Here is a 115343-nt window from a genome sequence, read left to right on the forward strand (position 1 = left end):
TCCGACCTGTTCGAGCCTATCCGTACACTCGATGTCGAGGCCAAACGTCTGGAACTGGCGAAACAGAACGGCAAGGTCGTCGCCGCGCTCAACGTCACCAAGGAAATCATCCTCAACCGCGTCGGCAGTGGTCGTCCCGGCTCAAAGGTCAGTCGTTACCTGAAGCTGTACTTCCTCGCCCAGGACATCCATGAGCGCGCCAGCTCGTCGCACTATCCCTATAACTCGCTGGCCGAGGCCTTCTTCCACAGCGACGTGCTGTTCCGCTGTCAGCGCCTGCTGCGCCAGCAAGGCAATGCCTGCCGCGATCTGTCGATTTCCATTCAGTTGCGCCAGCCGTTCATCTACGACGACAGTTTCGCCCACGCGCTCGACGACCTGCGCGCGTCCCTCGAACACCTGCGCATTCAAAGCAATCCCGCCTGGCGCGGCCTGCTTCGCTCCCTGCGTGCACTGGCGAACAACCTGGGCACGCTGGACCGCCTGCTCAGCGATGCCAGTAATCCCGATGCCCTGGCCGATGCGACTGACAGCAGCCTGCTCGACCGCTCGCCGCGTAACCTCAAGGATGTCTGGACCCGGCTGCGCCTGCAGCTGACGCCCACGTCGCTGTTATTCCGCCACGCGCTGCGTCTGCCGCTGGCGCTGGTGATCGGCTACATCATGGTGCATCTGATTCATCCTTCGCAGGGCTACTGGATCATCCTGACCACGGTGTTCGTGTGCCAGCCAAGCTACGGTGCAACCCGGCGCAAGCTCGGGCAACGCATCATCGGCACGGCGATCGGCCTCACGGCGGGCTGGATTCTGTTCGACCTGATCACCACGCCGGTGCTGCAATCGATGTGCGCAGTGCTTGCCGGGGTTGTGTTCTTCGTCAATCGCACCACGCGCTACACCCTGTCGACTGCGGCGATCACGGTGATGATCCTGTTCTGCTTCAATCAGGTCGGCAACGGCTACGGCCTGTTCCTGCCGCGGCTGATGGATACGCTGCTGGGCAGCCTGATCGCGGGTCTTGCGGTGTTCCTGTTCCTGCCCGACTGGCAAGGTCGCAGGCTCAACAAGGTGCTGGCCAATACGCTGTCCTGCAACAGCATCTATCTGCGCCAGATCATGCAGCAGTATGCGCAGGGCAAACGCGACGATCTGGCCTATCGCCTCGCCCGACGCAACGCCCACAACGCTGACGCCGCGCTCTCGACGACGCTGGCGAACATGCTCATGGAGCCCGGCCATTTCCGCAAGGAAGCCGATGTGGGCTTCCGCTTTCTGGTGCTCTCACACACGCTGCTGAGCTATCTGTCGGGACTTGGCGCGCACCGGGAAACCCAATTGCCCAGCGAAGTACGCGAGCAGTTGATCGAAGGGGCTGGCGCGAGTCTGGCGTCGAGCATCGACGAGATTGCCCAGAGCCTGGCCATGCGCGAGCCGGTGGCCGTGCACAGCGATGCAGAGGAAGCGCTGGCCACCGAGCTTGAGCAAATGCCGGAAGAGATCGATGAGGGGCAACGTCTGGTGCAGACTCAACTCGCGCTGATCTGTCGCCAGCTCGGTCCGCTGAGAACCCTGGCGGCGCATTTGATCAAAGAGCCTGTGAAAGAACCTGCAATCACAGACCGTGCAGCTTGAAGAGCGTGTCGTAGGAGCCATCGGCTTTCATGGCAGCGATGGCCTTGTCGAAGGCCGCGACAATTTTCTCGTGATCGGGATGTTTCAGGCTGACAAGAATGTGCAGGCTGTTTTCACTCAATGAGCGGGGCAGGAATTCGACGCTGTCCCGCACCTCTGCCGGCTCGTGACTGAGCGCGAACCGCGCCGCGTATTCATCCTCCACAGTGAGTTCTACCCTGCCCGCCACCAGCATGCGCACGGCGGTAGAAAAGCTTGCCACCGGGACCTTCTTGAGCAAAGCATCGGCATCGAATTCAGGCGAATAGGCGTAGCCGCGCACGACTGCGATGGAGTGTGGATGCAGCTGAACGAGGTCTTGAAAATCGACGTTGGCGTCCTTGCGCTTGATGAAACGCAACCGGTTGATCAGGTACGCCTGCGAAAACTGCCCGATCAAGGTGCGATCCTCGCTGTACCAAGCGTTGATCAGCACGTCGTACCGCCCCTCGCTCACTCCGTGAACAGCTCTTGCCCAAGGCACTTGTTCATATTCGGTGGCGTAACCGGCGCGGGCAAATGCGGTCTGGATCAGGTCAGTGGAAAGCCCTCCCTTGAGCAGCGAGGTATCCGAGTAAGGGGCCCAGGCGTCGCCGGCCAGACGCAGCTTTTGCGCCCATGCCTGATCCGCGATCAGCAGCATTCCCAGCAAGGCCATGGCTCGAAGCAAACGCGGCATGCTCAAGATCCTTAGGCAGACGGATTGCCTGCAATTTTCAGCTGCGATAACGCGGCACGGTGACATCCCTGATGCGAGCGACGGGCACGTTGATCAGCCCGGCAGAAAAGCGACTACGGCAATAGCAAGTGGCCTCCATTGAAGACCTCTTCGGCACTTTCCACAACTTATATGAAGGCGATGTTTGTGCCGCAGTTCAAGAATTTCGAGCAATGTAGGAATCGCGTCGACGACCGCCCTTTTCGGGCCACTTTGGACTGACGCCCATAAGCGTTTAGTATCCGGCATGGATTTCTTTTCGTGAGCCGGCTTCATGTCTATCAACTGGATTTGCAAACACCATACCGACCTTGGCAAGGAAGAGTTGTACGCCATCTTGAAACTGCGCGCAGAAGTCTTCGTGGTCGAGCAGAAATGCTGGTACCAGGACGTCGACGGCCAGGATCTGCTGGGTGACACCTGCCATTTGATGGCATGGCAGAACGATGAACTGGTTGCCTATCTGCGCCTGCTGGACCCGATTCAACAGGACGGCGATGTGACCATCGGCCGGGTGGTCACTGCACCCTCGATGCGCAACAAAGGGATGGGCCACGAATTGATGGTGCAGGCGCTGGATCATGCCGAGCGAAAGTGGCCCGATCAGCCGATCTATCTGTCCGCCCAAGCCCACTTGCAGGGCTATTACAGCCGTTATGGATTCAATCCGGTGGGTGAGGTTTACCTCGAAGACGGTATTCCACACATCGGCATGCGCCGGGATCTGGACTGATCCCGCGACTTTCCAACGCGAGGGCCGAACGCTTCGGCGTCAGGGATAACCCAACACCGCTTTGATCTGCTGCACGTTGCGTTCGATCCAGTGCTTGTCGATCGCGCCCCAGTCACGAATCCGGTAACCGCCCGCATGATTGCGGGCGCCGTCCAGCTGTTCGAACTCACAGACGATGTCCAGATCGGCCAATGCCGCAATCGTGTCCTGCGCGGTGCGTCGCGGCATGCCAGTGACTTCGGTGAGCGCCGGTACGCTCGCGGCGATTTCACTGTCGATCAGATACGCCACATACAGACGGCGATAGAAACTGCTTTTGGTCTTGCTGACGTCCATCGCCAGATCCTTTGGGCTGTGAGAGCAAGCAGCTTAACGCGCACCGAGCGCCATGTGCTGCGGCGGCCGCCTATCGATCGGCAGACTGCAGATCGCGCCAGGTCAGATAGACGCGCAGATCGAATTCCAACTGGTGATACCCCGGCTGCATGTGCTCGCACAGCTTATAGAACGCCTTGTTGTGCTCCGATTCCTTGAAGTGCGCCAGTTCGTGCACGACGATCATTTTGAGGAACTGCGGAGCGGCCTCCTTGAACAGCGAAGCCACGCGGATTTCTTTCTTCGCCTTGAGCTTGCCGCCTTGCACGCGTGAAACAGTGGTGTGCAGGCCGAGCGCCCGGTGCGTGAGGTCGAGCCGGTTGTCGAACAAGACCTTATCGATGTTCGGGGCGTTGCGCAGATGCTCCTGCTTGAGCGCCAGCGCGTAGGCATACAGCGCCTTGTCGCTCTGCACTTCGTGGCGATCGGGGTAGCGCTGCTCCAGATAATCACCCAGCCGATTCTGCACGATCAGCTGACGAACCTGATCCTGCAGGGTTTGCGGATAAGCCTGCAGGTATTTGAGCGGCATCAATGCTGTGGAGGTCATGGTCCGGTCGTGTCGCTGAAAAGTCGCCAGTCTACCCCGTCAGCCCTGATCGAGCAGCCGCTCGGCGACCGGCAATTGGACGGGATGCACGAAGCGCTCTGCTTCTTTGGGCTCCAGAGGATGCGCGAGCAGAAACCCCTGCATGAGCTGGCAGCCGTTCGCCACCAGCCAGTCATATTGCTCCTGGGTTTCGACGCCTTCGGCAATGACGTCGATGTCGAGCATCCGGCACAGATCGATGATGCTGCGCGCGACCGCCAGGTCCCGAGGCGAGCCCATCATGCCGCCGATGAAATGTCGGTCCAGCTTGAGCGTATCCAGATCGAGATTGCGCAGATGCGCCAGTGAGCTGTCGCCTGCGCCGAAGTCGTCCAGCGACACGCGCACGCCGATGTCGTGCAGGCTTCGCAACTGCTGGCGGCTGTGAACCAGATTGTGCACGAGCGATGGCTCAGTGATCTCGACTTCCAGTTGACGCGGGTGCAGACCGTGCAAATGGATGGCCCGCTGCAGTTCCGCTGCCAGATTGGGCATGCTGAACTGCGCCGGACTGACGCTGACACTCATGATCAGATCGTCCGGGAACACGCCATTCCAGCGCTGCCGCTGGGCAGCGCCCTGCTCGAAAATCCAGCCGCCCAGTTTGTTGATCAGGCGCGTCTCTTCGAGCAACGGGATGAACACGCCGGAAGGCACATCGCCCGCATCGGGATGCTGCCAGCGCAGCAGCGCCTCGAAACCCCGGATCCGGCCAGTGGTGACGTTGATCTGCGGTTGGTACACCATCGAAAAATCCTTGCCATCGATGGCGGTACGCACGCTTTCTTCGAGCATCAGACGCGAACGTGCGCGGCCGTTCATGTACTGATCGAAGAACCGATACTGATGTCGGCCTGCCCGTTTGGCCTCATACATGGCGATGTCCGCCGCCCGCAGCAGACCATCCAGATTGGTGCCGCAGTCAGGGTAAACCGCAATGCCGATGCTCGCGCCCAGCGTTGCCTCGATCCCGTCGATATGACGGCGAGCCGAGACACGCTCGATGAGTTTTTCGGCAACTTTGGCCGCGTGCTCGGGGAAATCCAGTCCGTCGATCACGACCACGAACTCGTCGCCGCCCATTCGCGCCAGAACGTCGTAAGGGCGCAAACAATCCTTCAATTGCTCGCCGACCCACTGCAACACCTGATCGCCTGCGTCGTGCCCGAGTGAGTCGTTGACGTGCTTGAAGCCGTCCAGATCCAGGTACAACACCACCAGGTATTTGCCCGAGTGCTCGTTGCGCAGCAGCATGCCTTCGACCGTCTGATAGAAGCCCCGGCGGTTGAGCAGGCCGGTAAGCGAGTCAGTCACGGCCTGTTGTTCAAGCTGACGATACAGGTCGCGTACCACCGACATGTCGAGCACGCTAAGCACCATCGCTTTCTGCTCTTCCGGCAGCGGCGCACAGGACAAGGCCACCGGCACCTGACGCCCCTCGGGCGTACGCAATACGGCATCGTGAACGCGATACGTGTCGGCGCGGCGGTAGTGGTGGTAGAACCCCGATTCTTTCCATTCGGTGAAGCAGGGTTCCTGAAGGTAGCTGCACAGATCCGTGCCCCGCAGCTCGCCATCGGTCATGCCCAGCAAGCGGCAAATGGCCGGGTTGGCGAAGCTGATGATGCCGTCTTCGTCGACCACCAGAATGCCTTCGCCGACGTTGGCCAGCACCGAAGCATTGAACGCCCGCGCCGTCTCCAACTCTCGGCTGAGTTTCTGCAGGGCACGCCGGTTGTGCTGTTGCTCCAGCAGGGCCTGCACCTTGGGCTTGAGGATATTGGGGTCGAACGGCTTGAACAGGTAATCCACCGCGCCGCTGGCATAACCCTTGTGCACGGCGTCGCGTGATTGCTCGTTGGCGGTCAGGAAGATGATGGGCGTCAGGCGTGTGCGCTGACTGCCGCGCATCAGACGGGCGACTTCGAAGCCGTCCATCTCAGGCATCTGCACGTCGAGCAAGACGAGGTCCACGTCCACGTCGAGCAAAAGGCCCAACGCTTCCATGCCTGAGCTGGCCGTCACGATTTCCCAGTCCTGTCGTTGCAGGACCGCACGCATGGTGACGAGATTTTCCGGGTAGTCATCGACTACCAATAGGACTGACTTGCCATTGGGAGGCAGGGGTTGCACGCGATCCATGCTGCTACTACTCATCATTCACTTACTGCCCGGGGGAACAGGCTCCGCCGATGATCCGATAGGCAGATACTCTAGCCCCGAATGTGGAAAAGAGAAGGAAGGCCACCGTTTTGCCATCGCAAATCCGTTTACCTCCCGACTAACGGTAGCTGCACCGTACGTCAGCGCCTGCCTGTCCCGCAACAAAAATGGAGGCACATTGACGCTAGCCACTCGACGGATTGACGTTAACAAATCCATTTTCGAACCGTATAAGGAGCGCCCCCTAACCCTTGCGCCAGACGCGTTTGCTGGCAATGAGACACATCGGACGAAAGAGAAAATGATTGATTTAGGCACGTGGAATCTGAGCATTCCTGTGGGCTCGCCCCCCGCCACGATTGAGACCAAGCAACTGATCCAAGGCTATGACGGTAAATATTTCAAATCCGGTTCATCCAATGTGAGTTTCTGGGTTCCGGTCACCGGCAGCAAGACAGCCAATGCCATTTACCCCCGCACCGAGCTGCGCGAAACCTGGTCCAACGGCACCCTGCATAACTGGTATTACCCCGACGCGGACAATTTCCTGCGGGCCAAGCTCAAGGTCATTCAGGTGCCGTCGTCCGGCAAGATCGTCATCGGCCAGATCCACGTTTATGAGAGCACCCAGCCGCTGCTCAAAGTGGAATATCAGTACAAAGACGCCACTCACATGGGCAACATCGTTGCGAAAGTGCGCTTTCATCCCAAGGACAAGAAAGCCCGCGTCATCACCATTGCCGAAGACGTGCCGCTCAACGAGACTTTCAATTACGTCATCCATCTGAACAAGGCAGGATTGCTCAGCGTAACCGCTCGCGGCATGGTCTGGAACGACCGGATCAGCGCGACGTGGAGCAAACAGCAGCTGTATTTCAAGGCCGGCGTCTATTGTCAGGACAATACGGGCTATACCAGCGAAGGCGGTAAAGCCATGTTTTTCAACCTCGATACCGATCACAACAAAGGCTGAGCCCTTCAGGCGCCGAGGCTGAAATGAAAAAACCCGCGTCATTGCGAGCGCGGGTTTCTTCATGAGCCAGAGGGATCAGGCCGCTCGGTATTCTTTCTCCGCAGCCTCGAAGCGAGTCAGCATACCAGGCGTCGGCCCTTTGCCCATCGAGCTGAACAGCACGATGGCGGCACTGGCGAAGATGAAGCCCGGGATGATTTCGTACAGCCCCAGCAACTCGAAGTGCTTCCAGACCACCACTGTGATCGCCCCGACCAGAATCCCCGCGAGCGCGCCGTTGCGGGTCATGCCTTTCCAGATCACCGAAATCAGCACCACCGGGCCGAACGCGGCGCCGAAGCCGGCCCATGCATAACTCACCAGCCCCAGCACCCGGTTCTCCGGATTGGCCGCCAGCGCAATCGCAATGAGTGCCACCAGCAGGACCATCGCCCGGCCCACCCAGACCAGTTCGCGCTGGGAAGCACCCTTGCGCAGGAAAGCCTTGTAAAAGTCCTCGGTCAACGCGCTTGAACACACCAGCAACTGGCAGCTCAGCGTGCTCATGACGGCCGCCAGAATGGCCGAAAGCAGTACACCGGCAATCCATGGGTTGAACAGGATCTTCGCCAGCTCGATGAACACTCGCTCATGGTTTTCGTTGACCGGCCCTGCCCGCTCCGGGTGCGCCGAAAAATAGGCGATACCGAAGAAACCCACTGCAACGGTGCCGCCCAGGCAGAGGATCATCCAGGCCATGGAGATACGCCGCGCACTGGCGATCGACTTGACCGAGTCTGCGGCCATGAAGCGCGCCAGAATGTGCGGCTGGCCGAAATAGCCCAGGCCCCAGCCCATCAGTGAAATCACGCCGATGAAGGTGGTGTTCTTGAGCATGTCGAAACTGGCAGGATCCTTGGCCTCGATCGCGAGGAAAGTCGTATCGACGCCGCCGGTCGCCAGCAGCACGATGATCGGCGTGAGGATCAGGGCGAAGATCATCAATGTTGCCTGGACCGTGTCGGTCCAGCTAACGGCCAGGAAACCGCCGATGAACGTGTAGGCAATCGTCGCCGCAGCGCCCGCCCACAGAGCGGTTTCATAAGGCATGGCGAACGTGCTTTCAAACAACCGAGCGCCCGCCACGATGCCCGACGCGCAATAAATCGTGAAGAAAAGCAGGATGACGATGGCCGAGATGACCCGCAGCAGGCCGCTGGTGTCTTCGAAACGGCTGGAGAAATAATCCGGCAACGTAAGGGCATCGCCGTTGTGTTCGGTCTGCACGCGCAGACGGCCTGCGACGAACAGCCAGTTCAGGTAAGCGCCGACGATCAGGCCAATGGCGATCCAGCTTTCCGACAGGCCGGACATATAGATCGCGCCCGGCAAGCCCATGAGCAGCCAGCCGCTCATGTCCGAGGCGCCAGCAGAAAGCGCCGTGACGACGCTGCCGAGGCTGCGGCCGCCGAGAATGTAATCCGAGAGATTGTTAGTGGAGCGGTAGGCCAACAGTCCGATCAGGACCATTGCCGCGATGTAGATCACAAAGGTGATCAAGGTGGGGTTGCTGACGCTCATTGTGATGCCCTGCCGTTGTTTTTATGGGCGCGAACGAGGCCGACTGCGCTGCGCACCGCAGAGTCACAGGCTCACCGTTCGCGTACGTAACGCCCGTGCGCAATGTCGGCGCCGTAGAGACACTTGGCTGCACCAAGGCGGGGCATGCTAGTGGACACACCCGAGCAGGTGCAACCCGAAATTTCAAACAAGTTGCACCTTCTTACAATTTTATGGCGCGCAAGTCGGCGCAATAAGCCCATCGGCGCCGAAACAGGTCATTTCGAGCACTCAAGCACGCAAAAGGTGCTTCACGACGAGCATTAAGGGCGTTTGGAAGACACGCCAGAAATATTCGGCAAAAACTGGTTGCACCCGGTTGCACCCCACCCCAAGCGCAGCTACTCTTGAGGCCATCCATAGCCACACGAATCGTGGCTTTCATGAGGACAAGACATGGCGACCACCACCCTGGGTGTCAAACTCGACGACCCGACCCGCGAGCGTTTGAAAGCAGCTGCACAGTCCATCGACCGGACGCCGCACTGGCTGATCAAACAGGCGATCTTCAATTACCTGGAGAAACTCGAGGGTGGTGCAACCCTGAACGAACTCAATGGCCTGAACGCCAAAGACGCCGATGACCACGGCGAGCTGCCCGCCGAAAACGGCCATCAGGCGTTTCTTGAGTTTGCCGAGAGCATCCTGCCTCAGTCGGTGCTTCGCGCCGCGATCACGTCGGCCTATCGTCGCCCTGAACCCGAAGTCGTTCCCATGCTGCTGGAGCAGGCGCGCCTGCCTGCCCAGATGGCCGATGCGACTCACAAACTCGCCGCCTCAATTGCCGAAAAGCTGCGTAACCAAAAGAGCGCCGGCGGCCGTGCGGGCATTGTCCAGGGCTTGCTGCAGGAATTTTCGCTGTCGTCGCAGGAAGGTGTGGCGCTGATGTGCCTGGCCGAAGCGCTGCTGCGTATTCCTGACAAGGGCACCCGTGACGCCCTGATCCGCGACAAGATCAGCACCGGGAACTGGCAGCCGCATCTGGGCAACAGCCCGTCGCTGTTCGTCAACGCCGCCACATGGGGCCTGCTGCTCACTGGCAAACTGGTCAGCACCCACAATGAAGCGGGACTGACTTCCTCGCTGAGCCGCATCATCGGCAAGTCTGGCGAACCGATGATCCGCAAGGGCGTCGACATGGCGATGCGCCTCATGGGCGAGCAGTTCGTGACCGGCGAAACCATTGCCGAAGCATTGGCCAACGCCAGCAAATTCGAATCCAAAGGCTTTCGCTACTCCTATGACATGCTCGGCGAAGCGGCGCTGACCGAGCACGACGCGCAGAAATACCTGGCGTCTTACGAGCAGGCCATTCACTCCATTGGCAAAGCCTCCCACGGCCGCGGCATCTACGAAGGTCCGGGCATCTCCATCAAGCTCTCGGCGCTGCACCCGCGTTACAGCCGCGCGCAATACGAGCGTGTGATGGAAGAGCTCTACCCTCGCCTGCTGTCGCTGACCCTGCTCGCCAAGCAGTACGACATCGGCCTGAACATCGATGCGGAAGAAGCAGATCGTCTGGAGCTGTCGCTGGATCTGCTTGAGCGTCTGTGCTTCGAACCTCAACTGACGGGCTGGAACGGCATCGGCTTCGTGATTCAGGCTTACCAGAAGCGTTGCCCGTACGTGATCGATTACGTGATCGATCTGGCTCGCCGCAGCCGCCATCGCCTGATGATCCGTCTGGTGAAGGGCGCTTACTGGGACAGCGAGATCAAACGCGCCCAGGTCGAAGGCCTGGAAGGTTATCCGGTCTACACCCGCAAGGTGTACACCGATGTTTCCTACATCGCCTGTGCCCGCAAGCTGCTCTCCGTGCCGGAAGTCATTTACCCGCAGTTTGCGACCCACAACGCCCACACTCTGTCGGCCATCTACCACATCGCGGGCCAGAACTATTACCCCGGCCAGTACGAATTCCAGTGCCTCCACGGCATGGGCGAGCCGCTCTACGAGCAGGTTGTCGGAAAGGTCGCCGACGGCAAGCTGAATCGTCCGTGCCGCGTGTACGCACCGGTCGGCACCCACGAAACCTTGCTGGCGTATCTGGTTCGCCGCTTGCTGGAAAACGGCGCTAACACCTCGTTCGTCAACCGCATCGCCGATCAGTCGATTTCGATCCAGGAACTGGTCGCCGACCCCGTCTCCACGATCGAGCGCATGGCCACCCAGGAAGGCGGCTTTGGCCTGCCACATCCGCGCATTCCATTGCCGCGTGATCTGTACGGCAGCGAGCGCGCCAATTCCGCCGGCATCGACATGGCCAACGAACATCGCCTGGCGTCGCTGTCCTCTGCCCTGCTCGCCACGGCTCATAACGACTGGAAAGCCGCGCCAATGCTGGGCAGCCCGGTCAGCGCAGGTGCTCAGACGCCCGTATTGAACCCGTCCGACCTGCGCGATGTGGTCGGTCATGTCCAGGAAGCAAGCCTGGAAGACGTCGACAACGCCTTGCTCAGCGCCTTGAGTGCCGGCCCGATCTGGCAGGCCACGCCGCCCGCCGAGCGAGCCGCCATTCTGGAGCGCGCGGCCGACCTGATGGAAGCCGAAATACAGCCGCTGATGGGCCTGCTGGCCCGTGAAGCCGGCAAGACTTTCGCCAACGCCATCGCCGAAGTGCGTGAAGCCGTGGACTTTCTGCGTTATTACGCCGTGCAGGCGCGCAACGATTTCAGCAACGACGCTCATCGCCCGCTCGGCCCGGTTGTGTGCATCAGTCCATGGAACTTCCCGCTGGCGATCTTCAGCGGTCAGGTCGCAGCAGCGCTGGCGGCTGGCAACCCGGTGCTGGCCAAGCCTGCCGAGCAGACGCCGCTGGTGGCCGCTCAAGCCGTGCGCATCCTGCTTGAAGCCGGCATTCCTGAAGGCGTGGTGCAATTGCTGCCGGGCCGCGGCGAAACCGTGGGGGCCCGCCTTGTCGGCGACGATCGCGTCAAAGGCGTGATGTTCACCGGCTCCACGGAAGTCGCGCGTCTGCTGCAACGCAACATCGCCGGTCGTCTCGACTCTCAGGGGCGTCCGATTCCGCTGATCGCTGAAACCGGCGGCCAGAACGCAATGATCGTCGACTCCTCGGCGCTTACCGAGCAGGTGGTCATTGATGTCGTCTCGTCGGCCTTCGACAGCGCCGGCCAGCGTTGCTCGGCCCTTCGCGTCCTCTGCCTGCAGGAAGACTCCGCCGATCGCGTGATCGAGATGCTCAAGGGTGCCATGGCCGAGAGTCGCCTGGGCAACCCCGAGCGCCTGTCGGTGGACATCGGTCCCGTCATCGACGCCGACGCCAAGGCCGGCATCGAGAAACACATCCAAGCCATGCGCGACAAAGGCCGCGCGGTGTATCAGGTGGCGATTGCCGACAGCGATGAAATCAAGCGCGGCACCTATGTGATGCCGACGCTGATCGAGCTCGAAAGCTTCGACGAACTGCAGCGCGAAATCTTCGGCCCTGTGCTGCACGTCGTTCGCTACAAGCGCAGGGAACTGGACCAGTTGATCGGCCAGATCAACGCCTCCGGTTATGGCCTGACGCTGGGCGTGCATACGCGCATCGATGAGACCATCGCCAAGGTCATCGACACCGTCAATGCGGGCAACATGTACGTCAACCGCAACATCGTCGGCGCTGTGGTCGGCGTGCAACCGTTCGGCGGCGAAGGCCTGTCGGGCACCGGCCCAAAAGCGGGCGGTCCGCTGTACCTGTATCGCCTGCTGTCGACGCGACCGGTCGATGCCGTGCAAAAGTCGTTCGCCGCGCGGGACGCTCAGGTGGCTCCCGATACGCGAATGCGCGACGCCATGCTCAAGCCGCTGAACAGCCTCAAGGCGTGGGCGGCAAGCCAGCAGCAGCCTGAGCTGGAAGCCCTGTGCGCGCAGTTTGCCGAGCAGTCGCAAAGCGGCGTGACCCGCGCGCTGATCGGTCCGACCGGCGAGCGCAACAGCTACAGCATTCTGCCGCGCGAACACGTGCTGTGCCTGGCTGAAGACGAAACCGACCTGCTGGCACAACTTGCCGCTGTCATGGCAGTGGGCAGCACGGCCATCGTTCCGGACGCAGAACTAGGAAAATCGCTGCGCAATCGCCTTCCCAAGGATGTGCAGGCGCGCATCAAACTGGTGGCCGACTGGAGCAAGGAGGACGTTTCGCTCGACGCCGTTCTGCACCACGGCGATTCGGACCAGTTGCGCGCCATCTGCGAGCAGGTTGCTCAACGTGGCGGCGCGATTATCGGCGTGCACGGCCTGTCCAAAGGCGAAACCGGGATCGCCCTGGAACGCCTGGTGATCGAGCGCGCGCTGAGCGTCAACACAGCGGCAGCGGGCGGTAATGCGAGCCTTATGACGATTGGGTAATCCCCGATAAACCGCTATGACTCAGTAGCAGCACAGCTTGCCGGCAGGAGCGCCCTCGAAATCGCCCCCGCCGGCAAGCCGTGCTGCTGCATCTCTCGAAAGGACGGCCACTTACAGAATCACCCCAAGGAATGAGTACCCCTGCCACTCACCCATAGCGTCCAAACCTTCAAACCTTCAGATATGACTAATAACGATAAAAGCAGGGCAATGCCATACCGTTCTTTAAGATCTGGCCCCATGAACAGCACAGAGATAGAGGGAACAAATAGCACCAGCCTCAATGGCACTTGAACGTAGGCCAACCATCTTGCAGTGCGCCAGCGCAAGAAAAAAAAACAACAACTCAATACAATCGAAATCTCCAACCCCCACACCACAGTCGCCAAAACCTTAGGCAAGGCCCCATGAACGGCCAAGAGTTCCATGGCGCTATTAAAATCGTCAACATAAGGGATCCTGCCCGCACTCACGCTAGCTAACATATAACGAGCAACATAAATAGCATCAAATATTCCCCACCCTACGTAGACTCGCCCAGCAGGAAGTTCTAACCGACTCATCTGATTAGTTCTCCTTGAGTTCATATTCAATATCCGCCGCAACAGGGCGCCAGTGCCAAGAGCTGCCTGATAGCTGCCAGTGATCATCCGCCTCTACGAATTGCTGCCTGATGTGGCGCAGTTCGCCGAATTCGCGATGGACCGATTTATCTTTGAGGTGTCTCTCCCCGTCCGTTAGAGGCTGCCATTCCTGAATCATCGTCCGGAACGTATTCGCATAATCCTTCCCCTCAGCAAGAAATACTCGCCCTTCATCCCCTCTGGAAGTGAGCCAGTTTGCAGCGAAGGACAAAGCGTTGGTTGCGATATCGGTCTGTATGTCGCGGGTCACCCAACGGCCCGGGCCGTGAGGAAGACACATATTCGCCCTTGCCATGCTTAGCTGCCGGCAGGGAGGCGCTGAAAACCTGAACCCGTAATATTTTTCGAGCTCAACAGAGGTGAGCGGCTTAATAGGCCTGTCCGCTATAAAAAACCAATCACCTCGATTAATCTTTTCACCTATTCGGCGTCTATGGTAATCCAACTGGCAGTCTTCTAAAGAGATGCCGCACTCTCGAATCAATTCGGGCAATCCCCTAATATTGGATGGCTCATTCAAAGCTCTCTGAATTTCACGTTTGGCGAAAACCGGGCTTTCTATTCGCTGCAACTGATGACGCCTTATTTCACCTTTGGCAACAACCTCACTCATGTCCGGCCCCTTACAAAGACGTGACCAATGAAAATACTCGGCCTTCATACCGTCTTTAATAATCCAAGAATGCCGGATGCACCTTCTATCAACGTAGGATGATTCCGTTTTAAGTACACCCGACAACCATGGTGGGAGAACGACGTTGCTGCGCCACACAGCCCACCGCCTTTCTAACCCTCCATCACGCAAATTAATCTTCCTGTTCACCCCTTCCGCGCCTACCTAGACTCGACGGCAATTCATCAAAAGGTACGCTGCCATGTCCGAGACGCTGCTCAGTTCGCGCAATCTGGCTTTCGAGCTGTATGAAGTGCTGGATGCCGAAGCGCTGACCCGGCGTGAACGGTTTGCCGAGCACAGTCGCGAGACGTTCGATGCGGCGATCACGACTGCGCGCACCATTGCCGAAAGATACTTCGCGCCGCACAACCGCAAGAATGACGAGCACGAGCCGCGCTACGAGAACGGCGAGGCGGTCCTGATCCCGGAGGTGAAGCCCGCTGTCGACGCGTTTCTCGAAGCAGGCTTCCTCAATGCCGCGCGCGACTTCGAAGCCGGTGGCATGCAGCTGCCGACGCTGCTTTCGCAAGCCTGCTTCGCGCACTTCCAGTCGGCCAACGCCGCCACTACGTCTTATCCGTTCCTGACCATGGGCGCAGCGAACCTGATCGAAAGCTTTGGCAGCGACGAACAGAAAAGCCGCTTTCTGCAGCCCATGATCGAGGGTCGGTTCTTCGGCACCATGGCACTGACAGAACCTCACGCCGGGTCATCGCTCTCCGACATCCGGACCCGTGCCGAACCCATGGACGACGGGACCTATCGCCTGCGCGGCAACAAGATTTTCATCTCCGGAGGCGATCACCCGCTGTCGGAAAACATCGTGCATCTGGTGCTGGCCAAGCTCCCCGACGCGCCACCCGGCGTGAAAGGCATCTCGCTGTTCATCGTGCCGAAATACCTGGTAAACGACGACGGCAGTCTGGGGCCGCGAAACGACGTGTTACTCGCCGGGCTGTTTCACAAGATGGGCTGGCGCGGAACGACGTCCACAGCGCTGAACTTCGGCGACAACGGGCAGTGCGTAGGCTATCTGGTGGGCAAGCCGCATCAGGGGCTCAGCTACATGTTCCAGATGATGAACGAGGCACGGATTGGCGTGGGCATGGGCGCGGTCATGCTCGGCTATGCGGGGTATCTGTATTCGCTGGAATACGCACGCGAGCGTCCGCAGGGTCGGCTGCCCGACAGCAAGAATCCACAGGCCGCGCCGGTATCGATCATTCAGCACGCCGACGTCAGACGCATGCTGCTCACGCAGAAGGCCTATGTCGAAGGCGCCTTTGATTTGGGGCTATACGCCGCGCGCCTGTTCGACGATACCCAGACCGGCGAAAGTGAAGACCAGCGCAAACAGGCCCACGAACTGCTCGACCTGCTGACGCCGATCGTCAAATCCTGGCCTTCGGAGTTCTGCCTCAAGGCCAACGAGCTGGCGATCCAGATTCTCGGCGGTCATGGCTACACCCGGGAATACCCAGTGGAGCAGTACTACCGGGATAACCGGCTGAACCCGATCCACGAGGGGACGCACGGGATTCAGTCGCTCGACTTGCTGGGACGCAAGCTGGCGCAGAATGGAGGCGCAGGCCTCAAGCAACTGGTCAGGCTGATCGCCCACACCTGCGAGCAGGCACAGACGCATGAAGCGCTCGATGCCCTGCGTGAGCCGCTCGAGCAGCTGGTTGCACGCCTTCAAGCCGTCACCATCGGGCTGCTGACCGATCTGGCACAGGGCAAAGTCAACGCCACACTCGCCAACTCAGCGCTCTACCTGAAAGCGTTCGGCCATACCGTGATTGGCTGGCGCTGGCTGGAGCAAGCGATTCGCGCCCAAGAGGGACTGAACGGGGCGGACGAGTCCGACACGCGTTTTTACAACGGCAAGCTGCAAGCTGCCCGGTACTTCCTGACGTGGGAAGTACCGGGATGTCATCACGAACTGGCGATTCTCGAACGCCGGGACGACACCTGCCTGTCGATGCAGGATGAGTGGTTTTGACGGCTCGCCGTTAATGGGTGGAAAGGGGGAAGAAGGTGTCGGTCAGCGTTTTCGCGGCGGGTCCAAGAAGGGCTGCAAAACGCTCGCGGCTAAAAGCCTCTCCCGTTCGCAGATCAAGCAGCTTCTTCCCTTCTATCGGCCCTGCGACCTCACGCAACTGCACTTTCATGAATTGATAAAACGTCCCGAGAACGTGTTCGATGCTGTCGATCTGAAAATAATGCCCCGGCAAGAAAATAGACTCGGCCTCCTCCGGGTTCGCAGAAAAGGGCGCGACTGGCACGGCGTTCAGATAATTTTTTTCAGGGAGTACGAACACCACGCTGGTTTCATCGAAGAGAATCGGTGCGGTCGTGGCGCTGGCGTGCATCCCGCCCTGATTACTGGCGAAGGTTCTCGCCATGTAGGGGTTCTCGCTGAACGAGGTGATATCGGTGTTGACCAGCACATCACCTGAGCGAACCTCGCCCGTACGGAAAAAAGCCCCTGATGTGCCTCGCGCGCCGCTGCCACCTCGATACAGGGCGACATCATTGTTACAGCCCACGGTCGCCACATCGGTCGCAAGACGCTGGAGCATTGCGATCTGTTCAGGATATTTCGGCACACCCGTGCGCAGGAACTGGTTGTACGCGTCGTCTTCCCGGGTGTACTGCCGGATGCTGGATGCGACGTACTCGCCGTCATGAGTGCGAAACACATGATGCCTGGCGCCCCATTCGTCGAAGTGCATATCTTCACCTTCCGAGTCGAGGGAAGTCACCTCGTCCGGTTCCAGCGGGAACACTTCGACCACGGCTTTCTGTCGAGCGAGCGCGTCGCTGGAATGAAGCTGTTCACTGTACAGATCAAGCTGCGTGAAACGGTCCCAGAACGCAGATTGCACGGTTGTAAAACGAGGTTGATCAGCGACTGCCGTGACGGCCGCGTCCATCGGCATGCCGCCAGACAACCCGGCCCGTGGCAGGCGCTGCCATTGACCATCCGGGTTCAGTCGCAGCGGACAGCGACCTGCGAAGGCAAACGGATTGCCTGCCTCCACCATCACCCAGGTGCCTAGGCTTTCATCAAACATGACCCGACGCGCCTCGCCGTCAATCAACACCCAGGTCTCGCCATTATTCAACGAGTAGGTTCCTCTGAAGCGGCCTTCTTGCGCCGATGGCACCTGCATTTCAAGAACCCTGTCGCCTTGCATGCCTGACAAGGGATCGGCGGGCAACTCACCCGTCGAAAGGGTGACCCGCGTCGCCGCCGATCTGACGCCTCCGCCCATCTGCAACAGAAATGGCAGGTTGAAGAACAAGTAAATCGCGTTATTGATCGCGCTCTGGATGCCCGCCCGGCGCTGCGGCGCCGAAGTGCCGTTGACCGCCTGATCGATACTCAGACCGAGACTGATTGCGCTCGCGCCGACAACCGCCAGGGCCATCGGCCAGGCCAGCGGCGCCAGATTGCCAAAGACCGAAAGAAACGCGTTCAGATAGCCGAGCCAGATGCGTTTGCGCAGATCGCTATTGCTGATCAGCAGCGTGTCAGCATCCTCACGCATTTCGCGGCGCGCCAGATCCCGGAGGTGAACGAACGGGTCGCCCGGTATGCGCACATGCCCCGGATTGACGAGCTGGTCGGGTCCCTCAGGGTCCTCTGCTCGACTTAACAATTGCGCCACGTTGCGCTGGAACGCCTCGCGATGCACCTGCCAATCCCCAGTCGAGCGAAGAAACCGGGCGCAGATCGCAGGCCGCGTCCGTGCTGACAGAAATTGTGCTTTAAGCCATTCATACAAGTGCTGGTGCGAATCAAAGCATCGGAACGGCGCTGCATCTCCACTCAAATACAGAATCTGCCGATCGCCCGCGCCGACTATTCGCAGGACATCTCGCGCCTTGAACTCGCCCAGCTCCAGATAAAGGACCGAGTTGCCTTGCGCCGCTGGCGCTCGCAGGTGTGCCAGGGTTGGCACCGGATCAGTCGTGACGATGCTTCGCAACAGCTGGAAATCGGCGAGGGAAAGAAGATTCTGTCCAAAACTCGCCGCCGCGCAGGCCAGAAATCTGGCTTTGGCCAGCACGCAAAAATTGTCGCTGTGTCGAGCCCAAAACCGGTCCAACCTGCGCCGATAGCCCGCGCTGAAATCCAATGCCCAGAAATCCCCAAGCACATCTTCTGGCCGCATCCGGACTTCATTGCGTTCGTCGAAGCACTCGTGGCTGGCGTCATCCGTGTAGAAACCGCTGTACGGCCCCAGCTCATCCGCAGACTGCTGGTCACTGACATTGAAACGATGAATCATCAGCTCGATCATCGTCATCGACTCCACCGGAGCGCTGCCGTGCCTCCAGCCGTTGAAAGACAGCGGACTGCTGCTGCCCGATGAAAACCTGTGCCAGTACACGCGAGCGGGATCGAGGTGCTTGCCCGTGTGGCTGAACATAATCTTCTGCGCTGCGGATCTGGCCAGTTCGTGGAGATCGGGATAATCGGCGACGTAGTCACTTGCTGTTCGCTTGAGCTGCTTTTCGTCTGACTCGGTTGTTACGACTGCGTTTGAAACATGCATGGAGCGGATCGCTTCTTCCTGAATGAACGCACGACGTAATCAGAATTCAGGGTGCTATCTGCCATACATAGTTATGGGGCCTCGCGACGCTCCCCAGATACGCGCGCAGACAGCGATCCGCCGAACTGCACCGGCCGCAGCCCGGTGACCCGTCGACTCCACCCGCTCCAAGTGCCTGGCCTTGCGCAATTACGCTTTGACAGCCAACCAATTCAACAGGTTAAATCCCTTGGCACGCGGACTGCATGGTCAGTTCACGGATGCATTTATCACTTTCGTCTGGAGTACCGCACTTGGATGCTACGACCATCAACAGCCTGTTCCTGATCGGCGCGTTGCTGGTGGGTGCGAGTATTCTGGTCAGCTCGCTGTCATCGCGACTCGGCATTCCGATTCTGGTGATCATCCTGGCGGTCGGCATGACCGCCGGTGTCGACGGCGGCGGCATCATCTTCGATAACTACCCCACGGCTTATCTGGTCGGCAACCTGGCGCTGGCGGTCATCCTCCTCGATGGCGGCTTGCGTACTCGGGTAGCCAGTTTCCGCGTGGCGCTCTGGCCGGCGTTGTCGCTGGCAACCGTCGGTGTGTTGATCACCACGGGGCTGACCGGCATGGTCGCGGCCTGGCTGTTCGACCTGAATATCATCCAGGGACTGCTCATTGGCGCCATCGTCGGCTCCACGGACGCAGCGGCGGTGTTCTCGCTGCTCGGCGGCAAAGGCCTGAACGAACGGGTCACCGCCAGCCTGGAAATCGAATCCGGCAGCAACGATCCAATGGCGGTGTTCCTGACCGTAACGCTGATCGACATGATCGCGAGCGGCCAGACCGGCTTGCACTGGAGCCTGTTGGGCCATTTGATTCAAGAGTTCGGCATCGGCGCAATTATCGGGTTGGGCGGCGGCTGGCTGATGCTGCAGTTGGTCAACCGGATCAATCTCGCCAACGGCTTGTACCCGATTCTGGTCATCGCAGGCGGTCTGGCGGTTTTCGCCCTGACCAACGCCATCCACGGCAGCGGCTTCCTGGCGGTTTATCTGTGCGGCCTGGTGCTGGGCAACAAGCCTATCCGCAGCCGCCACGGCATTCTGCACATGCTCGACGGCATGGCCTGGCTGGCTCAGATCGGCATGTTCCTCGTGCTCGGGTTGCTGGTCACGCCACACGATCTGCTGCCAATCGCGCTGCCCGCGCTGGGGCTGGCGCTGTGGATGATCCTGGTCGCCCGTCCACTGTCGGTGGTAGCCGGGCTGCTCCCGTTCAAGGTCTTCCACGGACGTGAGAAAGCCTTCATTGCCTGGGTGGGACTGCGCGGCGCGGTGCCGATCATTCTGGCGGTGTTCCCGTTAATGGCGGGCCTGCCCCATGCTCAGCTGTACTTCAATCTCGCGTTCTTCATCGTGCTGGTCTCGCTGCTGGTCCAAGGCACGAGCCTGCCGTGGGTTGCCAAACTGCTGAAAGTGACGGTTCCACCCGATCCGGCGCCGATTTCCCGTGCGGCGCTTGAGGTGCACGTCACCAGTGAGTGGGAGCTGTTCGTGTATCGGCTCGGCGCAGAAAAATGGTGCATCGGCGCGGCCCTGCGAGAGCTGAAAATGCCGGAAGGCACGCGGATCGCTGCGCTGTTCAGGGGGCAGCAACTGCTCCATCCGTCGGGTAGTACGGTGCTGGAAGTGGGTGACCTGCTGTGCGTGATCGGGCATGAACACGACCTTCCAGCCCTCGGAAAACTGTTCAGTCAGGCACCACAACGCGGTCTGGATCTGCGCTTCTTCGGTGACTTCGTTCTGGAGGGAGACGCTCAGCTCGGGGCTGTCGCGGCGCTGTACGGTCTGAAGCTCGACGGGCTGGATTCAAATATGCCGCTGAGCCAGTTCATCATTCAGAAAAATCGCGGCGCGCCGATTGTGGGCGACCAGGTCGAATGGAACGGAACTATTTGGACAGTTGCGGTTATGGAGGGGAACAAGATCCTCAAAGTGGGCGTCAGATTCCCCGAAGGAAGCCGCCCGGGTCCCGGGTTGTTCCTCTAAACTGCTCCTCATTCCTGATCGCTCGACCCGGTGTCTATGTTCACGCTGCGTACTTTTTTTGCCTCGGCCCTGCTTGGGCTATGCCTGTCGTCTGTTCCGGCGCTCGCCGCCGATACGCCTCCACCTTCCAGCGAAGCCGTCCAGCAGAGCCTGGACAAAATCGCCGACCGCAAGCTCTCGGCCGATGATCAGAAAGCGCTGCAGCAAGTTCTGGAACAGACCCTCACGTTCATCGCCGCGCAGAAAGACAATCAGCAGAAGCTCGATGATCTGAAGAAACAGCTGACCGATGCGCCCCGGCAGACCAGCGAAAACCAGCGCGAGCTGGCCAAGCTCAAAGCCAGCAAACCGATGCCGGTCGCTCAGCGCTATGCCAACCTCGATGTGCCGCAGCTCGAGCAGATCCTCAGCCAGCGCAGCACTCAGCAGTCCGATCTGCAAAAAGCGCTGAACGATGCCAACAGCCTGACCATCACCGCGCAGACCCGCCCCGAACGGGCTCAGGCCGAAATCAGCAGCGCGCAGACGCGTATTCAGACGATCAACAGCATCCTCAAGTCAGGCAAGGACGGTGGCAAGGCGATCAACGCCGATCAGCGCAACCAGTTCAACGCCGAACTTGCTTCTATCAACGCGCTGATCGCCCTGCGTCGTCAGGAACTGGCCGGTAACAGCCAGCTTCAGGACTTGGGCGGCAGCCAGCACGATCTGCTCACCGAAAAGGTCAGTCGTCAGGATCAGGAAATCCAGGACCTGCAGACGTTGATCAACGACAAACGCCGCGCACAGTCCCAGGAGACCGTGACGCAGCTGTCGATCGAGGCGCAGAAAGCTGGCGGCAGTAGCCTGCTGGCCACCGAGAGCGCCGCGAACCTCAAGCTGTCCGATTACCTGCTGCGCGGCACGGACCGGCTCAACGAGCTGACCCAGCAGAACCTCAAGACCAAGACTCAGCTCGATGCCCTCACCCAGACCGATCAAGCGCTGGATGAGCAGATCAACGTGCTCAGCGGCAGCTTGCTGCTCTCCAAGATTCTCTACAAACAGAAGCAATCGCTGCCCAAGCTGAAGCTCGACAGCGGCCTGGCGGACGAAATCGCCGATATCCGGCTGTATCAGTTCGAAGTCAATCAACAGCGCGAACAGATGAGTAGCCCGAGCGCCTATGTTGAAACGTTGCTCGCGACGCAGAAGCCGGAAGACGTCACCCCCGCCCTGCGCAAAACGTTGTTGGACCTGGCGACTACGCGCAGCGACCTGCTCGAGCGCCTGAATCGCGAGTTGAGTGCGCTGCTCAATGAATCCATCACCCTGCAGCTCAATCAGAAGCAGCTCGTCAGCACAGCGATCAGCCTGCGCGAGACGCTGGATGAGCAGATGTTCTGGATTCCCAGCAACAAACCGCTGGACCTCGAGTGGTTCGAGCGTGTTCAGCCGCGCCTGATGAAGCAGCTCACGACGCTGCCGTGGACCTCCAGCATCAGCGAATTGAAAGATGGGCTGACTCAGCGTCCGCTGATCTTCCTGCCGTTGTTGCTGGTGATCGGCGCGCTGATGTGGAAACGCAAAGCGCTTTACGACAAGCTCAACCGCCTGCATGGCGACATCGGCCATTTCAAGCGTGACCGGCAATGGCAGACACCGCTGGCCATCCTCATCAATATCCTGCTGGCCATGCCCCTGTCGCTCGCCCTCGCGCTCTGCGCCTTTGCGCTGCAAATCGACGCCCGCGGGCAGAACATTAACCTGGGCGCCGCCCTGCTGCAGGTCTCGCTCGCCTGGCTGGTGTTTTATACCGCCTATCGCATCCTCGCACCGGGCGGCGTCGCGCAGCTGCACTTCCGCTGGGACAAACCTCAGGTCGAGTTCCTCCGTGGCTGGATTCGACGCCTCGGTCTGGTGGTCCTTGCGCTGGTAACCGTCGTCGCCGTCGCCGAGCACGAACCTTCGGCGTTGGCCGACGATGTCATCGGTATCGCGGTGGTGCTCACCTGTTACGCGATGATGACCTGGCTGCTCGGGCGCTTGCTGCTGACCAGTCCGGCGCACCAGAACGCATCGCTGTTCCGCCGCGCTGTCGGCCTTGCGTTCACGGCGCTGCCGGTCGCGCTGTTTCTGGCGGTGTGTTTCGGCTACTACTACACCGCGCTCAAGCTCAGTGATCGCCTGATCGACACGCTTTATCTGCTGATGCTCTGGCTCGTCATCGAGGCGGCATTCGTCCGTGGGCTCAGCGTTGCCGCCCGTCGCCTCGCGTATCAGCGCGCGCTGAGCAAACGTCAGGCGGCCAAGGAAGCGGGCGAAGGTGAAACGCTGATCGAAGAACCGACGCTGGACATCGAGCAGGTCAACCAGCAATCGCTGCGACTGATCCGACTCGCGTTGATTGGGGGATTCATCGGCGCGCTGTATTTCGTCTGGGCCGACCTGATCACCGTCTTCTCGTATCTGGACAACATCACGCTCTACGAATACACCAGCGGCACCGGTCCCACCATGAGCATGGTGCCCATCAGCCTCGGCGACCTGATCGGCGCGCTGGTGATCATCGGGATCACCTTCGTACTGGCCGGCAACCTGCCCGGCCTGCTTGAAGTGCTGGTGCTGTCGAAGCTGAACCTCAAGCAGGGCAGCTCATACGCCACCACGACGCTGCTGTCCTACACGATTGCCGGCGTGGGTTTCGTCTCGACGCTCTCTGCGCTGGGCGTCAGTTGGGACAAACTGCAATGGCTGGTGGCGGCGCTGTCGGTCGGCCTGGGTTTCGGCATGCAGGAGATCTTCGCCAACTTCATCTCCGGCATCATGATCCTGTTCGAGCGTCCGGTCCGAATCGGCGACACCATCACCATCGGCAACCTGTCCGGCACCGTCAGCAAGATCCGCATTCGCGCCACGACCATCACCGACTTTGACCGCAAGGACATCATTGTCCCGAACAAGACGTTCATCACCGGTCAGCTCATCAACTGGTCGCTGACCGACACCATCACTCGCGTCACGCTGAAGCTGGGTGTGGATTACGGCTCGGACCTTGACCTGGTGCGCAGCCTGTTGCTCAAAGCCGCGAACGAGAACCCTCGCGTGCTGAAAGAGCCGGCGCCTATCGTGTACTTCCTGAATTTCGGCGAAAGCACGCTGGACCACGAACTGCGCATGCACGTGCGCGACCTGGGCGACCGAAACCCGGTGCTCGACGAGATCAACCGGTTCATTAACAAGGAATTCAAGAAGCAGCACATCAACATCTCGTTCCGGCAAATGGAGGTTTACCTCAAGAACATGCAGGGACAGGAGTACAAGATGGTGCCGATCGAGCAGGAGCACAAAACCCTCTCAGCGCCCGCCCCGGTGCCTGCCGCTCCCAAGGACGTGCCCGAGCCGCCGGACGTCAGGCTCGACTGACATCGGTAATGCCAGCAGAATGGCTGAACATTCTGCTGGAGGCATCCCTTGAAAGCCCTCGACGAGCTGACCTTCGACAACCGCTTTGCCCGCCTGGGTGACGCGTTTTCCACGTCTGTGCTGCCCGAGCCGATCGCCGAACCCCGACTGGTGGTGGCCAGCGATGCGGCGCTGGCATTGCTGGATCTGGATCCTTCGCAAGCCAAAGAGCCGGTGTTTGCCGAACTCTTCAGCGGTCACAAGCTCTGGGCCGAAGCCGACCCTCGCGCAATGGTCTATTCCGGTCATCAGTTCGGCTCCTATAACCCGCGCCTTGGCGACGGTCGAGGCCTGCTGCTCGGCGAGGTGTACAACGATGCCGGCGAGCATTGGGATCTGCACCTGAAGGGCGCCGGTCAGACGCCTTACTCACGCATGGGCGATGGTCGCGCGGTGTTGCGCTCTTCCATTCGTGAGTTCCTGGCCTCCGAGGCGCTGCACGCGCTGGGCATTCCCAGTAGTCGCGCCGCCTGCGTAATAGGCTCGAGCACGCCGGTCTGGCGCGAGACCCAAGAGCGCGCCGCGATGGTGCTGCGCCTCGCGCAGAGTCATGTACGCTTCGGCAGCCTGGAGTATTTCTTCTACACCAAGCAGAACGAACAACTCAAAGAACTGACCGATCACGTGCTGGCGTTGCACTACCCCGAGTGCCGTGAGCAGCCTGAACCGTATCTGGCGATGTTTCGGACGATTGTCGAGCGTCAGGCCGAGTTGATCGCCAAATGGCAGGCCTACGGCTTCTGTCATGGCGTGATGAATACCGACAACATGTCGATTCTGGGCATCACCTTCGACTTCGGCCCGTTCGCCTTCCTCGACGACTTCGACCAGCACTTCATCTGCAACCATTCCGATCACGAAGGTCGCTATTCCTTCAGCAATCAGGTGCCGATCGGACAGTGGAACCTCAGCGCGCTGGCTCAGGCGCTCACGCCGTTCATCAGCGTCGAAGCCTTGCGTGAAGCGCTGGGCCTGTTCCTGCCGCTGTACCAGGCACATTACCTTGACCTGATGCGCCGTCGCCTGGGGCTGACGACCGCCGAAGAAGACGACGCGGACCTGATCGCACGCCTGCTGCAACTGATGCAGAACAGTGGCGTCGACTACAGCCTGTTCTTCCGCCGCCTGGGAGACGAATCCGCTGAGCTCGCCGTGAGCCAACTGCGCGATGACTTCGTCGACATGCTGGGTTTCGATGCCTGGGCCGACGCCTACAAAGCGCGCAGTGCGCGGGAGCCGGCCTCCAGTGAGGAAGAACGCCGCACGCGCATGCACGCCGTCAATCCGCTGTACATCCTGCGTAACTACCTGGCCCAGCGTGCCATCGAAGCCGCCGAACAAGGCGACTACAGCGAAGTCCGCCGCCTGCATCAGGTGCTGTGCAAACCGTTCGAAGAGCAGGCCGGAATGGACAGCTATGCACAGCGTCCACCGGATTGGGGCAAGCATCTGGAGATCAGTTGTTCGTCGTGAGTGCCGCTGATCCGGTCTTGTCGGCGGGTGCAGGCTGCCCGGCAGCGGGAGTGGTCTGGCTACCTGCTACCGCTGGCTGAACAGCCGGCTTGGCCGCCGCTTTCACGACCTCTTTACTGAGGAATTTTTCAGTCCAGCTCGTGGCGACCGGCGAGGTTCTCGGGCTGAATTTCTTCGTGTGAACCGGGTTTGCAGCATCGGCTTTCTTGTCCCTGTAAGCGTCAACGATGCCCGCGAGAATGTCGTACAGCGTCAATTTGCGATCCGCGGCTTGTCGCATCGAGGTTCCCGGCAGGGCTGGCAATGTCTTGTCGTCCTTGATGCGCGCCTCAAGGATTGCCTCGGCATCTTTGGGGTAATCGACTGCTTTCTCGATCGCGGGCAGTGCCTTGAAGTAGCTCAATGCCTCTTTGTAAAACCTCGACGCTTTGCCGGTGCGCGTCTGCTCGATGACGCCTTCGGGAATCGCAACCTTACGCCAGGCCTCGTCCAGCTTTTGCACGCCATGCCACGCCGCGCGTCGCTCGTTGAGGGTGAAGGTGGCGCTGTCGTCAAAGGCAATCAGGTTCAGTTGTTCTCGCGAGAGATTTTCAAACGGGCTCTTGGCGTTCTTGTCACCGGCCAGTGTCCGGGTCACGAACGCACTGGCCTCGCGTGCACGGTCCAGCAGTTCGGGGTCATTCGTCTTGGGCACTTCCATGGCGCGCGTCCCGCTGTTGACGGTGCGGCTTTCGATCAGGAACTCACTGATGCGATTGCGCCCGTATTGCCCCAGTTCGGCGTGGGTCATTCCAGCATCCCGTTTGGCTGCTCGCGCGGCGCAGTCGTTGAGCTGACTGGCCAGCGTGGAAAAGCTCGCCTTGTCTGCAGCTGCCGGCTCTGTCTTATCCACAGCAGGCTGATCACTTTTCTGCCCAGCTGACAGCGCTGGCGTTTTACTCGAGATGATGGCGGAAACGGCGGCCTGAATCTGGCTGATCATCGACGACTCCCTGACAATGAATGGACAGGGGCGATGGTTTCAAGCGACTGCAACGCCCCTGAGCGGGAAGCTATGCGGGGGCGATGCCTGCGGCTAGCTGGCCAATCAGGGCGTTCTATTGGATAAAAAGTCAGGCGGCAGGGCCGCGGATCACGACAAACAGGCGTAATCAGCGGACGATTCGAGGAATGGGCACGGCCTTCACGTGTGAGTGAATCTGTGATCTGGTGATCGGATGGGTGGACTCGCGCCCAGTGAAACTAGCCCCGCGAAGATACCGCCAATGCTGTGGGAAATAACTTCATCACCCTTTCAACAACCATGTCAGCCCCATCGCCACGTGCTCCTCGGTGCTGTCGACCAGCGGCAAAGGGCTTTGCACGCCATCCAGCAGCAGGCCGATCTCGGTGCAGCCAAGAATCGCGGCCTGAGCGCCCTGCTCGCGAAGCTGTTCGAGTACGCCCAGATAGAAGGCGCGAGCAGGCGGGTGAAACTGGCCCAGGCAGAGCTCGGCGAAGATGATGCGGTCGATTTCTGCCATGGCATCCGGGTCCGGCAATACCACTTCAATACCGAAGCGCTCGGACAGGCGACGTTTGTAGAAGTCTTCCTGCATCGTGAAGCGCGTGCCGAGCAGCGCGGCGCACGTCACGTTTTTACCCTGCAGGGCCTGGCCAACGGCATCGCCGATGTGCAGCAACGGGATGTCGACCGCACCTTCGATTGCGGTCGCGACTTTGTGCATGGTGTTCGTCGCCAGCAAGATCGCGCCCGCTCCGGCGCGTTCGAGCCCTCTGGACGCTTCGGCCAATTGCTCGCCCGCCAGCTCCCACTGACCTGACTTCTGCAGCGCGGCGATGCCGGCAAAATCCACGGAGTGCAGGAGCAATGGTGCCGAATGAAGCCCGCCCAGCTCATTGCGCACGCCTTCATTGAGCCATTTGTAATAGGTGGCGGTGGATTCCCAGCTCATTCCGCCCAATACACCCAAGGTTTTCATGCAGGCCTCCCGTCAAAGTCACAGCAGCAGGCTAGGCCCGAACCTGCCGCCAGGCCAGTGACAGAAACGCTTGAAGCTTGCGGTACAGTCTGGCGTCACCCAGCTTGATAAAGCCGCCTGCCGGCTCCACTTATCGGTCACTAGCCCATCTCCAGGTGTCTGTCATGTCCGACTCATTGTTGATTCCGTGCCCGCATTGCAATGGCCTGAACCGCATTCCCGCCGACCGGCTGAGCGATCAGCCCAAGTGCGGCCGCTGCAAACAGGCCGTTCTGCTGAGCAAACCCTTCAACCTGACTCAAGGCGATTATGCGAGCCAGATCAAAGGCGATCTGCCGTTGCTGGTGGATGTCTGGGCGGACTGGTGCGGGCCGTGCAAGTCCTTCGCCCCGACGTTCGAACAAGCAGCATTGCAGTTGAGTGGCCGCGTCCGCCTGGCCAAACTGGACAGTGAGGCAAACCCGCAGCTGTCGGCGCAACTGGGCATTCGATCAATTCCCAGCCTGATCCTGTTCAAGAACGGCCGCGAAGTCGCTCGACAAAGCGGCGCCATGCCGCTCCAGCAATTGACCGCCTGGCTAAGCAGCCAAGGGATTTGAAAGCCGTTTCTACAAGGTCCGCAGCGTCCGACAGCGCGTGGCGTAGGCTTCTTCTGAAACGACCCCGAGCCCGAAAAAACATCGAAAACCGCGTCTAGGGTTACCGCTCACACCGGCACCCTGGAGCGACAAGCGATGACATTCGTGATCAGAGAAGGCGATTCGACTACGACAGGCGGCACCGTACTCAAGGCATCAGGAACATTGACGTGCGAAGGTCGACAGCTCGCGCGCATGGGCGACCCGGTGTGGTGCCCGGCATGCGAACAGGTCGGGTTCATCTGCGAAGGCAACCCGACGTTCATTGATGCACTGATTGCGGTGGCGACCACTGGTCAGCGCGTACAGTGCAGCTGCGATGAGGGAACAAACCGTTTGATCGCCAGCCAAAACGCGCTTCAGGCCGATATGGACGCTACCATCTCGCTGCCCAAGGACATGGCGGCGAACGCTCGAAAACGCGCGAAACGTCTGATGTTATCCAGACAAGAGCCTTTGGCACCCTGAGTGACCGGCTAACGGTCACCGTTGGCGCGGGTGGTCTCAATGCGCAGTGTTGCTCTCCAGCAAATGGTGTAATTCAACGAATTGCTGGCTCAGCTTATGCCGGGGATCCAGATGGATCAGCGGCATATTGGCCTGATGAGATTCGCGCATTTTGACCGAGCTGTTGAGATAGACCGGCAGGACCGGCAGCCCCTCGGCGATCAGTTCGTCGAGAATCTGCTGCGGCAGGCTGGCACGTGACTGGAACTGGTTGACGATAATGCCCTCCACCTCCAGGCCTTCGTTGTGGTCTTCCTTGAGCTCTTCCACCTCTTTCAGGAGGCCATACAGGGCCTGGCGGGAAAAGCTGTCGCAATCGAAGGGAATCAGCACGCGATCGGCGGCAATGAGCGCGGAAACGGCGTAGAAATTTAACGCTGGAGGCGTGTCCAGATAGATGCGGTCGTAGTCTTCGTCGAGCTCGTCGAGCAGCTTTCGCAGTTTGTTGATCTTGTGCTTGGCCTCAAGTTTGGGCTGCAGATCAGCCAACTCTGCAGTGGCCGTCACCACGTGCAGGTTCTCGAAGGGCGTCTCGTAGATGTCCACCTGGTTCTTTTTGGAAAAGGGTCCCGAAGATAGCGTGTGCTTGAAGAAGTCGGCGATACCCATCGGGATTTCCTCGCCGGTGAGCCCCGTGAGGTATTGCGTTGAGTTTGCCTGAGCATCCAGGTCGATCAGCAGCGTACGGTAACCCTCATGGGCACTGACTGCCGCCAGATTGCAGGCGATGCTGGATTTTCCGACGCCGCCTTTCTGATTGAACACCACACGCCGCATGTAGGAACTCCCTGTCGTTGTCTTGCCATGAAGGGTCGCCCGGCGACCGCATGAATGGTCCCGAGTCTAGGCAATCCGGGCAACAAGGGCGAGTGTCCAGGAGAAATCGGATAACCGGACGACAACCGCAGCGGGCAAACGGCGGAAGGCTCCGTCACGGTATCGCCTTGCGTGACCATGATTTGCCTGTATGCGGTAACGACCCGATAATGACGGCCGCTGCGCCCGCCTGCCATGTGCCGAACGCGCAAACGCTGGCGGCGCCCTTCAAAATCGTAGGTAAGTCGATGATCCGAAACCTGTTATTGGCCAGCATGCTGTTGCTGCTGGGCGCGTGCGCTGACCGAGAAACGCTGCCGGCGCAGGTGCCTCATTTGAAGCTGCCAATTGTCCTGCATGCCCAACATCAGCCGGATGACGGACAACAAGCCCCACTGCTGGAAATCAAGAAACGAGACCACGGCGTGCGCTTCACCCTGACCGGTGCATCCGGAACGCTGCTCGCCAAACAGGACCTCACGAACGACGGTTGGCAAGACAAAGCCAAATCGGATGCCGACTACGATGCACGGGATTTATTCGGCGCAGTGCTGTTCGCGCTGACCTCCGTGCAAGAAGTACGGTTCGTCTACCCGGGCGTTGCACTGCAACCCTATGAAAGAAGCCTTGAGGGACGTTGGCAGGTCAGCTACGCATCGGAGGGCTTTTTCCGTGTGACGCTGTCTGATGGCACGAGCTATCTGCTGAGCCCTGCAAGAGGCAAGGCAAGCCGCTGACTCCGCGCCGCGCAAGCCAGCGACATGTCGAGACCTCACCCGGCCTTGCGCGTCACCAGCTCGATGAAGGCCTTGGCCATCGGCGATTTCTGATCCCGGCGTTGCACCAGCCAGACCGCCGACGTGGCATCCGGGTCGAGCAACGTCCTGTACACCACACCGTCGATGCGCATGCGCTGATACGAGGCCGGCAGGACGGTGACTCCCAGTCCTGCCGCCACCAGCCCGATGATGGTCATGGCTTCGCCTGCTTCCTGAGTGAACAAAGGACTGAAGCCTGCCTCTCGAGCAAGACTCAGCAACTGCGCATACAGCCCGCTGCCATAGGTACGTGGAAAAAACACGAACGGCTCGCTCGCCAGCTCCCTGAGGTGGATACCGTCAGCGCTGCCCTCGGCCAGCGGATGATCGGACCGCAGAATCGCCACCAGCGGCTCGCGCAACAATTCGACGGCAACCAGTGAGTCCGGCAACGGCAATGGCCGCATGATGCCCACCTGCATCGACTCTTCTTCCAGTCGCTCCGCGACTTCCTTGCTGCTCATTTCCTGCAACGCCAAGTGCACGGCGGGGTAACGCTGGCGAAAGGCGAAGATGGCCTTGGGGATGCTCGAGGTGAAAGGCGCCGACGCGGTGAAGCCGATTTTGAGCTCGCCCAGCTCGCCGAGTTGCGCTCTTCGCGCGACGTCAGAGGCCTTTTCGACCTGCGCCAGCACCAGGCGCGCCTCATCGAGGAACAGTCGGCCGGCTTCGCTGAGCGCCACGCGTCGATTGGTGCGTTCGAACAGACGCGCCCCCAGTTCCTGCTCAAGTGCCTGAATCTGCTGGCTGAGGGGCGGCTGAGAGATCCCGAGGGATTCAGCGGCGCGCCCGAAGTGCAGCTCTTCAGCCACCGCGATGAAGTAGCGCAGATGGCGTAATTCCATGGCGATCTCATTAGGTCGTAGAAGCTATCAAACAGGTCGAACAATATATTGGAAAGGATCGTTAGCGGGCTATATGCTTTTTCCTATCGCCGCACTGCTCCCCTTCTGAGGTCACCTGTGAATACTGCTGCATCTGCCGCCGCGCCCGCTTCCGAGGTCATCGAAGCCGCCATCCCGCTCGGCGACGCCTACATTGAAAAAGACACCCCCGCATTCATTCGCACCGTACTGGCACTGTTTTCCGGCGGATTCGCGACGTTTGCCCTGCTCTACTGCGTCCAGCCCATGATGCCAGTGTTGTCTCGCGACTTTTCAATCAATGCTGCGCAGAGCAGCATGATCCTCTCCGTGTCCACCGCGATGCTCGCCATCGGCCTGCTGATCACCGGACCGATCTCTGACCGGCTGGGGCGCAAGTCAGTGATGGTCTTCTCGTTGTTTTCGGCCGCGATCTTCACCATCGCCAGCGCGATCATGCCAACCTGGGAAGGCGTGCTGTTCATGCGCGCGCTGGTCGGATTATCGTTGAGCGGGCTGGCTGCCGTGGCAATGACCTACCTGAGCGAAGAGATCCATCCGCAACACATCGGCCTGGCGATGGGCCTGTACATCGGAGGCAACGCGATTGGCGGCATGAGCGGTCGCGTGATCACCGGCGTATTGAGCGACTTCGTCAGCTGGCATGCATCGCTGTCGATCATGGGCGTCATCGCGCTGGCAGCCGCCTGTGTGTTCTGGAAGATTCTGCCGCCGTCGCGCAATTTCCGCGCTCGCCCACTCAACGGCCGCAATCTGCTGGACGGCTTCCTCTTGCAGTTTCGCGATGCCGGCCTGCCGTGGCTGTTTCTGGAGGGTTTCCTGTTGATGGGCGCCTTCGTCACGCTGTTCAACTACATCGGCTACCGACTGCTCGCAGACCCGTACAACCTGAGTCAGGCGGTCGTTGGCCTGTTCTCTGTCGTGTACCTGTCCGGCATCTACAGCTCCGCGAAAATCGGTGCGCTCGCCGATCAACTGGGCCGCCGCAACGTGCTGTGGGCTGTGATTCTGTTGATGCTCGTGGGCGTGACACTCACCCTCTTCAGCCCATTGGCGATCGTCATTGTCGGCGTGTTGATGTTTACCTTCGGGTTCTTCGGCGCTCACTCCGTCGCCAGCAGCTGGATCGGCCGTCGCGCCGTCAAGGCCAAGGGCCAGGCATCATCGCTGTACCTGTTCAGCTACTACGTCGGCTCCAGCGTGGCCGGCACCGGCGGCGGCGTCTTCTGGCACTACGCGGGCTGGAATGGGATCGGCATCTTTATCGGCATCCTGCTGCTGGTTGCCTTGGGCGCCGCGCTGAAACTCGCGAAAGTGCCACCATTGGCAGTGAACGTGAAGGTTTGAGTCTGTCCTACAAACCCTGGATTCGTTTCACATCTTCCGCATCCACATGGCCTGGCAGTAAGGCGTGAATATTTGATTCACGCTTTACTCCTATGACGATCTCGACAACTGCTGACAGGATCTACACGCCGTGGGAATTCCAAGCAGCATGACCCCACCCAAATGAAAACGCCCGGCAAGTCCGGGCGTTTTATAGGTGAGGTTCAGCGCTTACTGGTGGTATTTCGCTGACAGCTCGTGCACGGCTTCGATGAAGGCACCTGCGTTGGCCGGGTCGACCTCAGGCGTGATGCCGTGGCCGAGGTTGAAGACGTGGCCCGTGCCGCTGCCGTAGCTGGCGAGGATGTTCGAGACTTCCTGGCGAATGGCCTCCGGACGCGCATACAGCACGGTCGGGTCCATGTTGCCTTGCAGTGCGACTTTGCCGCCCACGCGACGACGGGCTTCGCCGATGTCACAGGTCCAGTCCAGGCCCAACGCATCGGCGCCAGTGTCGGCGATGCTTTCCAGCCACAGGCCGCCGCCTTTGGTGAAGAGAATCACCGGCACCTTGCGCCCGTCGTGCTCACGGATCAGGCCGTTGACGATTTTGCGCATGTAGGCCAGGGAAAACTCCTGATACGCCGCCGCCGAGAGGCTGCCACCCCAGCTGTCGAAGATCTGCACGGCTTGCGCCCCTGCCAGGATCTGGCCGTTCAGGTAAGCGGTGACCGACTGCGCCAGCTTGTCCAGCAACAGGTGCATGGCCTGCGGATTGTCGTAGAGCATGGCCTTGGACTTGCGGAAGTCCTTGGACGAGCCGCCTTCGACCATGTAAGTCGCCAGTGTCCAAGGGCTTCCCGAGAAGCCGATCAACGGCACGCGGCCGTTGAGTTCGCGGCGAATGGTGCTGACCGCATCCATGACGTAGCCCAGGTCTTTCTGCGCATCCGGAATCGGCAGCGCTTCGATATCGGCCAGTGTGGTGACGGTTTTCTTGAAGCGCGGCCCTTCGCCCGTTTCGAAGTACAGGCCCAGGCCCATCGCATCGGGAATGGTGAGGATGTCCGAAAACAGGATCGCCGCGTCCAGCGGGTAACGCTCCAGCGGTTGCAGGGTCACCTCACAGGCGAACGCCGGATTCATGCACAGGCTCATGAAGTCCCCGGCCTTGGCGCGGCTGGCGCGGTATTCCGGAAGGTAGCGACCCGCCTGACGCATCATCCATACCGGCGTGACGTCTACGGGTTGCTTGAGCAGGGCGCGAAGGAAACGGTCGTTCTTCAGGGCAGTCATGGCGGCATCCGGAAAAAAAGTGCGGGCATTTTCTCAGACACCAACGCAAAAGGCACGGTCAGTACCGTGCCTTTTATTTATCGGGTCGATTTGTCGCATGGGGCCAGCCACAAGCGGCAAGCTTCAAGCCACAAGCAGGAGCAGTACGCGCACGGCTTGCAGCTTGTGGCTTGCAGCTCGAAGCTGCCGTGTTTACACGCCCAGGTAATCCAGAATCCCTTCAGCCGCATTACGGCCTTCGAAGATGGCAGTCACCACCAGATCGGAACCGCGGACCATGTCGCCACCGGCGAAGATCTTAGGGTTGCTGGTCTGGTGCTTGAACTTGCCTTGCTCCGGCGCTACCACGCGGCCCTGGCTGTCAGTCTCGATGCTGTGCTGCTCGAACCACGACGCCGGGCTTGGGCGGAAACCGAAGGCGATGACCACGGCATCAGCCGGGATGATCTCTTCGGAGCCTGGAATCGGCTCAGGGCTGCGGCGACCGCGCGCGTCGGGCTCACCCAGACGCGTCTCGACAACCTTCACGCCCTCGACCTTGTCTTCACCGACAATGGCGATGGGCTGGCGGTTGTAGAGGAATTTCACGCCTTCTTCCTTGGCGTTCTTCACTTCCTTGCGCGAGCCCGGCATGTTGTCTTCGTCACGACGGTACGCACAGGTAACCGACTTGGCGCCCTGACGGATCGACGTGCGGTTGCAGTCCATCGCGGTGTCGCCACCGCCGAGTACCACGACCTTCTTGCCCTTCATGTCGACAAACGCTTCCGGCGACTTTTCAAAGCCCAGGTTGCGATTGACGTTGGCGATCAGGAAATCCAGCGCGTCGTGCACGCCCGGAAGGTCTTCACCCGGGAAGCCGCCCTTCATGTAGGTGTAAGTGCCCATGCCCATGAAAACGGCATCGTACTCTTCCAGCAACTGGTCAACGGTGACGTCTTTGCCGACTTCGGTATTGAGGCGGAACTCGATCCCCATGCCGGTGAACACTTCACGACGGTTGCTCAGCACGCTCTTCTCGAGCTTGAACTCCGGGATACCGAAGGTCAGCAGGCCGCCGATCTCGGGGTTCTTGTCGAACACGACCGGGGTCACGCCGCCGCGCACCAGTACATCGGCGCAGCCCAGACCCGCAGGGCCGGCACCGATGATCGCAACGCGCTTGCCAGTCGGTACGACACGGGACATGTCCGGACGCCAGCCCATGGCGAACGCGGTATCGGTGATGTACTTCTCCACCGAACCAATGGTGACCGCGCCAAAACCGTCGTTCAGCGTGCACGCGCCCTCACACAGACGGTCCTGCGGGCACACGCGACCGCAGACTTCCGGCAGGGTGTTGGTCTGGTGCGACAGCTCGGCAGCCGCAAGGATGTTGCCTTCGGAGACCAGCTTGAGCCAGTTGGGAATGAAGTTGTGCACCGGGCACTTCCATTCACAGTACGGGTTACCGCAACCCAGGCAGCGGTGGGCCTGATCGGCCGATTGCTGGGGTTTGAAGGGTTCGTAGATTTCCACGAACTCTTTCTTGCGTTGCCGCAACAGTTTCTTCTTCGGGTCTTTACGCCCGACATCGATGAACTGGAAGTCGTTACTCAGACGTTCAGCCATTCTCTAGAACCTCTACACAACAGCTGCAGGTCACACACCTGCAGCCGTAAGAACCATGTTCGCAGGCAAATCACGCACTGCCGTTAACTTGCGGCTTGAAGCTTGTAGCTTGCTGCTGCTTCACTGCGGATTTGCACGGGTGCTGGACAACAGCGACTTCAGGTTGGCGGCCTTGGGCTTGACCAGCCAGAAGCGGCGCAGGTAGTCATCCAGGTTTTCCCAGAGATTACGGCCCCACTCGCTGTCGGTTTCCGTCACGTATTCGGCCAGAACGCGCTCCAGGTGGCTGCGATAGGCTTCCATCGCTTCGCCGCTAATGCGCTGAATTTCAACCAGTTCGTGATTGACCCGGTCAACGAAGGTGTTGTCCTGATCCAGCACGTAAGCGAAACCACCGGTCATGCCCGAACCAAAGTTGTAGCCGGTCTTGCCCAGCACGCAGACGAAACCGCCGGTCATGTATTCGCAGCAGTGGTCGCCAGTGCCTTCCACAACGGTGTGGGCGCCAGAGTTACGGACCGCGAAACGCTCGCCTGCGGTGCCAGCGGCAAACAGCTTGCCGCCCGTGGCGCCGTACAGACAGGTGTTGCCGATGATGGCGCTGTCCTGGGTTTTGAACGGGCTGCCCTTGGGCGGCACGATGACCAGCTTGCCGCCGGTCATGCCTTTGCCCACGTAGTCGTTGGCGTCGCCTTCCAGGTACATGTTCAGGCCACCGGCGTTCCATACGCCAAAGCTCTGACCCGCCGTGCCCTTGAAGCGGAAGGTGACCGGAGCGTCTTTCATGCCCTGGTTACCGTGCAGCTTGGCGATTTCACCGGAAATCCGCGCGCCGATGGAACGGTCGCAGTTGCAGATATCCAGTTCGTACTCGCCGCCGGATTTACCCTCGATAGCCGATTTGGCCAGCTCCACCATCTTCTCGGCCAGCAGGCCTTTGTCGAACGGCGGGTTGCGGTCTACCAGGCTGAACTGCGGCTTGTCAGCCGGCACATGGTCGCTGCCCAGCAGAGGCGTCAGGTCCAGGTGCTGCTGCTTGGCGGTTTCGCCCGGCAGGATGTCGAGCAGGTCGGTACGGCCGATCAGCTCTTCCAGCGAGCGAACACCCAGTTTCGCCAGCCACTCACGCGTCTCCTCCGCCACGTACGTGAAGAAGTTGATCACCATGTCGACGGTGCCGATGTAGTGATCCTTGCGCAGCTTGTCGTTTTGAGTCGCCACGCCGGTGGCGCAGTTGTTCAGGTGGCAGATGCGCAGGTATTTGCAGCCCAGTGCGATCATCGGCGCGGTGCCGAAGCCGAAGCTTTCGGCGCCGAGGATCGCGGCCTTGATCACATCCAGACCGGTTTTCAGACCACCGTCGGTCTGCACCCGGACCTTGCCGCGCAGGTCGTTGCCGCGCAGGGTCTGGTGGGTTTCGGCCAGACCGATTTCCCATGGCGCGCCAGCGTACTTGATCGACGACAGAGGCGAGGCGCCCGTGCCGCCGTCGTAGCCGGAAATGGTGATCAGGTCAGCGTAGGCCTTCGCCACACCCGCGGCGATGGTGCCCACGCCCGCTTCCGCTACCAGCTTCACCGAAACCAGCGCCGCCGGGTTGACCTGTTTGAGGTCGAAAATCAGCTGCGACAAGTCTTCGATCGAGTAGATGTCATGGTGGGGCGGAGGCGAAATCAGCGTCACGCCCGGCACTGCGTAACGCAGCTTGGCAATCAGGCCGTTGACCTTGCCGCCTGGCAATTGACCGCCCTCACCCGGCTTGGCGCCCTGCGCGACCTTGATCTGCAGGACGTCAGCGTTGACCAGGTATTCAGGGGTCACGCCGAAACGACCGGTCGCGATCTGCTTGATCTTGGAGCTGCGGATAGTGCCGTAACGCGACGGATCTTCGCCGCCCTCGCCCGAGTTGGAACGCGCGCCCAGACGGTTCATCGCCTCCGCCAGCGCTTCGTGCGCTTCGGGCGACAACGCACCCAGCGAAATGCCGGCCGAGTCGAAGCGCTTGAGGATCGCTTCCAGCGGCTCGACTTCGTCGATGCTCATCGGCGTGTCGAGCTCCTTGACCTTGAACAGGTCGCGGATCATCGACACCGGACGATTGTCCACCAGCGCCGTGTATTCCTTGAATTTGCTGTAGTCGCCCTGTTGCACGGCCGCTTGCAGCGTCGCCACGACGTCTGGGTTGTAAGCGTGGTACTCGCCGCCGTACACGAACTTCAGCAGACCGCCTTGCTGGATCGGCTTGCGTGGGCTCCAGGCTTCGCCGGCCAGCGCTTTCTGCTCGTCTTCGATGTCGATGAAACGCGCGCCCTTGATGCGGCTCGGCACGCCACGGAAGCTGAGTTCGCAGACTTCCTCGGACAGGCCGATGGCTTCGAACAGTTGGGCGCCACGGTACGAGGCGATGGTCGAGATGCCCATCTTCGACAGGATCTTGAGCAGGCCCTTGGTGATGCCTTTGCGGTAGTTCTTGAAGACTTCGTACAGATCGCCCAGCACTTCACCGGTGCGGATCAGGTCGCCGAGCACTTCGTAAGCCAGGAACGGGTAGACCGCCGAAGCGCCGAAGCCGATCAGTACAGCGAAGTGATGCGGATCGCGAGCGGTCGCGGTTTCGACCAGGATGTTGCTGTCGCAGCGCAGGCCTTTTTCGGTCAGGCGGTGGTGAACCGCGCCAGTGGCCAGCGACGCATGGATCGGCAACTTGCCCGGCGCAATATGACGGTCGCTCAGCACGATCTGGGTACGACCGGCGCGAACGGCCTCTTCGGCCTGATCGGCAACATTACGCACAGCGGCCTCAAGGCCCATGCTCTCGTCGTAGTTCAGGTCGATGATCGCGCGATCGAAGCCTGGACGATCCAGGTTCATCAGCGAGCGCCATTTGGCCGGCGAAATGACCGGCGAGCTGAGGATCACGCGGGAAGCGTGCTCTGGCGACTCCTGGAAGATGTTGCGCTCGGCACCGAGGCAGACTTCCAGCGACATCACGATCGCTTCGCGCAGCGGGTCGATCGGCGGGTTGGTGACCTGCGCGAACTGCTGACGGAAATAGTCGTACGGCGTGCGCACGCGGCGCGACAGCACGGCCATTGGCGTGTCGTCGCCCATCGAACCTACCGCTTCCTGACCTTGCTCGCCCAGCGGACGCAGCACCTGATCGCGCTCCTCGAACGTGACCTGGAACATCTTCATGTACTGCTTGAGCTGATCAGGGTTGTAGAACGCCGAGCCGTGGTCGTGATCTTCCAGGGTCGCCTGGATGCGCAGCGCGTTCTTGCGCAGCCACTGCTTGTACGGGTGGCGCGACTTCAGGCGGCTGTCGATGGCGTCAGTGTCGAGGATCTGGCCGGTTTCGGTGTCCACGGCGAAGATCTGCCCCGGCCCTACGCGGCCCTTGGCGATGACGTCTTGCGGGGTGTAGTTCCACACGCCGATCTCGGAAGCCAGGGTGATGTAGCCATTCTTGGTGGTGACCCAGCGCGCCGGACGCAGACCGTTACGGTCGAGCAGGCAGACCGCGTGGCGACCTTCGGTCATCACGATACCGGCCGGGCCATCCCACGGTTCCATGTGCATGGAGTTGAATTCATAGAACGCACGCAGATCCGGGTCCATGGTTTCAACGTTCTGCCATGCAGGCGGCACGAGCATGCGCACGCCGCGGAACAGGTCGATGCCGCCGGTCACCATCAATTCCAGCATGTTGTCCATGCTCGAAGAGTCGGAACCCACGCGGTTCACCAGCGGGCCCAACTCGTCCAGGTCCATCAGGTCGTTGCTGAACTTGGTACGACGGGCCTGCGCCCAGTTGCGGTTGCCGGTAATGGTGTTGATCTCGCCGTTGTGGGCGAGGAACCGGAATGGCTGAGCAAGCGGCCACTTGGGCAGGGTGTTGGTCGAGAAGCGCTGGTGGAACACGCAAATCGCGGTCTGCAGGCGCTCGTCGTTGAGGTCTGGATAGAATGCCGTGAGGTCACGCGGCATCATCAGGCCTTTATAGATGATGGTTTTGTGCGAAAAGCTGCAGATGTAGTGATCGGTGTCGGCGGCGTTGGATACCGACGAACGGCGACGGGCGCAGAAAAGCTTGATCGCGAATTCCTGATCGCTCAGGCCTTCACCACCGATGAACACTTGCTCGATCTTGGGCAGACGCTCCAGCGCCAGACGGCCCAGCACGCTGGTGTCGATCGGCACTTCGCGCCAGCCGATCAAGGTCAGGCCTTCGGCGAGGATTTCGCGGTTCATGTTTTCGCGGGCGGCCTGAGCCTTGGCGTCGTCCTGATTGAGGAAGACCATGCCCACGCAATATTGGCGCGGCAGCTCGACGCTGAAGTGCTCTTTGGCCACAGCGCGCAGGAACATGTCGGGTTTTTGAATCAACAGCCCGCAACCGTCACCGGTCTTGCCGTCGGCGTTGATCCCACCACGGTGGGTCATGCAGGTCAGGGCTTCGATAGCCGTCTGCAACAGGTGATGACTGGGCTCGCCTTGCATATGGGCGATCAGGCCGAAACCACAGTTATCCTTGAATTCTTCTGGATGGTACAGACCTGCTTTCATAGACACATTCTCACCAGGCTGCCTCTTAACGAGGCAAATTTCTTTTCAATTCAACCATTTACCGTCCACGCTGAACGTACGCCAGCTTTGCGGGAGCAAAAGGGAGGTCATTGTACACACCGACACAAAACCTCACAAATTTGGCGACGAAACGTCGCAAATTTATGTCGCATTCATGAAAGGTTTAAAAACGATTCTCGTGCTAGTCAGAGCTTTGTTGCGAGTCTGACCAATGAGAGCCCGAAGTTCAATACGCGCCTGAGACGCAGACGCCGCAAGGCGCGCTGCTCATTGGCAGCACGCTCATGCGTGATATTCGGGATTGCCATGCGAGCGACCTGGGTAAGGTCCGGGCATGTAAAGCGGGTGAGCGTTTACATGCCTGTCTGCTGCGTCATCAGCGAGCTGCGGCCAGTTCCTGTTGGATACTGCCGACAGTGCGAGGCCAAGGTTTACCAGCCTGAACCTTCGCTGGCAAGACCTTGATAGCGGCGAGGGCCGCGTTGCGGTCCGCAAAACTGCCGTAAGTCACCACATACAGCGGCTTGCCCTGCAGGGTTTTCTTGAAATAACGATACTCGGCGCCCTGCTCTTTGACATAGCTCTGCGCCGTGGCTTCAGAGCTGGTGCCCAGGATCTGCACAACATAATGCGTCGGGGCCTGACCCGCGTACCAGGTGCCACCCGCAGACGCAGAGGCTGCCGCAGCTGGCTTGGCGCCCGGGGTCGGCGCCGGCTTGGCGGTCGCAACCTGAGTCGGCGCAGGTGCAGGCTTCGCCGCAGGCGCAGGTGCCGGAGCCGGTTTGGCGGCTGGCGCAGGGCGCGGCGTCGGCACCGGCGTCTGGGCCATCTGCGGCGCAGGACCCGCCGCAGCGCCCGCAGGCGGAGCGGTGGTGGTGACGGTCGGCGGCTGCAGCGACTGGTTAGCGGCTGGACCGCCATCTTCTCCATCGCCTTCACCCGAGCCGGCCGCTTCGGCCAGAGGACCGCGCATCACCGGCTGGGAGTTACCGACCAACGGTAGCGGCATCGGCTGCGAGTTACCGGCGAATTCAATCGCCGGACCGCCGTTGTTCGATTGCTGAGCAGGCGCCTGGCCTTGACCCAGCGGCAGTTGTGCCTGGGAGTTTGCAGGCGCTGTCGCCGGTGCATTGTTACGACCTGGAATCAACCACGCCGCCAATACTGCCGCGACAACAACCCCACCCAAAGCCAACACGTGTTTCTTAGGCATTTTGAACCCCATACTTGGACGCTTGACCGCAGAGCGGCTGGCGATCATGGCTTCGATCATCGAATCGCGCGCGACCTGGTTGATCGCGCCCGGCCATCCATTGGATTGTTCGTGAATATCGGCGATCTGTTCGGCGCTGAATACTTCGATGCCTTGACCGGCACCCTCCAGCCGCTGAGCCAGATACTCACGGGTTTCTTCTTCTGTGTACGGCGCAAGCTCGATAACGTGGAATCGCTCTTCCTCTGTACCGCTCTCGGCGCACAGCTGATCCAGACGATCGATGATCGAAGCCTCGCCGAACAGGAACACGTGCGGACGCCCCTCAGGCGTGCCTGCCGCCAATCCCATCAACGCTTCGAGTGCCGATTCGCCCAGTTGTTCGGCATCGTCCACCAGCACGTAGACTTCCTGCCCGGTCAGCGCCAGCTGTACCACTTGCGAAAGGATTGCCTGCATTTCCGGCTGGGCGACGTTCAGCGCCTGAGCGACCTGGCGCAGAACACCCGCGGCATCGCCAGCGCCACGCGCCGAGACCACCACGCTTTGCACCGACTGCTTGTTGGTACTTGCCACCAGCGCCTGACGCAGCAAGGTCTTGCCGCTTCCGTGAGGGCCTGTGACCAGCAACAGTAACTGGCTGTAACGGGCCAGATGATGCAGCTGACCCAGCACGGGCTTGCGCTGGGCCGGAAAAAACTTGAAGCCGGGGACCCGCGTAGCAAAGGGGTCATGACTCAATTGGTAATGACCGAGGAAGGCCTCATCGGCGTGCAAACTAGTCATGGATTTCTCATTAACCTCTAAGCTGATCCACCAAGGCGCGGTAGTCCGCAACCAGCGTGGCCTGTAGTACTTCTTTTGGATATTCGTCGGTCACCACTGCCTCACCCATGCGGCGCAACAGCACCAGGCGCAGACGACCGTCAATCACCTTCTTGTCCACCGCCATGTGCTCGAGGAAATGCTCAGGCGTCATGCCTTCAGGCGGCACCACTGGCAAACCGGCGCGCTGAAACAGACGGATACCGCGGTCTCGTTCCTGCTCAGTGATCCAGCCAAGACGCGAAGACATTTCAAGCGCCATGACCGTACCCGCTGCAACGGCCTCACCGTGCAGCCACACGCCGTAACCCATATGGGTTTCGATGGCGTGGCCGAAGGTGTGGCCCAGATTCAACGTGGCCCGGACACCGGATTCGCGTTCATCGGCGCCCACCACCGCGGCCTTTGCCGCACATGAGCGCTCGATGGCGGTCGTAAGCGTCGCCTGATCCAGCCCGCGAAGCTTGTCCACATTGTCTTCGAGCCATGTCAGGAATGGTTCGTCACAAATCAGGCCGTATTTGATGACCTCGGCCAGCCCCGCAGACAGCTCACGCTCAGGCAGGCTGTTCAGCGACGAGGTATCGATCAGCACAGCGTTGGGCTGATAGAAGGCACCCACCATGTTTTTGCCCAGCGGATGATTGATCCCGGTCTTGCCGCCGACCGAAGAATCCACTTGCGAGAGCAACGTGGTCGGGACCTGAATGAAGTCCACGCCGCGCTGATAACAGGCCGCGGCAAAACCTGCCATGTCGCCGATCACGCCGCCACCCAGCGCGATCACGGTGGTGCGCCGGTCATGGCGGGCTGTCAGCAGGGCGTCGAAAATGAGCTGCAGGGTTTCCCAGTTCTTGAAGGCTTCGCCGTCGGGAAGCACGATGGGCAGGACGTTGTAACCGGCCAGCGACTTGCTCAGGCGCTCCATGTACAGCGGCGCGACTGTCGCGTTGGAAACGATTGCTACCTGTTTGCCGGCAATGTATGGCTTGAGCAGTTCGGGCCGATCCAACAAGCCTTCGCCAATGTGAATCGGATAGCTGCGCTCGCCAAGCTCGACCTTAAGTGTCTGCATGTGTCCCCACACTGTTGAACGATTGGATGTCTGTGTACGCCTTCAGGACGCCGACACCGACTATGGCGCAAGGCCATAAGGCGACCCTGCTTTTTATGGTCGCCGAGGATAGCGCATTTCCGTCTGCGCTTTAACGGGGAGGAAGCTCTGCCAACAGAGCAAGGATGTCAAGAACCACCATACGCGGCGGCCGCTCATCGGTTTCGATGATGACATCGGCAATCTCGCGGTAAAGCGGATCGCGGATCGCCAGCAGCTCACGCAGCACGCGTGCGGGATCGGCGGTGCGCAGAAGCGGCCGGTTACGGTCCCGCGCAGTGCGGCCCACTTGCTGCTCGACCGAGGCGTGGAGATAGACCACCCGGCCGCCAGCGTGCAACGCACGACGGTTCTCTTCACGCATGACCGCGCCGCCACCGGTCGCCAGCACGACGCCATCGAACGCACACAGCTCGGCGATCATGGCCTGTTCACGGTCTCGAAAGCCCGCTTCACCTTCCTTGTCGAAGATCCACGGGATATTGGCGCCCGTTCGCAGCTCGATTTCCTTGTCGGAATCCTTGAACGGCAGTCGAAGCTCTTTGGCCAGCAGGCGACCGATGGTGCTTTTGCCAGCACCCATCGGTCCCACAAGTATTAAATTTCGCACAGAATCAACGACTCACAGCAATCGCCTGGTTGTTCATGATACGCGGAGTGAGGAACACCAACAGCTCGGATTTTTTCTCCGAGACCACATCCCGCCGGAAAAGGCGGCCAACATACGGCACATCGCCCAAAAATGGCACCTTGTCGACGACTTTACTCTGCGTATTCGAGAACACACCACCAATTACAATGGTCTCGCCGTCCGCGACCAGCACCTTGGCATTGACCTCGTTCTTCTTGATCGGCGGCACGCCGAGCACGGTATTGACGTAGTCAGGCTCATCCTTGGTGACTTTCACTTCCATGATGATGCGGTTGTCCGGCGTGATCTGCGGCGTCACTTCCAGCGAGAGCGAGGCCTCTTTGAAGGAGACCGACGTGGCACCGCTGGAGCTGGCTTCCTGGTACGGCACTTCCGTACCTTTCAGGATTTTCGCGGTTTCCTTGTCCGAGGTGACAACCTTTGGCTGGGAGACCACTTCACCGTTACCGGTCTTTTCCATCGCGCTCAGTTCAAGGTCAAGAATGGTGTTGTTAGTCAGGAAGCCCAAGCCGATCGTCGACGTCGGGTTGCTCACGCCCATGTCCACATAGGGCCCGTTGGTGTTGCCGGCGCCGGTGACGGTGCCGTTCCCGCCAGCGGTGAAGTTGCCATGGGTACTTGACCCGCCCCAGCGCACGCCCAGTGCTTTGTCGTAGTCAACGTTGGCCTCGACGATGCGCGCCTCGATCATGACCTGACGGACCGGGATATCCAGTTGCGAAACGATGCGGCGCAGCTCGTCCAGACGGTCCTGCGTCTGGTAGGCGATGATGTTGTTGGTACGCTCGTCGACCGTGATCGAACCGCGCTCGTCAGACTTGGACTCCGCGCTGGTCACCGACTGGAACAGCTTGGCGATGTCGGCGGCCTTGGCGTAGTTGACTTGCAGCAACTCACGACGCAACGGCGCCAGCTCGGAAATCTGCTTGAGCGACTCCAGTTCCTGACGTTCGCGGGCGGCGATTTCGTCAGCCGGGCCGACAAGCAAGACGTTGCCGATCTTGCGCTTGTCCAGGCCTTTGGTCTTGAGCACCAGGTCCAGCGCCTGATCCCACGGCACGTTTTGCAGGCGCAGCGTGATGCCGCCCTGAACGGTGTCGCTGGCGACGAGGTTGAGGTTGGTGAAATCAGCGATCAGCTGCAGCACCGAGCGAACGTCGATGTCCTGGAAGTTGAGCGACAACTTCTCGCCGGTGTACACCAGTTTCTCCGCGTTACGACGCTCCTGATCCTCATTGGTCAGTGGGCGCACGCTGATGGTCAGCTTGTTCTCGGTCTGATAGGCGGAATAATCGAACGCGCCGGACGGCTCGATGGAAATGCTCGTCTTGTCGCCGGTGACACTTGAGTTGACGAATTGCACCGGCGTGGCGAAGTCCTTGACGTCCAGACGCACGCGCAGGGGATCGGGCAATTGGGTCTTGGCGAAGTCGACACGAATCTTGCCGCCTTGCTCCTGGATGTCCGGCGCAATGCCAGTGTCGCTCAGCTCGATGATGACGTTGCCTTCGCCCAGTTCACCGCGCTGGAAGTCAACGTTTTTGACCGCTCTGGGGCCCGGCGCATAGGCGCGCGCAGCAACCTTCGGAGCAGCAGGCGGAACGCTGACTCGCGGCGCACCTTGGGCAGTGCTTGGCTGCGAAGCTTGTGCCGAAGCCGCGCCTTGGCCGACGACGACAAACAGATTGTTACCATCGACCCGAGAGCTGTAAGGCGCAAGCGTGGTCAGGTTGATGATGACCCGCGTGCGATCCTTGGCTTCGACCACAACAACGCTGTGAGCATTGCCCGAGCCCAGATCACGACTCTTGATCGCCAACTGGCTGGTCACGCCTGGCAGGTCCAGCGCAATGCGCGCTGGCTGTTCGGTGGTGTAGCCACGCGGCGCGGCAACCGGGCCGTCGAATGACAGTTTCAATTCGACCCGGTCCCCTGGCAACGCAGCGACATCCAGGGTCTTGAGGTTCGCCGCCTGGAGAATCGGGGAAAGCATCGCCATCCATAGCGATACGCCGATAATCGAAAGAATCCTAGTCATGTTCAGTTTCCACCACTGTGCCGATCTGAAGGTGCTTCGCTTGCTTGTCGTCTTCATGAGCGTTCTTTCAGGGAAATGCTGCGCGGTCGCTCAAGCCACGCCCCCTCTCCATCCGGAACGATTTCCACTACCTGAACCTCCGACTCGGTGATCGCCACAATGCGGCCATCATTTCGTCCCAGGTAATCACCCACCTTCACTCGATGCACGCCGCCTGCCCCGCGAAGCAGCGCGAACATACCGGATTCGTTGCTCAACGTACCGACCATTTCGAAACCATCGATATTGAAGCCTTCCAGGAACTGCTTGACCCGCGTCGGATCAGGCTGGACCAGATGCGAACCCTTCTGCCGGTTCACCAGATCAATCTTGATCGGCGGCTGGAACGGGCTGCGCAGGCTCGCCGCCGCGTAGGTGAACGCCTCGTACGGACGGAATTTCGGCATGGCCTCGATTGCGCCCACCGGACGCGCACGCACGTCACTCATGAATTGTTTCAGGTCATCGAATTCGTTCGAGCTGTCGCAACCTGCCAGCCCCATCAGCGTGACGCCGATGCACAACCACCGCACCGCCCTCATTTCGCTGGCCCTTTGCTGTCGATGTTCTGAAGTCCCTTGTCGTTGTAGCGATAAGTCTTGGCAAGGATGCTCATGCGCAGCTTCGCAGGAGACTTGGCGTCGACCGGTTTGATTTCGAAATCGTGCAGCGTGACGATGCGCGGCAGACTGGCAACGCCGCTGGCAAAGGTCGCCAGGTCGTGGTAACTGCCGGTTACGGTGATCTGAATCGGCAACTCAATGTAAAACTGTTGAGCCTCTTCGGGCAGCAGCTTGATCTCCTCGAACTCAAGGCCGCTTCCCAGCCCGGTCCGGGTGATGTCCTCTAGCAGGCCCGGTACTTCGGTGTCGCTGGGCAACTGGCGAAGCAGCGCGCCGAAGGTGTTTTCCATCTCCACCATCTGGGTTTTGTAAGCCGTCAGGTTGGCCGCCTGGAACGCCTTGCTCGAGAATTGCTCCTTGAGCGCGGTTTCATCATGACGCGCCTGATCCAGCTGGGTTTGCATGTCCTGGATGTAGAAAAAGTAACCACCGGCCAGCACCAGCACCAGCAACAGCGCGCCAGCGATGGTTTTCACCGCCGCCGGCCACGAGCCGATGTTATTCAGGTCCAGGTCGTTAAGGTCGATCTTGCGCAGGCTGTCCAGCCATTCCTTCATGTTCATGGCTTGACTCCATCGACAGCGGGCTGCGTCTGACGCACGGTCAACTGGAAAGTGTTGGACTGATCCACGCCAGCAGCGCTGTTGGCTTTCACCTCAGTCAGACTTGGCGCCTCGAGCCAGTCGGACGCATCCAGATTACGCAGCAGATCCGACACGCGATTGTTGGACTCGGCCGCGCCGGAAATACTGATCAGCTGCCCGTTCATCTTCACTTCGCTGAAATACACACCGTCCGGCAGCGTACGCGCCAGTTGGTCGAAGATGCGCCCGATGATTGGCCGGTTGCCTTGCAGATCCTGAATGATCTTCATCCTTTCCAGCAGTTGCTTGCGGCGGGCCTTCAGCTCGCTGATTTCCTTGATGCGCGCATCCAGCTGGACGATTTCCGTCTTGATGTACTGGTTACGCGCATTTTGATGGCTGATGGCGCTGCTCAAATATTGATCAGCCAGCAGGATGGCGCCAATGCCAGCCACCAGCACGCCGACCAGGGCCAGGAGAAAACGCTTTTTGCGCTCTTCGCGCTGCTGCTCACGCCAAGGGAGTAAGTTGATCCGTGCCATCAGTCGAAACTCCTCAACGCCAGACCGCACGCAATCATCAGCGCCGGCGCATCACTGGCGAGCGCGCCAGCGTTGACTTTGGCGCTCAGAGCCATGTCGGCGAAGGGGTTGGCGACCATGGTCGGCGTACCGAGGCGTTCCTGGATCAGTCGATCCAGTCCGGCAATGGAGGCCGTCCCGCCCGCCAGCATGATGTAGTCGACACGGTTATATTGCCCGGCGGCGAAGAAGAACTGCAGAGATCGGGAAACCTGCTGAACCACTGCATCCTTGAACGGCTGCAGCACCTCCAGCACATAGTCGTCGGGCAGACCGCCCTGTTTTTTCGCAAGCCCGGCTTCCCCGACCGATAAGCCATAACGGCGCTGGATTTCTTCGGTCAGCTGACGGCCGCCGAACAGTTGCTCGCGGGTATAGATGATGCGGCCATTGTGCAGAACGCTGAGGGTGGTCATCGTCGCGCCGATATCAATGACGGCGACGGTCAATTGCTCGTGATCCTGACCCAGTTGCGCGGAGAGCAGGCCAAACGAGCGCTCCAGCGCATAGGCCTCGACGTCGACGACACGTGCGGTCAGGCCTGCCAGTGCAAGCGCAGCTTCGCGAACCTCGACGTTTTCCTTGCGGCACGCTGCCAGCAGCACCTCGACACGCTCTGGATTACGCGCCGAATAGCCCTGGACTTCGAAATCGATGGCGACTTCTTCCAGCGGATAGGGAATGTATTGATCGGCTTCGATTTTGAGCTGGTTTTCCATCTCGTCGTCGGACAGGCCGGCGTCCATCTCGATGGTCTTGGTAATCACCGCCGATCCGGCTACGGCAACCGCCGCAATTTTGACGTTGCTCTTGGCTTTGACGAGCACACGCGTCAACGCATTGCCAACGCCCTCGAGCTCGGCAATGTTTTTCTCGACCACGGCGTTTGCCGGCAGCGGCTCCACCGCGTAAGACTCAACCTTGTAACGGGTACCGGAACGACTCAATTCAAGGAGCTTTACCGAGGTGGAGCTTATATCGATCCCTAGAAGGGTATTGGCCTTCTTACTGAAGAGTTCGAACACAACCGATTCCCTATGCGTTTCCGTCACTTACGGATATTTTTTTGTCCAACACCACTGTCGGCAGCCTTGACAGTAGCGCAAATAACTCTCGACGACGAAAAATGCTTATAATGCCCAGCGTTTTTTTCGTGTAGCAAAGCTTCAAGGCGTGTTCATTTGTAAATGCCTGCGCTTAACCCATTCTTTTTTCTGGAAATCCAAAAGCCTTGATACGCCTGCTGAAGTTTTTCTGGTGGTCCATCGTCGCTATCGTCTGCGGCTTGCTGCTCGGTCTGAGCGGCGCCTTCCTGTACCTGGCTCCGAACCTGCCGTCGGTCGACGCGCTGCGCAATATCCAGCTGCAGATCCCCCTGCGGGTGTTCAGCAGCGACGGCAAACTGATTGCCGAATTTGGTGAAATGCGTCGATCTCCGATCCGCTTCGCCGATATTCCACCCAACTTCATTCACGCCCTTCTTTCGGCCGAAGACGACAACTTCGCCAACCACTACGGCGTCGATCCAAGCAGCCTGATGCGCGCGGCCAGTCAACTGGTCAAAAGCGGTCACATCCAGTCCGGCGGCTCGACCATCACCATGCAGGTCGCCAAGAACTACTTCCTGACCAGCGAGCGCAGCTTTTCGCGCAAAACCACCGAGATTCTTCTGGCCTTGCAAATCGAGCGCCAACTTACCAAGGACGAGATTCTCGAGCTCTACGTCAACAAAATCTACCTGGGCAACAGGGCCTATGGCATCGAGGCCGCAGCACAGGTTTACTACGGCAAATCGATCCGCGATCTGAGCGTTGCCCAGATGGCGATGATCGCCGGCCTGCCCAAAGCACCGTCACGATTCAACCCACTGGCCAACCCGGTTCGCGCCAAAGAGCGCCGCGACTGGATTCTGGGCCGCATGTTCAAGCTGGGCAAGATCGACCAGAACACCTATCAGACCGCCCTGGCCGAGCCTATCAACGCCAGCTACCACGTTCAGAGCCCGGAAGTTAACGCGCCGTACATCGCCGAAATGGCCCGCGCCGAGATGGTCGGTCGCTACGGCAGCGAAGCCTACACAGAAGGTTTCCGCGTCACCACTACCGTTCCGAGCAATCTTCAGGAAGACGCCAACAAAGCCGTTCAGGACGGCCTGATCGAATATGACCAGCGCCATGGCTATCGCGGGCCTGAGAGCCGTTTTCCGGGCCTGACACGCGACGGCTGGGTGCAGGAACTGACCAAGCAGCGTCCGATCAGCGGTCTTGAGCCGGCCATTGTCAGCCAGGTCGACAAGACCGGAATCCGCGTATTGACACGCAACGGAGAGAAGGAAGAAACCGTCGCCTGGGACAGCATGAAATGGGCCAAGGCGTTCCTGAACACCAACAGCGTCGGCGCCAATCCCAAGCAGCCGTCGGACGTCGCCCATGTCGGCGATCTGGTTCGGGTTCAGCGCCAGCCTGACAACTCCCTGAAATTCAGCCAGATCCCGCAGGCGCAAAGCGCGCTGGTGTCGCTGGACCCACAAAATGGTGCGATTCGTGCGCTGGTCGGCGGCTTTGCCTTTGAACAGAGCAATTACAACCGCGCGATGCAGGCCAAACGCCAACCGGGCTCCAGCTTCAAGCCGTTCCTTTATTCGGCCGCGCTGGATAACGGCTACACCGCTGCAAGCCTGGTGAACGACGCACCGATCGTGTTCGTCGACGAAGCCGTCGACAAGGTCTGGCGTCCCAAGAACGACACTGGCACCTTCCTGGGTCCGATCCGCCTGCGCGAAGCGCTCTACAAGTCGCGCAACCTGGTGTCGATCCGACTGCTGCAAAGCCTGGGCGTGAACACGGCGATCAACTACATCACCCGTTTTGGCTTCAACAAGCAGGACCTGCCGCCCAACCTGTCGCTGGCCTTGGGTACCGCGACGTTGACGCCGATGGAAATCGTCAGCGGCTGGAGTACCTTCGCTAACGGTGGTTACAAGGTCAGTCCGTACCTGATCGACAAGATCGAGGACCGCGAAGGCAAGACGCTGTTCGTCGCCAATCCGGCGACCGTTCCGGCCAATGATCCGAATCCGAAAGCGGTAAGCGAGGCAGCAATCAGCAGCGCTTCAACTTACGCCGCCCCGGAAACTCCGGCCCTGACCGCCAACGCCGCGCCGAATGCGCTGGACACCTCCGGCGTTGCGCCTGCGCCCGTTGTGGCAGAGCGCATCGTTGACGGCCGTACGACCTACATTCTCAACAGCATGCTTCAGGACGTCATCAAGCGCGGCACTGGCCGTCGTGCACTGGCCATGAATCGCCCGGACATCGCAGGCAAGACCGGCACCACGAACGATTCGAAAGACGCGTGGTTCTCGGGCTATAACGCCGATTACGTGACGACGGTCTGGACCGGCTTCGATCAGCCGGAAAGCCTGGGGCGTCATGAGTTCGGCGGCACGGTTGCATTGCCGATCTGGATGAACTTCATGAGCGCAGCGCTGAAGGACAAGCCGCCGCACGTCCAGGCCGAGCCGGATGGCATTCTCAGCCTGCGCATCGACCCGGTCAGCGGCCGCTCCGCCACGCCGAGCACGGCAGGTGCGTTCTTTGAACTGTTCAAGAGCGAAGACACGCCACCTAGCGTGAATGAACTCAACGGTAGCCCGGCCCCGGGCAGTCCGCTGCCGGCAGACGAATCGGCGCCGATCGATCTTTTCTGATCTGTGTAGGAGTGAGCTTGCTCGCGATAAAGGTATGCCGGCCACCCGAGAGGTGACTGATATATCGCAATCGCGAGCAAGCTCACTCCTACAGTCGAAACAAAACTCAATACCCACAAAAAAGCCCTGCATCTGTGCAGGGCTTTTTATTTGTCGCTCAGCTATCAGCCGTTGAACACGTCATCCACGCTGGTCAGCGGGTAGTGCTTCGGATACGGCAGGGTCGCCACACCGCTTTCGATCGCAGCTTTGGCCACGGCGTCGGAAACGACGGTCAGGAGACGAACGTCCAGTGGTTTCGGAATGATGTACTCACGACCGAATTCCAGCTTGATGCCGCCGTAAGCGTCGCTGACTTCCTGAGGAACGGGCTCCTTGGCCAGTTCGCGCAGGGCGTTGGCCGCGGCGATCTTCATTTCTTCGTTGATGCGCTTGGCGCGAACGTCCAGTGCTCCGCGGAAAATGAACGGAAAGCCCAGTACGTTGTTGACCTGGTTCGGATAGTCCGAACGGCCGGTCGCCATGATCACGTCGCTGCGGGTGGCATGAGCCAGCTCTGGCGAAATTTCCGGATCCGGGTTCGAGCACGCGAAAACGATCGGATTGGCCGCCATAGACTTCAGACCTTCTGCGCTCAGCAGGTTCGGGCCTGACAGACCGACGAACACGTCGGCGCCATCGAGCGCGTCAGCGAGGGTGCGCTTGTCAGTGGCGTGGGCGAACTGAGCCTTGTACTGGTTCAGGTCCGAACGGCCAGCGTGAACGACACCGTTCCGGTCGATCATGAAGATGTTTTCGATTTTCGCGCCCATGCTCACCAGCAACTTCATGCAGGAGATGGCCGCAGCACCGGCGCCCAGGCAGACGATCTTCGCCTCTTCCAGGGTTTTGCCAGCGATCTCAAGGGCGTTGACCATGCCTGCGGCAGTCACGATTGCGGTGCCGTGCTGGTCATCGTGGAAAACAGGGATATCGCACTGCTCGATCAGCGCCTTTTCGATCTCGAAGCACTCGGGTGCCTTGATGTCTTCCAGGTTGATGCCGCCGAAAGTGATGGAGATGCGCTTAACGGTGTCGATGAACGCTTGCGGGCTTTCCGAATCGACTTCGATATCGAACACGTCGATACCGGCGAAACGCTTGAACAGAACGCCCTTGCCTTCCATGACCGGCTTGGAAGCCAATGGCCCCAGATTACCCAGGCCCAGAATGGCGGTGCCGTCGGAAATGACTGCGACCAGGTTGCCTTTGCCGGTGTACTTGTAGGCCAGTTCCGGATCGCGACCGATTTCGCGGACTGGCTCGGCAACACCCGGGCTGTACGCCAGCGACAGATCGCGGGCGGTGGCGGTGGCCTTGGTGAGTTCGACGCTCAGTTTCCCTGGACGAGGCTTGGCGTGATATTCGAGAGCGGCAGTTTTCAAATCTGACATGTGGGCATTCCGCTTTTTTGCTGTTGGACAGACGGACCGACGAGCATACGCAAGTCATAAAGTCCTAACAAGACTGGCGGGTCACCTGTGTCAAGTGGCCGCATCTACGACTTTTAGCGTAGAGCCGCGGAATACAAGGCGTAGAGTGAAAACAAAAGCCCTTAAAAATGTCTACAATTTAATTTTGAATTGTATTCAACATCGCAGGATGGGTGATGCCCATCATCAACCGAGGCTGTCCAGGTTTCAGCCCTGCGCGACGCGAGCGGTCGACCACCCAGCCGCGGGCTTCAACCGCGCTGCCTTTCAGCCGCAACAACGTCCTGGCATCGAACTGACCGATCAGCTCGGGCGCAATCCGCAGCACCAGCGTGTCATCCAGCTCGATCCAGATTCCGCCGCTATTGCGCTGAACGCTGCTGACTGTGCCGTTGACCAGCACAAAGCCGCCACGGCTGATTTGCCGGGCCGATTGCGCCGGATCGTTGCGCCACAGGCCGAGCCCCGCCTGACGCGCGGTGCGCTCTGCGCTTTGCTGGCAACTCACTAACGCGACGTTCGGGTCAATGGCGACCAGATAGCCCAGCCCTTCGGCAAGCATCTGCGCCTCGAGGTTGGCGCCGTCACGCCCATAGACGTTGGCCAGCGTACGGCCGTAACGGTCGGCAGCCTGCTCGCCGATGCGTAAACGGACCTGTCCGCCACTTTCATCCACGAGCGCCTGCAGTCGACGCTTCGCGGCTTCGGCAAAGGGCTCGGCCGACTGACCTTTTTTGCCAGTTTCTGGCGTATTCAGTCCGATCATGCGCACGCTGCGACCGTCAGTCAGGCGCAAGGTATCGCCATCCACCACGCGCTGAACCTGCGCAGCAGGCAATGACGCGGGCGCCGGACACAGTGCGTGAGCGGCGCCAAGCCAAATCGCGGACACAAAAAAGGCGCCCGCAAGGGACGCCTTTTTGAGCAGCCTGGAAAAGCTCGGGGAGCGATCCAGAAATACCACTCTTACTTCGCTTTGGTTGCGCCGAACGCACCGAAACGCGACTTGAACTTGTCGACACGACCGCCGACGTCCAGAGTCTTCTGCTTACCGGTGTAGAACGGGTGGCACTCGTTGCACACGTCCAGGCTCAGAGGCTTGGCCAGGGTGGAACGGGTTTTGATGACGTTGCCACAGCTGCAAGTTGCGTCAACGGCTTCGTAAACTGGATGGATATCAGCTTTCATGGGTATTTCCTCAGGCTAGCGTGCCGCCACCCAACACTATTGTTGAATACCGCACGGAATTAGGCCGCGCATATTAACAGACCGCGCAAATCACGCAAGCGGCCTGTGTGAAAACCCTTGCCAGCCGTGCGCCCTCGGCCACGTCAGGAAATCGTCCGTCATGGAAGGACGATCTGGCCGGATTCAACGCTTCAGCGCGCATCGAAGGTCAGCTTCTCTTGCTGCCCGCCCTCGTCGCACCCAAACGGTCCGCAACGCCAACCTTAATACCGGTCGTCTGCTAAGATCGCCGCCTTCGTCATACTCCGTAACAGGATATCCGCCGCGTGCCCGACGCCATTTTGCGCCTTGCCCTGCCCTCGCCCTTGCGTCGTCTGTTCGACTACCTTGCGCCCGCGGGGATTGCACGCAGCGCGTTGCAGCCGGGCATGCGCCTGCGCGTGCCGTTCGGTCGCCGGGAAATGATCGGCGTTCTGATCGAGATCACCGATCACAGCGAGGTGCCGGCCGACAAGCTCAAACCTGCCATCGCTGTGCTGGATACCGAGGCGCCGCTGCCACCCGCATTGTTCAAGCTGTGCCTGTGGACGGCGCAGTATTACCAGCACAGCCTGGGCGATACGTTGAGTTGGGCCCTGCCGGTGCTGCTGCGCCAGGGTGAACCGGCCGAGGCCCGACAGGAGCGGTTCTGGCAGATCGCTCCCGGCGCCAGCGTCGATGATCCTCGCATCGCGCGCGCACCCAAGCAGAAAGAAGCGCTGAAAACCGTCGCACAACATCCCCACGGCGTCGCTCATCAATTGCTGAGCAAGCTGATGCTCAACCGCGACAGCCTGAATCTGTTGCTCGCCAAGGGATTGGTGACAGTCGAGGTGCGCGGCCATGCGCCCATCGAGCGGCATGAGCACTGGCTGGCCCAACCCGAGCTGCCGCTGAACACTGAACAACGTGCCGCCTACGAAGCCATTCGATCCGGCTTCGGCAGCTTTCATGCGTCGCTGCTCGCTGGTGTCACCGGCAGCGGGAAGACCGAAGTCTATTTGCAGTTGATCCGCGAGACCCTGGAGGCCGGCAAGCAGGCGCTGGTGCTGATCCCCGAGATCAACCTCGGCCCGCAGACACTGGCCCGGTTCGAGCAGCGCTTCAACGCCCGCATCGCCTTGCTGCACTCGGCTGTCAATGATCGAGATCGTCTCGATGCCTGGCTTGCCGCGCGCGACGGCGAGGCCGACATCATCATCGGCACGCGCTCGGCGCTGTTCACACCGATGAAGAACCCGGGGCTGATCATCATCGATGAGGAGCACGACGGTTCCTATAAACAGCAAGAAGGCCTGCGTTACCACGCGCGGGATCTGGCATTGGTGCGGGCGCGTCAGGAAGACATTCCGATCGTGTTGGGGTCGGCGACGCCCTCACTGGAGAGTCTGCACAATGCTTACACCGGCAGGTACGCCCTCCTACGCCTGAACCAACGCGCGGGCGGTGCGCAGCAACCTCGATTCCTGCGCCTGGATGTAAAAAGTCGCCCGCTGGACAGCGGCATTTCCGGCCCCATGCATCAGGCGATCGCACAGACCCTGGCCGCCGGCCAACAAGTGCTGGTCTTTCTCAACCGGCGTGGATTCGCGCCGACGCTGCTGTGTCACGACTGCGGATGGCTGTCGGAATGCAATCGCTGCGACGCGCGCATGACGGTTCATCAACGCTCTGGCGAACTGCGCTGCCATCATTGCGGCCATGTGGAACGCGTGCCGCGCAATTGCCCGGCGTGTGGCAAGGTCGATCTGCGCCCCGTCGGCGCAGGGACCGAGCGCGCCGAGGAGCGTCTGGCGATTCTATTCCCCGACTACCCTGTCCTGCGCGTCGATCGCGACAGCACCTCGCGCAAGGATGCAATGAACCAGCTCTTTGCAACGATCCAGAAGGGCAATCCCTGCATCCTCGTCGGCACCCAGATGCTCGCTAAAGGGCATCACTTTCCGCGCGTGACGCTGGTGTCGATTCTCGATGCCGACGGAGGGCTGTTTTCCGGCGATTTCCGCGCAAGTGAACGCATGGCGCAACTGATCGTGCAGGTGGCAGGCCGCGCCGGTCGTGCCGAAGAGCCAGGCAAAGTGATCATTCAGACCCACCTGGCCGAACACCCGCTGTTGATCCAGCTCACCGAGCAAGGCTATTTCGCCTTCGCCGAGCAAGCGTTGAGCGAACGCCGCGCCGCCGGCCTGCCGCCATTTTCGCACTTGGCGCTGCTGCGCGCCGAAGCCCACAAACCGGGGCAGGCGGAGGGCTTCCTCGATGAGGCCTGCAGCGAGGCCGAGCATCTGCTGAAGGAAATGGCGCTGGGCGGGATTGAACTGTTGGGCCCGGTTCCGGCTCCGATGGAGCGTCGTGCCGGTCGATATCGTGCTCAGCTGTTGGTGCAGGCGAATGCCCGGGCGCCGCTGCACAAGTTGCTGGCGACCTGGCTGCTGGCGCTGGAGAGCATGCCCAGCGGGCGACAGGTCAGATGGTCGCTGGATGTCGATCCGGTGGACTTGTACTAAAGGTGCGGCCGAACCTTCAGGAGATTGTGGTCGCGAGCAAAATCACAACCGCACATCCATCGCGGTTGGCAAGGTGGCCCCGGCAACGGATAATGCCCAGTTTTTCCACCCGCGCCTCCAGGCGCTGCCGCGCTTGCGGTTGAAGAGAGCCTCATGAAAGACACCATTCGCCAGCTGATTCAACAAGCTCTGAGCCAACTCGTCACCCAAGGCGTCTTGCCGGAAGGGCTGACGCCGGCGATTCAGGTGGAAAACGCCAAGGACAAGAAAAACGGCGACTTCGCCAGCAACATCGCGATGATGCTGGCCAAACCTGCCGGCATGAAACCTCGCGATCTGGCCGAAAAAATCGTTGCGGCACTGCCTGCCGACGATCAGATCAGCAAGGTCGATATCGCAGGTCCGGGCTTTCTCAACTTCTTTCAGAACAGCCAGGCCCTGGCCTCCCGTCTGGATGCCGCCCTGGCGGACCCGACACTGTCGGTGCGCAAGAACGGTCCTGCCCAGCGCGTCGTGGTCGATCTGTCGGCGCCTAACCTCGCCAAAGAGATGCATGTCGGCCACTTGCGCTCGACCATCATTGGCGATGGCGTGGCCAGCGTGCTCGAATTCCTCGGCGACACCGTGATTCGTCAGAACCATGTCGGCGACTGGGGCACCCAGTTCGGCATGCTGCTGGCCTATTTGCAGGAGACGCCAGCGACCAGCGACGAGCTGGCGGATCTGGAAAACTTCTACCGCGCGGCCAAGGGCCGGTTCGATGAGTCCGAGGAGTTTGCCGAGCGTGCTCGCGCACTGGTGGTCAAGTTGCAAGCTGGCGACCCTGAATGCCTGAAGCTGTGGACCCGCTTCAAGGACATCTCGCTGTCGCACTGTCAGGAAGTCTACGAACGCCTGAACGTCAAACTGACGCCCAAAGACGTCATGGGCGAAAGCGCCTACAACGATGATCTGGCCAATGTCGTCGCTGACCTGAAGAAGGCCGGTCTGCTGGTCGAGAGCAATGGCGCGCAGTGCGTGTTCCTGGAAGAATTCAAGACCGCCGAAGGCACGCCGCTGCCTGTTATCGTGCAAAAAGCCGGCGGCGGCTATCTGTATGCGACGACCGACCTGGCAGCCGTGCGCTACCGCAGCAATGTATTGAAGGCCGACCGCGCGCTGTACTTCGTCGATCAGCGTCAGGCTCTGCATTTCCAGCAAGTGTTCGAAGTCGCGCGCCGCGCAGGCTTCGTGACCAACGGCATGCAAATGGAACACATGGGCTTCGGCACCATGAACGGCGCCGATGGCCGCCCGTTCAAGACCCGCGACGGCGGCACCGTCAAGCTGGTCGACCTGCTGGACGAGGCCGAAGAGCGCGCCTACGTGCTGGTGAAAGAGAAAAACCCTGAAGTCGCCGAAGACGAATTGCGCACTATCGCGAAGGCTGTGGGTATCAGCGCTGTCAAATACGCGGATCTTTCCAAACACCGCGCCAGCGATTACAGCTTCAACTTCGATCAGATGCTGAGCTTCGAGGGCAACACCGCGCCGTATCTGCTGTACGCCTACACCCGTGTTTCCGGTGTATTCCGCAAGCTGGGCGAGGCTTTCGACCCAAGCAAGGGCCAGATCGTCCTCGAAGCGCCGCAGGAACAGGACCTGGCCGCACGCCTGGCGCAGTTCGGCGAGACCGTGAACAACGTCGCTGAAAAAGGCACGCCACATGTGTTGTGCGCCTACCTGTACGACCTGGCCGGTCTGTTCTCCAGCTTCTATGAGAACTGCCCGATCCTGGCCGCGGAAAATCCCGAGCAACAGCAAAGCCGTCTGCGCCTGGCGCACCTGACTGGCCGCACCCTCAAGCAAGGCCTGCAGCTGCTGGGTCTGGAAACTCTGGAGCGTATGTAAGTTGGCAGTCAAGAAGAAACCTGCTCCCAAGCGCGGCGCCAGCCGGTACGAGGCCCCCGCAAAGAAGCCGATTCCGGGATGGCTGTGGCTGGCGATCGGTCTGTCCGTCGGGGCGTTCATCGTGTTCCTGATGAAACTCGAACCCGGCGGCGGAGACGACATCAAGCGCGCCAAGGCCGACGCCAAGGCGGCGAAAATCGCTGAAGCGAACAAGACGCCGCCCAGCCCGACGGCCCCAGTGAAGCCCAAGTACGATTTCTACACGCTGCTGCCTGAATCGGAAGTCATCGTTCCGAACGAAGCAGTGCCAGAAAAGACGCCACCTGCCGTCGTCGCGCCGACGACGCCTGTGACGCCGGAACAGGCCGCGAAGATCGACACCGCGCGCGCCCAGGCCGCGCTCAGCGGCCTGACACCACCACCTGCGCCGCCGGTCGCCAAACCTGCGCCGGTGACCACGTTCTTCTTGCAGGCGGGCTCGTTCCGCAAGCAGACCGACGCTGAAAAGGTCCGCGCGCAGATCATCCTGCTCGGCCAGGCGGCGACGGTGGAGTCTGGAACCGTCAAGGATGAAACCTGGTACCGCGTGCTGGTCGGTCCGTTCAGCAACCGTGAGCAACTGACGACAGCGCAGAAGCAGCTCGCAGGCGGCGGTTTCAGCAACCTGTTGCTGCAACAGCGTCAGAGCCGTTAAGAACGTACGTCGTCCTGTAGGAGCGTGGCTTGTCTCTGGGCCGCATCCGGACGATCGCCGACGCAGTCGTCGTAAAATCTCTGAATGCGGTGCGTCAGAAATGACAGAGCCGTCCGATTTTACGACTGCTTCGCAGCCGATCGCGGGACAAGCCACGCTCCTACAGTGAGATGCGGCAGCCTGCGATTGCCAACAGCTGCCATTCATCCCCCAACCCCTTCAGCGGTTGAAATACCCGACCCCACCCCCATATGAGTTTCCATCAGGGCATTTTCGCCCCACTGCGTGGAGACTCTCCCCTTGACCACCATCGTTTCAGTGCGCCGCCAAGGCAAAGTCGTCATGGCGGGTGACGGCCAGGTTTCCCTGGGCAATACCGTCATGAAAGGCAATGCCAAAAAGGTCCGTCGTCTTTATCACGGCCAGGTCATCGCTGGCTTTGCAGGCGCCACCGCCGATGCATTCACCCTGTTCGAACGCTTCGAGGCCCAGCTGGAAAAACACCAGGGCCACCTCGTGCGCGCCGCGGTAGAACTCGCCAAAGACTGGCGCACCGACCGCTCCCTGAGCCGTCTGGAGGCCATGCTGGCAGTCGCCAACAAAGATGCTTCGCTGATCATCACCGGCAACGGCGACGTCGTTGAACCTGAAGACGGCCTGATCGCCATGGGCTCCGGTGGCGCATTCGCACAGGCCGCCGCTCGCGCCCTGCTGCTGAAGACCGAACTGTCTGCCCGGGAAATCGCCGAAACGGCGCTGCACATCGCTGGCGACATCTGCGTCTTCACCAACCACAACATCACCATTGAGGAGCAGGACCTCGTCGAGTAAGTCGCGGCACGGTCGCAATCCATCGCCACCCGCCCCACTCACTCGCCCAGAGGACCGTCGAATACCATGTCCATGACTCCCCGTGAAATTGTCCACGAGCTCAATCGCCATATCATTGGCCAGGACGATGCCAAGCGCGCCGTCGCCATTGCGCTGCGTAACCGCTGGCGCCGGATGCAGCTGCCCGAAGAACTGCGCGTAGAAGTCACGCCGAAGAACATCCTGATGATCGGCCCGACCGGTGTCGGTAAAACCGAGATCGCCCGTCGCCTGGCCAAGCTCGCCAACGCGCCGTTCATCAAGGTCGAAGCGACCAAGTTCACCGAGGTCGGCTATGTGGGTCGCGACGTCGAGTCGATCATTCGTGACCTGGCGGACGCAGCGATGAAACTGCTGCGCGAGCAGGAAATGACCAAGGTCCGTCATCGCGCCGAAGACGCTGCCGAAGATCGCATCCTCGACGCGCTGCTGCCTCAGGCCCGCGGTTTTCAGGAAGAGGCTTCGCCAAGCGACACCAATACGCGTCAGCTTTTCCGCAAGCGTCTGCGTGAAGGTCAGCTGGACGACAAGGAAATTGAGATCGAAGTCTCCGAGGCCATGGGTGTGGATATCTCCGCGCCGCCCGGCATGGAAGAGATGACCAACCAGCTGCAAAGCCTGTTTGCCAACATGGGCAAGGGCAAGAAGAAGTCCCGCAAGTTGAAGGTCAAGGACGCCTTGAAGATGGTCCGTGACGAAGAGGCGAGCCGTCTGGTCAATGACGAAGAGCTCAAGGGCAAGGCGCTGGAAGCCGTCGAGCAGCATGGCATCGTGTTCATCGACGAGATCGACAAAGTGGCCAAGCGCGGCAACGTCGGTGGCGCGGACGTGTCGCGCGAAGGCGTGCAGCGCGACCTGCTGCCACTGATCGAAGGCTGCACCGTCAACACCAAACTGGGCATGGTCAAGACCGACCATATCCTGTTCATCGCATCGGGCGCATTCCATCTGAGCAAGCCAAGCGATCTGGTGCCTGAGCTGCAGGGTCGTCTGCCGATTCGCGTTGAACTCAAGGCGCTGAGCCCGCAGGACTTCGAGCGCATCCTCAGCGAGCCTCACGCGTCCCTGACCGAGCAGTACCGTGAGCTGCTGAAGACTGAAGGCCTGAACATCGAGTTCCTGCCTGAAGGCATCAAGCGCCTTGCCGAGATCGCCTGGCAGGTCAACGAGAAAACCGAGAACATCGGTGCTCGTCGTCTGCACACGTTGCTGGAGCGTCTGCTGGAAGAAGTGTCTTTCAGCGCAGGCGATCTGGCGACGGCGCAGGATTCGGGGACCATCAAGATCGACGCCGAGTACGTCAACAGCCATCTGGGCGAGCTGGCCGAAGACGAAGACCTGTCACGCTACATTCTGTAATTACCGCAAGTCCCTGTAGGCGTGAGCTTGCTCGCGATGCGGCGTTAGGCAACGATGTATTGACCTGATCCGACGCAATCGCGAGCAAGCTCACTCCTACAACGTTCAGTGTGAGGCGCAAAATCATGTCCCGAATCCCCACCGCGATCCAGCTTCACAAAGCCTCGAAAATCCTCAGCCTGAAATACGGACCCGATGAGGAATACCATCTGCCTGCGGAATTTCTGCGCGTGCATTCGCCCTCGGCCGAGGTGCAGGGACACGGCAACCCCATTCTGCAATTCGGCAAGCTGGGCGTGGGCCTGAGCAAAATTGAACCTGCCGGGCAGTACGCACTGAAATTGACCTTCGACGATGGTCATGACAGCGGATTGTTCACGTGGGAATACCTTGAACAACTGGCCCAGCGCCAGGAATCTTTGTGGGACGACTATCTGGCTGAGCTCAAAGCAGCCGGAAAATCCCGCGACCCTTCCGAGCAAGTCATTCGGCTGATGCTCTAGTCCGCGCCCTGCATACCGGCGGGCGTTTTAGGACGCGCTTTCTAATCGCATTTGTTTCAATAGGCCGCGCAGCGGTCAATGACTGACCCTGCTTGCGATTTTTTTAAATCTCGCGTAACCAATGATCATGGCAAGCCATCTGCATCGGATTTTTTGCAGAAGCCTGCCGGCGTGGACCGTGGAAGCCGTATCCGTCACAGCCCCATCGGGTTGGTCGTTGGCGAACGTCCGCGTCCGGTTGTGTTAATCATCGGTCACCCGAGAGCAGTGCTGGCATTGGCCTGTTGCGCTTTTCACAGGGATGTCAGTACTCGTCTCAGGACAATGGAGCGTCGTAGATGAGTAACAAGAGTAATGATGATCTGCCGCGTCAGGCCTCTGAACATACGCTGGGGCTGAACCCCGTCGTCGGGTTGCGGCGCAAGGATTTGCTCACCACGGCTCGCATGGTATTGACTCAAGCCATCAAACAACCTTTCCACAGTGCCCGGCACGTGGCCCATTTCGGGCTTGAACTGAAAAACGTCCTGCTGGGCAAATCCACGCTGACCCCGGAAAGCGACGACCGCCGCTTTGCCGATCCGGCCTGGAGCCAGAACCCTCTTTATCGCCGCTATCTGCAGACTTACCTCGCCTGGCGCAAGGAGCTGCACGACTGGATCGACGACAGCAACCTGTCTGCGCAGGACATCAGCCGCGGCCATTTCGTGATCACGCTGATGACTGAGGCGATGTCGCCCACCAACGGCGCGGCCAACCCGGCAGCGGTCAAACGCTTTTTTGAAACCGGCGGTAAAAGCATTCTCGACGGCTTGTCCCACCTGGCCAAGGATCTGGTGAACAACGGCGGCATGCCGAGCCAGGTCAACATGGACGCGTTCGAGGTCGGCAAGAATCTCGGCACCACCGAAGGCGCGGTGGTGTTTCGTAATGACGTGCTGGAGCTGATTCAGTACCGGCCGATCACCGAACAGGTTCACGAGCGTCCGATGCTCGTGGTCCCTCCGCAGATCAACAAGTTTTATGTGTTCGACCTCAGCCAGGACAAAAGCCTGGCGCGCTTCTGCCTGCGCAACAACGTGCAGACCTTCATCATCAGCTGGCGAAACCCCACCAAAGCGCAGCGCGAATGGGGGCTGTCGACGTATATCGACGCCGTGAAGGAAGCCGTGGACGTGGTCTGCAAGATCACCGGAAGCAAGGACGTCAACATGCTCGGCGCATGCTCTGGCGGCATCACCTGCACGGCGCTGCTGGGGCATTACGCGGCGCTGGGCGAGCAGAAGGTCAACGCCCTGACGCTGCTGGTGAGCGTGCTCGACACGACGCTGGACACTCAGGTCTCTCTGTTCGTCGACGAGCAGACGCTGGAGTCGGCCAAGCGTCATTCGTATCAGGCCGGGGTTCTGGAAGGCAAAGACATGGCCAAGGTCTTTGCCTGGATGCGACCGAACGACCTGATCTGGAATTACTGGGTGAACAACTATCTGCTGGGCAACGAGCCGCCGGTTTTCGACATCCTGTTCTGGAACAACGACACCACACGTCTGCCCGCAGCGTTTCATGGCGACTTGATCGAGATGTTCAAGAATAATCCGCTGACGCGCGCAAACGCCCTGGAAGTCTGCGGCACGCCAATCGATCTGAAACAGGTCAAAAGTGACATCTTCTGCCTGGCAGGCACCAATGATCACATCACACCTTGGGTCTCTTGCTACAAGTCGGCGCGACTGTTCGGGGGCAAGACCGAGTTCGTGCTGTCCAACAGCGGGCATATCCAGAGCATCCTGAACCCGCCGGGTAACCCGAAAGCACGTTACATGACCAATCCTGAATTGCCCGAAGATGCTCAGCGATGGCAGGAAGATGCGACCAAGCACACTGATTCCTGGTGGCTGCACTGGCATAACTGGCAGGCCGAACGCTCAGGCAAGCTGAAAAAGGCGCCCGCCAGCCTGGGCAATAAAGCGTATCCCGCAGGCGAGGCAGCTCCGGGGACGTATGTGCACGAACGATAGCGTTTAACCGCAGCAGCGTGGCTCGTCCCGCGATTGATACGCCTGCGGGATTTGCGCCTTTCACCAGCAATACGCTGTAAATGGAACGGCAAGCATCGAACACACAGGAACCGCCGACGCGGTTTCAGGACCGGAAAAAGCGCAGGACTGCATGACCGGCGTTTAACCCACAGGGCTTCGCGCATGCCGCAACCGTTTGTATTTCGCACCATCGATCTGGATGGCCACAACATCCGCACGGCCGTGCGCCCCGGCAAGAGCCATCTCACGCCGCTGCTGATCTTCAATGGAATCGGCGCCAACCTGGAGCTGGTCTTTCCGTTCGTCGACGCGCTGGATCCTGACCTTGAGGTCATCGCCTTCGACGTGCCCGGCGTGGGCGGCTCATCGACCCCAAGCCGTCCATACCGGTTTCCCGGTCTGGCAAAACTTGCCGCACGCATGCTCGATTACCTGGATTACGGTCAGGTCAACGCGATCGGCGTGTCGTGGGGCGGCGCGCTGGCGCAACAGTTTGCCCACGACTACCCGGAACGCTGCAAGAAACTGGTGCTCGCCGCCACCGCAGCCGGTGCAGTGATGGTGCCGGGCAAGCCCAGAGTATTGTGGCTGATGGCGAGTCCGCGGCGTTATATCCAGCCGTCCCACGTCATCAGGATCGCCCCGGAAATCTACGGCGGCGCATTTCGGCGCGACCCGCATCTGGCCGCCAACCATGCGGCCAAGGTCCGCTCGTCCGGAAAGATGGGCTACTACTGGCAACTGTTTGCCGGCATGGGCTGGACCAGCATTCACTGGCTGCACAAGATCCGCCAGCCGACCTTGGTGCTGGCCGGCGACGACGATCCGCTGATCCCGCTGATCAACATGCGACTACTGGCCTGGCGCATACCCAATGCCCAGCTACACATAATCGATGATGGTCACTTGTTCTTGATCACCCGGGCCGAGGCCGTCGCGCCCATCATCATGAAGTTTCTTCAGCAGGAGCGGCAGCGCGCCGTCATGCACCCGCAGCCAGCCCCCGTCGTGCGCCAACCCTGAAATGAGAGTGTGCCAAGACCGGCAGGAGTTCGTGCTTCAACAACAAGCTGCGGCGGGAAACCTCGACGCCGCCGCAGAACCGCTGACACCGGCCTAAGCCGGGAAACCAGTAGAACCGGCTTTAGCCGGCAAGGCGTCGGTACCGCTTACCCCGGAGGACGCTTACCCGGCTCAGGCCGGTCGCACCTCGGGAGTACGGAAGTCACTTGATTGACTGCGCCATCGGCGGGATTGCCAAGGCGCAGGGCAGCGCGCAACAGCTGATTCAGGGTTGCGCGCAGGTTTATTTGCTTATGGCCTGACGAAGGAGTGTTGACCCATGCGAGACAAACCGGCGAAAAACCCCTATCCCATACCCTCCACGTACATCAACGCACAGAGCGCAATCACTGGCCTGCGCGGGCGGGATTTGTTTTCGACCCTGCGCAATGTGGCACTGCAAGGCCTTAAACATCCGGTTTACACCGCGCGCCACGCGCTGGCGCTCGGCGGCCAGTTGGGCCGCGTCATGCTGGGCGACCTTCCTCATCAGCCGCACCCTCACGACAACCGTTTCAGTGACCCGACCTGGGCGCACAACCCGCTCTATCGGCGCGGCTTGCAGGCCTATCTGAGCTGGCAGCACCAGGTACGCAGCTGGATCGACGACAGCAATCTCAGTGAAGACGACCGCTCGCGCGCGCAATTCATTTTTGCGCTGCTCAACGACGCCCTCGCGCCGACCAATACCTTGCTCAATCCGATGGCGCTGAAGGAGCTGTTCAACTCAGGCGGCACCAGCGTCATCAAAGGTCTGAGCCACATGCTCGACGACTTCATGCACAACAACGGTCTGCCCAGCCAGACCACCAAAGACGCGTTCGAGATCGGCCGCACGCTGGCGGTCACGCCAGGCGCCGTAGTGTTTCGCAACGAGCTGCTGGAGCTGATCCAGTACAAGCCGATGAGCGAAAAACAGTACGCACGGCCTCTGCTGATCGTGCCGCCGCAGATCAACAAGTACTACATTTTCGATCTCAGCCCGACCAACAGTTTCGTGCAGTACGCGCTGAAGAACGGCCTGCAGACCTTCATCATCAGTTGGCGCAACCCGGATGTCCGGCATCGCGAGTGGGGCCTGTCCAGTTACGTGCAAGCCGCCGAGGAGGCGATGAACGTGTGCCGCACGATCACCGGCGCGCGCGAGGTCAACCTGATGGGGGCTTGCGCGGGCGGGCTGACGATCGCCGCGCTGCAAGGCCATCTTCAGGCCAAGCGACAGATGCGCCGGGTATCGAGCGCCAGTTACCTGGTCAGTCTGCTGGACAGCCAGATCGAGAGTCCGGCCACGCTGTTCATCGACGAACAGACGCTTGAAGCCGCCAAGCGCCGCTCGTATCAGCGCGGCGTACTGGATGGTCGCGACATGGCCAAGGTGTTCGCCTGGATGCGCCCGAACGACCTGATCTGGACCTACTGGGTGAACAACTATCTGTTGGGCAAGGCGCCGCCACCCTTCGACATTCTGTACTGGAACAACGACAGCACCCGCCTGCCCGCCGCGCTGCATGGTGACTTGCTGGACTTCTTCAAGCATAACCCGCTGACCCATCCAGGCGGCCTCGAGGTCTGCGGTACGCCGATCGATCTGCAAAAGGTCACGGTGGACAGCTTCAGCGTGGCGGGCATCAACGACCACATCACGCCGTGGGACGCGGTCTATCGCTCGACGCTGCTCCTGGGAGGCGAGCGCCGTTTTTTGCTTTCCAACAGCGGCCACGTGCAGAGCATCCTCAATCCGCCGGGCAACCCGAAGTCCAACTTTGTCGAGAACGGCAAATTGAGCAGCGATCCGCGTGCCTGGTATTACGACGCGCAGCGCAGCGACGGCAGTTGGTGGCCGAGCTGGCTCGAGTGGATTCAGGCGCGATCAGGGCCGCAGCGCGAAACGCTCACGGCGCTGGGTAACCAGAATTACCCACCGATGGAAGCCGCGCCGGGGACGTACGTGCGCGTCCGTTGAATCCGCGCGCCTGCCCCCATCACTGCACACGTACCGAATTAAGAAGACTGGATGAAGACCCGCGACCGCATACTCGAATGTGCCCTGGCGCTGTTCAATCGTCAGGGCGAACCCAACGTCTCGACGCTGGAAATTGCCAACGAACTGGAGATCAGCCCCGGCAATCTCTACTACCACTTTCATGGCAAGGAGCCGTTGGTGATGGAGCTGTTCGAGCGCTTTCAGAACGAACTGGCACCCTTGCTCGACCCGCCTGCGGATGCTCGTCTGGACGCCGAAGATTACTGGTTGTTTTTGCACCTGATCGTCGAGCGCCTGTCGCACTATCGCTTCCTGTTTCAGGACCTGTCGAACCTTGCCAGTCGGCTGCCGAAACTGGCGCGTGGCATTCGCAACCTGCTGAACGCGATCAAGCGCACCCTGGCCTCGCTACTGGCGCGCTTAAAGGCCGAAGGTCAGGTGACCAGTGATACTCAGGCGCTGGGCCAACTGGTGGAACAGATCACCATGACCCTGCTGTTCTCGCTGGACTATCAACGCATCCTTGATCGCGAAGGCGAAACGCGAGTGGTGGTGTACCAGATCATGATGCTGGTCGCGCCGCACCTCAAACCGGGTGCGCGACACGCCGCCGAGCAGTTGGCGCGGCACTATCTGGAGGATTGAATCACGCTGGCTTCAGCGACCCCATGCAAGAGGTCACCTACAAAAAAAACCCGACCAGCTTTCACAGATCGGGTTTTGGTGTGGCCAGCCGGGAATCAGGATTGGCTGGACGGTGTCGACGCCGTGGAGGCTGACGACGTTGCAGCGGCAGGGGCCGACGGTGCTGACGCGGTGGGTGCAGCACTGGCAGAGGGAGCCGGTGTAGAAGCTGCGGCCGGTTTGGCGGCTGCGGCGGGCTTTTTGGCTGCAGCAGGCTTTTTCGCGGCGGCTGGTTTTGCCGCTGGTTTCGCCGCTGCTGCTGGTTTCGCCGCTGGCTTGGCAGCCGGTTTCGCTGCGGCCTTCGGTGCAGGCTTGGCGGCTACGGTTTTCGCCTTGGCGGGGGTGGAAGCGGCTGCCTTGGACGCTGCTGCAACCGGTTTGGCTGCCGCTTTGGAAGCTGCAGGTTTGGCCGCTGCAGTTTTCTTGGCGACCGGCTTGGCCGCTGCTTTGGCCAGAGGTTTGGCAGTGGTTTTGCTCGCAGGCTTAGTGGCCGGCTTGGCTGCCGCGGTCTTCGAGATCGGCGTGACCGACGCGCCGGTCAGCTTCTCGATCTGTCGGGTCAGCAGGTCGACCTTACTGTGCAATGCTTTGACTTCGTTGCGACTCGGCACGCCCAGGCGCGAAATTGCGCTGTTCAGGCGCTTGTCGAAAGCACCTTCCAGCTCGCCCCATTTGCCCAGCGCCAGATCCTTCACGTCGCCGACGCGGGATTTGGTCGAGGCCTTTGCCGTGTCGACGCTCTTGCCAACGGTAGCCTTGGTTTCCTTCTCGGCCTTCTCGCCGTCCTTGACCAAAGATTCGAAAAGTTTACTGCCGTCATTGCTGATTTTCGAGTAAGCGCCTAAACCAGCCAGCCAGATTTGGCGGGAGTATTTTTCAACCTCGCCAATCCAGGAGCTGCCTTCTTTTTCGGTTTTCTTTTTGCCAGCCATCCCGCTCTCCTTATTGTTTACGCGCGACACGTTCAAGCAATGCCGTCAGCTCATCGAGCTTAGCAGAGAGTGTCTCAACATCATGTTTAGACGGTATGCCAATGCGATTCAAGGCGCTGGCCACACGGCGATCGAATGCGCTTTCGATTTTATCCAGCTGCACCTCGACCCGACCTTTTGCCTTCGTCACGTCGTCCTTCACCGATTCGATTTCGCTGTTGGCGGCGTCGACGGATTCATCGATGACTTTCTTCGCTTTTTTCTCGGTCTGCTCGCCGGTCTTGATCAGCTCTTTGACGTAGTCGGCGCCTTCCTGTCCAGCCTTGACGTAGGCGCCCAGCCCGGCCAGCCAGATCTTGCGGGCATACAGCCGGACTTCCGAAAACGTCTTCGCTTCGTCGGCCTCGACTTTTTTCCTGAGGGTAACTTTGACCATGGTGCACCTCACGCTCGAAGGGTAAGAGGAACCGCCCCATGGAAGTCGGGGCATGGGCACAAAGTAGAGAGAAAAATTAGAAAGCTCACCCTAGGTTGGGGGTGGGCGATGTGGGAGCGTGGCTTGTCCCGCGATCGGCTGCGAAGCAGTCGTAGATGCAGCAAATCCGTTGTTTCAGGACTACCACATACTCAGGTTTACGGCGACTTCGTCGCCGATCGCGGGACAAGCCACGCTCCTACAGGAGAAGGCATTACGCCGTCAGGGCCTTATCCAGCTGGCGCTCGACCTCGGACTGGATGGTGCTGCTCATCGCAGACAGGAAGAAATTCAATTCGATGCTAACGCGCACCAGGGCATCTTCGACCTGAACCGTGCCTTTGGCGCCCTTGCCCTCCAGCGACACAACGTCGCCGTCCCAGCTGTGCTCGATGCCATATTTATCGCCCAGCTTCTCAGCCAGCAACTCGGCCTTCTCGCGAGCCTTGTCCTTACCCAGCGCATGCGGGCGTTCTACGGTAATGCGGGCCATCGGCGGGCTCCTTCGTCCAGGTGAATCGTCGGGCCACTATACCAGCGGCATCTGGCGAAGAAACTGTTCACGGTGAGCCTTGTCAAGACAAAGCCAGCCCCGACGATTAGAATGGCGGCACTTTATTCCGGTGACAGCGATATGAACGATCCGCGCAAAGGCAGCGATGCCGAACCCACCACTCACTTCGGTTACAAAACCGTGGCCGAAAGCCAGAAGGCCGAGAAAGTCGCCGAAGTTTTTCACTCCGTTGCGGCCAAGTACGACCTGATGAACGACGTCCTGTCCGGCGGCATGCATCGCCTCTGGAAGCGCTTCACGATCGAGCTTTCCGGCGTGCGTACCGGCAACCGCGTGCTGGACATCGCAGGCGGCACGGGCGATCTGGCGAAGAAATTTTCGCACCTGGTCGGGCCTACCGGCGAAGTGGTGCTGGCTGACATCAACGCGTCCATGCTCAAGGTCGGCCGTGACCGCCTGCTGGACCGTGGCGTGGCCGGCAACATCAAGTTCGTTCAGGCGGACGCTGAAAAGCTGCCCTTCCCTGACAACTACTTCGACTGCGTGACGATCGCCTTCGGCTTGCGCAACGTAACGCACAAAGAAGACGCCATCCGCTCGATGCTGCGCGTGCTCAAGCCCGGCGGCCGGCTGCTGGTGCTGGAGTTCTCCAAACCGACCAACAAGGTCATGTCCAAGGTCTACGACGCCTATTCGTTTGCCTTCATGCCATTGGCGGGCAAGCTGATCACCAATGACTCGGAAAGCTATCGCTATCTGGCCGAATCGATCCGCATGCACCCGGATCAGGAAACCCTGAAGTCGATGATGGTCCAGGCCGGTTTCGACCGCGTGACCTATCACAACATGACCTCCGGCATCGTCGCCCTGCACCGGGGTATCAAACCCTGATGTTGATCAGCGGCTTGCTCGCCAGCGCCGAACACGGCATCAATCGCGTGCTGCAGATGGACAGCACCGCTTTGCCGCGCCTTGACCGGCTGAGCGGCAAAGTCGTCGCGATCGAGTGCACCAGCCCTGCCTTTCACGTGCACATCCTGCCCAGCGACGAGGGTCTGATGCTCGCCGCTAACTGGGAAGGTGGCACCGATGTGACGCTGCGCGCGCCGGCAGCGAGCCTGATGCGCCTGGCACTGAGCAAGGACAAGAACGCCGTCCTGCACAGCCCCGAAGTCGACCTGGAAGGCGAAAGCGCTGTGTTGCTTGAGCTGGTGGGTGTGCTTCAGGACCTGGACCTGGACTGGGAATACGAACTGCAACGCTGGCTCGGCCCCGTTGCCACGCCGCTGATCGGCGGGCACCTGCGCAACACCGCGCGCTGGACCCGCGAAAGCGCCGAAAGCCTGAGCCATAATCTGGCCGAATATCTGGCTGAAGAGTCACGCACTCTGGTTGGCAGGCGCGAGGCTGAAGCCCGCTTCGCCGAACTGGATCAGACCAAACAAGACCTGGAACGCCTCGAAGCCCGCTTCGAGCGTCTGGCCCAATCTCTCAAATCCAGCGATAACGCATGAGCCTGCTTGCCGTCCGCCGTCTGTTTCGCATCCAGCGTGTCGTAATCCGTTACCGCCTCGATGACCTGCTGTTCGCTTTGCCACTGCCGTGGTGGCTGCTTGCCGTGCGCTTCGTGCTGCCGTGGCGGTGGATCCCGCGACGCAAGAGCGAGCTCAATCGAGGCGCGCGTTTGCGCCTGGCCTTGCAGGACCTGGGGCCGATCTTCATCAAATTCGGCCAGTTGCTTTCGACCCGTCGCGACCTGCTGCCAGAGGACATCGCCGACGAACTGATGCTGCTGCAGGATCGCGTGCCGCCGTTCGAGTCAGAGAAAGCCGTCGCCCTGATCGAATCGCAACTGGGTGCGAAGATCAGCGAGGTGTTCAGCCGCTTCGACGTTGCCCCGTTGGCCTCTGCTTCGGTGGCGCAAGTGCACGCCGCCCGTCTCAAGACAGGCGAAGAAGTGGTCGTGAAGGTCGTGCGTCCGGGGCTCAAGCCGATCATCGGTTCGGACCTCGCCTGGCTGTTCATCCTCGCGAAAATCGCTGAACGTCTGTCGGCAGACGCCCGCCTGCTGCATCCGGTGGACGTGGTCGCCGATTACGAAAAGACCATTTACGACGAGCTCGATCTGCTGCGCGAGGCGGCCAACTCCAGCCAGTTGCGCCGCAATTTCGAAGGCTCGACCATGCTCTATGTGCCGCAGGTCTACTGGGACTGGTGCCGGCCGAAGGTGCTGGTGATGGAGCGCATCTACGGCGTTCAGGTCACCGACCTGGCAACCCTGGCCGACCAGCGCACCGACATGAAAAAACTCGCAGAACGCGGGGTCGAGCTGTTTTTCACGCAGGTGTTCCGCGACAGCTTCTTCCATGCCGACATGCACCCCGGCAACATCTTCGTCAGCACCGTTGCGCCCTGGGATCCGCAATACATTGCCATCGACTGCGGCATCGTCGGCAGCCTGACCCCGGAAGACCAGGACTATCTGGCGCGCAATCTCTTCGCCTTCTTCAAGCGTGACTACCGCCGCGTGGCGCAGTTGCACATCGATTCGGGCTGGGTCCCGGCAGAGACGAAGCTCAATGAATTCGAAGCCGCAATCCGGACCGTGTGCGAGCCGATCTTCGAGAAGCCACTCAAGGATATTTCCTTCGGCCAGGTGTTGATGCGCCTGTTCCAGACTGCCCGCCGCTTCAACATGGAAGTCCAGCCACAGCTGGTTTTGCTGCAAAAGACCCTGCTCAACATCGAAGGCTTGGGCCGTCAGCTGTACCCGGAACTGGACCTCTGGAGCACGGCGCAGCCGTTTCTGGAACGCTGGATGCGTGAGCGTGTCAGCCCGAAAACGCTGATTGGCAACCTGCAATCCCAGGTCGAGCAGATTCCGCACCTGGCCAACATGACCCGCGACCTGCTCGAACGCTTGTCGCAGCCGCACACCTCCGACCCGCCACCGCCCTACTCGCGCAACAGCGATCACTGGGCGCTGCGCCTGATTGGCGCCGGACTGCTCGCAGGTGGCGTGGTCCTGGCCACCGCGCACACGCAAACGGGTGACGCGCTCATTGCGCTGAGCGCCTGGCCTGCGCTTCTCATGCTGGTGGCAGGCTTATATCTGGTCGTTCGCCGATAGCCATCCGCGCAGGTCGCTGGCACACTAACCCATCCACAGAGCGGCCGGAGCCGACGATGAAAGACTGGCTGGACGAGATCAAATGGGACCGTGACGGTCTGGTCCCTGCCATCGCGCAGGACCACCAAACCGGACGCGTTCTGATGATGGCCTGGATGAACCGTGAAGCCTTGAGCCTGACCGCTGCCGAAAACCGCGCTATCTATTGGTCGCGTTCGCGTGGCAAGTTATGGCGCAAAGGCGAAGAATCCGGTCACGTGCAGAAGCTTCACGAACTGCGCCTGGACTGCGACGCAGACGTGATCATTCTGATGGTCGAGCAGATTGGCGGTATCGCCTGCCACACCGGGCGCGAGAGCTGCTTCTACCGCGTCTTTGAGGACGCCGGCTGGAAAACCGTGGATCCGGTACTCAAAGACCCAGATGCCATTTATCAAGCAGGACACTGAACATGACTGATACCTTGTCTCGCCTGGCGCAAGTGCTCGAAGAGCGCAAAGGCGCGGCTGCGGACTCTTCCTACGTCGCCAGTCTCTATCACAAGGGGCTGAACAAGATTCTGGAGAAGGTCGGCGAAGAGTCGGTCGAAACCATCATCGCCGCCAAGGACGCCGCCATCAGCGGGGACTGCAGTGATGTCATCTACGAAACCGCCGACTTGTGGTTCCATAGCCTGGTGATGCTCGCAGCACTGGGTCAACACCCACAAGCCGTACTCGATGAACTGGACCGCCGTTTCGGTCTGTCCGGTCACGCCGAAAAAGCAGCGCGCTCGGCGGAATAAACACAGGGGCCTGCGGGCCCGGAATTTCTTGTGAGGAACGTGTCATGGGTATTTTTGACTGGAAACACTGGATCGTCATTCTCGTGGTCGTGGTACTGATCTTCGGCACCAAGAAGCTCAAGAACCTGGGCACCGATGTCGGCGAGTCCATCAAAGGCTTCCGCAAGGCCATGAACGACGATGAAAAACCGTCGGAACAGCCGCCGGTCCAACCACAGCCAGGTGCGCAGCCGACCCAGACTCAGCCGCTGCACCAGCCGCACACCATCGACGGTCAGGCGCAGAAAGTCGAAGAGCCCATCCGCAAAGACTAGGTCGTGACGCATGTTTGGTATCAGCTTCTCTGAACTGCTGCTGGTCGGTCTCGTTGCCCTGCTGGTGCTGGGTCCCGAGCGCCTTCCGGGGGCAGCACGTACCGCCGGGCTCTGGGTCGGGCGTCTGAAACGCAGCTTCAATGCGATCAAACAGGAAGTTGAGCGCGAAATAGGTGCTGACGAGATTCGCCGTCAGCTGCACAACGAGCACATTCTTTCGCTGGAAGAAGAAGCGCGCAAAATCATGCAGCCTCAGCAGCCACCTGCACCGCCGACTGCTCAGGCGCAGACGCCGCCGGCCAGCGATTCGACATCGCCGGTCATGGGCGCCACGCCCACGCCAAGTGCGGATATCGGCCCGGCCGCGCCCGCTGAAAGCGCGTCAGTCAGCCCTGAACCGGTGCCTGCGCAGCCTGCTCATACCGCTTCGACGCCGGTCACCACGTCTGCGCCTGCAGTGCAGAACGAGCCTTCCGCCAACGATTCGTCACAGCCACCACGAGCCCCATGAGCGAAATTCCGGAAAACGACCAGCAAATGCCGCTGGTCTCGCACCTCACTGAACTGCGCTCGCGCCTGCTGCGTTGTGTGCTGGCGATCTTCGTGATCTTCGGCGCACTGTTCTATTTCACGCAGAAGATTTACACCTTCGTGTCTGCGCCGCTGCGCAAGTTTCTGCCTGAAGGCGCGACGATGATCGCCACCGACGTGGCCTCGCCGTTTCTGACGCCGTTCAAGCTGACCATGATGGTTGCGCTGTTTCTGGCCATGCCGGTGATTCTGTATCAGATCTGGGGCTTCATCGCGCCCGGTCTGTACAAGCATGAGAAACGGGTTGCCGTGCCGCTGCTGATCTCCAGCATCATCCTGTTCTACGCCGGCATGGCCTTCGCGTATTTCCTGGTGTTTCCGCTGATATTCCACTTCTTCGCCAGCGTGACCCCAGAAGGCGTGTCCATGATGACGGACATTTCCAGCTATCTGGACTTCGTCATGACGCTGTTCCTCGCCTTCGGCGTTGCGTTCGAAATCCCGGTCGCCGTGGTGCTGCTCGTGTGGATCGGCATTGTCGACGTCAAATACCTCAAGAAGATCCGCCCGTACGTGGTGATCGGCTGCTTCGTGGTCGGGATGATCCTCACGCCTCCGGACATCTTTTCGCAGACGCTGCTGGCGGTGCCCATGTGGCTGCTGTTCGAAATCGGCGTGTTGTGCAGTTCGATGGTGACCAAACGGGGTGATCACCCAGACGACCAGGCCGCGGACGACAAGCAGGACCAGCCGCCAGCGACTCAGCCGTGAACCTGCTGTTACTGGAAGAGGCCGATTTCATCTCGGCCGATCGTGTGATCCTGCGTGATCGGCGCCTCAGGCACATGCAGGAAGTTCATCGCTCCGAAGTCGGCGACAGCCTGCGTGTCGGGCGCGTGGACGGCCTGCTGGGTACTGCCGAACTGCTAAGACTCGAACCACGTGAGGCAGAGCTTTGCGTCAGCTTTGACCGCGAGCCGCCTGGCAAACTGCCGCTGACCCTCGTGCTGGCCTTGCCGCGCCCCAAGATGCTGCGCCGGGTTTTTCAGACCGTCGCAACGATGGGTGTGCCGAAGGTCATTCTGGTGAACAGCTACCGAGTCGAGAAAAGCTTCTGGCAGACCCCGTTTCTGGAGCCCGCGGCCATTCGCGAGCAGCTGATTCTGGGACTGGAGCAGGCACGGGACAGCGTACTGCCTGAAATCGTCATCGAAAAACGCTTCAAGCCCTTCGTCGAAGACCGCCTGCCCGCCGTTGTCGAGGGTACGCTTGGATTGGTTGGCCATCCGGGGGACTTCCCCGCCTGCCCGCGCGCAGTGGATCAGCCCGTCACGCTGGCAATCGGCCCTGAAGGCGGCTGGATCCCCTATGAAATCGACCTGCTGCGCGCCTCCGGCCTCAACCCGGTGCAATTAGGCGAACGCATCCTGCGCGTCGAAACCGCCGTCACAGCCCTCCTCGCCCGACTGTTCTGAACAATCCCCGTGAGGTTGCTTGCTGCACGGGTTCGGTGTCTGACGCGAGCCATCGCCATGCCGCATAGCCGTTGTAGGATCGCGCTTGCCCGCGAATTGGCCGGAGTGTCTGGTGGAGATGCAGCGGCTGGAAATCAGTCTTCGCGGGCAAGCTCGCTCCTACGGGAGCTGGGCGTCGCCGGAGAGTTCGGGAATGGCCCCGAGATTTCTGTGGGAGTGAGCTTGCTCACGAAGAGTCCGGCACATCCGCTGGAGATGCTTCGGCTGTAATTCAGTCTTCGCGGGCAAGCGCGCTCCCACCGGTTCGGTGCCTGGCGCGAGACCACGCCATGGCGCATTGCCCTTGAGGCAGTGAGCCAACTGTCTTTAACAGCCCCTCGATCAACGGCGTTACGCCGACGCTTTCCCGGCTAAAGCCGGTCCTACAAACATTTGTAGCGCCTGTAGGACCGGCTTCAGCCGGGAAGAGGCCAGTGTATGCGGTGGAAATGTAGCGTCTGGACGTCAGCGTTCATGAGCAAGCTTGCCCACAGGTTTTGTCACCAGTCAGCCCCGCGTACCCTTGTAGGAGCGCGCTTGCCCGCGAATTGGCCGGCGTGTCTGTTGGAGATGCAGCGGCTGGAAGTCAGCCTTCGCGGGCAAGCGCGCTCCTACGGAGTTGGGCGTGGCCGGAGAGGTCGGGAATGGCCCGGAGATTTCTGTGGGAGTGAGCTTGCTCACGAAGAGTCCGGCACATCCGCTGGAGATGTTTCGGCTGTAATTCAGTCTTCGCGAGCAAGCTCGCTCCCACCGGTTCGGTGCCTGGCGCGAGCCATCGCCATGCCGCACAGCGCTTCTACCCTTCTAGCCTCCGGCAATCGGCTTCCGGCGGCGATCCAGCACTTGGCCGATATGCCGCCTTCTCGTGGCTTCAGGCCGGTATAAACGTGCCGATAACCCTGCGTCCATAACAATAATCCGCAAGGAATCATCATGTCTCGCTGGTTTGCCCACCGCCTTGGAAATGTGAGCGTCAGCCTCAAACTGGGTATCGGTTTCGGGCTGGTGCTGTTACTGACGCTGATCATCACCGCCACCGGTTGGTCGAGCCTGACGTCGTTGATCGAGCGCGGCGGCAAGCTCGCGGCGATCTCGCAGATCAGCGAACAGACGATGGATTTGCGCACTGCCCGCATGCGCTATGAAGCTCAGTTCAGCCCGGAAACGGCGACGGCAGTCATGACCGCATTGGACAAGCTCGATGGCGACCTGAAAAGGACTCGCGGCGTGATCACCGCCGGCGAGGATCTCAAGTTGCTGGACGCGCAAATCCAGGGTGCAGCGGACTATCGCAAGGCTTTCGACGACATGAGCAAGGCCTTGCAGGCGCGTGAGGCCAGCCGCAGCAACCTCGGCGCAACGGCAGACGCCGCAGTGGATGAGGTCAAGAAGATCGAAGAAGCGCTGATCCAGCACGACAATATTCTGCAGTTCAACAGCGCGGTGGACGTCAGCAAGCAGATCCAGCAAGCCCGCTTCCAGGTGCGCGGTTACACCTTCAGCGGCAATCCCGACTTCGAGAAAAACGCCAATGCGGCGATCGATGAAGCCATCATGGGCGTCAACTCGCTGGCCGGTGACGTTTCGTCGCAATACATTCCGCAATTACAACGCGCGAACCTGGCCCTCAAGGGTTATCGCGCCGCCGTGGGCCAGTACCGCGATGCCCAGCAGGTCAGTCGCCAGGCGCTGGAGAAAATGACCTCGCTGGGCCAGCAACTGCTGGACCTGAGCGACAAACTGACCGCCTCGCAGAACGCCAAGCGCGATGCCGACAGCCAGCAGGCGCGGTCGATGCTGACCATAGCGACCGCTCTGGCCCTGCTGTTCGGGGTCATCGCGGCATGGGCGATTACCCGCCAGATCGTCATTCCACTCAGTCAGACGCTGGTTGCCGTCGAGCGCGTCGCGTCCGGCGACTTGACCCATAACCTCAGCGTCGACCGCCGCGATGAACTCGGCCAGCTGCAAGGCAGCATTCAACGAATGACCGTCAGCCTGCGCGAGCTGATCGGCGGCATCGGTGACGGCGTCACCCAGATCGCCAGCGCGGCCGAACAGCTTTCGGCGGTCACCGAACAGACCAGCGCAGGCGTCAACAGCCAGAAAGTTGAGACCGATCAGGTCGCCACTGCCATGCACCAGATGACCGCCACGGTGCAGGAAGTTGCGCGCAACGCCGAGGAAGCGTCGGAGGCTGCGGTCGCTGCCGACCAGCAGGCCCGTGAAGGCGACAAGGTGGTGAATGAAGCCATTGCCCAGATCGAGCGCCTGGCCAGCGAAGTGAGCCATTCGACCGAGGCCATGGGCGAACTCAAACGCGAGAGCGACAAGATCGGCAGCGTGCTGGATGTGATCAAGTCGGTCGCTCAGCAAACCAACCTGCTCGCGCTGAACGCAGCCATCGAAGCGGCACGTGCGGGCGAAGCCGGACGGGGGTTTGCGGTGGTGGCCGACGAGGTACGCAGCCTGGCGCAACGCACGCAGAAGTCCACCGAAGAAATCGAAGTGCTGATTGCCGGCTTGCAGAATGGCACGCAGCAGGTCGCTACGATCATGGACGCCAGCCATGACCTGACCGTCAGCAGCGTCGAACTGACCCGTCGGGCCGGCAGCTCACTGGAGAGCATCACGCGAACGGTATCGGCCATTCAGTCGATGAACCAACAGATTGCGGCCGCCGCCGAGCAGCAGAGCGCCACGGCCGAAGAGATCAACCGCAGTGTTCTCAACGTGCGCGATGTGTCTGAGCAGACTTCGGCCGCCAGCGAGGAAACCGCCGCCTCCAGCATGGAGCTGGCCCGACTGGGCACGCATCTGCAGGGACTGGTGGGCCGCTTTCGCGTCTAGATCAGCCTGCTGATTTCGACCCGTGAATCGGCCCTTCGGGGCCGTTTTGCGACCTCCGTCACCTCACGCTCAGCTTCAGAAATTTCCTACGACCTGTTCAGGTCACATTCCCGTCCCGCCTGCCGATGCGCGTTTATCGCTCATCCGCAGGAGACGTCCCATGTTGCACACCTTCAATCGGGCACTGGCCAATGCCAGCGTCAAACTCAAATTATCGCTGGGCTTCGGTCTGGTGTTGTTGCTGACGCTGGCCATCACGCTGACCGGCTGGCACGGCCTGGACATCATGATCGAGCGCTCGGAGTCGCTGACGTCGATCACCCAGCTCAACGCCATGACCAAGGATCTGCGCGCCGAGCGCATTATCTTTCGCGATGAAAACACGCCGGAAAATGCGAGCCGCGTCGTAGCGCGCATCAACGAAATCGAGGCGCACCTGGCCGTACTGCGCGATGATTCCCCGCCCCCGGATATCCTCAAGCTTCTTCACAGCCAGAGCGAAACGGTGCGAACGCTGGAATCGACCTTTGCCGAGCTGGGCCAACAGCTCAAAGCCCGCGAGGCTTCGCGTCTGCGTCTGGCGGACCTCTCCGAGCAGGCCATCGCGTCGATCAGCAAGGTTGAAAGCGAAGTCCTCAAAGCCGTCAGTCAGGAACAGGACAGCAGCGAGCGACTGGGTGAATTCACCAACATTCAGCAACTGCGCGCCCAAGTGCAGAATGCGCGTTATGAAGTGCAGGCGTACGTGTTCAGCGCAAGAGAATCCTACGAAGTCGCGGCCATCACCGCCATCGACGAGGCGCTCCAGGAGGTCGAGCAGATCGCTCGGGACCAAAGCGAGAGCACCATCGGCGAGCTGCTGACAGCGCGCAAGACGCTGCAGGGCTACCGCGACAGCCTGCGGCAGTTCAAGGAATTGCAAGTCAGCGCCGAGGCCGCTCAAGAATCGATGGAGGCACTGAGCGACACACTCCTGACATCCACCGGTGAGATCACGGCACTGCAAAGCCTGCGACGCAATGCCGAGGCGTCTCAATCGCGCACGATGCTCAGCGGCGTGGCGGTTATCGCGCTGGTGCTCGGCTTGCTTGCAGCGTGGCTGATCACTCAGCAGATCATCACGCCGTTGCGCGAAACCCTGAAGGCGGCCGAGCGCATTGCGAAAGGCGACTTGAGCAAGGACCTGGATGTCAGGCGCCGCGATGAAATGGGTGCTCTGCAACGCAGCATGCAGGACATGACGGTCAGCCTGCGCGGGTTGATCAGCGGCATTGGCGACGGCGTGACCCAGATCGCCAGCGCCGCCGAAGAGCTGTCGGCCGTCACCGAACAGACCAGCGTCGGCGTGAACAGTCAGAAAGACGAGACCGACCTCGTTGCAACGGCGATGAATCAGATGACTTCCACCGTGCTGGAGGTCGCGCGTAATGCCGAGGAAGCCAGCGAAGCCGCGCGCCAGGCGGACCAGCAGGCCCGCGAGGGCGACAAAGTGGTCAATGACGCCATCGTTCAGATCGAGCGTCTGGCGCGCGAGGTCAATAACTCAACCGAAGCGATGGGCAAGCTCAAGCTTGAAAGCGACAAGATCGGCGGCGTGCTGGACGTCATCAAGTCAGTTTCGCAGCAGACCAACCTGCTGGCCCTGAACGCTGCAATCGAGGCGGCGCGGGCGGGAGAGGCCGGCCGCGGTTTTGCCGTGGTGGCGGACGAAGTGCGCAGTCTGGCGCAACGCACACAAGAATCGACCGAAGAAATCGAAGTGCTCATCGCGGCGCTGCAGAGTGGCACGCAGCATGTCGTCAGCACGCTGGACGCCAGCCGTGATCTGACTGACAGCAGCGTGGACCTCAGTCGGCAGGCCGGCAGTGCTCTGGGCCACATCACGCGCACCGTGTCGAACATTCAGGCCATGAACCAGCAGATCGCCGCGGCCGGCGAAGAGCAAAGCAGCGTGGCCGAACAGATAAACCGCAGCGTCCTGAACGTGCGTGACGTGTCGGAGCAGACCGCCGCTGCAAGCGAAGAAACCGCAGCATCCAGCATCGAACTGGCGCGCCTGGGCGTGCAGTTGCAAGAGATGGTGGGCAAGTTTCGGGTGAACTGACGGCACGCCATTCACTGAACCGCCGATGTAGGACCGGCTTTAGCCGGGAACGCGTCAGCCGCCATATCTCAGGCCGATGGCGCCTGCACTGGGCGCTTTCCCGGCTAAAGCCGGTCCTACTTGGATTGCTAGGTAAAACCGGTCCCATTGCAGCGCCATCGCAGCAGTAGAACAAACGAAAACGCCGCCGAAGATTGCTCTTCGGCGGCGTTTTTCACGCGTTTACTCAGGCGTTGACGAGGGTCGCCTCGCTCACATGAGTCGCTGGTTGCAACGGCAACAGCGGCGCGTGAGGGTCGGCTTTGACCGACGCCCGCCACGCATCCAGCCACGCGGTGTTGCCTTCGGCCCAGACCAGCTCGTGCAGACGAGCCAGCGCGACCGGGTCGCTCAGCAACTGCAGGCGCTCGTGGTTGTTCAGATGCTCAGGACCGCCTTTGATCGCATGGCGCACGCGCTCGACGCGCATCCACTCAATCGGTTCGGCCTGACGATGGCGAGAGGTCGCCAGCGCACACGCGAGTGCGTTCTGCTTGGGATCGACCACGGCACGAACGAAACCGTCATTCAGCGCATGCCAGCGGTTTTCGTGGGTGTATTGATCGGTCGACACCAGCTCTTGTGGCGGGGTGTGCTCTTCCGGGATCAGGAACAGACTTTCGTCACGCGCCTTGAGGCCCAGGTTGGTCCGGCTGGAAATCACCGAAACCGGGATCGACAGAATGAGCGAACCGACGATTGGCACAAGCCACCAGAGGAAGCTTGGGTTCAACCACATCACCAGCAATGCCCAACCGAAACCGAGCAGCGTCTGCGGACCATGACGCTTGACCGCTTCGCTCCACGGTGTGGAGTCGTCGTCACGCTGCGGAGAATTCCACGTGGCAGCCCAGCCCAGGAACGCAGCCAGAACGAAGCGCGTGTGGAAAATCATACGCACAGGGGCCAGAAGCATGGAGAACAGCATTTCCAGCAGCATCGACAGCGTGACCTTGATCCGACCGCCGTAGCCCACCGCGCCTTTGGCCCAGATCAGAATGATGCTGAGCAGTTTGGGCAGGAACAGAAGAACGATCGTGGTCGAGAACAGCGCGACGGCTTTCTCCGGGTGCCATTGTGGCCACAATGGATAGAGCTGCCGAGGCTCGAGGAAGTACGTCGGTTCCATCAGCGTGTTCACCGCTAGCAACGCGGTGGACAGCACCAGGAAGAAGAACCACAAAGGTGCCGAAAGGTAAGACATCACACCCGTCAGGAACACCGCGCGGTGAACCGGGTGCATGCCTTTGACCAGGAACAGACGGAAGTTCATCAGGTTACCGTGACACCAGCGGCGGTCACGTTTGAGCTCGTCCAGAAGGTTTGGCGGCAGCTCTTCGTAACTGCCCGGCAAGTCATAGGCAATCCACACGCCCCAGCCGGCACGACGCATCAGCGCAGCTTCAACGAAGTCGTGGGACAGAATCGCACCGGCAAACGCGCCCTTGCCCGGCAACGGCGCCAAGGCGCAGTGCTCGATGAACGGCTTCATGCGGATGATCGCGTTGTGGCCCCAATAGTGGGATTCGCCCAACTGCCAGAAGTGCAGACCGGCCGTGAACAGTGGACCGTACACGCGAGTCGCGAATTGCTGCATGCGGGCATATAGCGTATCCATGCCAGACGCGCGGGGCGCAGTCTGGATGATACCGGCGTCCGGCGTCGCTTCCATCAAGCGCACCAGGCTGGTCAGACACTCACCGCTCATGACCGAGTCAGCGTCGAGCACGACCATGTAACGATAGTCACCGCCCCAGCGACGGCAGAAGTCATCCAGGTTACCGCTCTTGCGCTTGACGCGACGACGGCGGCGGCGATAGAAGATTTTGCCGAAGCCGCCGGCCTCGCGGCAGACGTCCAGCCAGGCCTGTTGCTCAGCAACGGCGATGTCGGTTTCGTTGGTGTCGCTGAGCACGAAGAAGTCGAAACGGTCCAGGTCGCCCGTGGCCGCGACCGACTCGAACGTTGCACGCAGACCCGCAAACACGCGAGGAACGTCTTCGTTACAGATCGGCATGACGAGCGCAGTGCGCGCGCCTGCTTCGATAGGCTCGTTGCCCGCGCTGGCACCGGAAATCCGATACTTGTCACGGCCAGTGAGCAATTCGAGGAAGCCCATCAGCGCAGTCCAGAAACCGGCCGACACCCAGCAGAACAAGATCCCGAACAGCAGCAGGATGCTGGTCTGCAGCGCATACGGCATCACTTGAACGGCCGTCTGCCAGAGCGTTTGATGGCTGATTTCATCGAACGAAACCAGCGACCAGCCCTGATACGGCAGGATGCCTTTCATGTAGAAGCCAGCCACGATGGTCTGGCCCAGCATGAGGATCAGCAGAATGTAGCGACGGATCGAACCGACGGTGCGCCAGCGCGCCTTGGGTAGATCACGCGGAAGATCACTCTGATCCGGCTTCGGCGGATTGGTCTTGCCGGTCATCCGGCGCCAAGCGCGGTGCAGGATGTTGGTGCGCCAGGGCTCAGGCACAACCTTGGTCCGGCGAATCGGCGGCGTGGCCTTCAGGCGCACGCGACCGCTGGCGTCGACACTCAGCATTTCGGCGTCATGCAGTTCATCAGCGGTGGTCAGGGTCAGACGGCGACCCACCGAAGCCTGCGCGGCTTCGGCAGGATCGGCAATGGTCTGCGCCGAAAGGCGTTCATGCAGCTCAGCAAACGAGGTGCAGCTGGCAAGTTCTGCCCGCTGCTCGTCGCTCATTGGCAGGTGTGCCAGGTACTCGGTCAGAGACTCTGGCACGGCTTGTGAATTACTCATCGGCTGGCAACTGGTAGCTCCAGGTTTCGGTCAGGACTTGTTGAATCATGGCCGGCCCCTGTTGGGTGGATGCAGCCTCTACAGCTGGCTGCGGGGTGTCTTTGGCGCCTTTGTTGGCTTTTGCAGCATCGCCCAGCGCGGCTTCCGGACGGGAGGCCTCATCGGACTTCGCTTCGGCTACTTTCGCAGCGTCGGCAGGCTTGGCTGCATCAGCCTTGTCGGCTTTGCCCGCGTCCTTGGCATCAGCCTTGGCCACTTTGGCATCTTTGGTGTCTTTCGCGTCGCCGGCCTTCACTGCGTCGGTCTTGACGATCTCGGCCTTGTCATCCTTCGGCGCCACGGCCACTACAGCGGCTTTGGCGTCTGCTTTTTTCTCAGGCTTCTTGTCTGATTTGTCAGCAGTGATGACCGCAGGTTCCTTGCCAGGCTCGGCAGGCGTTTCGCGCAGCAGATAAGCGCGCATCTCGACCGACTTGTTCGGATCCTTGACCTTCAGGCGCAGCGTCAGGCGCCAGCCTTTGGTAACAGGGTTGTAGCGCAGGTTGTTTTCAACCAGATCGGTGTTGTCATCGGTAGTGACCTGGCTGCGGATCGCAGGGTCTTCACCCAGTTTGGCCAGATTCGGGCCGACGAAATCGACCAGGTAAGCCACGCTGCCATCAGGCTGACGAATCAGGTTGGACTGTTTGACGTCGCCAGTAGAGCGCAGGGTCTGCTTAACCCAGCCCAGATCAGGCGAGTGAATGGAATCCTCGTCCATGGTCCAGTGCAGGCGATAGTTGAAATCGACCGGCTGACCGGGCTCTGGCTGGGTTTCCGGCTTCCAGAACGCAACGATGTTGTCGTTGGTTTCGTCGGCAGTCGGGATCTCTACCAGATCGACGGTGCCCTTGCCCCAGTCGCCTTTAGGCTCGATCCAGGCACTTGGACGTTTGTCGTAGCGGTCGTCCAGATCTTCGTAATGGCTGAAGTTGCGACCACGTTGCAGCAGACCGAAGCCGCGTGGGTTCTCGACCGAGAAGCTGCTGACAGCCAGATGTTTCGGGTTGTTCAGCGGACGCCAGATCCACTCGCCGTTGGCCGCCTGAATCGACAGACCACTGGAGTCGTGCAGCTCGCGACGGTAGTTCAGGACTTTGGAAGGCTGATTCGCGCCAAACAGGTACATGCTGGTCAGCGGGGCGACGCCCAGCTTGCCGACCTTCTCACGCAGGTACATACGCGACTGCACGTCTACCAGCGTGTTGGTGCCAGGACGCAACGTCAGCTTGTACGCGCCAGTCGCGCGAGGGGAGTCGAGCAGCGCGAAAATCACCAGATGATTGTCATCGGTATTCGGCTTCTCGATCCAGAATTCGGTGAAACGCGGGAATTCTTCACCCGACGACATCGCCGTATCGATCGCCATGCCACGAGCGGACAGACCATAGACCTGACCTTTGCCAATGACGCGGAAATAGCTCGCGCCCAGCATGGTCATGATTTCGTCCTGCTTGTCGTCCTTGTTGATCGGGTAAGTGACGCGGAAGCCGGCATAACCCAGGTTCTCGGTCGCTTTGGTATCGAACTTCAAGTCGCCGAAATTGAAACGGCTCGGGTCGTACTTGATCTCGTTGACGGTAGTGGCCGTCACTTCGTTGATCTTGACCGGGGTGTCGAAGTGCATGCCCTGGTGGTAGAAGGAAATCTTGAATGGGGTCTTGTCATTGGCCCATTCCGCCTTCTCTTGAAGGAAGCGAATCTTCTGGTAGTCCGCAAACTTCATGTCGCGGAATTCCGCTGGAAGGTTGCTTTTTGGCGCTACGAATTTCTGTCCGGCCAGTTCTTTGGCCTTTGTCGCCACGTCGTCGAGATCGAACGCCCAAAGTTGACCAGCGCCGAACAGACAAAACAAAGCCGACCCGGCCAACAAGGCACTGCGCAGGCGCTTGCCAGGGGTCTTTGGTGCATTACATGGACTAACAATCACGAGCAACCCTCGCCGAAAACAGATGAAGAAACCAACGGCCAGCTTTCAAATGCCGGGTTGGCGAGCATTGTTCCGACTCCGAAAGGGGCCAATGATTCCCCAAACGATGTCGGACCATTCTGCGTTTTTACCGATTGGACGAACGATAGCCCGTCTTTGTAGCGCGCGATTATCTAGTAGCTCGCGTTACAACGCATCAGGGGAAGCAAAGTATTTATGGCTTTTTGCCTAATAAATTCGGGTACGACAGGCAAAACAGCGCAATCAGCTCTCCAGCAAAAATGTCACAGGGCCATCATTGATCAAATGAACCTGCATATCCGCACCAAATTGGCCCGTCTCGACCGTCGGATGCGAGCTTTTTGCCTTCGACGCCAGATACTCGAACAACTCGGCCCCCAACGCCGGTGGTGCCGCCTTCGAAAAACTGGGGCGCATTCCGCTCTTGGTGTCTGCCGCCAGCGTGAACTGCGAAACCAGCAGCAAACCTCCGCCGACATCGCTCAACGACAGGTTCATCTTGCCGTCAGCGTCGCTGAACACCCGATAGTTAAGCAGCTTGTGCAGCAATTTGTCGGCACTGGCCTGCGTGTCCTGAGGCTCAACGCCCACCAGCACCAGCAGACCCTGATCGATGGCGCCGACCGTCACGCCCTCGGCATCGACGCGCGCACTTCGCACGCGCTGAAGCAAACCTTTCATTCCCAAACCTCTTATTACTGCTGTCCACTGCCCCTGTAGGAGTGAGCTTGCTCGCGATCGCGGTTCGTCAGACACAACGATTGTGTCAGGCATAAAGCAATCGCGAGCAAGCTCACGCCTACAGGTTTACGGCGTGTCACGCCTCTTCGGGTGGCAGATCCAGCAAGCGTCGCGCCACTTGTGAGGCGGCCCGGATCAGCGCATCGGTAATGCCGGGCTCCGAAGCCGAGTGGCCTGCGTCACGGATGACCTGCAATTCACTGTTCGGCCAGGCCTGATGAAGCTCCCAGGCGTTGTCCAGCGCACAGATCACATCGTAGCGGCCATGCACGATGATGCCCGGCAGATGCGCGATCTTGTGCATGTCGCGGATCAGCTGGTTCTCTTCGAGAAAGGCGTTGTTCGTGAAGTAATGGCACTCGATGCGCGCGATGGACAGAGCGCGCTGCGGTTCTGAGAAACGGTCAACCACCTGGGGATTCGGGCGCAGGGTTGCGACCCGCCCTTCCCACGTTGACCAGGCTTTGGCCGCATGCATCTGGGCAATCTGATCGCTGCCCACCAGACGCTTGTGGAAGGCGTTGAGCAGATCGCCGCGCTCGTCGGGAGGAATCGGTGCGACGTAGTCCTGCCAGTAATCCGGAAACAGTCGGCTCGCGCCCTCTTGGTAGAACCATTTGATGTCCTGCGGGCGGCTCAGGAAGATGCCACGCAGAATCAGCGCGTGGACGCGATCGGGATGCGTCTGGGCGTAGGCCAGGGAAAGCGTCGAGCCCCAGGAACCGCCGAACAGTACCCATTTATCGATACCCAGATGCGTGCGAATGCGCTCGAGGTCTTCGACCAGATGCCAGGTGGTGTTGTTTTCGAGGTTGGCGTGGGGCGTTGAGCGACCACATCCGCGCTGGTCGAATGTGATGATGCGGTACAGATTCGGATCGAAATAGCGGCGGCTTTGCGCATCGCATCCCGAACCCGGCCCGCCGTGGATGAATACCACCGGCAAGCCATCGGGCGAGCCGCTTTCATCGACATACAGCACATGAGGCTCTTCCACTGCCAGATCGTGCCGGGCATAAGGTTTGATCTGCGGGTACAAAGTCTGCATAGGTGCTCCATAAGTCCAATTCAGGGGCTTCTATCTATCTGCCGTTGGGCATCATAAACCCGAATCGACAAATGATCATGCCTGCCTGTTACTGCTTCACTGTGGCCTTTGTTTTCGCGCGCCTCGCGGTTCGGAAGATAGTCACTGACGCATGAAACAACACCCGCCAGATGCGAACTGGAACGATCGATGCAAGCGTTTCAAACGTTCAAATAGCTGCGAACCAGAGCGGCATGTCTGAGTCGAACCGTGAGTCATGCAAGCGGATATTTCACCCGCTGGGCAGGAAATAACCGACGACACCCCCTACAGTCAAACAACCCCATTTAATCGTCTAACCAACTTGAGGTCGTACCCGATGTCTCCGGAACCCAACGTTCGTGACGCTGAAGTGGCAGCATTCCGTGAAGCTGTGCTTACCAAACTCGAGTATGCCGTCGGTAAGGATGCCGACCACGCGTTCGACCATGACTGGTTCATGGCAATCGCCCTGGCGACCCGCGACAAGATGGCAGAGCGCTGGATGAATCACACGCGCTACATCTATCGGCAAGAAAAAAAGCGCGTGTATTACCTCTCCCTCGAGTTTTTGATTGGCCGGCTGATGTTCGACAGCCTCAGCAATCTGGGCATCCTGGAAATCGCGCGTGAAGCGCTTAAAGACCTGAAGGTCGATCTGGAAAGAATCCGCACTCTGGAGCCCGACGCGGCCCTGGGCAACGGCGGCCTGGGTCGTCTGGCCGCCTGTTTCATGGAAAGTATGTCCACGCTGGGCATCGCCGGACATGGCTATGGCATTCGTTATGAACACGGCTTGTTCCGTCAGGCGATCGTGGATGGCTGGCAACAGGAACAGACTGAAAACTGGCTGGACTTCGGTAACCCGTGGGAATTCGAACGCCCGGAAGTGATCTATCAGATCGGCTTCGGCGGCAGCGTTCAGCCGGTTCTGGATGCCGCCGGTGCGCCGGTGCTCGACGCCTCCGGCGAAACGCGGCAGGTCTGGACAGCAGGCGAAACCGTGCGCGCCATTGCGTATGACACGCCGGTCGTGGGCTGGCGCGGCAAAGCGGTCAACACCTTGCGCCTGTGGCGTGCGCGTGCCGTCGAAGACTTGCATCTGGAGCGCTTCAACGCGGGCGACCACGTAGGTGCCGTGGCCGAAGTCGTCCGGGCGGAAAGTATCTCGCGCGTGCTTTACCCCAACGACAGTACCGAAGCCGGTCAGGAGCTGCGCCTGCGTCAGGAGTATTTCTTCGTGTCGGCCTCGCTGCAGGATCTGCTGCGTCGCCACAAGAACATGGGCTACTCGATCAACAGCCTGCCCGAACACGCCGCCATCCAGATGAACGACACGCACCCCTCGATCGCGGTGGCTGAGCTGATGCGCATCCTCATCGACATCTATGACGTCGAGTGGGACGAAGCCTGGCGCATCACCGTCGGCACCCTTGCGTACACCAACCACACGCTGCTGCCCGAGGCGCTGGAAACCTGGTCCGTGGGATTGATGGAACGCATGCTGCCGCGCCACATGCAGATCATTTACATGATCAATGCGCAGCACATCGACGACGTACGCCTGGAGCACAAGGACGATCCAGACCTGTTCGGCCTGCTGCGCGCCGTGTCGCTGATCGAGGAAGACAACGGCCGCCGCGTGCGCATGGGTAATCTCGCGTTCCTGGGTTCGCACAGCGTCAACGGCGTATCGGCGTTGCACACTCAGCTGATGCGCAAGACGGTGTTCGCGCAGCTGCATAAGTTGTACCCGGAGCGCATCAACAACAAAACCAACGGCATCACCTTCCGCCGCTGGTTGTTCCAGTCCAACCCGCAGCTGACCTCGATGCTGGTCAACGAACTGGGCGAACAGGTGCTCGACAATCACGAGACCGCGCTGTTGAAACTCGAGCCGTTGGCCAACGATCCGAAATTCCAGAAGGAATTTGCCACTCAGCGACTCCAGAGCAAGCAGGCGTTGGCGACGATCATTCAGGAGCGGATGGGCATCGTCATCAATCCCGAAGCGATGTTCGATGTGCAGGTCAAACGTATCCACGAATACAAACGCCAGCTGCTGAACCTTTTCCACACCGTGGCGTTGTATCAGGCCATGCGCGCCGATCCGAGCACCAACTGGGTGCCGCGCGTGAAGATTTTCGCCGGCAAGGCGGCGGCCAGTTATCACTCGGCCAAGCTGATCATCAAACTGGCGAACGACATCGCGCGCACCGTGAACAACGACCCGACCCTGCGCGGACGCCTGAAAGTGGTGTTCATGCCTAACTACAACGTCAGTCTGGCCGAAAGCATCATTCCGGCAGCCGACCTGTCGGAGCAGATTTCTACGGCGGGCCTGGAAGCTTCCGGCACCAGCAACATGAAGTTCGGCCTCAACGGCGCGCTGACCATCGGCACGCTGGACGGCGCCAACGTGGAAATGAGCGAGCAAGTCGGGCTTGAGCACATGTTCATCTTCGGCATGACCGCGCAGGAAGTCGAAGCGCGCAAGCACGCTGGCGAATTCAACGCCCATAACGACATTGCGGCGTCCGGACGTCTGAACGATGTGCTCCAGGCGATTCGCGGCGGGGTCTTCTCCCCGGACGATCCGTATCGTTACGCTGGCTTGATCGATCAGTTGATCAACTACGACCGCTTCTTCGTCTGCGCCGATTTCGAGTCGTACTGGCACGCCCAGGCTAAGGTCGAGGCGCGCTGGCACGACTCCACCGAATGGTGGCGCTCGGCAGTGCTCAACACGGCGCGCATGGGTTGGTTCTCCTCGGACCGGACTATTCGCGAGTACGCCAACGAGATCTGGAAAGCGCTGGATTAATAACCTGTAAACACCAGTAGGAGCGCGCTTGGTCTGACCCAGCGCGCTCCTATTGGGGGTTTGCATCAAGCGCAGCAATCCTGCAGTGACCGGGTCCTCAGTCTCCGACACAAATTGTTTCCTCTTCCCCTACGCCCGATATACTCCTCGCCATCGCCGGTCACCGGCCGAGAAGGGATGTCGTCGCGTGCAATGGATTCTTTTGTTGGCTGGCCTGGTCATCGGGGCGTTGCTCGATGAATCACTGATTGGCGGGGTTGTCGGCGCGGCGATCGGGCTGTCGGTGGGTTTGAGCCTCCGTCTGTCGACCCTCAGCCAAGAAGCTGCCCGCCAAAAAACCGAGCTGGCGCAAACGCGACTGGATCTACAGGCCATTCAACAACGCCTCGGCCAGCTGGATTCGGCGGCGGTGCAAATGCCGGACGCTCCCACAGCCACCCCGCTGGACATCGAGCCCATTTCGGATGCAGGTCCAGAGTTGATATGGGATCTACCGGACCTCGAGCCCGCCGAGCCGGAACCCGCAACCTCTGCCCAATGGCGTCCCTCGCCAGACCCCACCCACCGCGCCGCCTCCGTCAGTCATTCACCCGCTCAGCCGAACCTGTTCGATCGCGCAGTCCTTCGCGCCAAAGACTGGCTTCTCGGCGGCAACACGGTGTTGCGAGTGGGTGTGGTTCTGTTGTTTCTCGGCCTCGCGTTTCTGCTGCGTTACGCCACCGAAGGCATGGTCGTACCGATCGAGGCCCGATACGCCGGTGTCGCGGCTGCTGCATTGGCCTTGCTCGGACTGGGCTGGTGGCTGCGCCAACGCAACGCCTCCTTCGCCCTGATGCTGCAGGGCACCGGCGTCGCCGTGCTGTACCTGACGGTCTTCGCGGCGATGAAGGTCCATACGCTGCTGGCGCCCGGCATGGCGTTCGGTCTGCTGGTGGCCGTAACGGTTTTCTCAGCCGTTCTGGCGCTCACCCAAAACGCTCTGGCGCTTGCCTGCGTCGCGGCACTGGGCGGTTTCGCAGCGCCGTTGCTCACCTCCTCCGGCGACGGCAGCCATGTGGCGCTGTTCAGCTATTTCGCGCTCCTCAACGGCGGCATTTTTGCCATCGCGTGGTTCAAGGCCTGGCGCACGCTGAACCTGATCGGCTTCATCGGCACATTCGGCATCGGCTTTGCCTGGGGCCTGAACGCCTACACGCCAGCGCTGTTCTGGAGCACCGAACCGTTTCTCATCCTGTTCTTCCTGATGTATCTGGCGATAGGACTGCTGTTCGCCCGGCGCAAATTGCAGGAACACGCGATCGGCCCCGAGTACGACAGTCGTGAAGCGTTGCTGCGCTGGTCCGCAAGACAGAGTCATTACGTGGATGGAACCCTGCTGTTCGGGACGCCCATCGCCGGATTCCGCCTGCAATATGCGCTCATTCAGCACGTTGAATTCGGCGCTGCATTCAGCGCGCTGGTGTTGGGCGTTCTCTATATGGGCATCGCCCGGTTCCTCGCCGGGCGCGCGTCAGGCCGGGCGCTGTTGCTGGTCGAGACCTGCCTGGCATTGGGCGTGGTCTTCGCGACGCTGGCCGTCCCGCTCGGACTCAGCGCGCAATGGACCACCGTGGCGTGGGCCGTCGAAGGGGCCGCCGTGTTCTGGCTGGGCATGCGTCAGAACCGGTTGCTTGCGCGGTTCTTCGGCTTGCTGCTGCAGCTGGGCGCAGGCTTTGCCTTTCTGGGCATTGTCGGACGCTGGTACTCGCCAAGCTTCAATCATGGGGATTTCTGGACGCCTTCGATCATCTCGATCGCCGGGCTGATCAGCGCTTTCACCGTCGAACGCATCGGCACGCTGCGTCTGGCGTTCAGCGAACGGGTGTTGCAACCCTCGTTGCTGATCTGGGGCGCGCTGTGGTGGTCCATCGCCCTGTGCGTCAGTACCCATTACGTATCGGGACCACGCGAAGTCCCGACCCTTCTGCTGCTGGGCGCGCTCAGCGTCACGCTGTGGGCCGTGCTCGCCTTGCGCCTGAAATGGTCCGGGCTGGCGCAACTGTGCTGCCTGCTGACACCGGCGAGCGCGGTTTTACTGGGCCTGATGATTTTCAACCCTTACTACAACCCCGCCGCCGACTTCGGCTGGCTGAGCTGGCTTGCAGTGTTTACCGCTCACCTGCTGACCCTCAAGCGCCTCGACGGCATGCTCGACTCGCGCCTGCGCAGTGCGTCTCACGTACTCGGATGCTGGCTGATCATCGGCGTGCTTTCGCTGGAGTTGAGGTACGGCCTGCTCGTGATGTCCGAGGCCTACAATGCGTGGCGATGGCTGGGCTGGGCGCTGCTGCCGAGCCTGTATCTGCTGGCAATGACGGCGCCACGCAGCTGGCCGTGGCCGATTGATACGTACACAAAAGAATACCGCGCGTGGGCCGCCGCACCGCTGGCGGCGCTGATGCTGGCCTGGTTCTGGCTGGCGAACGGCTTCAGCGACGGCGATGCCGATCCCCTGCCGTACATCCCACTGATCAACCCGCTGGAACTTGGCCTGCTGATCACGCTGGCGGGCATTTTCAGCTGGGTTCGCAAGCAGTTGCCGCCATTGGGCGTCAGCGTCGATCACGCGCACAAAGCCGCTCTGCTGATCGCCGGCACGTCCCTGTTCGCGCTGATGACAGCGATAGTCATGAGAACGGCGCATCACTGGGCTGGCATCGCCTGGCAGACCGATGCACTGCTTGAATCCATGCGTGTGCAGGCTGGTCTTTCCATCGTGTGGACGCTGATGGCGCTGGCACTCATGATCGGCGGCCACCTGCGTGCACGCCGTGACATGTGGATCGTCGGCGCCGCGCTGATCGGCGTGGTCGTGGCCAAACTGTTCTTCGTCGAGCTGAGCAATCGCGGCGGACTGGAGCGCATCGTTTCGTTTATCGGCGTTGGCATTCTGTTGCTTGTAGTGGGATATTTCGCACCATTGCCGCCGAAAAACCCTACACGAAGTCAGTCATCAATCGATGCTGCGCCTACCGATTCGGCACCGGAATGAAGCGCGTAAGGAGTCACCCGTTGAGCCGTCAGTGCATCTTCAAGGCCGCCATGTTCGGCTCTCTGCTGTGCGCAGCATTGCTGACTCAGGCGGAGGATTTGCCGGATGATTTCGCCAGTCACACACCGCTGACCCTCAGCGGAGACGGGCCGTGGTACAGCCTTGAACTGCCGCTCGGGGTGCAGCTCAATGCGCGCCAGGGCAATCTGAACGATGTGCGCGTGTTCAATGCCGACGGCCAGGCCCAGCCTTATGCGATCACCCTCGGACAGCCGCAGCGCGCGGCGGATGAAACGCCGGTCGCAGTGAAGTGGTTCGCGCTCTACAACAGCGACGATGCCAAGGACGCCGAACCCCGAATCCGCGTCGAACGCACGCCGGAGGGCACGCTGGTCGAGGTTCAGCCCCAAGGCGAAATCGAGGCCGGCGAAGAAGTGCTGCGCGGCTGGTTACTGGACACCAGCGCCATCAACGCGCCCCTTGATCAACTGATCCTGGACTGGAGCACCGAGCGCGAAGGGTTTCAGCGTTTCAGCATCGAAGCCAGCAACGACCTGCAACACTGGCAACGCTGGGGAGAAGGTCAGGTGGCGCGGCTTTCTTTCGCCGACGAACTGGTCGAACAGCGCATCGTGACGTTGCCCGGGCGAACCGCGCGGTACTTGCGGCTGCTGTGGAGCACGCCGCAATCGGCGCCCACACTGACCTCGGCGCAGTTGGTCAGTACCCGCCCCGGCGTGCTGCCACTGAGCTGGTCGCCGACCATCAATGGCCGCGTGGAGAAACCGGGCGTATACGTGTGGCAGCTGCCTGTGGCGTTGCCGTTGGAGCGCATGAAGGTCGACATCGCTCAGCCCAACAGCCTGGCCCCTGCAACGCTTTACGCACGTCGCGACAGCAATGTGCCCTGGCAGATGATCGACAGCGGCCTGCTGTATCGCCTGACTCAGAATGGCCAGGATGCCGTGCAGGATGAAATGGAATTGCCGGGCAATGTCGTCCAGCAGTTGAAACTCGAAGTCGACGACCGAGGTGGTGGTCTGGGCAAGGATGCGCCGAAGCTGAGCTTTGCCGTGCGGGCCACGCAACTGGTGTTTCTGGCGCGCGGCGCACCGCCCTACAGCCTGGCCATCGGCAACGACAAGATCGAGGGCGCCAGCCTGCCGCTGACCACGCTGGTGCCGGGTGTCACGCCCGAAAAAGCCGCGTCGTTCGGTAAAGCCTCGCTGGCCGTAGCGCCCGTGCCTGCCATGACGCCCGCGCTGCCGGCGGCGAGCGGGCCCGACTGGAAACGCATCGGTCTGTGGAGCGTGCTGGTACTGGGCGTCGTGTTTCTGGGGTGGATGGCGTTGAGCACGCTGCGCACTTCACGCAGCAAATAAATATCGCGTCGGCGCCAGCGCTGAACCGATCCCGCAGTGGGGAAATGGCGCCGGATGCACACGAACTTGTAACCAGTGAACGTCTACGCTCATGTAGTTCGTGAACTCAATCACTACGAAACCGGTCTGACAGGCAGTATTAACTCCCCACTCGCGCTAAACTGTGCGCGTTTTTTTATTCCCATCTTCGGAGCTCTCCATGTCCCGCACTACCCTGAGTCGCTATCTGATTGAGCAGACCCGCAGCAACAACACTCCTGCCGATCTGCGCTTCCTTATCGAAGTGGTGGCGCGTGCGTGCAAGGAAATCAGCCACGCGGTATCCAAAGGCGCGCTGGGCGGCGTGCTTGGCAGCATGGGTACCGAGAACGTGCAAGGTGAGGTGCAGAAGAAACTGGACGTGATGTCCAACGAAATCCTGCTGGAAGCCAACGAATGGGGCGGTCACCTGGCAGGCATGGCTTCCGAGGAAATGGACAACGCTTACCAGATCCCGGGCAAATACCCGAAAGGCGCTTACCTGCTGGTATTCGACCCACTGGACGGTTCGTCCAACATCGACATCAACGCCCCGGTCGGCACCATCTTCTCGGTGCTGCGTTGCCCTAACGAGTACCTGAGCCAGAACGAAGCGCTGAACGAAAAGGCCTTCCTGCAGCCGGGCACTCAACAGGTTGCCGCCGGTTATGCCATCTACGGCCCGCAGACCATGCTGGTTCTGACCCTGGGCGACGGCGTCAAAGGCTTCACCCTGGACCGCGAAATGGGCAGCTTCGTGCTCAGCCATGAAGACATCCGCATCCCGGAATCCACTCAGGAATTCGCGATCAACATGTCTAACCAGCGTCACTGGGAAGCCCCGGTCAAGCGCTATGTCGAAGAGCTGCTGGCGGGCGAAGAAGGCCCTCTGAAGAAGAACTACAACATGCGCTGGGTGGCCGCGATGGTGGCCGACGTGCACCGCATCCTGACCCGTGGCGGCCTGTTCATGTACCCACGCGATGCGCGTGAGCCTTCCAAGCCAGGCAAACTGCGCCTGATGTACGAGGCCAACCCGATGTCGTTCCTGGTTGAACAGGCTGGCGGCGCTTCCACTGACGGTCATCAGCGTATTCTCGACATTCAGCCTGAAGGCCTGCACCAACGCGTGGCTGTGTTCCTGGGCTCGAAAGAAGAAGTGGAACGCGCTACGTCGTATCACAAGGAATAACGGATCATGAGCGCGCCCTGGCTGCCGCTGCTGGATTGGTGGTTCGGCTCCGCTGAATCGCCAGCAGAGGCCGCGAGGGAGAAGAACAGGCTCTGGTTCGGCAAGAAGAAATCCCAGGACGCCGACGCGTTGAATCGCTTCGGCGGTCTGGTGGACCTTGCGCTCAAAGGCGGGCTTTCCGAATGGACGGCCACGCCCCAAGGCTGGTTGGCGCTGGTGCTGTTGCTCGATCAGCTGCCGCGCATGATCTTCCGCGACACACCCAAAGCGTATGCCGGAGACGCCCGCGCTCAGGCGCTCGTCGCCCACGGCTTGAAGCTTCATCGCGATCTGGCCCTGACGCCACTGCAACGCACGTTCATCTATCTGGTGCTCGAACACACTGAGGACCTTGCCGCCCAGGATGAAGCGATTCGCCGCTTCACCGCCCTGCTCGATCTGCTGCCTGCCACGGATCGCGAATACTTCACCAGCACGCTGCACTACGCCAAAAAGCATCGCGTGGTCATCGAGCGGTTCGCCAGATTCCCCCACCGCAACGCCGTGCTCGGCCGAGAATCGACGCCTGAGGAAGTAGAATTCCTGAAGGAACGTGGGTCGCGGTTTTAAGCCCGTTTGCCGCCTTGTTCCGGCAAATACGCAGGGATCGTGAAGCCGCCCTGAATGGAACTTCTGCCTTCACGGAACCAGACCTGCGGTTTTCTCTTCTAAGCTTTCGGCATCGCGCCAGTGACCCGGGCCAGCCCCTCACCGTGCCGTCGCCCCCTCTCGATTCAGGAGCTTCATTCCATGTCTTTGCGCTCTCTAGCGTTATTGTCGTTCTGCGTGCTGCTTGCGGCGTGCAGCAAGATCAACCAGGAAAACTACTCGAAAATCAAAGCCGGCATGTCCAAGGTCGAGATCGAGCAGTTGCTGGGCAAGCCGACCGAATGCTCTGGTGCCTTGGGCATGTCCAGCTGCACATGGGGTGATCAGAAGACATTCATCAGCGTTCAGTACGCTGCCGATAAAGTCGTTTTGCATACGGGTCAGGGCCTGGAATGAATACTCGTCGCGTGATGAAACTGGCCGCAATGATGGCCGCCGCAGTGTGGCTGTCGGCCTGCTCAGTAACCCCGGAAGGTGAATCCATGGCACCCAGAACTGTCGATCACGTCGACCTCAAGCGCTATCAGGGCACGTGGTATGAACTGGCACGACTGCCGATGTTTTTCCAGCGCAACTGCGCGCAATCGGAGGCGCATTACGCCCTGAAGGATGACGGCAATATCGCAGTCACCAACCGTTGCCGCACCCAGGAAGGCAAGTGGGAAGAAGCGACCGGTACGGCCTCGCCTCAGGTTCAGGGCAAGACCGACAAGCTGTGGGTGGTGTTCGATAACTGGTTCTCGCGACTGCTGCCCGGCCTTGCGAAAGGCAACTATTGGGTGCTGTACGTCAGCGACGACTACAAGCTGGCGCTGGTCGGCAACCCGAATCGCAAATACCTCTGGCTGCTGTCGCGTACCGCCCACGTCTCCGAGAGCGTGCGCAACGACCTGCTGATCAAGGCGCAACAGCAGGGCTACGACACGACCAAGCTGATCTGGAGAGTCGACGACTCGCAGATTGGAAAGTCAGCGCAATAGCGCCGCTTCCAGACAGGAGCGAACTGCCCGCGTGCGCGGCATATCCGGCAATGTGATGCCGACCAGCCGCAACCGCGGGCAAGCTCAGTTCTGCAGGCAATTCATTCCCGCACGCCTGGGGTTAGCCCAGCAATTCTCGCAGCACCTGCGCAAACGCCCGGCTGCTGTGCTCTTCGTCAGCGTGTCGCCCGTTGCGAATCACCCAGCGCCCGTTGACCATCACCTCGCGAATCTGCCGGTCGCTGCCTGCGAACAGCCATCGATTGAGAATCGCATCCCCCGAAGCCGTCGACAGGTACGGATCGTTACCATCGAGCACCAGCCAGTCTGCACGCTTGCCGACTTCCAGCGCGCCGATCGGTTGGCCCATGGCCTGAGCGCCGCCTGACAACGCAGCGTCGTACAACGTGCGGCCGACCATCGGCTGGTCTGCCCGGTGCAGGCGATTACGACGCTGATCACGCAGACGCTGGCCGTATTCGAGCCAGCGCAGTTCCTCGACCACGCTCAACGACACATGGCTGTCGGAGCCGACGCCCCAGCGTCCGCCCTGAGCGATGTAATCCACGGCCGGAAATATCCCGTCACCCAGATTTGCTTCTGTGGTCAGGCACAGCCCCGCAACGGCGCCGCTTCGGGCCATCGAGGTCACTTCGTCGGCTTGCGCATGCGTGGCATGGACAAGGCACCAACGCGAATCGACGTCGACGTTCTCGAACAACCACTGCAACGGACGGCGGCCGCTCCAGCTCAGGCAGTCGTCCACTTCCTTCTGCTGCTCGGCAATATGAATGTGCACCGGACAGTGCTTATCACTGGCCGCCATGACCTCGCTGATCTGCCGGGGCGTCACCGCCCGCAGCGAGTGAAAACACAGGCCCAGCGCCTGCGCGGGCTGCTCGCTGAGGATAGGCCGCAGCTGATTGTGCAGGTCCAGGTAGCTTTGCGTGCTGTTGATAAACCGGCGCTGGCCCTCGTTGGGCGCCAGCCCGCCAAAACCTGAGTGGCTGTAAAGCACGGGAAGCAGCGTCATACCGATCCCCACTGAACGGGCTGCCTGACTGACCTGCAGTGCGAGTTCGGCGGGATTGGCGTAGGGCTTGCCCTCGGCGTCCTGATGCACGTAATGAAATTCGGCGACCGAGGTGAAACCGCCTTTAAGCATTTCGATGTACAGCTGGCGGGCGATGACGCCCAGTTGTTCCGGGCTGATCTGGCCGACAAGCCGGTACATCAGATCGCGCCAGGTCCAGAAGCTGTCATTGGGGTTGCCCGCCACTTCCGCCAGACCCGCCATGGCGCGCTGGAATGCGTGGGAATGCAGATTGGGCATGCCCGGCACCACCGGCCCGCTGAGCAGTTCGGCGCCCTGACGATCGGCATCCGCCTGAACGCTCGTCAACAGCCCGTCGGCGCTGACTTCAAAACGTACGTTATTGGCCCAGCCTGTGGGCAACAACGCGCGTTCGGCAAAGAAAACGGACATGGTTTCGCACCCCTCGCGTGAAATTGTCTATACATATACAGACGTTTGCCTGCCCGGTAAACTGCGGCAAGCTTGTCGGCACACGCGTTAATGGTTAGCGTGGACGCTGTTGGTCATGTCTTCTTTTCGTCTCATTACGCCATAACAAGGATTTTCTCTGTGCCGACTCCGCCTGCCAACTCTCCGCTGGCCGCTCATATGGGTGACAGTCCGGCGCCGCTTTACGCTCGGGTCAAGCAAATGATCACCCAGCAAATTCAGAACGGCAGCTGGCCGCCGCATCATCGCGTGCCCTCCGAGAGCGAGCTGGTGACCCAGTTGGGCTTTAGCCGCATGACCATCAACCGCGCCCTGCGTGAAATGACCGCCGAAGGGCTTCTGGTGCGCATGCAAGGCGTCGGTACCTTCGTCGCAGAACCCAAGACACAGTCCGCCCTGTTCGAAGTCCACAATATCGCCGATGAAATCGCCGCCCGGGGCCACGTCCATACCTGCCAGGTGATCATTCTGTGCGAGGAAGCCGCGGGCTCCGAACGCGCGTTGGCGCTGGACATGCGAGAAGGACAGCGGGTTTTCCATTCGCTGATCGTGCATTTCGAAAACGATATTCCCGTGCAAATCGAAGACCGCTTCGTCAACGCGCTCGTCGCCCCCGAATACCTGCGTCAGGATTTCACCAGACAGACGCCTTACGCCTACCTCAACCAGGTCGCGCCGCTGACTGAAGGCGAGCACGTGGTGGAAGCGATACTGGCCGAGCCCGACGAATGCAAACTGTTGCAGATCGAGACCGGCGAGCCATGCCTTCTGGTGCGCCGCCGGACCTGGTCTGGCCGACAGCCGGTCACCGCCGCGCGCCTGATCCACCCCGGCTCCCGTCATCGTCTCGAAGGACGCTTCAGCAAATGACCCGATTGACCGTTCTCCGCGCCGCCGATTATCCACGCATGCCCTGGAAAAACGGTGGCGGCAGCACTGAAGAGATCACCCGCGACGCCGGCCAAGGCCTCGACGGCTTTGGCTGGCGCCTGTCGATTGCGGACATCGGCGAATCGGGCGGTTTTTCACTGTTCGCCGGGTATCTGCGGATCATCACGGTGCTGCAAGGCGCAGGCATGATCCTGAACATCGATGGCAAGGACAGCGAGCCACTGCTGCCCTCGGACCCGTTCGCGTTCAGCGGTGACAGCAATGTGAACTGCACGCTGCTCGACGGTCCGATTCGCGATTTCAACCTGATCTACGAGCCGACGCGTTATCGCGCGCGCCTGCAATGGATCGATGTGCTGCAGCCGCAACGGTTTTTCAGTTCGGCCAACGCGTTTCTGGTGTTCAGCACGGCCGAACAGATGGCGGCTAACGTGGGCGATCACCCTCCGCAACTGCTGGAGCGACACGACTGTCTGCAACTGGACAACGCCGAAGGCTCGCTACTGGAAGTGGTGCTCTATGCGCCGCGTGCAAGCCGGGTCTGTGTGATCGAGCTGACCGCGATCTGAGTGCGGAATTGCAGGAACACGCTTGTCACGCTCTCACGCCACCGGCAACAGCGAGCGTGCACTGCGGCATACCACCTGTGCTAATTTGCGCTCTTTTCAAACCCGAACAAGGACGCCGATGACCCAGCTCAACCCTCAGAAAGAAAGCCCGAGAGCGCTGGCTGTCCTTACCGGCTTTCTGGCTTCGGAGTCTGCTGGCGGCATCGTTCTGATGGTTGCGGCACTGGCGGCGATCATCGTTGCCAACTCACCGATCGCGCCTCTCTATTTCGCATCGCTGCACAGCGTCTGGGCCGGACTGTCGGTAGAGCTGTGGATCAACGATGGTTTGATGGCAATTTTCTTCCTGATGGTGGGCCTGGAGATCAAGCGCGAAGTGCTGGCGGGCGGCCTGGCCAGCTGGGGCCAGCGCGCCCTGCCCGGCTTTGCGGCGGCGGGCGGCATGCTGATGCCGGCGCTGATTTACATCGCCATCAACATGGGCAACGCTGAAACACTAAGCGGCTGGGCGATTCCGGCCGCTACCGACATTGCATTCGCACTGGGTGTGCTTTCGCTGCTGGGTAAGCGCGTTCCGACCTCGCTGAAAGTGTTTCTTGCTGCTCTGGCGATCCTCGACGACCTCGGCGCGGTGACGATCATCGCGCTGTTTTACAGCACAGGCCTGAACCTGCCGATGCTAGGCGCCTCGTTCGTGACGCTGGCCGTGCTGGTGATTATGAACCGCATGGGCGTCCAGCGGTTGCTGCCCTATCTGCTGCTCGGCCTGCTGCTGTGGTTTTTCGTGCTGCAGTCAGGCGTCCACGCGACACTGGCTGGCGTCGCACTGGCGTTGTGCATTCCGCTGGGCACGCGGGAGGAGGAAGCTCGCTCGCCGCTGCTGTTTCTCGAAGAGAAGATGCACTACTGGGTGGCCTTTGCCATCGTCCCGATTTTCGGCTTCGCCAACGCGGGCGTGTCACTGTCCGGCATCACGCCCGCAAACCTGCTGGATCCGGTGCCGCTCGGCGTCGCGCTGGGCCTGTTCGTCGGCAAGCAAATCGGCGTATTCCTGGCCGCGACCCTGGCCATCCGCTCAGGCCTCGCCGCTCTGCCCGAAGGCAGCAACTGGCCGCAGCTTTACGGTGTCGCCTTGCTGTGCGGCATCGGCTTCACGATGAGCCTGTTCATCGGCAATCTGGCATTCCCCGGCGCGCCCCATCTGATCGACGAAGTGAAAGTCGGCGTGCTCATGGGCTCGATTCTGTCTGCGCTGGCCGGCGTAATGCTGCTGCGCAGCGTCGCTGGCCGCTCATCAGCGCGCTGATGCTTCGCAGGGCGCTGATCGACTCAGCGCCTGTTACCCGACGCACCGGCTTGGGGCGTGCGCACCCAAAAGTAACAAATCAGGCGTTCGCGTAACGCCAGTCCTTCCCGCCCGATTTTCTGCCCGCCTCTCTAGAGCCCGACACGTTGCGGCTTTGCGGCGATTTTTCAACGCGTCTGAAAAGTTGGCCCTTCGGTTGCATATGCTTGTATGTACAAGTAAATATGAGTACGCATGAGTATTTGCCGCCCTCTGTCGAGATTCATCGACTGCGGCGCTTGATCTGCTAAACCCATATTCCGCCTGTTCGACACAGGCACCGTCAGCCCAGTGCCTGGGCCGGATTGATCATCGAGGATTGTTACGTGACTACTGACAACAAAACCCCCGCTCAGCAATGGACCAGACGCCGCGACGTGGAGATCCGCGCGGCACGTGGCACGCAGTTGACCGCCAAGAGCTGGCTGACCGAAGCGCCGTTGCGGATGTTGATGAACAACCTGGATCCGGAAGTCGCCGAAAACCCCAACGAGCTGGTGGTTTACGGCGGTATCGGGCGCGCCGCGCGTAACTGGGAGTGCTACGACAAGATCGTCGAGAGCCTCACCCAACTGAACGACGATGAAACCCTGCTGGTGCAATCGGGCAAACCCGTCGGCGTTTTCAAGACCCACAGCAACGCCCCACGCGTGCTGATCGCCAACTCCAACCTGGTGCCGCACTGGGCAAGCTGGGAACACTTCAACGAACTGGACGCCAAAGGCCTGGCCATGTACGGCCAGATGACCGCTGGCAGCTGGATCTACATCGGCAGCCAGGGCATCGTCCAGGGCACCTACGAAACCTTCGTCGAAGCCGGTCGCCAGCATTACGACGGCAACCTCAAGGGACGCTGGGTGCTGACCGCCGGTCTGGGCGGCATGGGCGGTGCACAGCCACTGGCCGCGACACTGGCCGGCGCGTGCTCGCTGAACATCGAGTGCCAGCAGAGCCGCATCGATTTCCGCCTGAAGAGCCGTTATGTCGACGAACAGGCCAACGACCTGGACGATGCTCTGGCGCGCATCGCCAAGTACACCGCCGAAGGCAAGGCGATCTCGATCGCACTGCTGGGCAACGCCGCTGAAGTACTGCCGGAACTCGTGAAGCGTGGCGTGCGTCCGGACATGGTCACCGACCAGACCAGCGCCCACGACCCGCTCAACGGTTACCTGCCAAAAGGCTGGACCTGGGAGCAGTACCGCGATCGCGCTGTCACCGAGCCTGCCGCAGTGGTCAAAGCCGCCAAGCAATCGATGGCCGAGCATGTCGAAGCGATGCTGGCGTTCCAGAAGCAAGGCATTCCGACCTTCGACTACGGCAACAACATCCGTCAGATGGCCAAAGAGGAAGGCGTCAGCAACGCGTTCGACTTCCCAGGCTTCGTACCCGCCTACATCCGTCCTCTGTTCTGCCGTGGCATCGGCCCGTTCCGCTGGGCGGCGCTGTCGGGTAACCCGGAAGACATCTACAAGACAGACGCGAAGGTCAAGGAACTGATCCCGGACGACGCGCACCTGCACAACTGGCTGGACATGGCCCGCGAGCGCATCAGTTTCCAAGGTCTGCCGGCACGTATCTGCTGGGTCGGCCTGGGCCAACGCGCCAAGCTGGGGCTGGCATTCAACGAAATGGTTCGCCGTGGCGAGCTTTCGGCACCGGTCGTGATCGGTCGCGACCATCTGGACTCAGGCTCCGTGGCAAGTCCGAACCGCGAGACCGAATCCATGCGCGACGGCTCCGACGCCGTGTCCGACTGGCCTCTGCTCAATGCCTTGCTCAACACCGCGAGCGGCGCGACCTGGGTGTCGTTGCACCATGGCGGCGGCGTCGGCATGGGCTTCTCGCAGCACTCGGGCATGGTCATCGTCTGTGACGGCAGCGACGAGGCTGCCGAGCGCATCGCCCGCGTGCTGCACAACGACCCTGCAACGGGCGTGATGCGCCACGCCGATGCGGGTTACCAGATCGCGATCGATTGCGCCAAAGAGCAGGGCCTGAACCTGCCGATGATTAACAAGTAAGGCGGCACACGGACGGATATCCCGAATCCTGTAGGAGTGAGCTTGCTCGCGATGACGTCGGCACATTCGACATAACGGATGACTGACACACCGCCATCGCGAGCAAGCTCACTCCCACAGGGGGTGCGTCCAGCAGAGTCCGCGTACCAACACACGCTTTAGGGGAAGTTTCGAGATGGCTGTTTCAGATGATCGTGTTGCACATTCTTCCGTGATCGAAAAGCGTTCGATCGATTACATCCCTGACGCGGAAAGGCATGGCCGTCTGTTCAGCCAGTTCACGCTCTGGCTGGGCGCCAACCTGCAGATCACCGCGATCGTCACCGGCGCCCTGGCGGTGGTGCTCGGCGGTGATGTGTTCTGGTCGCTGATCGGGCTGTTCGTCGGTCAGTTGCTGGGCGGCGCGGTCATGGCGCTGCATGCCGCACAAGGTCCGAAGCTCGGCCTGCCGCAGATGATCTCCAGCCGCGTGCAATTTGGCGTCTACGGCGCCGTGATCCCGTTGGTGCTGGTGTGCCTGATGTACATCGGCTTCTCGGCCAGCGGCTCGTTGCTTGCCGGGCAGGCGGTCGCTCAACTGATTCAGGTTCCCGACTGGCAAGGCATCGTGATTTTCGCGGCGGCCATCGTGGTCCTGACCATCTTCGGCTACCGGGTCATTCACATGATCGGCCGGGTTGCCAGCCTCATTGGCGTGATCGCCTTCGTCTACTTATTCGGCGCGCTGCTGGCAGGCAATGATGTCGGCGCGTTGCTGGACAACAAGCACTTTTCGCTGAGCAGCTTTCTGCTCGCCATCTCCCTTTCAGCGTCGTGGCAAATCGCGTTTGGTCCGTATGTCGCGGACTACTCGCGCTACCTGCCGCGCAGCACGTCGGCCAGCAAGACGTTCTGGGCCGTTGGCCTGGGCGCAGTGATCGGCGCGCAGGTGTCGATGGTGTTCGGCGTGTTTGCGGCAGCGCTGGCAGGCAAACAGTTCGCTCACCACGAAGTGCAGTTCATCGTCAGCCTGGGTGGCACAGGTGCTGTCGCGGCGGCGCTGTATTTCAGCATCGCCTTCGGCAAAGTCACCGTCACCACGCTCAATGCCTACGGCAGCTTCATGTCGATGGCGACCATCGTCAGCGGCTTTCGCGGCAACCGCCACATCTCCAGCGCACTGCGCCTGACCTACATTTTCGCAATGGTCGGCGTCGCCACTGCGCTGGCCCTGGCCGGTAAGGATTCGTTCCTCAAGGACTTCTCCGCATTCATCCTGTTCCTGCTGGCGTTCTTCACGCCCTGGAGCGCGATCAATCTGGTGGACTTCTACTGCATCACCAAAGAGCGTTACGACATCCCTGCCCTGTCAGACCCTGACGGCCGCTATGGCCGCTGGAACTGGATCGGGATCAGCATTTACGTCGTCGGCGTGCTGATCCAGATGCCATTCATCTCCACGCATTTCTACACTGGACCTTTGGTGGCCAGCCTGGATGACACCGATATCTCATGGATCATCGGCCTGGTGGTGCCGGCTGCGCTGTATTACGTGGCAGCGAAGAAATGGCCCGGCAGGATTGCGGATCGCTTGATCCTGCCCTCAGAGCAGGACGCGCCCAACGCACGGCCTCACGGTGTACCTGCTGGAACGGCGATGAACTGACCGCCGCTGATGCACGTCTGTTTAAGCTGGAGTGAAGCGGGACGGGACCACCAAGTGTCCTTCCCATCGGCTGGATGCCACTTGCTTACTGCCGTAATCCAACTCAAGACCAGGAGCGTCTCACAATGAAAACCAAAAAGGCCCTGCTATCCACGTTGCTGACAGTGGGTGTGCTTGCCAGCGGCGCGAGTCAGGCGGCGGGATGGTGCGAGTCCGGCAAGCCGGTGAAATTCGCCGGCTTGAACTGGGAAAGCGCAATGCTGCTGACAGACGTGCTGCAAGTCGTGCTGAACAAAGGGTATGGCTGTGAAGTGGACAGCTTGCCTGGCAACTCCATCACCATGGAGAACGCTCTGAGCACCAACGACATCCAGATTTTTTCCGAAGAATGGGTGGGCCGCAGCGAGGTCTGGAACAAGGCCGAGGCCGCTGGCAAAGTCGTCGGCGTGGGCGCACCGGTCAAAGGCGCCGTGGAAGGCTGGTACGTGCCGCGCTACGTGATTGAAGGCGATGCCAAACGCAAACTGGAGGCCAAGGCTCCGGACCTGAAATCCATCGCTGATCTGGGCAAATACGCAGCGCTGTTCAAGGACGCCGAAGAGCCTGAAAAAGGTCGCTTCTACAATTGCCCGGCAGGCTGGACGTGCGAGCTGGAAAACAGCGAGATGCTGAAAAGCTACGGGCTGGAAAGCAAATACACCAACTTCCGCCCAGGCACCGGCCCGGCGCTCGACGCTGCGATTCTGTCCAGCTACAAGCGTGGCGAGCCAATCCTGGCTTACTACTGGTCGCCGACACCGCTGATGGGTCAGGTGGACCTGGTGCGTCTGGAAGAGAAAGCCGGCGTCAACAAGACCATCGACATTAAGGTGGGCCTGTCCAAAGCCTTCCACGATCAGGCCCCTGAGCTGGTCGCCGTGATGGAAAAGGTCAATATCCCGATCGACCTGCTCAACCAGAATCTCGCGCGCATGACCAAGGACCACATCGAGTCGCCGAAGCTGGCGAAGATCTTCCTCAAGGAACATCCTGAAGTGTGGCATCAGTGGGTCAGCGAAGATGCTGCCAAGAAGGTTGATGCGTCACTCTGACGGGCAGCGCTGCCTGTAGGAGCGTGGCTTGTCCCGCGAACTGGCGCGAAGCGGCAGTAAATCTGTAAACGCGACTGTCAGGCAGAGCGCGATAGCAGGTATTACGACGGTTACACCGCCGATCGCGGGACAAGCCTCGCTCCTACAGACGTTGAGCGAACACTTCATAGATCGAGACACGCTTATGTTCCCCGAAAGCTTCACGTTCTCCATCGCCGACTGGGTCAATGACTGGGTCGACAAGCTGGTCACCAACTACGGCGATGTGTTCCGGCACATCTCCGACACGCTGTTGTGGGCCATCGTCAAACTCGAAGGCCTGTTGCGCATCGCGCCGTGGTGGGTGCTGCTGGCCATCGTCGGCATCATCGCCTGGCACGCTACGCGCAAAATCACCACGACGGCGATCATCATCGGTCTGCTGTTCCTGGTCGGCGCCGTCGGGCTGTGGGACAAGCTGATGCAGACGCTGGCGCTGATGCTGGTCGCCACGTTCATATCGGTGCTCATCGGCGTGCCGCTGGGCATTCTCTCGGCACGCAGCAATCGTCTGCGTTCGGTGCTGATGCCGCTGCTGGACATCATGCAGACGATGCCCAGTTTCGTGTACCTGATCCCGGTACTCATGCTGTTCGGGCTGGGCAAGGTGCCGGCGATTTTCGCCACGGTCATCTACGCCGCCCCGCCGCTGATTCGCCTGACCGATCTGGGTATTCGTCAGGTCGACGGCGAGGTGATGGAAGCGATCAACGCCTTCGGCGCCAATCGCTGGCAGCAACTGTTCGGGGTGCAACTGCCGCTGGCCCTGCCAAGCATCATGGCCGGGATCAACCAGACCACGATGATGGCCCTGTCGATGGTCGTCATCGCTTCGATGATCGGCGCGCGAGGCCTGGGCGAAGACGTGCTGGTGGGCATTCAGACGCTCAACGTCGGTCGCGGCCTGGAAGCGGGTCTGGCCATCGTGATCCTTGCGGTGGTCATTGACCGCATCACTCAGGCCTATGGCCGCCCACGACATGAGGCGAGCAAATAATGAGCGCTGAGCAAAACAAAATCGTCGTCAAGAACGTCTACAAAATCTTCGGCAGCCGCGCCAAAGACGCGTTGGCCATGGTTCGCCAGAACCACAGCAAGGATCAGGTGCTGGCGCAGACCGGCTGCGTGGTGGGCGTTAATGATCTGTCGCTGTCCATCGGCAGCGGCGAGATCTTCGTGATCATGGGACTTTCGGGTTCCGGAAAGTCGACCCTGGTGCGGCACTTCAATCGCCTGATCGACCCGACCAGCGGCGAGATCCTGGTCGACGGCGAGAACATCCTCACCTACGACATGGAAGCGCTGCGTAACTTCCGTCGGCACAAGATCAGCATGGTGTTCCAGAGTTTCGGCCTGCTGCCGCACAAGACCGTGATGGATAACGTCGCTTACGGACTCGCTGTACGTGGCGAGAGCAAGGCGCAATGTGCCGAACGCGCGCAGCACTGGATCACCACCGTGGGCTTGCAGGGCTACGAGAAAAAGTACCCGCATCAGCTCTCTGGCGGCATGCGCCAGCGTGTCGGCCTGGCCCGTGCGCTGGCAGCCGATACCGACATTATCCTCATGGACGAGGCGTTCAGTGCGCTCGATCCGCTGATTCGTGCCGAGATGCAGGACCAGTTGCTGGAGCTGCAATCGACGCTCAAGAAAACCATCGTGTTCATCACCCACGACCTCGACGAAGCCGTACGCATCGGCAACCGCATCGCCATTCTCAAGGACGGCCGGTTGATACAGGTCGGAACCCCCAAAGAAATCCTTTACTCGCCAGCAGACGAATACGTTGATCGTTTCGTCCAGCGGCGCGTGGCGACCATTTAAGGACGGCTGCAGTCATGTCGCGAGCAGAACAGGTCATCATCGGCGAAGCACCGGTCACGTGGCAGGACGTCGTCGCTGTCGCCCGCCACGGCGCCACGCTGGCATTGTCCGAAAGCGCCTGGGCGCGCATCGACAATGCGCAGGCAATCGTGCAAAGCATCGTTGCCAGCGGTGAGCGCGCTTATGGCGTCAATACCGGTCTCGGCGCGTTGTGCAACGTCTCGCTGGAGCGCGAGCAACTGAGTCGCCTGTCACGCAACACGCTGCTCAGTCATGCCTGTGGCGTGGGGCCTGCACTGCCCGACGAGCAGACCCGTGCCATCACCTGCGCCGCGATCATCAATTACAGCCAGGGCAACTCCGGGATCCATCGTCAGGTGGTGCAAGCGCTGCTCGCGCTGCTCAATCATCGCATTACCCCGCAGGTGCCTTCGCAGGGCTCGGTGGGCTATCTGACGCACATGGCGCACATCGGCGTCGCGCTGCTTGGCGTGGGCCAGGTGAGCTATCGCGGTCAGACGGTTTCGGCCCTGCGGGCACTCAGTGAAGAAGGTCTTTCGCCGGTCGAACTCGGCGCCAAGGACGGCCTGTGTCTGGTCAACGGTACGCCGTGCATGACCGGTCTCAGTTGCCTGGCAGTGGCTGACGTCAATCGCCTGATGCAGTGGGCCGACGTGATCAGCGCCATGACGTTCGAGGGCCTGCGCGGCCAGCTCGATGCTTTCGATGAAACCATCATCGCGCTCAAACCGCACCCCGGCATGCAGCAGGTCGGCAGAAATCTGCGCGGGCTGCTCGCGGGCAGCGAGGTGCTGGCCAACAGTCAGGGCATTCGCACGCAGGACGCCTTGAGTATCCGCTCCATTCCGCAAGTGCACGGTGCGACACGCGACCAGTTGGCCCATGCCACGCGGCAGATCGAGGTCGAGCTCAATTCGGCCACCGACAACCCGCTGTTGTTGGGCACGCCGCAGGCTTATCGCGTAGTCTCCCAGGCCAACCCGCACGGCCAGTCCGTCGCGATGGCGGCCGATCTGCTGGCCATTGCCATGGCCGAGCTGGGTTCCATCGCCGAACGGCGCCTGGATCGGCTGATCAACCCCACCGTCAGTGGCCTGCCCGCGTTTCTGGTCAGCCAGCCCGGCGTGAATTCCGGAATGATGATCGTGCAGTACGTCGCGGCGTCGCTGTGCGCTGAAAACCGCCAACTGGCGCAACCGGCGGTCATCGACAACTACGTCACGTCGGGGCTTCAGGAGGATCATCTGAGCATGGGCACCAGCGCCGCGCTGAAACTGCACAAGGTGCTGGAAAACGTCACTCAGATTCTCGCCATCGAGTATTTGCTGGCCGCTCAGGCGTTCGAGTTCTTCAAGGGCCCGCGCTTTGGCGTGGGCACCGAAGTCGCCTGGCGCCTGTTGCGCGAGCGCGTCCCGGCCTACGACGAAGACCGCTGGCTGGCGCCCGATATCGCCAGCAGCGTGACCCTGCTCAAAAACGAAGAATCACTGGAAACCGTATTCCAGCGCTGCCGCGAGTATGCGGCAGCGCCCCATCACAACAGCAACAGTCGCAGCTCGAGCGCCAAAAGCGCGGTACAGGCAGGAGCCGGTTCTGAGGCGACAGACATCAATGAAGGAGTAGCAGCATCGTGACCGATACCCACAAGGCGACCCCGCTGAACCTGATCCCCGGCCAGTTGACCCTGGCGCAATTGCGCGCGATCTATCAGCAAACTGTCACCCTCACACTGGACGCCAGTGCCGATGAGCAGATCGACGCCAGCGTGGCATGCGTCGAGCAGATCCTGACCGAAAACCGCACGGCCTACGGCATCAACACCGGTTTCGGCCTGCTGGCCTCGACCCGCATCGCCAGCGCCGATCTGGAAAACCTTCAGCGCTCGCTGGTGCTGTCTCATGCCGCTGGCGTGGGTCAGCCGATCAGTGACGAACTGGTGCGCCTGATCATGGTGCTCAAGGTCAACAGCCTGAGCCGGGGGTTCTCCGGTATCCGTCGTCAGGTGATCGATGCGCTGATCGCCCTGATCAACGCCGAGGTCTATCCGCACATCCCACTGAAGGGCTCGGTGGGTGCTTCCGGCGATCTGGCGCCGCTGGCGCACATGTCGCTGGTGCTGCTCGGCGAGGGCAAGGCGCGTTACAAGGGCCAGTGGCTCAACGCAGTGGAAGCGCTGGCGGTCGCCGGCCTGGAGCCCCTGACGCTTGCCGCCAAAGAAGGTCTGGCGCTGCTCAACGGCACTCAGGTGTCGACCGCTTACGCCCTGCGCGGCCTGTTCGAAGCGGAAGACCTGTTCGCTGGCGCACTGAGCTGTGGCGCGCTGACCGTCGAAGCCGTGCTCGGCTCGCGCTCGCCATTCGATGCCCGCATTCACGCCGCACGCGGCCAGCGCGGCCAGATCGACGCGGCTGCGGCCTATCGCAACCTGCTGGGCGACAGCAGCCAGGTGTCCGATTCGCACCGCGATTGCGACAAGGTTCAGGACCCTTACTCCCTGCGCTGCCAGCCGCAAGTCATGGGCGCCTGCCTGACTCAGCTGCGTCAGGCCGCCGAAGTGCTGGCGATCGAATCCAACGCGGTGTCCGACAACCCACTGGTGTTCGCGGCCGAGGCCGAGGTGATTTCGGGCGGTAATTTCCACGCCGAACCGGTCGCCATGGCCGCCGACAACATCGCGCTGGCCATCGCCGAAATCGGCTCGCTGAGCGAGCGCCGTATCTCGCTGATGATGGACAAGCACATGTCCCAGCTGCCGCCTTTTCTGGTCGCTAACGGCGGTGTGAACTCCGGCTTCATGATCGCTCAGGTGACTGCAGCGGCATTGGCCAGCGAGAACAAGGCGCTGGCCCATCCTCACAGCGTCGACAGTCTGCCGACATCGGCCAACCAGGAAGACCACGTCTCGATGGCGCCGGCCGCCGGCAAGCGTCTGTGGGAAATGGCAGAAAACACCCGAGGCGTGCTGGCTGTAGAATGGCTGGCTGCGTGTCAGGGCCTGGACCTGCGCAATGGCCTGAAAACCTCCGAAAAACTGGAAATCGCCCGCACGACGCTGCGCGGGAAGGTCCCGTTTTACGAGAAAGACCGTTTTTTCGCCCCGGACATCGAAGCCGCCACCGAGCTGCTGGCTTCGAACTGCCTGAGCGAGCTGGTTTCTGCTGATCTGCTGCCGAGTTTCTGATCGGTGACAGGCCAGGAGGGCCTGTCGTTGAAATGAGGGTGAGGACGCTCGATTAATGTGCCGGGGTTCGCTCGCGATTGCGTGCAAAACGCCGGCCTCTGTGGGAGCGAACTTGCTCGCGAATGCTGGTTGTCAGCCGCTGATTATCCTGCGGATGTACCGGCGTCTTCGCGAGCAAGCTCGCTCCTACAGAACAGCAAGTGTCCTGCCACTCGTTTCACAGCAAAGAAATACTAGGAAAGTGTGAAATGAAATCGCAAAACGCAACAGATATGAAACGCGGGCTTAGCGCCCGTCACATTCGCTTCATGGCGCTGGGTTCGGCGATTGGCACGGGGCTGTTTTACGGCTCGGCGTCGGCGATAAAATTGGCCGGGCCCGCGGTCCTTCTGGTCTACATCATCGCGGGCGCCGCGGTGTATATGGTCATGCGCGCCCTCGGCGAAATGGCCGTGCGCAATCCGGTGTCCGGCTCATTCGGCCAATACGCAACGACCTATCTGGGTCCGCTGGCAGGCTTCGTCCTGGGCTGGACCTACGCCTTCGAAATGATCATCGTCTGTCTCGCCGACGTCACCGCATTCGGGATTTACATGGGCTTCTGGTTTCCTGATGTCCCTCGCTGGATCTGGGTGCTGGGCATCGTGTTCCTGATCGGCGCGCTGAACCTGTGCAGCGTCAAAGTCTTCGGCGAAATGGAGTTCTGGCTGTCATTGCTCAAGGTCGGCGCGATCATTGCGATGATCCTCGCAGGCTTCGGCATCATGCTGTTCGGCGTTGGTTCGGCGTCGGGCCAAAGCATCAGCAGCGTGAGTAACCTGTGGGTGCATGGCGGCTTCATGCCTAACGGCGTCGGAGGTCTGGTGGCTTCGCTGGCCGTTGTGATGTTCGCCTTCGGCGGCATCGAGATCATCGGCGTCGCAGCCGGTGAGGCGCGCAATCCGGAACGGGTGATCCCGCGTGCGATCAATGCCGTGCCGCTGCGCATCCTGTTGTTCTACGTGCTGACGCTGTTCGTGCTGATGTCGCTTTATCCCTGGCAGGAGATCGGCAGCCAAGGCAGCCCTTTCGTGCAGATCTTCGACCATCTGGGCATATCCTCTGCCGCGATCATCCTCAATATCGTAGTGATCTCTGCCGCCGTCTCGGCCATCAACAGTGACATCTTCGGCGCCGGGCGCATGATGTATGGCCTGGCCCGCCAAGGGCAGGCGCCGCACCGTTTCGCCCAGCTTTCCGAACAGGGTGTGCCATGGATGACGGTGGTGGTGATGGGGATTGCGCTGCTGTGCGGCGTGGTCTTGAACTACTTGATTCCCGAAGACGTTTTCCTGCTGATTGCCTCGATCGCGACCTTTGCGACCGTGTGGGTATGGCTGATGATTCTGATCACGCAGATCGCCATGCGCCGTTCGATGAGCGCAGAAGAAGTGGCGCAGCTGAAGTTTCCGGTGCCGTTCTGGCCCGTCGCGCCGATGGTTGCCACGGCCTTCATGCTGTTCGTTTTCGGCGTGCTGGGTTACTTCCCCGACACCCGGCCCGCACTGGTGGTGGGGGCGGTCTGGATCGTGTTGCTGGTGATTGCGTACCGGCTTTGGGTCAAGCCCAAGCTGATCAACGCGAGATCTTACGGCCAATGAATAACCGGTGGGTGTGGGCTGCTCATGCAGGTAACGCCCCTACGTGAGCAAGCCCACGCCCACAGAACGTCACTCTCTGGAGGTACTGATGAAAACGCTCTGGCACAACTGTCACGCTGCAAGCATGGCAAACGGTTCTTACTCGATCATCGAGGACGCCGCCATCGTGACCGAAGGAGCGCACATTGCCTGGATCGGGCCGCGCAACGAATTGCCGGATCAAGGCAGCATCGAGAGCGTCGACCTGAATGGCGCCTGGGTCACGCCAGGCCTGATTGACTGCCACACGCACACGGTCTTCGGCGGCAACCGCAGCGGTGAATTCGAGCAACGGCTGCAAGGCGTCAGCTACGCCGAGATCGCAGCCGCTGGCGGCGGCATCGCCAGCACCGTGCGCGCCACCCGCGCTGCCAGCGAAGCCGACCTGTATGCCAGCGCCGAACGCCGTTTACAGCATTTGCTCAAGGACGGTGTCACCACGGTCGAGATCAAATCCGGCTACGGGCTGGACCTCGCCAGCGAGCGCAAGATACTGCGCGTCATTCGCAAGCTCGGTGAAAATCTGCCCGTGACGGTGCGCAGCACTTGCCTGGCGGCCCATGCATTACCGCCCGAGTACAAAGACCGCGCCGACGATTACATCGCCCACATCTGCAGTGAAATGCTGCCGGCACTGGCGGCCGAAGAGCTGGTGGATGCGGTCGATGCCTTCTGTGAATACCTGGCGTTCTCGCCCGAGCAGGTCGAGCAGGTGTTCATCACGGCGGGCCAGTTGGGCCTGCCGGTCAAGCTGCACGCCGAGCAGCTTTCGTCGCTGCACGGCTCGAGTCTGGCGGCGCGTTATCAGGCGCTGTCGGCCGATCATCTGGAGTTCATGACCGAGGAGGATGCCATCGCCATGGCGGCGTCCGGCACCGTCGCGGTGCTGCTGCCCGGCGCGTTTTATTTCCTGCGTGAAACCCAGCTGCCGCCCATGGATGCGCTGCGCAGGCATGGCGTGAAGATCGCTATCGCCACCGACCTCAATCCCGGAACATCGCCGGGCCTCTCGCTGCGACTGATGCTGAACATGGCTTGCACGCTGTTTCGCATGACGCCTGAGGAAGCCCTCGCCGGTGCGACCATTCATGCCGCCAAAGCGCTGGGGATGGCCGATACCCACGGCTCGCTCGAAGTCGGCAAGGTCGCCGATTTCGTGGCGTGGAACATCGAAAGACCCGCTGACCTGGCTTACTGGCTGGGCGGCGATCTGGACAAACGCGTCGTGCGTCACGGCGTACTGAGCACGTTCTGACAGCTACTTCTGATTCGGGAGAATATCGTGGACAAGGTTCTGAGCTTCACTCGCGGCAGCGTACCGTTGCTGATCAGCATGCCTCACCCAGGGTTGAACCTGACGCCCACCGTACGCGACGGACTGGTGGACGAAGCGGTCAGCCTGCCCGACACCGACTGGCACATCCCGCGCCTCTATGATTTTGCCCATGATCTGGGCGCCAGCGTGCTGGCTGCCGAATATTCGCGCTTCGTCATAGACCTCAACCGTCCCTCAGACGACAAGCCGCTGTAT

At 60.6% G+C, this 115343-nt stretch carries 88 protein-coding genes (2 of these 88 only partly in view); 54 read left to right on the top strand and 34 right to left on the bottom strand.

Annotated elements, in window-relative coordinates:
* A protein-coding gene (gene yccS / locus AAGQ88_RS24555; RefSeq protein ID WP_285422665.1) for a YccS family putative transporter crosses the window boundary here: on the top strand, positions 1–1632 show its 3' portion. The gene continues 576 nt to the left of window position 1, outside the view; only the last 1632 of its 2208 coding nucleotides appear in the window; its start codon lies off the left edge, out of view; it ends in the stop codon at positions 1630–1632.
* On the opposite strand, the gene AAGQ88_RS24560 is transcribed toward yccS, so the two are convergent.
* Positions 1613–2350, bottom strand: coding sequence for a transporter substrate-binding domain-containing protein (locus AAGQ88_RS24560; RefSeq protein WP_285422666.1), 738 nt, complete (start codon positions 2348–2350; stop codon positions 1613–1615). The genes yccS and AAGQ88_RS24560 overlap by 20 nt on opposite strands.
* A 313-nt stretch (positions 2351–2663) precedes the next feature.
* Here AAGQ88_RS24560 and AAGQ88_RS24565 point away from each other — a divergent pair, with 313 nt between their 5' ends.
* Entirely contained in the window at positions 2664–3122 is a 459-nt protein-coding gene (locus tag AAGQ88_RS24565) for a GNAT family N-acetyltransferase (RefSeq protein WP_342653850.1), read from the top strand.
* Positions 3123–3161: 39 nt separating this feature from the next.
* On the opposite strand, the gene AAGQ88_RS24570 is transcribed toward AAGQ88_RS24565, so the two are convergent.
* From AAGQ88_RS24570 to AAGQ88_RS24580, 3 genes are all read right to left on the bottom strand, one after another.
* Positions 3162–3458, bottom strand: coding sequence for a winged helix-turn-helix domain-containing protein (locus AAGQ88_RS24570; RefSeq protein WP_285422668.1), 297 nt, complete (start codon positions 3456–3458; stop codon positions 3162–3164).
* Between the two features lie 70 nt (positions 3459–3528).
* On the bottom strand, positions 3529–4032 hold the full coding sequence (locus tag AAGQ88_RS24575) for a M48 family metallopeptidase (RefSeq protein ID WP_093465617.1): 504 nt from the start codon (positions 4030–4032) through the stop codon (positions 3529–3531).
* 54 nt (positions 4033–4086) lie between these two features.
* Positions 4087–6228, bottom strand: coding sequence for an EAL domain-containing protein (locus AAGQ88_RS24580; RefSeq protein ID WP_285422709.1), 2142 nt, complete (start codon positions 6226–6228; stop codon positions 4087–4089).
* Positions 6229–6550: 322 nt separating this feature from the next.
* Between AAGQ88_RS24580 and AAGQ88_RS24585 the strand changes: the two genes are divergently transcribed.
* Positions 6551–7222, top strand: a complete 672-nt coding sequence (locus AAGQ88_RS24585) for a polysaccharide lyase family 7 protein (RefSeq protein ID WP_285422669.1) — start codon at positions 6551–6553, stop codon at positions 7220–7222.
* 75 nt (positions 7223–7297) lie between these two features.
* On the opposite strand, the gene putP is transcribed toward AAGQ88_RS24585, so the two are convergent.
* Complete coding sequence (gene putP, locus AAGQ88_RS24590; protein WP_342653851.1) at positions 7298–8782, bottom strand: sodium/proline symporter PutP; 1485 nt, start codon at positions 8780–8782, stop codon at positions 7298–7300.
* 435 nt (positions 8783–9217) lie between these two features.
* Between putP and putA the strand changes: the two genes are divergently transcribed.
* Positions 9218–13171: a trifunctional transcriptional regulator/proline dehydrogenase/L-glutamate gamma-semialdehyde dehydrogenase gene (gene putA / locus AAGQ88_RS24595; RefSeq protein ID WP_342653852.1), complete on the top strand. Its 3954-nt coding sequence runs from the start codon at positions 9218–9220 to the stop codon at positions 13169–13171.
* A 119-nt stretch (positions 13172–13290) separates the two neighbouring features.
* Here putA and AAGQ88_RS24600 read toward each other — a convergent pair whose 3' ends face one another.
* Together AAGQ88_RS24600 and AAGQ88_RS24605 are read right to left on the bottom strand one after the other, a co-directional pair.
* A complete protein-coding gene (locus AAGQ88_RS24600) occupies positions 13291–13734 on the bottom strand; it encodes a hypothetical protein (RefSeq protein WP_342653853.1) in 444 nt (147 codons plus the stop codon).
* Between the two features lie 4 nt (positions 13735–13738).
* Positions 13739–14428: a hypothetical protein gene (locus AAGQ88_RS24605; RefSeq protein WP_342653854.1), complete on the bottom strand. Its 690-nt coding sequence runs from the start codon at positions 14426–14428 to the stop codon at positions 13739–13741.
* A 262-nt stretch (positions 14429–14690) separates the two neighbouring features.
* On the opposite strand from AAGQ88_RS24605, the gene AAGQ88_RS24610 reads away from it, so the two are divergent.
* Positions 14691–16493, top strand: coding sequence for an acyl-CoA dehydrogenase (locus AAGQ88_RS24610; protein WP_342653855.1), 1803 nt, complete (start codon positions 14691–14693; stop codon positions 16491–16493).
* Between the two features lie 10 nt (positions 16494–16503).
* Here AAGQ88_RS24610 and AAGQ88_RS24615 read toward each other — a convergent pair whose 3' ends face one another.
* Positions 16504–19056 (bottom strand): DUF6543 domain-containing protein, encoded by a 2553-nt coding sequence (locus tag AAGQ88_RS24615; RefSeq protein ID WP_342653856.1) that lies wholly within the window; start codon positions 19054–19056, stop codon positions 16504–16506.
* 293 nt (positions 19057–19349) lie between these two features.
* Here AAGQ88_RS24615 and AAGQ88_RS24620 point away from each other — a divergent pair, with 293 nt between their 5' ends.
* Genes AAGQ88_RS24620 through AAGQ88_RS24630 form a run of 3 tightly spaced genes read left to right on the top strand, consistent with a single transcriptional unit; the run spans position 19350 to position 26009 of the window.
* On the top strand, positions 19350–21092 hold the full coding sequence (locus AAGQ88_RS24620; RefSeq protein ID WP_285422674.1) for a potassium/proton antiporter: 1743 nt from the start codon (positions 19350–19352) through the stop codon (positions 21090–21092).
* A gap of 36 nt (positions 21093–21128) precedes the next feature.
* Positions 21129–24497: a mechanosensitive channel MscK gene (mscK, locus tag AAGQ88_RS24625; RefSeq protein WP_342653857.1), complete on the top strand. Its 3369-nt coding sequence runs from the start codon at positions 21129–21131 to the stop codon at positions 24495–24497.
* Between the two features lie 48 nt (positions 24498–24545).
* A complete protein-coding gene (locus AAGQ88_RS24630; protein ID WP_342653858.1) occupies positions 24546–26009 on the top strand; it encodes a YdiU family protein in 1464 nt (487 codons plus the stop codon).
* Here the strand turns inward: AAGQ88_RS24630 and AAGQ88_RS24635 are convergent.
* Positions 25993–26991, bottom strand: coding sequence for a hypothetical protein (locus tag AAGQ88_RS24635; RefSeq protein ID WP_342653859.1), 999 nt, complete (start codon positions 26989–26991; stop codon positions 25993–25995). The two genes, AAGQ88_RS24630 and AAGQ88_RS24635, sit on opposite strands and share 17 nt — an antisense overlap.
* A gap of 304 nt (positions 26992–27295) precedes the next feature.
* A complete protein-coding gene (locus AAGQ88_RS24640) occupies positions 27296–27991 on the bottom strand; it encodes an amino acid racemase (RefSeq protein ID WP_342653860.1) in 696 nt (231 codons plus the stop codon).
* A gap of 164 nt (positions 27992–28155) precedes the next feature.
* Between AAGQ88_RS24640 and trxC the strand changes: the two genes are divergently transcribed.
* Positions 28156–28590, top strand: a complete 435-nt coding sequence (trxC, locus tag AAGQ88_RS24645; RefSeq protein WP_342653861.1) for a thioredoxin TrxC — start codon at positions 28156–28158, stop codon at positions 28588–28590.
* A 135-nt stretch (positions 28591–28725) separates the two neighbouring features.
* Entirely contained in the window at positions 28726–29097 is a 372-nt protein-coding gene (locus tag AAGQ88_RS24650; RefSeq protein WP_342653862.1) for a PAAR domain-containing protein, read from the top strand.
* A gap of 36 nt (positions 29098–29133) precedes the next feature.
* Here AAGQ88_RS24650 and AAGQ88_RS24655 read toward each other — a convergent pair whose 3' ends face one another.
* The gene (locus AAGQ88_RS24655; protein WP_342653863.1) at positions 29134–29913 is read right to left on the bottom strand and encodes a ParA family protein; all 780 of its coding nucleotides are present in this window, start codon (positions 29911–29913) and stop codon (positions 29134–29136) included.
* A gap of 209 nt (positions 29914–30122) precedes the next feature.
* On the opposite strand from AAGQ88_RS24655, the gene AAGQ88_RS24660 reads away from it, so the two are divergent.
* Positions 30123–30689: a hypothetical protein gene (locus AAGQ88_RS24660; protein ID WP_342653864.1), complete on the top strand. Its 567-nt coding sequence runs from the start codon at positions 30123–30125 to the stop codon at positions 30687–30689.
* 35 nt (positions 30690–30724) lie between these two features.
* Here AAGQ88_RS24660 and AAGQ88_RS24665 read toward each other — a convergent pair whose 3' ends face one another.
* The gene (locus AAGQ88_RS24665) at positions 30725–31615 is read right to left on the bottom strand and encodes a LysR substrate-binding domain-containing protein (protein WP_342653865.1); all 891 of its coding nucleotides are present in this window, start codon (positions 31613–31615) and stop codon (positions 30725–30727) included.
* 159 nt (positions 31616–31774) lie between these two features.
* Here AAGQ88_RS24665 and AAGQ88_RS24670 point away from each other — a divergent pair, with 159 nt between their 5' ends.
* Entirely contained in the window at positions 31775–33001 is a 1227-nt protein-coding gene (locus AAGQ88_RS24670; RefSeq protein ID WP_342655879.1) for an MFS transporter, read from the top strand.
* Between the two features lie 210 nt (positions 33002–33211).
* Here AAGQ88_RS24670 and hemE read toward each other — a convergent pair whose 3' ends face one another.
* From hemE to AAGQ88_RS24725, 11 genes are all read right to left on the bottom strand, one after another.
* Positions 33212–34276 carry a uroporphyrinogen decarboxylase gene (gene hemE, locus AAGQ88_RS24675; protein ID WP_342653866.1) on the bottom strand — a complete coding sequence of 355 codons (1065 nt, stop codon included), beginning with the start codon at positions 34274–34276 and terminating at the stop codon, positions 33212–33214.
* A gap of 192 nt (positions 34277–34468) precedes the next feature.
* Positions 34469–35887, bottom strand: coding sequence for an FAD-dependent oxidoreductase (locus AAGQ88_RS24680; RefSeq protein WP_342653867.1), 1419 nt, complete (start codon positions 35885–35887; stop codon positions 34469–34471).
* 120 nt (positions 35888–36007) lie between these two features.
* On the bottom strand, positions 36008–40453 hold the full coding sequence (gene gltB / locus AAGQ88_RS24685) for a glutamate synthase large subunit (protein ID WP_285422687.1): 4446 nt from the start codon (positions 40451–40453) through the stop codon (positions 36008–36010).
* A gap of 397 nt (positions 40454–40850) precedes the next feature.
* Positions 40851–42473, bottom strand: a complete 1623-nt coding sequence (locus tag AAGQ88_RS24690; protein ID WP_093465339.1) for an AAA family ATPase — start codon at positions 42471–42473, stop codon at positions 40851–40853.
* Between the two features lie 10 nt (positions 42474–42483).
* Positions 42484–43587, bottom strand: a complete 1104-nt coding sequence (aroB, locus tag AAGQ88_RS24695) for a 3-dehydroquinate synthase (RefSeq protein ID WP_342653868.1) — start codon at positions 43585–43587, stop codon at positions 42484–42486.
* Between the two features lie 130 nt (positions 43588–43717).
* Entirely contained in the window at positions 43718–44236 is a 519-nt protein-coding gene (gene aroK / locus AAGQ88_RS24700) for a shikimate kinase AroK (RefSeq protein ID WP_093465345.1), read from the bottom strand.
* A 4-nt stretch (positions 44237–44240) separates the two neighbouring features.
* Complete coding sequence (gene pilQ, locus AAGQ88_RS24705; RefSeq protein WP_342653869.1) at positions 44241–46316, bottom strand: type IV pilus secretin PilQ; 2076 nt, start codon at positions 46314–46316, stop codon at positions 44241–44243.
* A gap of 53 nt (positions 46317–46369) precedes the next feature.
* Positions 46370–46897 (bottom strand): pilus assembly protein PilP, encoded by a 528-nt coding sequence (locus tag AAGQ88_RS24710; RefSeq protein WP_093465348.1) that lies wholly within the window; start codon positions 46895–46897, stop codon positions 46370–46372.
* The gene (pilO, locus tag AAGQ88_RS24715) at positions 46894–47541 is read right to left on the bottom strand and encodes a type 4a pilus biogenesis protein PilO (protein WP_285422690.1); all 648 of its coding nucleotides are present in this window, start codon (positions 47539–47541) and stop codon (positions 46894–46896) included. Before pilO ends, AAGQ88_RS24710 begins: the two co-directional genes overlap by 4 nt.
* A complete protein-coding gene (locus tag AAGQ88_RS24720; RefSeq protein ID WP_285422691.1) occupies positions 47538–48104 on the bottom strand; it encodes a PilN domain-containing protein in 567 nt (188 codons plus the stop codon). Before AAGQ88_RS24720 ends, pilO begins: the two co-directional genes overlap by 4 nt.
* Positions 48104–49168: a pilus assembly protein PilM gene (locus tag AAGQ88_RS24725; protein WP_093465357.1), complete on the bottom strand. Its 1065-nt coding sequence runs from the start codon at positions 49166–49168 to the stop codon at positions 48104–48106. The genes AAGQ88_RS24720 and AAGQ88_RS24725 overlap by 1 nt, the downstream gene beginning before the upstream one ends.
* Positions 49169–49374: 206 nt before the next feature.
* Between AAGQ88_RS24725 and AAGQ88_RS24730 the strand changes: the two genes are divergently transcribed.
* Positions 49375–51852 (top strand): penicillin-binding protein 1A, encoded by a 2478-nt coding sequence (locus AAGQ88_RS24730; RefSeq protein WP_285422693.1) that lies wholly within the window; start codon positions 49375–49377, stop codon positions 51850–51852.
* Between the two features lie 164 nt (positions 51853–52016).
* Here the strand turns inward: AAGQ88_RS24730 and AAGQ88_RS24735 are convergent, their stop codons facing one another.
* The 3 genes from AAGQ88_RS24735 to rpmE form a co-directional block, all read right to left on the bottom strand.
* Positions 52017–53285: a malic enzyme-like NAD(P)-binding protein gene (locus AAGQ88_RS24735; protein ID WP_093465362.1), complete on the bottom strand. Its 1269-nt coding sequence runs from the start codon at positions 53283–53285 to the stop codon at positions 52017–52019.
* A 178-nt stretch (positions 53286–53463) separates the two neighbouring features.
* Positions 53464–54279, bottom strand: a complete 816-nt coding sequence (locus AAGQ88_RS24740) for a thermonuclease family protein (RefSeq protein WP_342655880.1) — start codon at positions 54277–54279, stop codon at positions 53464–53466.
* Positions 54280–54290: 11 nt separating this feature from the next.
* Complete coding sequence (rpmE, locus tag AAGQ88_RS24745; protein WP_093465365.1) at positions 54291–54512, bottom strand: 50S ribosomal protein L31; 222 nt, start codon at positions 54510–54512, stop codon at positions 54291–54293.
* Positions 54513–54838: 326 nt separating this feature from the next.
* Between rpmE and AAGQ88_RS24750 the strand changes: the two genes are divergently transcribed.
* The 10 genes from AAGQ88_RS24750 to AAGQ88_RS24795 all read left to right on the top strand — a co-directional run bounded on the left by AAGQ88_RS24750 (position 54839) and on the right by AAGQ88_RS24795 (position 68104).
* Complete coding sequence (locus AAGQ88_RS24750) at positions 54839–57058, top strand: primosomal protein N' (RefSeq protein ID WP_285422694.1); 2220 nt, start codon at positions 54839–54841, stop codon at positions 57056–57058.
* A 153-nt stretch (positions 57059–57211) separates the two neighbouring features.
* Complete coding sequence (gene argS / locus AAGQ88_RS24755; RefSeq protein WP_285422695.1) at positions 57212–58948, top strand: arginine--tRNA ligase; 1737 nt, start codon at positions 57212–57214, stop codon at positions 58946–58948.
* A gap of 1 nt (position 58949) precedes the next feature.
* Positions 58950–59642 (top strand): SPOR domain-containing protein, encoded by a 693-nt coding sequence (locus AAGQ88_RS24760; protein ID WP_093465374.1) that lies wholly within the window; start codon positions 58950–58952, stop codon positions 59640–59642.
* A 300-nt stretch (positions 59643–59942) separates the two neighbouring features.
* Positions 59943–60473 carry an ATP-dependent protease subunit HslV gene (hslV, locus tag AAGQ88_RS24765; RefSeq protein ID WP_093465376.1) on the top strand — a complete coding sequence of 177 codons (531 nt, stop codon included), beginning with the start codon at positions 59943–59945 and terminating at the stop codon, positions 60471–60473.
* Between the two features lie 66 nt (positions 60474–60539).
* Positions 60540–61871 carry an ATP-dependent protease ATPase subunit HslU gene (gene hslU, locus AAGQ88_RS24770; RefSeq protein WP_093465379.1) on the top strand — a complete coding sequence of 444 codons (1332 nt, stop codon included), beginning with the start codon at positions 60540–60542 and terminating at the stop codon, positions 61869–61871.
* A 125-nt stretch (positions 61872–61996) separates the two neighbouring features.
* Positions 61997–62374, top strand: a complete 378-nt coding sequence (locus AAGQ88_RS24775; RefSeq protein ID WP_093465382.1) for a DUF971 domain-containing protein — start codon at positions 61997–61999, stop codon at positions 62372–62374.
* Positions 62375–62712: 338 nt separating this feature from the next.
* Positions 62713–64392 carry a class II poly(R)-hydroxyalkanoic acid synthase gene (gene phaC, locus AAGQ88_RS24780; protein WP_342653870.1) on the top strand — a complete coding sequence of 560 codons (1680 nt, stop codon included), beginning with the start codon at positions 62713–62715 and terminating at the stop codon, positions 64390–64392.
* A gap of 183 nt (positions 64393–64575) precedes the next feature.
* A complete protein-coding gene (gene phaZ / locus AAGQ88_RS24785) occupies positions 64576–65436 on the top strand; it encodes a poly(3-hydroxyalkanoate) depolymerase (RefSeq protein ID WP_093465388.1) in 861 nt (286 codons plus the stop codon).
* Between the two features lie 319 nt (positions 65437–65755).
* Positions 65756–67438 (top strand): class II poly(R)-hydroxyalkanoic acid synthase, encoded by a 1683-nt coding sequence (phaC, locus tag AAGQ88_RS24790; RefSeq protein WP_342653871.1) that lies wholly within the window; start codon positions 65756–65758, stop codon positions 67436–67438.
* Positions 67439–67489: 51 nt separating this feature from the next.
* Positions 67490–68104, top strand: coding sequence for a TetR/AcrR family transcriptional regulator (locus tag AAGQ88_RS24795; RefSeq protein ID WP_093465394.1), 615 nt, complete (start codon positions 67490–67492; stop codon positions 68102–68104).
* Between the two features lie 95 nt (positions 68105–68199).
* Here AAGQ88_RS24795 and AAGQ88_RS24800 read toward each other — a convergent pair whose 3' ends face one another.
* The 3 genes from AAGQ88_RS24800 to AAGQ88_RS24810 form a co-directional block, all read right to left on the bottom strand.
* Positions 68200–69075 carry a phasin family protein gene (locus tag AAGQ88_RS24800; RefSeq protein WP_342653872.1) on the bottom strand — a complete coding sequence of 292 codons (876 nt, stop codon included), beginning with the start codon at positions 69073–69075 and terminating at the stop codon, positions 68200–68202.
* Positions 69076–69085: 10 nt separating this feature from the next.
* Positions 69086–69511, bottom strand: a complete 426-nt coding sequence (locus AAGQ88_RS24805) for a phasin family protein (RefSeq protein WP_342653873.1) — start codon at positions 69509–69511, stop codon at positions 69086–69088.
* Between the two features lie 253 nt (positions 69512–69764).
* Positions 69765–70043, bottom strand: a complete 279-nt coding sequence (locus tag AAGQ88_RS24810; RefSeq protein ID WP_285422702.1) for a polyhydroxyalkanoic acid system family protein — start codon at positions 70041–70043, stop codon at positions 69765–69767.
* Between the two features lie 141 nt (positions 70044–70184).
* On the opposite strand from AAGQ88_RS24810, the gene ubiE reads away from it, so the two are divergent.
* The 11 genes from ubiE (at position 70185) to AAGQ88_RS24865 (ending at position 81291) form a co-directional block, all read left to right on the top strand.
* A complete protein-coding gene (gene ubiE, locus AAGQ88_RS24815) occupies positions 70185–70955 on the top strand; it encodes a bifunctional demethylmenaquinone methyltransferase/2-methoxy-6-polyprenyl-1,4-benzoquinol methylase UbiE (RefSeq protein ID WP_093465625.1) in 771 nt (256 codons plus the stop codon).
* Complete coding sequence (locus AAGQ88_RS24820) at positions 70955–71578, top strand: SCP2 sterol-binding domain-containing protein (RefSeq protein ID WP_342653874.1); 624 nt, start codon at positions 70955–70957, stop codon at positions 71576–71578. The genes ubiE and AAGQ88_RS24820 overlap by 1 nt, the downstream gene beginning before the upstream one ends.
* Positions 71575–73194 (top strand): ubiquinone biosynthesis regulatory protein kinase UbiB, encoded by a 1620-nt coding sequence (gene ubiB, locus AAGQ88_RS24825; RefSeq protein WP_285422704.1) that lies wholly within the window; start codon positions 71575–71577, stop codon positions 73192–73194. The genes AAGQ88_RS24820 and ubiB overlap by 4 nt, the downstream gene beginning before the upstream one ends.
* Positions 73195–73250: 56 nt before the next feature.
* Positions 73251–73643: a phosphoribosyl-AMP cyclohydrolase gene (gene hisI / locus AAGQ88_RS24830; protein ID WP_285422705.1), complete on the top strand. Its 393-nt coding sequence runs from the start codon at positions 73251–73253 to the stop codon at positions 73641–73643.
* A 2-nt stretch (positions 73644–73645) separates the two neighbouring features.
* A complete protein-coding gene (locus tag AAGQ88_RS24835; protein WP_062379266.1) occupies positions 73646–73978 on the top strand; it encodes a phosphoribosyl-ATP diphosphatase in 333 nt (110 codons plus the stop codon).
* 44 nt (positions 73979–74022) lie between these two features.
* On the top strand, positions 74023–74292 hold the full coding sequence (locus tag AAGQ88_RS24840; RefSeq protein ID WP_093465415.1) for a twin-arginine translocase TatA/TatE family subunit: 270 nt from the start codon (positions 74023–74025) through the stop codon (positions 74290–74292).
* A gap of 10 nt (positions 74293–74302) precedes the next feature.
* Positions 74303–74803 carry a Sec-independent protein translocase protein TatB gene (tatB, locus tag AAGQ88_RS24845; RefSeq protein WP_342653875.1) on the top strand — a complete coding sequence of 167 codons (501 nt, stop codon included), beginning with the start codon at positions 74303–74305 and terminating at the stop codon, positions 74801–74803.
* Complete coding sequence (gene tatC, locus AAGQ88_RS24850; RefSeq protein WP_285422707.1) at positions 74800–75594, top strand: twin-arginine translocase subunit TatC; 795 nt, start codon at positions 74800–74802, stop codon at positions 75592–75594. Before tatB ends, tatC begins: the two co-directional genes overlap by 4 nt.
* Positions 75591–76298, top strand: a complete 708-nt coding sequence (locus tag AAGQ88_RS24855) for a 16S rRNA (uracil(1498)-N(3))-methyltransferase (protein ID WP_285422708.1) — start codon at positions 75591–75593, stop codon at positions 76296–76298. The genes tatC and AAGQ88_RS24855 overlap by 4 nt, the downstream gene beginning before the upstream one ends.
* Positions 76299–77270: 972 nt before the next feature.
* Entirely contained in the window at positions 77271–79187 is a 1917-nt protein-coding gene (locus tag AAGQ88_RS24860; RefSeq protein WP_342653876.1) for a methyl-accepting chemotaxis protein, read from the top strand.
* A gap of 160 nt (positions 79188–79347) precedes the next feature.
* Positions 79348–81291: a methyl-accepting chemotaxis protein gene (locus AAGQ88_RS24865; RefSeq protein ID WP_342653877.1), complete on the top strand. Its 1944-nt coding sequence runs from the start codon at positions 79348–79350 to the stop codon at positions 81289–81291.
* Between the two features lie 226 nt (positions 81292–81517).
* Here the strand turns inward: AAGQ88_RS24865 and mdoH are convergent, their stop codons facing one another.
* The 4 genes from mdoH to pip form a co-directional block, all read right to left on the bottom strand.
* The gene (gene mdoH / locus AAGQ88_RS24870; protein WP_342653878.1) at positions 81518–84106 is read right to left on the bottom strand and encodes a glucans biosynthesis glucosyltransferase MdoH; all 2589 of its coding nucleotides are present in this window, start codon (positions 84104–84106) and stop codon (positions 81518–81520) included.
* The gene (locus tag AAGQ88_RS24875; RefSeq protein ID WP_285426308.1) at positions 84099–86075 is read right to left on the bottom strand and encodes a glucan biosynthesis protein G; all 1977 of its coding nucleotides are present in this window, start codon (positions 86073–86075) and stop codon (positions 84099–84101) included. Before AAGQ88_RS24875 ends, mdoH begins: the two co-directional genes overlap by 8 nt.
* 264 nt (positions 86076–86339) lie before the next feature.
* On the bottom strand, positions 86340–86777 hold the full coding sequence (dtd, locus tag AAGQ88_RS24880; RefSeq protein ID WP_342653879.1) for a D-aminoacyl-tRNA deacylase: 438 nt from the start codon (positions 86775–86777) through the stop codon (positions 86340–86342).
* A 136-nt stretch (positions 86778–86913) separates the two neighbouring features.
* Positions 86914–87885, bottom strand: coding sequence for a prolyl aminopeptidase (gene pip / locus AAGQ88_RS24885; protein ID WP_342653880.1), 972 nt, complete (start codon positions 87883–87885; stop codon positions 86914–86916).
* A gap of 358 nt (positions 87886–88243) precedes the next feature.
* Between pip and AAGQ88_RS24890 the strand changes: the two genes are divergently transcribed.
* The 7 genes from AAGQ88_RS24890 (at position 88244) to AAGQ88_RS24920 (ending at position 97978) form a co-directional block, all read left to right on the top strand.
* A complete protein-coding gene (locus AAGQ88_RS24890; RefSeq protein WP_342653881.1) occupies positions 88244–90727 on the top strand; it encodes a glycogen/starch/alpha-glucan phosphorylase in 2484 nt (827 codons plus the stop codon).
* A 187-nt stretch (positions 90728–90914) separates the two neighbouring features.
* Complete coding sequence (locus tag AAGQ88_RS24895) at positions 90915–93758, top strand: DUF2339 domain-containing protein (RefSeq protein WP_342653882.1); 2844 nt, start codon at positions 90915–90917, stop codon at positions 93756–93758.
* Positions 93759–93808: 50 nt separating this feature from the next.
* A complete protein-coding gene (locus tag AAGQ88_RS24900; protein WP_342655881.1) occupies positions 93809–95140 on the top strand; it encodes a DUF3999 domain-containing protein in 1332 nt (443 codons plus the stop codon).
* Positions 95141–95339: 199 nt separating this feature from the next.
* A complete protein-coding gene (locus tag AAGQ88_RS24905) occupies positions 95340–96350 on the top strand; it encodes a class 1 fructose-bisphosphatase (RefSeq protein WP_093465452.1) in 1011 nt (336 codons plus the stop codon).
* A 6-nt stretch (positions 96351–96356) separates the two neighbouring features.
* Positions 96357–96959 (top strand): DUF924 family protein, encoded by a 603-nt coding sequence (locus AAGQ88_RS24910; RefSeq protein WP_342653883.1) that lies wholly within the window; start codon positions 96357–96359, stop codon positions 96957–96959.
* Positions 96960–97139: 180 nt separating this feature from the next.
* Positions 97140–97394, top strand: coding sequence for a hypothetical protein (locus AAGQ88_RS24915; protein ID WP_342653884.1), 255 nt, complete (start codon positions 97140–97142; stop codon positions 97392–97394).
* Between the two features lie 29 nt (positions 97395–97423).
* The gene (locus AAGQ88_RS24920) at positions 97424–97978 is read left to right on the top strand and encodes a lipocalin family protein (protein ID WP_285426315.1); all 555 of its coding nucleotides are present in this window, start codon (positions 97424–97426) and stop codon (positions 97976–97978) included.
* A 121-nt stretch (positions 97979–98099) separates the two neighbouring features.
* Here the strand turns inward: AAGQ88_RS24920 and AAGQ88_RS24925 are convergent, their stop codons facing one another.
* Positions 98100–99464 carry a formimidoylglutamate deiminase gene (locus AAGQ88_RS24925; protein WP_342653885.1) on the bottom strand — a complete coding sequence of 455 codons (1365 nt, stop codon included), beginning with the start codon at positions 99462–99464 and terminating at the stop codon, positions 98100–98102.
* Between the two features lie 198 nt (positions 99465–99662).
* Here AAGQ88_RS24925 and hutC point away from each other — a divergent pair, with 198 nt between their 5' ends.
* From hutC to hutG, 13 genes are all read left to right on the top strand, one after another.
* A complete protein-coding gene (gene hutC / locus AAGQ88_RS24930; RefSeq protein WP_177182164.1) occupies positions 99663–100373 on the top strand; it encodes a histidine utilization repressor in 711 nt (236 codons plus the stop codon).
* Positions 100370–100963, top strand: coding sequence for a HutD family protein (locus tag AAGQ88_RS24935; RefSeq protein ID WP_093465467.1), 594 nt, complete (start codon positions 100370–100372; stop codon positions 100961–100963). Before hutC ends, AAGQ88_RS24935 begins: the two co-directional genes overlap by 4 nt.
* 118 nt (positions 100964–101081) lie before the next feature.
* Entirely contained in the window at positions 101082–102269 is a 1188-nt protein-coding gene (nhaA, locus tag AAGQ88_RS24940; RefSeq protein ID WP_342653886.1) for a Na+/H+ antiporter NhaA, read from the top strand.
* A 365-nt stretch (positions 102270–102634) separates the two neighbouring features.
* The gene (hutU, locus tag AAGQ88_RS24945; RefSeq protein WP_342653887.1) at positions 102635–104332 is read left to right on the top strand and encodes a urocanate hydratase; all 1698 of its coding nucleotides are present in this window, start codon (positions 102635–102637) and stop codon (positions 104330–104332) included.
* A 175-nt stretch (positions 104333–104507) separates the two neighbouring features.
* Positions 104508–105977, top strand: coding sequence for a cytosine permease (locus tag AAGQ88_RS24950; RefSeq protein WP_342653888.1), 1470 nt, complete (start codon positions 104508–104510; stop codon positions 105975–105977).
* A 125-nt stretch (positions 105978–106102) separates the two neighbouring features.
* Positions 106103–107068, top strand: a complete 966-nt coding sequence (locus AAGQ88_RS24955) for an ABC transporter substrate-binding protein (protein ID WP_342653889.1) — start codon at positions 106103–106105, stop codon at positions 107066–107068.
* 184 nt (positions 107069–107252) lie between these two features.
* Complete coding sequence (locus AAGQ88_RS24960) at positions 107253–108104, top strand: proline/glycine betaine ABC transporter permease (RefSeq protein WP_093465480.1); 852 nt, start codon at positions 107253–107255, stop codon at positions 108102–108104.
* Entirely contained in the window at positions 108101–108931 is an 831-nt protein-coding gene (locus tag AAGQ88_RS24965) for a glycine betaine/L-proline ABC transporter ATP-binding protein (protein WP_285426314.1), read from the top strand. Before AAGQ88_RS24960 ends, AAGQ88_RS24965 begins: the two co-directional genes overlap by 4 nt.
* A gap of 14 nt (positions 108932–108945) precedes the next feature.
* On the top strand, positions 108946–110586 hold the full coding sequence (gene hutH / locus AAGQ88_RS24970) for a histidine ammonia-lyase (protein WP_342653890.1): 1641 nt from the start codon (positions 108946–108948) through the stop codon (positions 110584–110586).
* Positions 110587–110609: 23 nt separating this feature from the next.
* Positions 110610–112133, top strand: coding sequence for a histidine ammonia-lyase (gene hutH / locus AAGQ88_RS24975; protein WP_342655882.1), 1524 nt, complete (start codon positions 110610–110612; stop codon positions 112131–112133).
* Positions 112134–112405: 272 nt separating this feature from the next.
* Positions 112406–113773, top strand: a complete 1368-nt coding sequence (locus AAGQ88_RS24980; protein WP_342653891.1) for an amino acid permease — start codon at positions 112406–112408, stop codon at positions 113771–113773.
* Between the two features lie 88 nt (positions 113774–113861).
* Positions 113862–115067, top strand: a complete 1206-nt coding sequence (gene hutI / locus AAGQ88_RS24985; RefSeq protein ID WP_342653892.1) for an imidazolonepropionase — start codon at positions 113862–113864, stop codon at positions 115065–115067.
* Positions 115068–115094: 27 nt separating this feature from the next.
* On the top strand, positions 115095–115343 hold the 5' portion of the coding sequence (gene hutG / locus AAGQ88_RS24990) for an N-formylglutamate deformylase (RefSeq protein WP_342653893.1). It continues 555 nt past the right edge of the window; the window shows 249 of its 804 coding nt (coding positions 1–249); it begins with the start codon at positions 115095–115097; its stop codon lies off the right edge, out of view.

The organism is Pseudomonas sp. F3-2 (assembly GCF_038804275.1).
Classification (GTDB): Bacteria; Pseudomonadota; Gammaproteobacteria; order Pseudomonadales; family Pseudomonadaceae; genus Aquipseudomonas.

Excerpts from the sequence above, each read along its gene's own strand:
- AAGQ88_RS24800 (WP_342653872.1), bottom strand. The coding sequence starts at position 69,075 with ATGGCTGGCAAAAAGAAAACCGAAAAAGAAGGCAGCTCCTGGATTGGC.
- AAGQ88_RS24980 (WP_342653891.1), top strand. The coding sequence starts at position 112,406 with ATGAAACGCGGGCTTAGCGCCCGTCACATTCGCTTCATGGCGCTGGGT.
- AAGQ88_RS24615 (WP_342653856.1), bottom strand. The coding sequence starts at position 19,056 with ATGCATGTTTCAAACGCAGTCGTAACAACCGAGTCAGACGAAAAGCAG.
- AAGQ88_RS24565 (WP_342653850.1), top strand. The coding sequence starts at position 2,664 with ATGTCTATCAACTGGATTTGCAAACACCATACCGACCTTGGCAAGGAA.
- AAGQ88_RS24585 (WP_285422669.1), top strand. The coding sequence starts at position 6,551 with ATGATTGATTTAGGCACGTGGAATCTGAGCATTCCTGTGGGCTCGCCC.
- mdoH (WP_342653878.1), bottom strand. The coding sequence starts at position 84,106 with ATGAGTAATTCACAAGCCGTGCCAGAGTCTCTGACCGAGTACCTGGCA.
- hemE (WP_342653866.1), bottom strand. The coding sequence starts at position 34,276 with ATGACTGCCCTGAAGAACGACCGTTTCCTTCGCGCCCTGCTCAAGCAA.
- rpmE (WP_093465365.1), bottom strand. The coding sequence starts at position 54,512 with ATGAAAGCTGATATCCATCCAGTTTACGAAGCCGTTGACGCAACTTGC.
- AAGQ88_RS24890 (WP_342653881.1), top strand. The coding sequence starts at position 88,244 with ATGTCTCCGGAACCCAACGTTCGTGACGCTGAAGTGGCAGCATTCCGT.
- tatB (WP_342653875.1), top strand. The coding sequence starts at position 74,303 with ATGTTTGGTATCAGCTTCTCTGAACTGCTGCTGGTCGGTCTCGTTGCC.
- AAGQ88_RS24935 (WP_093465467.1), top strand. The coding sequence starts at position 100,370 with ATGACCCGATTGACCGTTCTCCGCGCCGCCGATTATCCACGCATGCCC.
- ubiB (WP_285422704.1), top strand. The coding sequence starts at position 71,575 with ATGAGCCTGCTTGCCGTCCGCCGTCTGTTTCGCATCCAGCGTGTCGTA.
- AAGQ88_RS24680 (WP_342653867.1), bottom strand. The coding sequence starts at position 35,887 with ATGGCTGAACGTCTGAGTAACGACTTCCAGTTCATCGATGTCGGGCGT.
- AAGQ88_RS24720 (WP_285422691.1), bottom strand. The coding sequence starts at position 48,104 with ATGGCACGGATCAACTTACTCCCTTGGCGTGAGCAGCAGCGCGAAGAG.
- AAGQ88_RS24910 (WP_342653883.1), top strand. The coding sequence starts at position 96,357 with ATGAGCGCGCCCTGGCTGCCGCTGCTGGATTGGTGGTTCGGCTCCGCT.
- pip (WP_342653880.1), bottom strand. The coding sequence starts at position 87,885 with ATGCAGACTTTGTACCCGCAGATCAAACCTTATGCCCGGCACGATCTG.
- AAGQ88_RS24655 (WP_342653863.1), bottom strand. The coding sequence starts at position 29,913 with ATGCGGCGTGTGGTGTTCAATCAGAAAGGCGGCGTCGGAAAATCCAGC.
- AAGQ88_RS24905 (WP_093465452.1), top strand. The coding sequence starts at position 95,340 with ATGTCCCGCACTACCCTGAGTCGCTATCTGATTGAGCAGACCCGCAGC.
- AAGQ88_RS24610 (WP_342653855.1), top strand. The coding sequence starts at position 14,691 with ATGTCCGAGACGCTGCTCAGTTCGCGCAATCTGGCTTTCGAGCTGTAT.
- AAGQ88_RS24805 (WP_342653873.1), bottom strand. The coding sequence starts at position 69,511 with ATGGTCAAAGTTACCCTCAGGAAAAAAGTCGAGGCCGACGAAGCGAAG.
- hslU (WP_093465379.1), top strand. The coding sequence starts at position 60,540 with ATGTCCATGACTCCCCGTGAAATTGTCCACGAGCTCAATCGCCATATC.
- AAGQ88_RS24690 (WP_093465339.1), bottom strand. The coding sequence starts at position 42,473 with ATGACTAGTTTGCACGCCGATGAGGCCTTCCTCGGTCATTACCAATTG.
- phaZ (WP_093465388.1), top strand. The coding sequence starts at position 64,576 with ATGCCGCAACCGTTTGTATTTCGCACCATCGATCTGGATGGCCACAAC.
- gltB (WP_285422687.1), bottom strand. The coding sequence starts at position 40,453 with ATGAAAGCAGGTCTGTACCATCCAGAAGAATTCAAGGATAACTGTGGT.
- AAGQ88_RS24955 (WP_342653889.1), top strand. The coding sequence starts at position 106,103 with ATGAAAACCAAAAAGGCCCTGCTATCCACGTTGCTGACAGTGGGTGTG.
- AAGQ88_RS24570 (WP_285422668.1), bottom strand. The coding sequence starts at position 3,458 with ATGGACGTCAGCAAGACCAAAAGCAGTTTCTATCGCCGTCTGTATGTG.
- AAGQ88_RS24810 (WP_285422702.1), bottom strand. The coding sequence starts at position 70,043 with ATGGCCCGCATTACCGTAGAACGCCCGCATGCGCTGGGTAAGGACAAG.
- AAGQ88_RS24820 (WP_342653874.1), top strand. The coding sequence starts at position 70,955 with ATGTTGATCAGCGGCTTGCTCGCCAGCGCCGAACACGGCATCAATCGC.
- AAGQ88_RS24865 (WP_342653877.1), top strand. The coding sequence starts at position 79,348 with ATGTTGCACACCTTCAATCGGGCACTGGCCAATGCCAGCGTCAAACTC.
- pilO (WP_285422690.1), bottom strand. The coding sequence starts at position 47,541 with ATGAACATGAAGGAATGGCTGGACAGCCTGCGCAAGATCGACCTTAAC.
- AAGQ88_RS24900 (WP_342655881.1), top strand. The coding sequence starts at position 93,809 with ATGTTCGGCTCTCTGCTGTGCGCAGCATTGCTGACTCAGGCGGAGGAT.
- AAGQ88_RS24775 (WP_093465382.1), top strand. The coding sequence starts at position 61,997 with ATGTCCCGAATCCCCACCGCGATCCAGCTTCACAAAGCCTCGAAAATC.
- AAGQ88_RS24640 (WP_342653860.1), bottom strand. The coding sequence starts at position 27,991 with ATGAAAACCTTGGGTGTATTGGGCGGAATGAGCTGGGAATCCACCGCC.
- AAGQ88_RS24915 (WP_342653884.1), top strand. The coding sequence starts at position 97,140 with ATGTCTTTGCGCTCTCTAGCGTTATTGTCGTTCTGCGTGCTGCTTGCG.
- hisI (WP_285422705.1), top strand. The coding sequence starts at position 73,251 with ATGAAAGACTGGCTGGACGAGATCAAATGGGACCGTGACGGTCTGGTC.
- AAGQ88_RS24920 (WP_285426315.1), top strand. The coding sequence starts at position 97,424 with ATGATGGCCGCCGCAGTGTGGCTGTCGGCCTGCTCAGTAACCCCGGAA.
- AAGQ88_RS24635 (WP_342653859.1), bottom strand. The coding sequence starts at position 26,991 with ATGATCAGCCAGATTCAGGCCGCCGTTTCCGCCATCATCTCGAGTAAA.
- phaC (WP_342653871.1), top strand. The coding sequence starts at position 65,756 with ATGCGAGACAAACCGGCGAAAAACCCCTATCCCATACCCTCCACGTAC.
- nhaA (WP_342653886.1), top strand. The coding sequence starts at position 101,082 with ATGACCCAGCTCAACCCTCAGAAAGAAAGCCCGAGAGCGCTGGCTGTC.
- AAGQ88_RS24950 (WP_342653888.1), top strand. The coding sequence starts at position 104,508 with ATGGCTGTTTCAGATGATCGTGTTGCACATTCTTCCGTGATCGAAAAG.
- AAGQ88_RS24560 (WP_285422666.1), bottom strand. The coding sequence starts at position 2,350 with ATGCCGCGTTTGCTTCGAGCCATGGCCTTGCTGGGAATGCTGCTGATC.
- AAGQ88_RS24650 (WP_342653862.1), top strand. The coding sequence starts at position 28,726 with ATGACATTCGTGATCAGAGAAGGCGATTCGACTACGACAGGCGGCACC.
- AAGQ88_RS24710 (WP_093465348.1), bottom strand. The coding sequence starts at position 46,897 with ATGAGGGCGGTGCGGTGGTTGTGCATCGGCGTCACGCTGATGGGGCTG.
- tatC (WP_285422707.1), top strand. The coding sequence starts at position 74,800 with ATGAGCGAAATTCCGGAAAACGACCAGCAAATGCCGCTGGTCTCGCAC.
- putA (WP_342653852.1), top strand. The coding sequence starts at position 9,218 with ATGGCGACCACCACCCTGGGTGTCAAACTCGACGACCCGACCCGCGAG.
- mscK (WP_342653857.1), top strand. The coding sequence starts at position 21,129 with ATGTTCACGCTGCGTACTTTTTTTGCCTCGGCCCTGCTTGGGCTATGC.
- dtd (WP_342653879.1), bottom strand. The coding sequence starts at position 86,777 with ATGAAAGGTTTGCTTCAGCGCGTGCGAAGTGCGCGCGTCGATGCCGAG.
- AAGQ88_RS24835 (WP_062379266.1), top strand. The coding sequence starts at position 73,646 with ATGACTGATACCTTGTCTCGCCTGGCGCAAGTGCTCGAAGAGCGCAAA.
- AAGQ88_RS24580 (WP_285422709.1), bottom strand. The coding sequence starts at position 6,228 with ATGGATCGCGTGCAACCCCTGCCTCCCAATGGCAAGTCAGTCCTATTG.
- AAGQ88_RS24860 (WP_342653876.1), top strand. The coding sequence starts at position 77,271 with ATGTCTCGCTGGTTTGCCCACCGCCTTGGAAATGTGAGCGTCAGCCTC.
- hutH (WP_342653890.1), top strand. The coding sequence starts at position 108,946 with ATGTCGCGAGCAGAACAGGTCATCATCGGCGAAGCACCGGTCACGTGG.
- hutC (WP_177182164.1), top strand. The coding sequence starts at position 99,663 with ATGGGTGACAGTCCGGCGCCGCTTTACGCTCGGGTCAAGCAAATGATC.
- ubiE (WP_093465625.1), top strand. The coding sequence starts at position 70,185 with ATGAACGATCCGCGCAAAGGCAGCGATGCCGAACCCACCACTCACTTC.
- AAGQ88_RS24735 (WP_093465362.1), bottom strand. The coding sequence starts at position 53,285 with ATGTCAGATTTGAAAACTGCCGCTCTCGAATATCACGCCAAGCCTCGT.
- putP (WP_342653851.1), bottom strand. The coding sequence starts at position 8,782 with ATGAGCGTCAGCAACCCCACCTTGATCACCTTTGTGATCTACATCGCG.
- hutI (WP_342653892.1), top strand. The coding sequence starts at position 113,862 with ATGAAAACGCTCTGGCACAACTGTCACGCTGCAAGCATGGCAAACGGT.
- AAGQ88_RS24840 (WP_093465415.1), top strand. The coding sequence starts at position 74,023 with ATGGGTATTTTTGACTGGAAACACTGGATCGTCATTCTCGTGGTCGTG.
- aroB (WP_342653868.1), bottom strand. The coding sequence starts at position 43,587 with ATGCAGACACTTAAGGTCGAGCTTGGCGAGCGCAGCTATCCGATTCAC.
- phaC (WP_342653870.1), top strand. The coding sequence starts at position 62,713 with ATGAGTAACAAGAGTAATGATGATCTGCCGCGTCAGGCCTCTGAACAT.
- AAGQ88_RS24600 (WP_342653853.1), bottom strand. The coding sequence starts at position 13,734 with ATGAGTCGGTTAGAACTTCCTGCTGGGCGAGTCTACGTAGGGTGGGGA.
- AAGQ88_RS24795 (WP_093465394.1), top strand. The coding sequence starts at position 67,490 with ATGAAGACCCGCGACCGCATACTCGAATGTGCCCTGGCGCTGTTCAAT.
- argS (WP_285422695.1), top strand. The coding sequence starts at position 57,212 with ATGAAAGACACCATTCGCCAGCTGATTCAACAAGCTCTGAGCCAACTC.
- AAGQ88_RS24960 (WP_093465480.1), top strand. The coding sequence starts at position 107,253 with ATGTTCCCCGAAAGCTTCACGTTCTCCATCGCCGACTGGGTCAATGAC.
- AAGQ88_RS24660 (WP_342653864.1), top strand. The coding sequence starts at position 30,123 with ATGACGGCCGCTGCGCCCGCCTGCCATGTGCCGAACGCGCAAACGCTG.
- AAGQ88_RS24605 (WP_342653854.1), bottom strand. The coding sequence starts at position 14,428 with ATGAGTGAGGTTGTTGCCAAAGGTGAAATAAGGCGTCATCAGTTGCAG.
- pilQ (WP_342653869.1), bottom strand. The coding sequence starts at position 46,316 with ATGACTAGGATTCTTTCGATTATCGGCGTATCGCTATGGATGGCGATG.
- trxC (WP_342653861.1), top strand. The coding sequence starts at position 28,156 with ATGTCCGACTCATTGTTGATTCCGTGCCCGCATTGCAATGGCCTGAAC.
- AAGQ88_RS24665 (WP_342653865.1), bottom strand. The coding sequence starts at position 31,615 with ATGGAATTACGCCATCTGCGCTACTTCATCGCGGTGGCTGAAGAGCTG.
- AAGQ88_RS24925 (WP_342653885.1), bottom strand. The coding sequence starts at position 99,464 with ATGTCCGTTTTCTTTGCCGAACGCGCGTTGTTGCCCACAGGCTGGGCC.